The sequence below is a fragment of the Desulfurella multipotens genome (assembly GCF_900101285.1).
Lineage (GTDB): Bacteria > Campylobacterota_A > Desulfurellia > Desulfurellales > Desulfurellaceae > Desulfurella > Desulfurella acetivorans.
The window spans coordinates 57,672-144,067 of record NZ_FMYU01000007.1; the positions used below are offsets into that span (position 1 = coordinate 57,672).

Annotated in this window: 88 protein-coding genes, 1 tRNA gene and 4 pseudogenes (1 of these 93 only partly in view); 45 read left to right on the forward strand and 48 right to left on the reverse strand. The window is 32.4% G+C overall.

Going from position 1 to position 86,396, the window contains the following annotated elements; translation table 11 throughout:
- The 5 genes from BLQ93_RS05570 to BLQ93_RS05590 all read right to left on the reverse strand — a co-directional run.
- On the reverse strand, window positions 1-633 hold the 5' portion of the coding sequence (locus tag BLQ93_RS05570) for an ATP-dependent 6-phosphofructokinase (RefSeq protein ID WP_025392839.1). Its footprint begins 324 nt before the window's first position; 633 of the gene's 957 nt are visible here — the first part of the coding sequence; its start codon is at window positions 631-633; its stop codon lies beyond the left edge, outside the window.
- A gap of 8 nt (window positions 634-641) precedes the next feature.
- The gene (locus tag BLQ93_RS05575) at window positions 642-944 is read right to left on the reverse strand and encodes a ComEA family DNA-binding protein (RefSeq protein ID WP_025392838.1); all 303 of its coding nucleotides are present in this window, start codon (window positions 942-944) and stop codon (window positions 642-644) included.
- An 82-nt stretch (window positions 945-1,026) separates the two neighbouring features.
- Entirely contained in the window at window positions 1,027-2,241 is a 1,215-nt protein-coding gene (locus BLQ93_RS05580) for an ArsS family sensor histidine kinase (protein ID WP_092128791.1), read from the reverse strand.
- The gene (locus BLQ93_RS05585) at window positions 2,238-2,912 is read right to left on the reverse strand and encodes a response regulator transcription factor (protein ID WP_025392836.1); all 675 of its coding nucleotides are present in this window, start codon (window positions 2,910-2,912) and stop codon (window positions 2,238-2,240) included. Before BLQ93_RS05585 ends, BLQ93_RS05580 begins: the two co-directional genes overlap by 4 nt.
- A gap of 64 nt (window positions 2,913-2,976) precedes the next feature.
- Complete coding sequence (locus BLQ93_RS05590) at window positions 2,977-3,495, reverse strand: Spy/CpxP family protein refolding chaperone (protein WP_025392835.1); 519 nt, start codon at window positions 3,493-3,495, stop codon at window positions 2,977-2,979.
- Between the two features lie 159 nt (window positions 3,496-3,654).
- Here BLQ93_RS05590 and BLQ93_RS05595 point away from each other — a divergent pair, with 159 nt between their 5' ends.
- The 4 genes from BLQ93_RS05595 to BLQ93_RS05605 all read left to right on the forward strand — a co-directional run bounded on the left by BLQ93_RS05595 (window position 3,655) and on the right by BLQ93_RS05605 (window position 6,178).
- Window positions 3,655-4,752 (forward strand): dihydrolipoyl dehydrogenase family protein, encoded by a 1,098-nt coding sequence (locus BLQ93_RS05595; RefSeq protein ID WP_216818745.1) that lies wholly within the window; start codon window positions 3,655-3,657, stop codon window positions 4,750-4,752.
- A gap of 43 nt (window positions 4,753-4,795) precedes the next feature.
- Window positions 4,796-5,074 carry a hypothetical protein gene (locus BLQ93_RS09535; protein ID WP_245670450.1) on the forward strand — a complete coding sequence of 93 codons (279 nt, stop codon included), beginning with the start codon at window positions 4,796-4,798 and terminating at the stop codon, window positions 5,072-5,074.
- A 254-nt stretch (window positions 5,075-5,328) separates the two neighbouring features.
- Window positions 5,329-5,646 (forward strand): hypothetical protein, encoded by a 318-nt coding sequence (locus BLQ93_RS05600; RefSeq protein WP_092128793.1) that lies wholly within the window; start codon window positions 5,329-5,331, stop codon window positions 5,644-5,646.
- 304 nt (window positions 5,647-5,950) lie between these two features.
- Complete coding sequence (locus BLQ93_RS05605; protein ID WP_025392832.1) at window positions 5,951-6,178, forward strand: putative signal transducing protein; 228 nt, start codon at window positions 5,951-5,953, stop codon at window positions 6,176-6,178.
- Window positions 6,179-6,340: 162 nt separating this feature from the next.
- Here the strand turns inward: BLQ93_RS05605 and BLQ93_RS05610 are convergent, their stop codons facing one another.
- The 13 genes and pseudogenes from BLQ93_RS05610 to nifJ form a co-directional block, all read right to left on the reverse strand.
- Complete coding sequence (locus BLQ93_RS05610; RefSeq protein WP_092128795.1) at window positions 6,341-6,766, reverse strand: Spy/CpxP family protein refolding chaperone; 426 nt, start codon at window positions 6,764-6,766, stop codon at window positions 6,341-6,343.
- Between the two features lie 53 nt (window positions 6,767-6,819).
- Window positions 6,820-7,107: a metal-sensing transcriptional repressor gene (locus BLQ93_RS05615; protein ID WP_025392830.1), complete on the reverse strand. Its 288-nt coding sequence runs from the start codon at window positions 7,105-7,107 to the stop codon at window positions 6,820-6,822.
- A 13-nt stretch (window positions 7,108-7,120) separates the two neighbouring features.
- Complete coding sequence (locus tag BLQ93_RS05620) at window positions 7,121-7,327, reverse strand: heavy-metal-associated domain-containing protein (protein WP_025392829.1); 207 nt, start codon at window positions 7,325-7,327, stop codon at window positions 7,121-7,123.
- Window positions 7,324-7,569: a glutaredoxin family protein gene (locus BLQ93_RS05625; protein WP_038572485.1), complete on the reverse strand. Its 246-nt coding sequence runs from the start codon at window positions 7,567-7,569 to the stop codon at window positions 7,324-7,326. Before BLQ93_RS05625 ends, BLQ93_RS05620 begins: the two co-directional genes overlap by 4 nt.
- Window positions 7,570-7,581: 12 nt before the next feature.
- Window positions 7,582-8,133: pseudogene (locus BLQ93_RS05630) on the reverse strand (heavy metal translocating P-type ATPase); the annotation flags it as partial.
- A complete protein-coding gene (locus BLQ93_RS05635; protein ID WP_092128799.1) occupies window positions 8,117-9,343 on the reverse strand; it encodes a heavy metal translocating P-type ATPase in 1,227 nt (408 codons plus the stop codon). The gene BLQ93_RS05635 and the pseudogene BLQ93_RS05630, both read right to left, overlap by 17 nt.
- Window positions 9,344-9,345: 2 nt before the next feature.
- Complete coding sequence (locus tag BLQ93_RS05640) at window positions 9,346-9,789, reverse strand: c-type cytochrome (protein WP_092128801.1); 444 nt, start codon at window positions 9,787-9,789, stop codon at window positions 9,346-9,348.
- Between the two features lie 13 nt (window positions 9,790-9,802).
- Window positions 9,803-10,057 (reverse strand): SHOCT domain-containing protein, encoded by a 255-nt coding sequence (locus tag BLQ93_RS05645; protein WP_092128803.1) that lies wholly within the window; start codon window positions 10,055-10,057, stop codon window positions 9,803-9,805.
- 714 nt (window positions 10,058-10,771) lie between these two features.
- A complete protein-coding gene (locus BLQ93_RS05650) occupies window positions 10,772-12,094 on the reverse strand; it encodes a citrate (Si)-synthase (protein WP_092128805.1) in 1,323 nt (440 codons plus the stop codon).
- Window positions 12,095-12,110: 16 nt separating this feature from the next.
- On the reverse strand, window positions 12,111-12,998 hold the full coding sequence (prpB, locus tag BLQ93_RS05655) for a methylisocitrate lyase (protein WP_092128807.1): 888 nt from the start codon (window positions 12,996-12,998) through the stop codon (window positions 12,111-12,113).
- A 1-nt stretch (window position 12,999) separates the two neighbouring features.
- Window positions 13,000-14,370, reverse strand: coding sequence for an MmgE/PrpD family protein (locus BLQ93_RS05660; protein ID WP_092128809.1), 1,371 nt, complete (start codon window positions 14,368-14,370; stop codon window positions 13,000-13,002).
- Between the two features lie 222 nt (window positions 14,371-14,592).
- Window positions 14,593-15,348, reverse strand: a complete 756-nt coding sequence (locus tag BLQ93_RS05665) for an amidohydrolase family protein (protein WP_092128811.1) — start codon at window positions 15,346-15,348, stop codon at window positions 14,593-14,595.
- 50 nt (window positions 15,349-15,398) lie between these two features.
- Window positions 15,399-18,932 carry a pyruvate:ferredoxin (flavodoxin) oxidoreductase gene (nifJ, locus tag BLQ93_RS05670; RefSeq protein WP_092128813.1) on the reverse strand — a complete coding sequence of 1,178 codons (3,534 nt, stop codon included), beginning with the start codon at window positions 18,930-18,932 and terminating at the stop codon, window positions 15,399-15,401.
- A gap of 202 nt (window positions 18,933-19,134) precedes the next feature.
- Between nifJ and BLQ93_RS05675 the strand changes: the two genes are divergently transcribed.
- Entirely contained in the window at window positions 19,135-19,932 is a 798-nt protein-coding gene (locus BLQ93_RS05675; protein ID WP_092128815.1) for a YihY/virulence factor BrkB family protein, read from the forward strand.
- A gap of 3 nt (window positions 19,933-19,935) precedes the next feature.
- Here BLQ93_RS05675 and BLQ93_RS05680 read toward each other — a convergent pair whose 3' ends face one another.
- Together BLQ93_RS05680 and BLQ93_RS09540 are read right to left on the reverse strand one after the other, a co-directional pair.
- The gene (locus BLQ93_RS05680; RefSeq protein ID WP_092128816.1) at window positions 19,936-20,676 is read right to left on the reverse strand and encodes a DUF815 domain-containing protein; all 741 of its coding nucleotides are present in this window, start codon (window positions 20,674-20,676) and stop codon (window positions 19,936-19,938) included.
- Between the two features lie 82 nt (window positions 20,677-20,758).
- Complete coding sequence (locus BLQ93_RS09540) at window positions 20,759-20,989, reverse strand: hypothetical protein (RefSeq protein WP_216818746.1); 231 nt, start codon at window positions 20,987-20,989, stop codon at window positions 20,759-20,761.
- Window positions 20,990-21,113: 124 nt separating this feature from the next.
- Between BLQ93_RS09540 and BLQ93_RS05690 the strand changes: the two genes are divergently transcribed.
- A complete protein-coding gene (locus BLQ93_RS05690) occupies window positions 21,114-21,458 on the forward strand; it encodes a cupin domain-containing protein (RefSeq protein WP_092128818.1) in 345 nt (114 codons plus the stop codon).
- Here BLQ93_RS05690 and BLQ93_RS05695 read toward each other — a convergent pair whose 3' ends face one another.
- The 3 genes from BLQ93_RS05695 to BLQ93_RS05705 form a co-directional block, all read right to left on the reverse strand.
- A complete protein-coding gene (locus tag BLQ93_RS05695; protein WP_092128820.1) occupies window positions 21,459-22,574 on the reverse strand; it encodes a DNA polymerase III subunit beta in 1,116 nt (371 codons plus the stop codon).
- A 115-nt stretch (window positions 22,575-22,689) separates the two neighbouring features.
- Window positions 22,690-23,037 carry a sulfurtransferase gene (locus tag BLQ93_RS05700; RefSeq protein ID WP_092128822.1) on the reverse strand — a complete coding sequence of 116 codons (348 nt, stop codon included), beginning with the start codon at window positions 23,035-23,037 and terminating at the stop codon, window positions 22,690-22,692.
- A 173-nt stretch (window positions 23,038-23,210) separates the two neighbouring features.
- Window positions 23,211-23,633: a rhodanese-like domain-containing protein gene (locus BLQ93_RS05705; RefSeq protein WP_092128824.1), complete on the reverse strand. Its 423-nt coding sequence runs from the start codon at window positions 23,631-23,633 to the stop codon at window positions 23,211-23,213.
- 283 nt (window positions 23,634-23,916) lie between these two features.
- On the opposite strand from BLQ93_RS05705, the pseudogene BLQ93_RS09770 reads away from it, so the two are divergent.
- The 5 genes and pseudogenes from BLQ93_RS09770 (at window position 23,917) to BLQ93_RS05725 (ending at window position 26,850) form a co-directional block, all read left to right on the forward strand.
- Window positions 23,917-24,320 (forward strand): annotated as a pseudogene (locus BLQ93_RS09770) (phosphate acyltransferase).
- Window positions 24,321-24,369: 49 nt separating this feature from the next.
- Window positions 24,370-24,846: pseudogene (locus BLQ93_RS09775) on the forward strand (phosphate acyltransferase); the annotation flags it as partial.
- Between the two features lie 12 nt (window positions 24,847-24,858).
- Window positions 24,859-26,217 carry an acetate kinase gene (locus tag BLQ93_RS05715; protein WP_092128825.1) on the forward strand — a complete coding sequence of 453 codons (1,359 nt, stop codon included), beginning with the start codon at window positions 24,859-24,861 and terminating at the stop codon, window positions 26,215-26,217.
- 115 nt (window positions 26,218-26,332) lie between these two features.
- A complete protein-coding gene (locus BLQ93_RS05720; protein ID WP_025392810.1) occupies window positions 26,333-26,518 on the forward strand; it encodes a hypothetical protein in 186 nt (61 codons plus the stop codon).
- An 11-nt stretch (window positions 26,519-26,529) separates the two neighbouring features.
- Window positions 26,530-26,850: a hypothetical protein gene (locus BLQ93_RS05725; RefSeq protein ID WP_092128828.1), complete on the forward strand. Its 321-nt coding sequence runs from the start codon at window positions 26,530-26,532 to the stop codon at window positions 26,848-26,850.
- Here the strand turns inward: BLQ93_RS05725 and hflX are convergent.
- Both hflX and BLQ93_RS05735 read right to left on the reverse strand, forming a co-directional pair.
- Window positions 26,845-27,918 carry a GTPase HflX gene (gene hflX / locus BLQ93_RS05730; protein ID WP_092128830.1) on the reverse strand — a complete coding sequence of 358 codons (1,074 nt, stop codon included), beginning with the start codon at window positions 27,916-27,918 and terminating at the stop codon, window positions 26,845-26,847. The genes BLQ93_RS05725 and hflX overlap by 6 nt on opposite strands.
- 3 nt (window positions 27,919-27,921) lie before the next feature.
- Entirely contained in the window at window positions 27,922-28,893 is a 972-nt protein-coding gene (locus BLQ93_RS05735; RefSeq protein ID WP_092128832.1) for a 2-hydroxyacid dehydrogenase, read from the reverse strand.
- A 93-nt stretch (window positions 28,894-28,986) separates the two neighbouring features.
- On the opposite strand from BLQ93_RS05735, the gene BLQ93_RS05740 reads away from it, so the two are divergent.
- Window positions 28,987-29,217 carry a hypothetical protein gene (locus tag BLQ93_RS05740; RefSeq protein ID WP_092128834.1) on the forward strand — a complete coding sequence of 77 codons (231 nt, stop codon included), beginning with the start codon at window positions 28,987-28,989 and terminating at the stop codon, window positions 29,215-29,217.
- On the opposite strand, the gene BLQ93_RS05745 is transcribed toward BLQ93_RS05740, so the two are convergent.
- From BLQ93_RS05745 to mdh, 4 genes are read right to left on the reverse strand one after another with little or no spacing between them, the layout of a single operon-like run.
- Entirely contained in the window at window positions 29,214-31,052 is a 1,839-nt protein-coding gene (locus BLQ93_RS05745; RefSeq protein WP_092128836.1) for an oxidoreductase, read from the reverse strand. The genes BLQ93_RS05740 and BLQ93_RS05745 overlap by 4 nt on opposite strands.
- Entirely contained in the window at window positions 31,042-31,641 is a 600-nt protein-coding gene (locus tag BLQ93_RS05750) for an alpha/beta fold hydrolase (RefSeq protein ID WP_092128838.1), read from the reverse strand. The genes BLQ93_RS05745 and BLQ93_RS05750 overlap by 11 nt, the downstream gene beginning before the upstream one ends.
- A 15-nt stretch (window positions 31,642-31,656) precedes the next feature.
- Window positions 31,657-33,270, reverse strand: a complete 1,614-nt coding sequence (serA, locus tag BLQ93_RS05755) for a phosphoglycerate dehydrogenase (RefSeq protein WP_092128840.1) — start codon at window positions 33,268-33,270, stop codon at window positions 31,657-31,659.
- A 39-nt stretch (window positions 33,271-33,309) separates the two neighbouring features.
- Window positions 33,310-34,251, reverse strand: coding sequence for a malate dehydrogenase (mdh, locus tag BLQ93_RS05760; protein WP_025392804.1), 942 nt, complete (start codon window positions 34,249-34,251; stop codon window positions 33,310-33,312).
- A 93-nt stretch (window positions 34,252-34,344) separates the two neighbouring features.
- On the opposite strand from mdh, the gene BLQ93_RS05765 reads away from it, so the two are divergent.
- Window positions 34,345-35,256: a LysR family transcriptional regulator gene (locus BLQ93_RS05765; protein ID WP_092128842.1), complete on the forward strand. Its 912-nt coding sequence runs from the start codon at window positions 34,345-34,347 to the stop codon at window positions 35,254-35,256.
- Here BLQ93_RS05765 and BLQ93_RS05770 read toward each other — a convergent pair.
- The 7 genes from BLQ93_RS05770 to BLQ93_RS05800 all read right to left on the reverse strand — a co-directional run bounded on the left by BLQ93_RS05770 (window position 35,244) and on the right by BLQ93_RS05800 (window position 43,277).
- Complete coding sequence (locus tag BLQ93_RS05770) at window positions 35,244-36,332, reverse strand: acyl-CoA thioesterase (protein ID WP_092128844.1); 1,089 nt, start codon at window positions 36,330-36,332, stop codon at window positions 35,244-35,246. The genes BLQ93_RS05765 and BLQ93_RS05770 overlap by 13 nt on opposite strands.
- 94 nt (window positions 36,333-36,426) lie before the next feature.
- Window positions 36,427-37,617, reverse strand: a complete 1,191-nt coding sequence (locus tag BLQ93_RS05775; RefSeq protein WP_092128846.1) for a CaiB/BaiF CoA transferase family protein — start codon at window positions 37,615-37,617, stop codon at window positions 36,427-36,429.
- Complete coding sequence (locus tag BLQ93_RS05780) at window positions 37,614-38,789, reverse strand: acyl-CoA dehydrogenase family protein (protein WP_173801017.1); 1,176 nt, start codon at window positions 38,787-38,789, stop codon at window positions 37,614-37,616. Before BLQ93_RS05780 ends, BLQ93_RS05775 begins: the two co-directional genes overlap by 4 nt.
- Before the next feature lie 11 nt (window positions 38,790-38,800).
- Complete coding sequence (locus tag BLQ93_RS05785; protein ID WP_092128849.1) at window positions 38,801-40,264, reverse strand: ATP-binding cassette domain-containing protein; 1,464 nt, start codon at window positions 40,262-40,264, stop codon at window positions 38,801-38,803.
- Entirely contained in the window at window positions 40,265-41,179 is a 915-nt protein-coding gene (locus BLQ93_RS05790; RefSeq protein ID WP_092128850.1) for a branched-chain amino acid ABC transporter permease, read from the reverse strand.
- Between the two features lie 2 nt (window positions 41,180-41,181).
- Window positions 41,182-42,060, reverse strand: coding sequence for a branched-chain amino acid ABC transporter permease (locus tag BLQ93_RS05795; protein ID WP_092128852.1), 879 nt, complete (start codon window positions 42,058-42,060; stop codon window positions 41,182-41,184).
- Window positions 42,057-43,277 carry an ABC transporter substrate-binding protein gene (locus tag BLQ93_RS05800; RefSeq protein WP_092128854.1) on the reverse strand — a complete coding sequence of 407 codons (1,221 nt, stop codon included), beginning with the start codon at window positions 43,275-43,277 and terminating at the stop codon, window positions 42,057-42,059. The genes BLQ93_RS05795 and BLQ93_RS05800 overlap by 4 nt, the downstream gene beginning before the upstream one ends.
- A 145-nt stretch (window positions 43,278-43,422) precedes the next feature.
- On the opposite strand from BLQ93_RS05800, the gene BLQ93_RS05805 reads away from it, so the two are divergent.
- Window positions 43,423-44,322: a sulfurtransferase gene (locus tag BLQ93_RS05805; RefSeq protein WP_092128856.1), complete on the forward strand. Its 900-nt coding sequence runs from the start codon at window positions 43,423-43,425 to the stop codon at window positions 44,320-44,322.
- 12 nt (window positions 44,323-44,334) lie between these two features.
- Here the strand turns inward: BLQ93_RS05805 and BLQ93_RS09485 are convergent, their stop codons facing one another.
- From BLQ93_RS09485 to BLQ93_RS05825, 5 genes and pseudogenes are all read right to left on the reverse strand, one after another.
- Window positions 44,335-44,502: a hypothetical protein gene (locus tag BLQ93_RS09485; protein ID WP_169701770.1), complete on the reverse strand. Its 168-nt coding sequence runs from the start codon at window positions 44,500-44,502 to the stop codon at window positions 44,335-44,337.
- A 9-nt stretch (window positions 44,503-44,511) separates the two neighbouring features.
- A pseudogene (locus BLQ93_RS05810) lies at window positions 44,512-45,896 on the reverse strand (NAD(P)/FAD-dependent oxidoreductase).
- A gap of 433 nt (window positions 45,897-46,329) precedes the next feature.
- Window positions 46,330-47,838: a threonine ammonia-lyase, biosynthetic gene (gene ilvA / locus BLQ93_RS05815; protein ID WP_092128858.1), complete on the reverse strand. Its 1,509-nt coding sequence runs from the start codon at window positions 47,836-47,838 to the stop codon at window positions 46,330-46,332.
- A gap of 1 nt (window position 47,839) precedes the next feature.
- On the reverse strand, window positions 47,840-49,609 hold the full coding sequence (locus BLQ93_RS05820; RefSeq protein WP_092128860.1) for an ABC transporter ATP-binding protein/permease: 1,770 nt from the start codon (window positions 49,607-49,609) through the stop codon (window positions 47,840-47,842).
- A 20-nt stretch (window positions 49,610-49,629) separates the two neighbouring features.
- Window positions 49,630-50,358, reverse strand: a complete 729-nt coding sequence (locus tag BLQ93_RS05825) for a tetratricopeptide repeat protein (RefSeq protein ID WP_159427505.1) — start codon at window positions 50,356-50,358, stop codon at window positions 49,630-49,632.
- A 251-nt stretch (window positions 50,359-50,609) separates the two neighbouring features.
- Between BLQ93_RS05825 and BLQ93_RS05830 the strand changes: the two genes are divergently transcribed.
- Genes BLQ93_RS05830 through BLQ93_RS05855 form a run of 6 tightly spaced genes read left to right on the forward strand, consistent with a single transcriptional unit; the run spans window position 50,610 to window position 54,590 of the window.
- Entirely contained in the window at window positions 50,610-50,975 is a 366-nt protein-coding gene (locus BLQ93_RS05830) for a hypothetical protein (protein ID WP_025392793.1), read from the forward strand.
- On the forward strand, window positions 50,975-51,376 hold the full coding sequence (locus BLQ93_RS05835; RefSeq protein ID WP_092128864.1) for a hypothetical protein: 402 nt from the start codon (window positions 50,975-50,977) through the stop codon (window positions 51,374-51,376). The genes BLQ93_RS05830 and BLQ93_RS05835 overlap by 1 nt, the downstream gene beginning before the upstream one ends.
- Window positions 51,360-52,583, forward strand: a complete 1,224-nt coding sequence (locus tag BLQ93_RS05840) for a CoA-transferase (RefSeq protein WP_092128866.1) — start codon at window positions 51,360-51,362, stop codon at window positions 52,581-52,583. Before BLQ93_RS05835 ends, BLQ93_RS05840 begins: the two co-directional genes overlap by 17 nt.
- Before the next feature lie 17 nt (window positions 52,584-52,600).
- The gene (locus tag BLQ93_RS05845; protein WP_092128868.1) at window positions 52,601-53,638 is read left to right on the forward strand and encodes a CoA-transferase subunit beta; all 1,038 of its coding nucleotides are present in this window, start codon (window positions 52,601-52,603) and stop codon (window positions 53,636-53,638) included.
- Between the two features lie 52 nt (window positions 53,639-53,690).
- Window positions 53,691-54,020: a YgiT-type zinc finger protein gene (locus tag BLQ93_RS05850; protein ID WP_092128870.1), complete on the forward strand. Its 330-nt coding sequence runs from the start codon at window positions 53,691-53,693 to the stop codon at window positions 54,018-54,020.
- A gap of 6 nt (window positions 54,021-54,026) precedes the next feature.
- Window positions 54,027-54,590: a helix-turn-helix domain-containing protein gene (locus BLQ93_RS05855; RefSeq protein WP_092128872.1), complete on the forward strand. Its 564-nt coding sequence runs from the start codon at window positions 54,027-54,029 to the stop codon at window positions 54,588-54,590.
- A gap of 1 nt (window position 54,591) precedes the next feature.
- Here the strand turns inward: BLQ93_RS05855 and BLQ93_RS05860 are convergent, their stop codons facing one another.
- On the reverse strand, window positions 54,592-55,593 hold the full coding sequence (locus BLQ93_RS05860; RefSeq protein WP_092128874.1) for an amino acid--tRNA ligase-related protein: 1,002 nt from the start codon (window positions 55,591-55,593) through the stop codon (window positions 54,592-54,594).
- On the opposite strand from BLQ93_RS05860, the gene BLQ93_RS05865 reads away from it, so the two are divergent.
- From BLQ93_RS05865 to BLQ93_RS05985, 25 genes are all read left to right on the forward strand, one after another.
- On the forward strand, window positions 55,592-55,780 hold the full coding sequence (locus BLQ93_RS05865) for a hypothetical protein (RefSeq protein ID WP_092128876.1): 189 nt from the start codon (window positions 55,592-55,594) through the stop codon (window positions 55,778-55,780). The two genes, BLQ93_RS05860 and BLQ93_RS05865, sit on opposite strands and share 2 nt — an antisense overlap.
- Window positions 55,755-57,077 (forward strand): molybdopterin-containing oxidoreductase family protein, encoded by a 1,323-nt coding sequence (locus BLQ93_RS05870; RefSeq protein ID WP_092128878.1) that lies wholly within the window; start codon window positions 55,755-55,757, stop codon window positions 57,075-57,077. The genes BLQ93_RS05865 and BLQ93_RS05870 overlap by 26 nt, the downstream gene beginning before the upstream one ends.
- A 73-nt stretch (window positions 57,078-57,150) precedes the next feature.
- Window positions 57,151-58,374 (forward strand): fibronectin type III domain-containing protein, encoded by a 1,224-nt coding sequence (locus BLQ93_RS05875; RefSeq protein ID WP_092128880.1) that lies wholly within the window; start codon window positions 57,151-57,153, stop codon window positions 58,372-58,374.
- Window positions 58,375-59,871: a YifB family Mg chelatase-like AAA ATPase gene (locus BLQ93_RS05880; RefSeq protein WP_092128882.1), complete on the forward strand. Its 1,497-nt coding sequence runs from the start codon at window positions 58,375-58,377 to the stop codon at window positions 59,869-59,871.
- Window positions 59,872-59,886: 15 nt separating this feature from the next.
- Window positions 59,887-61,311 (forward strand): aldehyde dehydrogenase family protein, encoded by a 1,425-nt coding sequence (locus tag BLQ93_RS05885; protein WP_092128884.1) that lies wholly within the window; start codon window positions 59,887-59,889, stop codon window positions 61,309-61,311.
- Window positions 61,312-61,356: 45 nt separating this feature from the next.
- A complete protein-coding gene (locus tag BLQ93_RS05890) occupies window positions 61,357-61,863 on the forward strand; it encodes a flagellar basal body-associated FliL family protein (protein ID WP_092128886.1) in 507 nt (168 codons plus the stop codon).
- Entirely contained in the window at window positions 61,860-62,129 is a 270-nt protein-coding gene (locus tag BLQ93_RS05895; protein ID WP_025392783.1) for a FliM/FliN family flagellar motor switch protein, read from the forward strand. The genes BLQ93_RS05890 and BLQ93_RS05895 overlap by 4 nt, the downstream gene beginning before the upstream one ends.
- An 8-nt stretch (window positions 62,130-62,137) precedes the next feature.
- The gene (gene fliO, locus BLQ93_RS05900; RefSeq protein WP_025392782.1) at window positions 62,138-62,461 is read left to right on the forward strand and encodes a flagellar biosynthetic protein FliO; all 324 of its coding nucleotides are present in this window, start codon (window positions 62,138-62,140) and stop codon (window positions 62,459-62,461) included.
- Window positions 62,445-63,197 (forward strand): flagellar type III secretion system pore protein FliP, encoded by a 753-nt coding sequence (gene fliP / locus BLQ93_RS05905; RefSeq protein ID WP_025392781.1) that lies wholly within the window; start codon window positions 62,445-62,447, stop codon window positions 63,195-63,197. The genes fliO and fliP overlap by 17 nt, the downstream gene beginning before the upstream one ends.
- A 9-nt stretch (window positions 63,198-63,206) precedes the next feature.
- On the forward strand, window positions 63,207-63,476 hold the full coding sequence (gene fliQ / locus BLQ93_RS05910) for a flagellar biosynthesis protein FliQ (RefSeq protein WP_025392780.1): 270 nt from the start codon (window positions 63,207-63,209) through the stop codon (window positions 63,474-63,476).
- Complete coding sequence (gene fliR / locus BLQ93_RS05915) at window positions 63,473-64,258, forward strand: flagellar biosynthetic protein FliR (RefSeq protein ID WP_092128888.1); 786 nt, start codon at window positions 63,473-63,475, stop codon at window positions 64,256-64,258. The genes fliQ and fliR overlap by 4 nt, the downstream gene beginning before the upstream one ends.
- Entirely contained in the window at window positions 64,258-65,319 is a 1,062-nt protein-coding gene (flhB, locus tag BLQ93_RS05920) for a flagellar biosynthesis protein FlhB (RefSeq protein ID WP_025392778.1), read from the forward strand. Before fliR ends, flhB begins: the two co-directional genes overlap by 1 nt.
- Before the next feature lie 32 nt (window positions 65,320-65,351).
- Window positions 65,352-66,707, forward strand: coding sequence for a flagellar filament capping protein FliD (gene fliD, locus BLQ93_RS05925; RefSeq protein WP_092128890.1), 1,356 nt, complete (start codon window positions 65,352-65,354; stop codon window positions 66,705-66,707).
- A 20-nt stretch (window positions 66,708-66,727) separates the two neighbouring features.
- Window positions 66,728-67,120, forward strand: a complete 393-nt coding sequence (locus tag BLQ93_RS05930) for a flagellar protein FlaG (protein WP_092128892.1) — start codon at window positions 66,728-66,730, stop codon at window positions 67,118-67,120.
- Window positions 67,117-67,494 carry a flagellar export chaperone FliS gene (gene fliS, locus BLQ93_RS05935; protein WP_025392775.1) on the forward strand — a complete coding sequence of 126 codons (378 nt, stop codon included), beginning with the start codon at window positions 67,117-67,119 and terminating at the stop codon, window positions 67,492-67,494. Before BLQ93_RS05930 ends, fliS begins: the two co-directional genes overlap by 4 nt.
- 84 nt (window positions 67,495-67,578) lie before the next feature.
- Window positions 67,579-67,890 (forward strand): DMT family transporter, encoded by a 312-nt coding sequence (locus BLQ93_RS05940; protein ID WP_025392774.1) that lies wholly within the window; start codon window positions 67,579-67,581, stop codon window positions 67,888-67,890.
- Window positions 67,891-67,892: 2 nt separating this feature from the next.
- Complete coding sequence (locus BLQ93_RS05945) at window positions 67,893-69,113, forward strand: peptidase U32 family protein (RefSeq protein WP_092128894.1); 1,221 nt, start codon at window positions 67,893-67,895, stop codon at window positions 69,111-69,113.
- Window positions 69,067-69,573 (forward strand): RsmD family RNA methyltransferase, encoded by a 507-nt coding sequence (locus tag BLQ93_RS05950; RefSeq protein ID WP_025392772.1) that lies wholly within the window; start codon window positions 69,067-69,069, stop codon window positions 69,571-69,573. The genes BLQ93_RS05945 and BLQ93_RS05950 overlap by 47 nt, the downstream gene beginning before the upstream one ends.
- Window position 69,574: 1 nt before the next feature.
- On the forward strand, window positions 69,575-70,078 hold the full coding sequence (coaD, locus tag BLQ93_RS05955) for a pantetheine-phosphate adenylyltransferase (RefSeq protein ID WP_025392771.1): 504 nt from the start codon (window positions 69,575-69,577) through the stop codon (window positions 70,076-70,078).
- The gene (locus BLQ93_RS05960; RefSeq protein WP_025392770.1) at window positions 70,075-71,274 is read left to right on the forward strand and encodes a pyridoxal phosphate-dependent aminotransferase; all 1,200 of its coding nucleotides are present in this window, start codon (window positions 70,075-70,077) and stop codon (window positions 71,272-71,274) included. The genes coaD and BLQ93_RS05960 overlap by 4 nt, the downstream gene beginning before the upstream one ends.
- 7 nt (window positions 71,275-71,281) lie before the next feature.
- The gene (locus tag BLQ93_RS05965) at window positions 71,282-73,369 is read left to right on the forward strand and encodes a tetratricopeptide repeat protein (RefSeq protein ID WP_092128896.1); all 2,088 of its coding nucleotides are present in this window, start codon (window positions 71,282-71,284) and stop codon (window positions 73,367-73,369) included.
- Window positions 73,366-75,300 (forward strand): penicillin-binding protein 1A, encoded by a 1,935-nt coding sequence (locus BLQ93_RS05970; protein ID WP_025392768.1) that lies wholly within the window; start codon window positions 73,366-73,368, stop codon window positions 75,298-75,300. The genes BLQ93_RS05965 and BLQ93_RS05970 overlap by 4 nt, the downstream gene beginning before the upstream one ends.
- The gene (locus BLQ93_RS05975) at window positions 75,275-76,156 is read left to right on the forward strand and encodes an RluA family pseudouridine synthase (protein WP_092128897.1); all 882 of its coding nucleotides are present in this window, start codon (window positions 75,275-75,277) and stop codon (window positions 76,154-76,156) included. Before BLQ93_RS05970 ends, BLQ93_RS05975 begins: the two co-directional genes overlap by 26 nt.
- A gap of 43 nt (window positions 76,157-76,199) precedes the next feature.
- Window positions 76,200-76,454: a hypothetical protein gene (locus BLQ93_RS05980; protein WP_092128899.1), complete on the forward strand. Its 255-nt coding sequence runs from the start codon at window positions 76,200-76,202 to the stop codon at window positions 76,452-76,454.
- A 101-nt stretch (window positions 76,455-76,555) separates the two neighbouring features.
- Window positions 76,556-76,630 (forward strand) — tRNA-Thr (locus BLQ93_RS05985).
- Between the two features lie 241 nt (window positions 76,631-76,871).
- On the opposite strand, the gene BLQ93_RS05990 is transcribed toward BLQ93_RS05985, so the two are convergent.
- The 6 genes from BLQ93_RS05990 to BLQ93_RS06015 form a co-directional block, all read right to left on the reverse strand.
- Window positions 76,872-77,399 carry a hypothetical protein gene (locus tag BLQ93_RS05990; protein WP_143338709.1) on the reverse strand — a complete coding sequence of 176 codons (528 nt, stop codon included), beginning with the start codon at window positions 77,397-77,399 and terminating at the stop codon, window positions 76,872-76,874.
- 11 nt (window positions 77,400-77,410) lie between these two features.
- Window positions 77,411-77,917: a hypothetical protein gene (locus tag BLQ93_RS05995; RefSeq protein ID WP_092128903.1), complete on the reverse strand. Its 507-nt coding sequence runs from the start codon at window positions 77,915-77,917 to the stop codon at window positions 77,411-77,413.
- A gap of 8 nt (window positions 77,918-77,925) precedes the next feature.
- Complete coding sequence (locus BLQ93_RS06000; protein ID WP_216818750.1) at window positions 77,926-78,387, reverse strand: hypothetical protein; 462 nt, start codon at window positions 78,385-78,387, stop codon at window positions 77,926-77,928.
- Window positions 78,388-78,533: 146 nt separating this feature from the next.
- Window positions 78,534-80,270, reverse strand: coding sequence for a hypothetical protein (locus BLQ93_RS06005; protein WP_092128905.1), 1,737 nt, complete (start codon window positions 80,268-80,270; stop codon window positions 78,534-78,536).
- 379 nt (window positions 80,271-80,649) lie between these two features.
- On the reverse strand, window positions 80,650-82,914 hold the full coding sequence (locus BLQ93_RS06010) for an AAA family ATPase (protein ID WP_092128907.1): 2,265 nt from the start codon (window positions 82,912-82,914) through the stop codon (window positions 80,650-80,652).
- A 2-nt stretch (window positions 82,915-82,916) separates the two neighbouring features.
- Window positions 82,917-86,279 (reverse strand): Eco57I restriction-modification methylase domain-containing protein, encoded by a 3,363-nt coding sequence (locus BLQ93_RS06015; protein WP_092128909.1) that lies wholly within the window; start codon window positions 86,277-86,279, stop codon window positions 82,917-82,919.
- Between the last annotated feature and the right edge of the window lie 117 nt (window positions 86,280-86,396).

Below are 86,396 nucleotides of genomic sequence, written 5' to 3' on the forward strand. Positions count from 1 at the left end.
ACGTTCATGTTCCTGCTTTAGTCTATTCATAATAGAGTCTATATCATATTCTACTTCAGGTATCAAAACAGCTTCTGCACCAGATGCCATAGCGCTCATTAAAGCAAGATAACCACTCTCTCTCCCCATAGTTTCTATAACAAATGCCCTTTTATGGCTTGATGCAGTGTCTCTAATAATATCAATAGCATTTGTAATAATGTTTAATGCGGTATCAACACCTAATGCCATATCGGTTCCATATATGTCGTTATCGATAGATTCTGGTATTCCAACACACACAATACCACTTTCAGCCAACTTTTTTGCGCCACGCAAAGAGCCGTCACCACCAATTACAATAAGACCTTCTATTTTTTCTTCTTCTAATGTTTTAAGTGCTTTTTTAAAGCCACTTTCTTGCATAAATTCTTCACAACGTGATGTCATAAGTATTGTGCCACCTCTTTGCAATATGCCGCTAACTTGAAGTGGAGTTAGTTCTATAGCTAAATTATTTACAAGGCCATTGTAGCCTTCTAAAAAACCTGTTACCCTTATGTTGTTTTTGTAGGCTTCTTCTACTATGGCTTTAAGTGTAGCATTAATTCCAGAACAATCTCCACCGCTTGTTAAAACTCCAATTCTTTTCATTAAACCCCCTAAAATTTTTTTCGCGTATTCTTTTTAATTTCTGCAACACCGCCTGTAGTAGTTATATAATCTTTTAGTTTTTCAAATTTTTTTTCACCAATGCCTGAAACATTTTTTATTTCTTCTATATTGTTAAAAAAGCCGTGAGTGTTTCTGTAATCAACAATCTTTTTAGCCGTTTTTGGACCTATGCCTGGCAATTTGGTAAGTGCTTGTTGACTTGCAATATTAATATTGAGTTTCTCTGATTGAGCAAAGGCTATATTAAAAATAATTAAAACGCTTAAAAATATACCTAATGCTATCTTCATAAAAACCTCCAATTATTTTTTGTTAATATATCATATTTTGCTAATTTTTTAAATAAGTTTTTTAAAATTTTAAAGAAAAAAGTTAATTATTGCATAATATATGTTTTATATCCAAAATAAACATATTTTCGCCATTTTCATAAGCATACGTTACTTTAACATTGTGTTTATCAAGTATGTATTTAGTCACATACAATCCAAGCCCCATACCTTCTTTGTTTTTTAATGAAGTTTCTTTTGAAAACGGTTCAAACATTTTATCGACATCAATTTGGGATTTTTCTCCCATATTTGAGAAGATTATTTTATTATTTTTCTCGTATATGCTAATTGTGTTATCAGAAGAAAATTTTATACCATTATCAAGTAAATTTTTTATAGCAATAGTAAAAAAATCAATATCAACTTTAATTGTATAATTAATGGTTGGTTTATATTTTACTTTTTCATTTTCTAAAAATAATAATTTTTTTGCTGACTCTAGAATTTGTGAAAATTTATAGCATTTAGATGAGTCTTCTATATTTTTTGCTGCTATTTGTTCTATTGAAAGCAATTCATTTATAAGAACATCTAGTCTTTTGAAAATTGTTAAAAAGTTTTGCTTTCTGTTTTCATCATTTAACAATTCACTTGCTATCATACCTTTTGCTATGGGTGTTTTTAACTCGTGAGCCACATTGCGTAAAAACCACTGTCTTGATTCTGTGCTTTTTTTTAAATTGGATATAGCTTCTTGAAATTCTTTTGCAAGAAAACCTACTTCATCTTTTCTTTTTAGCTCAAAATTTATATCTAGGTTGCCTTTTTTGAATTCTTCAATTTTTTTTCTTAATACTTTTATAGGATATATGGATTTCAAAATACTTATATACAAAAATAAAATACTGACAATAAAAACTACCCATAAAATAAGTATGAAATCTGGAGCTGAAAATTTTTGTCCTTTTTTTAGCAAAAAGTTTTTGTAAGGTGTATGTATATATAAATAAGTATTGGATTTAAACTTAAACAAAACCCAGTTTTGCCTTCCAGCAGGCATTTCTTTTTTTAATAACACTTTTGCATGTTTTAGTATATTATTAATTTCATCAGTGTTGTTAATAATATTTATATTTTCTGATTGTGCGTATGCATTTAAGTTTTTTGTTCGTACAAGTAACATACTTTTTCGTATGAATTCAAAATTAGATTGTCTTTGAAGTGTTATATAAACAAATAAAAAAAGTGCAGTAGAAACAATAAATGTTAAGATAAAAATTAGATTTAATTTAAATAAAATAGAATTTTTGTTCATTCCACAAATTTATAACCAAGACCTCTAATGGATTTTATATAGCGAGGTTCTTTAGGGTCATCATTAATTTTTTTTCTAATTCGACTTACTATAACATCTACACTTCTATCTATGCTTTCGTAATCCATAGTTTTTGTATTTTCTAAAATAAAATCTCTAGTTAAAACACGGTTTTTATTTTTTAAAAAAAGTGCCAATACTTCGTATTCAGCTGAAGTTAGGCTTAATTTGTTGTTTTTATATATTATTGTCATTTCATTTTCGTCAATTTGGAAGTCACTTTTTTTATTTTCAAGGTTTTTAGGTTTTTTTACTCTTCTTAAAAGAGCTTGTATGCGTGCCACAAGTTCGCGTGGATTATATGGTTTGGCAAGATAATCATCTGCTGCTAATTCAAGGGCAAGTACTTTATCTGAGTAATCACTGCGCGCAGAAGATATAATGATAGGTATATCAATGGAATTGTTTGCAATTTTTTTGCATACTTCTATGCCATCTAACTCTGGTAAACTTAAATCCAGTATTAATAGATCAAATTTTGTTTTTTCGATCGCCTGTAGACCTTTTATTGGGGATTCATAGTTTGTAACTATCATATTAAACTTAGCCAGGTACTCTTTTAACAACTCTGCAAGTTCTGTGTCATCTTCAATCATCAATATATTAACCATTGTTTTCACCAATTAAGTCTGGGTTATTTCCCAGACTTAATATAGCACAGTATTTGAAAATTTTCTATTGGACTTTGGATTTTAAGTAATCTATTTTGTTTTGAAGCATTTGTTGCCTATTTTCCATATTTTTTAGTGCAAATTGCATTTTTTCTTTTTGTAATTGTACAAACTTTTGTCTTTGATCAGGCGTTAGAATGCTAAAAAAACGCTCCATATAATTTGCCCTGTTTTGTGCTCTTAATCTAGCATTATATTCAGATTCTTCAATAAATATTTTTTTATTGAAATTTCCGGATGCAATTGCATCATACATTGGCATTTTATAGTTTGACTGACTTTTTGTAAAGTCTTGTAATGCCTCTTGCCTTAATTGTTCAATTTGTTTAATTTGCTCAGGTGTTAAATTTAATTCTTTTTGCATGTATTGATATCCAAAACCACCTCTTGCGTTGCATTCAAAGCCTCTATGTATTCCAAAACTACCGCCTGACATACCTCCAAAGCCACCAGCAAATCCTGCACTAACGCTTGTTCCAAACAACGCCGCCGCTAAAAGTGCACTTACAAATGTCTTTTTCATAAAAGACCTCCTTAACTAAATTTTCTATTTTGAATACTATAAAAGCTTTGTAAATATAGTTTAAATCAATTGTAAATGTATTGTAAATAATATATTGACTTTACGCATAATATAATTATACTTATATGGTTACAAATTTAGTAACTATTGGAGGCAGAATTGAAAATTTACGATCTTATAGTAATAGGGATGGGTCCAGCCGGCATGGCAGCATCTGCTATGGCAAGCGCTATTGGCTTAAATGTTTTGGCAATAGAAGAAAATAAAGTAGGCGGAGAGTGCTTAAATTGTGGTTGTATACCAAGTAAAGCCTTATTAAAAACTGCTCAAGTAAACCAAATTTCACATAATTTGGAACAATTTGGCATAATATCAAATATTTTTACAGATACCAAGGAATCGCTTGATATAGTTAGACAAAAAATTAGCCGAATAAGTGGTAAAAAACTTATGCAGGCATTTGAAAGGGTAGAGCTAATTATTAATAAAGGCTATGCAGAATTTGTAGATACTCATTCTGTAAAAGTTGGTGTAAACGTATATAAGGCAAAAAAAATATTTATAGCAACAGGCACAAGACCTTTTATACCGGATATAGATGGATTAAATGAAATTGATAAAGAATTTAAGCTTACAAATATGAATTTGTTTACACAAAAAAATATACCAAAAAACCTCACAATTATAGGAGGGGGTGCAATTGGATGCGAGATGGCTCAAGGCTTTGCAAGACTTGGAAGTAATGTAAATATTATTCATATAGATAATCATCTTTTACCATTCGCAGATAGCGAGGCGGCAGACGTTTTAGAAGAAAGATTTAAAAAAGAAAATATTAATGTATTTAATAAAACACAAATAAAACGAGTTTATCAAAAGGGCAACAAAGTATTTGTTGAAACAGATTCACATTTATTTGAAAGTGATAAAATATTAATTGCAACGGGTAGGAAACCTAATCTTGAAGAATTAAAACTAAGTAAAGTAGGTATAAAATATAACAATAAAGGCATAATTGTTGATAAGGCACTTAGAACCAACATCAAGAATATATATGCAATTGGTGATTGCAATGGTATTTCTAATTTTTCGCATTCTGCCATGCATCAAGGTATGATTGCTCTAATGAACTCAATTAATCCATTACCATTTAAAATTTATCATGATAAGTATTTAGTGCCATGGTCTGTATTTACATCACCAGAAATAGCAAGCGTGGGTTTAACGCAAGAAGAAGCATTAAAAAAAAGGTCTTGATGTTGTCATTATAAAAAAAGATTATGCAAGTTATGGTAGGGCAATTGTAGATGGGGCAACAGAAGGATTTATAAAAGTTATAACCAACAAAAAAGGCAAAATTTTTGGTGTTACAATAGTAGGTGAAAACGCAAGCGAGATAATACACGAGTGGGTTTTGGCAATGCAATTTAAGCTATCTATGTTTGATATTTTAATGACACAACATTCTTTTCCTACAATATCTATGTTGAATAAAATGGTAAGCGAAGATTGGATGATGGGTAAACTTCAGAAAAATCCAATAATAAAAAAAATTGCGGCTAAACTTTTCAGGATATAGCAGTATATTTCAAACTCTTAAGCCATGTTAGTGTCACTCACTAATGGCTTAGCAAGAATTCAAATTAATTAAGCTGAAAAAAAGGTTTGAATGGTTATAGTTATTTTTAATTCTTTTGTACTATAATGTTTTGACACCTGTAATACAAGGATTTTGCATGCTTTGTTATAAATAGTTAATTAGCTACAATAGTTTTAGGTGAGGTTGATTTCTTTAAACGAGTTGGTATATTTTTTATACTATGGAGGTAAGTTATGAACAAAGTAGTTATTATTTTGGTTAACCCAAATGACGAAGTTTTAAAAACCGGTGTTTTATATGGCGCTAATGCTGTAAAATACAAATGGTTTGAAGATGTAAAATTTTTTGTGTTTGGCGCAAGCCAGGAAATAATCCTAAAAAACGATGAACTTTTAAACACACTTAAAAAACTCCAGGCGGTAGCCTGCAAGTTTGTTGCCAAAGAAAAAGGCATTGATAAGCTATATAAAGAAAAAGGTTTTAACTTAGAATACATTGGCGAACCTCTATCTAATTTAATTAACGAAGGCTATGTTCCAATGGTGTTTTAAAAAATTCAAATATTAACAGTAAATAATTTTTGTATTTAAAATACGATTTATTAGATTATCACCCAATATCATTTCCATTTCTTTCGCGTTATATTACATGAGCAAGCAAACTACTGAATAAACTATTTTTGTTTGCTAATAATTTGCATTGATTGAAAAATAAATAGGCGTAAATTAAAACTAAGGGTGATTAGAATATTTTAAAAAAATCACGTATTGTAGAAAAATAAAAAATTATGAAAAGTTTTCTATTTCAAACATTTTGAAGCGGATTATTTGTAAGAAGACTTAAATAAAAGGATTTATGGCAAGCAATAAATTAGATCTTATTACTATAAAAGTGGTTAATGGTATAAATGAGGCAAATATAATAAAAAGTAAACTCGAAAGCTACGGAATTCCTTCTTTGTTAAAATATGAAAGTGTAGGGATTGTATTTGGTTTAGAGCTGGATGGGCTTGGGAAGGTTGAAATAAAAGTTCCAAAAGAATATGCAGAAGATGCACTTTTACTTTTAAGTGGGGAAGTTTAAACTTGGTTGTTTTTATGAATTCTTGTTGTAATTGAACCATGTCTGTATTTAGATATAGTTTAGATTTTTTATGGTTGGGAGAGTGCGCTATTTCAATTACTCTCCAAACTCCTTCAGGTAAGAAGTGCAAATTCTTTAATGAGAGTTTAAGTTAGTGCCTTTTTATTTGTTTACAGGTGCTTGATAAGCTGAATGCAGTTTTTCCATTTGCTCCTTGGTTAAAATTTTGCTTAACGCGTTAAAATATGCATTTCTTTCATTCATCATTTTATTGAAACATTCAGATCTTATTTGTGCCATTTGATTTACCGTTTCATTACCTGAAGAATTATTCATAGCGTTAAAATATTCTTTCATAATGTTTTGCATCGCTTCAGAATGTTGTTCTTGAAGTTTTCTTACCTCATTTTGTTGCTGTTTAGTTAAATTTAGATATTTGAATTGATATGGTCCCATAAATCCGCCCATCATGCCATAACCCTGATTCATCATATAACCCGCTTGAGGCTGAGCAAAAGAATTGTTTGATACAGCTAACATCAAGCCACCTGAAAAGATCAAACCCACAAAAAACTTTTTGTAATGCATTGTAAAACCTCCTAAATTCTATTGCTTAAAATATTTTTAAAAGCATTTTTTTATTACTTATTCTTTTCCACATACTTCATCAAATTTTGCAATTCAGCAATCTTTTCATCAATATTACCTGTTTTTACAGCATCTTTTACGCATGTTTCTATATGTTTGTTTATCACAGAAATATTTGCTTTTTTTAACAGCGATATAATTGCCAATAATTGTGTAGATATATCAATACAATACCTTTCTTCTTCGATCATTTTAATTACACCATCAATATGTCCCCTTGCGGTTTTAAGCAGTGCAAGGGCTTCTTGATGTTTGGGATGCAAACTACAACATTCTTTCATTTATCCCTCTATATTATTTTTCTATTTTTACAACTTCGTATGCAGTATCTGCCAAAGCATCAATGAATTTTTCATCATCAACCTTAGAGTTTAATACCACATCTGCATATGCACCTTCTAGATTCACATTAACGCCTTCCACGCCTTCAATGGAAGAAAATGCTTTTTCAACAGCTATTTTGCAATGCTGACAACTCATACCGCTAACATAAACTCTCATAATGCCTCCTTTTGCAATACAGCTTCTATTTGTGGCTTTTGTACTTCAAATGTTCCATAAAAAAACTTATCCTCAATAACTGTAATGGGAGCAACCCTTACACCATATTTGTTTTTTAGATAATCGGTTATCCCAGGTTTTTCGATATCGATTTCAGTATATGGGATATTTTTGTAATTTAACCATTGTTTAAGACCATAGCAATCAGGACAACCTTTGGTGGTATATATTGTAATTTGCATAATTTGACCCCCTTAGAGTTTGTATTTTTTAAGTCTTAAAGAGTTTGTAACAACATTGACAGAGCTTGCAGCCATAGCTGCCTCTGCAATGGCTGGATGCAAAAGCCCAAGTGCAGCAATAGGTATGGCTACCATATTATAAAAAAATGCCCAGAATAAATTTTGCTTTATTTTATTGAATGTAGCTTTTGAGAGCTTTATTGCTTTTGCTACTGCTTCTAAGTCTGAGCCAACCAAAGTAATATCGCTTGCTTCTTTGGCAATATCTGTGCCTGTGCCTATTGCTATACCTATATTGGCTTGTTTTAAAGAAGGAGCATCGTTTATTCCATCTCCTACCATAGCCACTACATGAGCTTTTTGTTGAAATTTTTTAATATACTCTAATTTTTCTTGTGGCAACAGGTTATAGTAAACTTCATCAATCCCTAAAATATTTGCTATCTGTTTTGCGCTTGATTGGCTATCACCTGTTAGCATAACTGTACGGATATTCATGTTTTTTAATTCAAGGATAGCATTTTTTGCATTTTCTTTTAATGTGTCTTTAAATGCTATATATCCAAGATAGTTTCCGCTTTGTACCCATTGCCTGTTCAACAAGCTTTACCATCTGAGCTAAAAATGTGTCTTCACCAACGCCAGTAACCCTAACCTTTATGGCACCAGATTGATTAATACATGAGCCTATTACACGATCGCCAACATTTTTAGTTTTGGGAAGAAATTCTCCTGTAACCATTGATTCATCAACCGTTGTATTACCTTCCGCAATTATGCCATCTGCAGGTATCTGTTGTGATGGTTTAACCAATACTACATCTCCTACTACCAGGTTTTTGGCATCAATCGAAACAACACTGCCGTCTTTTTCCACAAGATTGGCTGTTTTAGGGCTCATTGAAATGAGTTTTCTTATAGCTTCTGAGGCTTTGCCTTTAGCTTTTGCTTCCAGATATTGCCCAATTAGATAAAAGCCCATAATCATAGCGCCAACCGCAGAATAATCTGCAATTTGCCCACCCAATGCTGATAAAATTCCACTCAAATAAGAAGCACAAACACCTAAAAATATCAATACATCCATACTAAAGCTTTTGTGCACTATGGCAGTAAATCCTGACTTAATAAGGCTTTTACCCACAATAAATATTACGATAAAAGATGCAATAAGGCTAATTTCGCTAAAGTAAGGTATAGCTATAGCACTCATATGGGCAATCATAAGTACAGACAAAGGACCTGTGATAACCCAGGCCCATATCATTTTCAATTTAGCTTTTTTTAGTTCTTGACTTGAATCATCCTGATTAAGTGACTGTTTGTCTTGATTAATTAAAAGCTCATATCCAGCTATTTGCACGGCTTTGGCCATATCCCGCTCTGATACAATGTTTGGATCTATCGTAACACTAGCTTTTTCTGTTGCTATATTGACACTTGCCGTTATTACACCAGGTACTTTTTTAAGTGCTTTTTCTACGTTTATGGCACATGCTGCACAACTCATTCCATTAACCTGATAAATTTTAGTGTTTTGTTTTGTATTATCTTGAATTTTTTCAATATTATCCAAGCTTGCTTTATATCCAGCATTTTTTACTGTCTGTATCAATACATCTGCTTTTAAGTCAACACCCAGGATCGTTGCTTTTTCACTTACTAAGTTAACGTTTGCTGTTTCTACACCATCAACCTTTTTCAATGCTTTTTCTATTGATAAAGCGCAAGAAGCGCAATTCATACCTTCAAGATTCAAAGTTACCTTTTCCATAATCAGTTATTCCCTTTTTTAAAAGACTTTAAAAACTCAGAAATGTAGTAAATATTTTCCTGGTTTTTTAATTTAGGGTTTGAGTTAAGTGAGTTCATCATTGAGACATTCTTTAGGGCCCAATCGATGTTGCTTTCAGAGGCATTCTGAATATTTGGTCCAATTTTTCCTTGAGCATACTGTCCGTGACATTGCGCGCATAGCGATTCAAATAGTTCTTTACCCTTTTTGGCATCATCTGAAAGCTTAATACTGGTATTAGTATTTGAATAATGCTCATTGTTGTTGTAATAGTCGCCACTCATCATGCCTTCCATCATAGAAGGTCTATAGCCATAACCATTTATTGTAGCTGGTCCATAGTTTCTTTGAGCATAAAAATACACCGATGCCCCTAAAAAAGCCAGTATTGCTATACTTACAAAAATGACTAACCTGTTTTTCATTTAAAACCTTTTTTTAAGATAAATGTTTTTTCATTTCTTCGAACTCTTCTTTTGTTATCTCGCCTTTTGCGTATCTTTTCTTCAAAATTTCCAAAGCATCATCACTATCGTTTAGTCTATGATGTATCCCACAACCACCATATCCAAATATCCACCTTGCCCCAAAAAACAAAGCAGCTATAACTATAAACAAAAAAACAAACATCATAATCATACCTCCAATACCATACCATCCGTGATAAAAAGGCCCACCGCCAAACCACATCATAATTTACCTCCTAAATTTTAATGACAACACTTATGCTTTTTATTAACATTAGTGTTTGTTGTATCTTGATGATTCATATTTTGTAACCATCCTGTTTATTGGTTTCATTGCTCTATCTCCCTATCCCCCTGGAGTGGGGATACTTAGAATATACAATTAATTTTGATATTGTCGAGTGGTAAATACCTTAGGCAAAACGCACCTTACAAATGATAGAGGTGTATAAGCAATAAAGAGTGGTTCAATAATAATCACAACTAATAGACCATTTGAATTATTTAAAAATTGGAATTATATTATATTGCATGTATGGTTGAGTTTATTTTATTTATTTTTGTAATGTGTTTTATAAGTTTTTTAATTATTTCTGGAATTATTTATATAGGGTTTATGCTTTTTAAAGTTGCTAGAAAACTATGCTTGAGTTTAATTTTTCTAAGAGTGAGCATTTTGCGAAAATATATTGCTAAATTTTTTGATACTTTGAAAAATTCATACTTTCATAAGAAATTTTTTCACAACAGATAGTTTAAACTTTTTTATTTAATAAACAAACGATATAATATTTTCTAAAAGCTTGAAGATTAAAGGGTCTTTTATATTACAAAAAATATGTTAAACATGCTGTTAATTTTCTCAAATTTCAATTTTCTCTACATTATTTAAATATAAAAAAGTAATATCATTACTTATTTTATTAAGTAAAGTGTGGTTTTAAAACCACACTTTAGCTGTAGTGTCTTTTTGCACAAGTGACTCCAGCATTTTTAATGTAACTGACTTTGGACGCTCAATTGGATAGCCTAGAGCTCTATCCCATGTAATATTAGATAAAACACCCATAGAACGAGAAATATCAAATAAAACAGGATAAAATTCGTATTGATCTACACCATAGTGAGCCTGTATGGTACCTGTTATATTATCGCAGTTTGGCCAAGGATTTTTAGCTTTGCCATGTTTTGTTAATACATCAGGGGCTACCTCATAAAGCAAAGACACCAATTGGAATAATTTGTCGTCAGGTAGGTGTTTTTTGCCAAATTCTAGTTGTGCTACAAAACGAGGATCTGTTTTTCTTAATACTGCATGACCATATCCAGGAATTACTTGACCAGAGTTTAAAGTGTCCCAGCAAAATTGCTCTAATTCTTCTTTTGTAGGAATTTTATTTAGTTTTTTGAGAAGTTCTTGAAACCACTTCAAGGCTTCTTGTGTAGCTCCGCCATGCAAAGGACCAGACAAACCATTGATACCGGCAGCCAAAGAGTAATAAGCATCCGCCCAAGCAGATGCAACGAGGTGAGTTGTGTGGGCAGATACGTTTCCGCTTTCATGATCTGAAAGCAAAATAAAATATAATCGAGAAAAGTCATCATATGGCTTATCAATACCCATCATATGAGCAAAATTACCGCCAAAATCCAAATCAGGATTTTCTGGTATCTGATTATTGTTTTTATATTTCAATCTATAGATATATGCTGCAATCATTGGAATTTTTGGTAGCAAATTCAATACATCTTCAAGCATGTATTCCCACGCGTTTTGTTTTGTAATCTTGTTTTCTGCATATGCTTTTGCAAACACTGATTCTTGTTGCATAGTATCTACTGCTACAGCTAGCATAACATCAGGGCGAGCTTGAGTGGGCATTGAATCCAATACTTTATAAACATAATTTGGAACCTTTCTTTTTTCTTTAAATAAATCTATTATCTCTTGTACTTCCTGTTCAGTAGGAATATCGCCAGTCATTAAAAGGTAGAATTGAGCTTCATCATATGGCATTTCTGCCCCTTTTGGTTTTGGAAGTTTTTGAAGCACTTCATCTACTGTATAGCCTCTGTAGCGTATGCCTTCAAATGGATCTAAATATGAAATATCTGTAACCAAAACTTTTAAACCCCTCATCCCACCAATTACTTGAGCTATTGTTATATCCCCTACTTTTACATCGCCATGTTCTTTAAGCAACCTATTTACCCTTTCCCTTTCGGTTTCAATTTTTTCTTTTAGTTTTTCTTTAAGCTTCATATGACACCTCCTGGTATCATTTTTTTTCAAAGATAGCTTTGTCAAAATTTTCATACTCAGAATACTTTATGAGTTCATATAACTCCTGCCTTGTTTGCATTTGATCCAATATTCCTTTTTGTGTACCGTGTTTTTTAATGTATTCAAAAGTTTTCTTTATAGCATAATTTGCAGCTCTCAAGGCACTTACCGGATATATTACTATCTTGTAACCCAAGTCTCTAAATTCTTCCAATGTAATATAAGGAGTTTTGCCAAATTCGGTCATATTTGCTAAAAGTGGTGCTTTAACATTTAAAGCTACTTCTTTGAATTCTTCTTTTGTTTCTAAAGCTTCAGGAAAAATGATATCTGCACCTGCTTCTACATAGCTATTTGCCCTATCGATTGCGTTTTTTAAGCCCTCCACAGCTTTTGCATCGGTTCTTGCTACAATGAGTAAATCTTTTGCTACTTTTTTTGCTGCTTGAATCTTTTGTACCATTCTTTCTTTTTCAACAACTTTTTTACCCGATAAATGGCCACATTTTTTTGGAAGCTCTTGGTCTTCAATTTGTATAGCTGCTGCTTTTGCTTCTTGCATTGTTTTAGCCGTTTTTGCTACATTTAGCGTTTCACCAAAACCTACATCTGTGTCTACTATAATTGGTAGACCACTTGCCCTGTAGATATAAGTACTCATAGTTGCTACTTCGTTTAACTCAATTAAACTTAAATCAGGCATGCCTAAGCTTGCCGTTAGTGCTGCACCAGATAAATAACAACACTCAAAACCTACCTGACGAGCAATTAGAGCACTCATTGGGTTAAATACACCAACAACACCAAGGATATCTTTTTGTTCCAATAATTTCTTTAGCGTTAAAGATGGATTATCCATACGTTCTTCTACAAGCCAGCTCATTTTATACCCTCAATAATTGAGCTAATTTAGATATATCTTCGCATTTTTCAAGGTTCATCACTGCATCAATTACATTTTCCATCTCTGTATTTGTTAGGATACCTTCGGCATTATTTTTGAATTTTTCAATAACTTCTTCATCGCTCATTTTGTTTTTTGCGTGGCCTTTTGGATATTTTACTTCTTCAGTGTAGACTTTTTGATCTTTAGTTTTAAGTGTTACTCTGTTTGGTATTCCGTCTGGATAACCTGCCGTTAGCTCGTCTTTTTGGTCAAGCGTTGTTTTGGTAGAAAGAATTTTTTTAACAATTGGATCATTCAATTTTTCTTTACTGAATGAATGTTTTGTTATATTTCCATCTAATATGCCCACAACTGTTATGTATTGTATGCTATGGTCTGCCGTTTCTTTGGTCTTTGGTTCCCATTTTTCCTTGTCTTTTGCTATTATTTCGTATGCTGCTTTAAATGTATCGATATGTATTGATTCAATATCGTCTGGAGAACTTATATACTGATGGAGTTTTTTAACTATATCAACAACGCTTTGAGCGTGATACTCCACAGGATAAAACTTAATGTAAGTATCAAATATTCTTTTGGGCTCTTTTTGTTTTATGATAGGTTCAAGAGCGTTATCATCAAATGTTTCGTTTTCCAATACTTGCTTAAAAAAGCCCATCTCACCTTCAAATGGTTGATAAGGACCACTCATACCGTTCATAGCCAGAAAAGTACCAAAGATGGCATTTCTTACAGAATTGGCAGCAGCTGCACCTTTCCACATGGAAAGTTCACCGGCCCTTGTTTGGCGCGCAGATAAATTGGGTATTAAAGCTAAAGAAATTGCATGTTGTATGGTTTGTTCTTCAAGACCCAATAATTTACCAAGACCGCAAGCTTCCATAATAGTAACATAGTTTACATGATCCCACCCGTGTTTTCTTAAACTTGCCGCATCGCATAGATTAACACCAATTTCGTAAGCTACAACAATTGATTCTAAGAGTTTTTGACCACCAATTTTTTTCCATTCGCCCACAGCCCATAATCCTGGTATGCAATCGCTTGGATGGAGTGGTTCTTTTGATAGATAAGTATCATTAAAATCAAGATACCTCACCAAAACACCGTTTGCAAAGGCAGCAACCTCTGGTGTTGTTTTGAAAGGAAAACCAAAAAGATAAGAACCGTCTTGTGTTTCAAACATATAAGCATATTTTCTAACAGCTTTAGGTGCATCTTCGTGAAATGCAGCATACATGACACCAAATGAATCTAATATTCGCCTTTTGGCTTCATGAATTGATTCTTGCGGTATCATTTTGGTATTTACAACATAATCTGCAAAAATTTTAGTGTACTTATCCATTTTTACCTCCTATCGTTTATTTATTCTCTTATTGAAGATAAATACTAATTCATGAAGATCAAGTAAATAAGTAATATAGATATAGTAAATTATATTTAATAAACAAATAAAAAAAGCTTAAAATAAATGTATAAATTAATGGAAATATAAATTCAATAATTTTTAGCATTAAATTTAATAAATTTTTATATAAGTTTTGCTTATAAATATAAATTTAAAAATTTATTTTAAGTTTAACCTGTAGAGATTCAAACCGTTTTCGTAAAAAATTTTTCTTTTTTGGGAATCATCAAAATTGTTATTTATAAGATCAATATCCGAGTATGAAAATGGTCTTTGTGCTCTTGTAGATGGTAAATCGCTACCAAAAACACAGGCATTTGGATTTATACTAACAATTTGCTTTATAGCAAATACAGGGTCAAAATCTAACCTGCCAAAACCGCTGGCTTTTACATAGGCACCTTTTTCAACTAAATTTAATACATTTAAGAAACCATCCTTTGATAAACCCAGATGATCTACCACAAGACATGGGATACTTAGTAGCTTGTTTTTTATTGATTCTATATCTTTAGAGTCTATATAAATCTCGCTGTGCCAACTAGCTATTTCAAAAACGCGCTTTGATGCATACTCAATCGTGTCTATTGTTTCTTTTGTGCCTCTTTTTATATTGAATCTAATAGCTTTTACGCCTATTTTGTCTAATTCAATTATATCCGAATCGCTATAGTCTGGATTATAGTTTATTACTCCAACATAATTTTTACCAAAAAACGATAACGCAGATTTTAAATATTGTGTATCAAAGTCCTGGAATGAACCAGAAACTATTGCGCCCCCCAATAACTCATAATTTGACATAAACTCCAAATAATCTTTCGGTAAGAATTGAGGTGGTTTGTATCCTTGATTTTCAATTATTTTATAATTGTAATCAATTATATGAAATATAGCATCAAATATTTTTTGCATAAAATAAAAAGCCCCTCAATAATTTGAGGGGCCAAAGCATAAGTTTAAGTTTAATATTGATAAGAAGCCATACGCTTGTAATTTTCATAGCGTTCTTTAGCATCTTCTTGAGCTTTTTCGTATAGCTTTTCAGCTAAATCAGGAAATGTTCGCTGAAGTGCGGCATACCTGACCTCGCTTAACAAGAAATCTTTAAATTTAGATAGATCTGGTTCTTTTGAATCGAGAATAAATGGGTTTTTACCTTCTTTTTTTAGCAGCGGATTGTATCTATACAAATGCCAGTAACCTGCCTCAACAGCCTTTTTTTGTTGTTCTTGAACTTTTGCCATGCCAGCTTTTATACCGTGGGCTATACATGGTGCATATGCTATAATTAACGATGGGCCCGGGTAGCTTTCTGCTTCCTGTATAGCTTTGAGTGTTTGATTATAATCTGCTCCCATAGCAATCTGAGCTACATATACATAACCGTAAGTTGTTGCCATTAAGCCTAAATCTTTTTTCTTTGTGCGCTTACCTGCTGCAGCAAATTGAGCAATTGCAGCCTCAGGTGTTGCTTTAGATGATTGACCACCTGTATTTGAATAAACTTCTGTATCAACGACAAGTATATTGACATCTTCGCCGGAAGCAATTACATGGTCTATGCCACCATATCCAATATCATAAGCCCAACCGTCACCGCCAAATGCCCAGATGGATTTTTTAACCAGCATATCCTGACTTTTTTCAACTTTTGAAAGCAAGTCTTGCACATTTGAAGAATATTTATTTTTGTTTGCAATAATTGTACCTATCTCAAGAGCTGCTTGTTTTGTTATCTTTGGATCATTCATGTTTTCAATCCACTTTTTAAATGGCATTTTGGAAGTTTCATCCATGTCGGTTTCTAAAATCTTTTCAATTACTTGGCGTAAAGTTTCTCTTTGGTGTTTAACTGATAAAGCAATACCCAGGCAATACTCTGCGTTGTCTTCAAATAAAGAGTTACCCCATGCTGGGCCTTTGCCTTGAGAATTTTTGCAGTATGGCATAGAAGGAGCAGAAGCACCCCATATAGAAGAGCATCCTGTTGCTGTAGCAATAATCATCCTATCGCCAAAAAGTTGTGTTACTAATTTATCGTACGGTGTTTCACCACAACCTGCACAAGCACCAGAAAACTCTAAAAGTGGTCTTGAAAATTGACTGTTTTTAACGGTATCAGTTGGTATTTCTTTTTCTGAAACTTTCTCTATTGCAAAGTTCCAATTTTCTATATCTTTGGTTTGTGTCTCTATAGGTTTCATTACGAGAGCTTTTTTAGGTGTTGGACATACTTCGGCGCAACTACCACAGCCTGTACAATCAAGCACAGATACCTGTATTCTATATTCATACCCTTTTACTTCTTTGCCAATAGCTTTTTTTGTAACAAAATCAGCAGGTTTGATTTTTGCTTCTTCTTCGTTTAGCAAAAATGGTCTGATAGCAGCATGCGGGCAAACATACGAACATAAGTTACATTGGATACAATTTTCTGGGATCCATTCTGGCACGTCTATGGCTATACCACGTTTTTCATAAGCAGAAGTGCCAGATGGGAACTCGCCGTTTTCTCTGCCAACAAATGTGGATACAGGCAATTTGTCGCCTTCAAGTCTGTTCATTACATCAACCACATTTTTTATAAATTCTGGACGGTTTTCACCTTTCTTTTCTTCTTCAACTGGCACATGTTTCCAGCTTTCTGGTACATTTACTTTTACTATTGAATCAATACCTCTATCGACTGCCTGATAGTTCATATTTATGACTTTATCGCCTTGTTTGCCATATGAGTGAACAATTGCTTCTTTTAAGAGTTTTGTTGCAGTTTCTATAGGTATGATGTTTGCCAGTTTAAAAAACGCTGCCTGCATTATCATGTTTATGCGTGCTCCAAGACCTATTTCTTTTGCAATCTTGGTAGCATTTATTATGTAGAAGTTAATGTTGTTTTCTGCTAAATAGCGTTTCATTTTGTTTGGCAAGTGCTTGTCAAGTTCGGATTCATCCCAGATAGTGTTTAAAACAAATGTGCCGTTTTTCTTTAAGCCAGCAAGTACATCATACAAATACACGTATGATTGCTTGTGGCAGGCAATATAATCTGCTTGATCTATAAGATAAGTTGACTTAATTGGTTTTTTACCAAATCTTAAATGCGATACCGTTACACCACCACTTTTTTTAGAATCGTATGCAAAATATCCTTGTGCATACATATCTGTATTATCGCCAATAATTTTGATTGCATCTTTGTTTGCGCCAACTGTACCATCTGAGCCAAAACCCCAAAATTTGCAACACACTGTGTCTTTATCTGAAGTATTAATTTCTTCATCTATCGGTAATGATAGGTAAGTAACATCATCAACTATGCCTATTGTAAAATGATCTTTTGGTTTGTCTGATTTGAGGTTTTTGAATACAGCAAGTATTTGAGATGGAGTTGTATCTTTTGAGCTTAAACCATATCTACCACCGACAATTAGTGGAGCATTCTGTGTATCGTAAAATAAGGTTTTAACATCTTCGTATAAAGGCTCACCCAAAGCGCCCGGTTCTTTTGTTCTATCGAGGACGGCTATTTTCTTTACACTTTTTGGTAATGCTTCAAAGAAGTATTTGGGTGAAAACGGTCTATAGAGTCTTACTCTTATTAAACCAACCTTTTCGCCTTTAGAATTTAAATAATCAACTACTTCTTCAATGGTTTCTCCAACTGAACCCATTGCGACTATTATATTTTCTGCGTTTGGGTCACCGTAATAATTGAAAGGCTTATAGTTTCTGCCTGTTAGTTTGTTTATTTCATCCATATAAGAAGCAACTATATCTGGTACGGCTTCATAAAATCTGTTTGCAGATTCTCTTGCTTGGAAGAATATGTCCGGGTTTTGGGCTGTTCCAATGATTTTTGGTCTTTCTGGGTTTAGTGAATTTTTTCTAAAGCGTTCAATTGCCTCCCAATCTACAAGTTTTGCTAAATCTTCGTAATCTAAAACTTCTATTTTTTGTATTTCGTGTGATGTTCTAAATCCATCAAAAAAATGCAAGAAAGGCACTCTGGCTTTAATTGCACTTAGATGCGCAACAGCTGCCAAATCCATAGCTTCCTGAACGCTTCCAGAAGATAAAAGACTAAAACCCGTTTGTCTTACAGCCATAACATCTGAATGGTCTCCAAATATAGAAAGCGCATGAGTTGCTACTGTTCTTGCTGCTACATGAAATACGCCTGGTAACAACTCTCCCGCAATTTTATACATATTTGGAATCATCAAAAGTAAACCCTGAGATGCAGTAAACGTAGTTGTTAGAGCACCTCCTACAAGGCTTCCATGAACAGCACCAGCTGCGCCAGCCTCTGATTGCATTTCTACAACTTTTACCGTTTGTCCAAAAATATTTTTCCTACCTTCTGCAGCCCATGCATCCACTGCTTCTGCCATGTTTGATGACGGTGTAATAGGGTAAATTGTAGCTACTTCTGTAAAAGCGTAAGCCACATGTGCAGCAGCGGTATTACCATCCATGCTTTTCATTGTCTTTGGCATCCCAACCTCCTAAATAAATATACAAATTCAAATGAAAAAAACCACCTTAATTTAGAATTATACTAATAGATTTAATTTTTTTTGTCAAATAGATTTTTTGCATTTTGTTAATTGTATATAAACTTTATTAAATTAATATAATAATCCTCTATAAATTTGTATTTGCATTGACAAAATTGGTTTTTAGGCAATATTAACAATTATGAATACTGTATTAAAAAGTATTATTAGCTTTGCTAAAAATGATGGTTTTTTAATTGCATCTTCTTTATCGTTTTACTTTATATTAGCACTTGTGCCTTTTTTGCTCTTTTTAAGTTCAATATTAATTTTTCTTGTGTCAAGCTCGACACATTATTATAATTTTATAATTCAAAAAATAACACTTATTTTTCCTGTAATGCTAAAAGGTACGATTTTAAGCATTATAAAGCCACTTATACATAAAAAAATTAGTTATTTTAGCTTGATTTTATATGCAATCACTTCACTGTCTTATTTTTATATGCTTGATGTTCATATAAATAAAATTTTTAATTTTAATAAAAAAAGATCCATTTTGGATTTGTTTTTTGTTTATATTATGTTAATTGGTATAGCTATGGTTTTAATAGTTGCTTATTTAGGTGGATTGTTTTTACCTTTTGAATTTGTCGATGTAATGTTTAGAAACGTAATTAAACATTTTTTGTTGGTTGATTTTATTGGAATTTATATAGTGCCTTTTTTATCTTTGTTTATCATAGCTTTTTTGTTGTATAAATTTTTACCACGAAATAAAGTAAGTGTTAAAAATGCAATGAAAGGGGCTTTCTTTTTTGCTTTAGTGCTGGAAATCTTAAAAAGATTATTTATTATATACGTAAAAAATATTGGCAAACTTAATTTTATATATGGAGCTTTTTGGGGTTATATTGCTTTTTTGGTGTGGGTTTACTTACTTTTCTGTGTTTTTTTGATAGGGGCTCATATAGTACACAATTTAGAGCAAACAAGTTAGATACTATTGTATTGAAAATTGCTCAATGAATTTTAAAAGAGCAAATTGTTTTGCAACGCGACCGCTATAAATACCATATCCTAAAGCAAAGTTTTGTGCTTCTTGTTTAATGTTAAAATTAATTTTAACATTAAATTCATTAAGGTAAAAATTAACTACTTCTAAGAATTCTGAGAGTTCAAGAGGATAAAAGCCAATTGATAGTCCAAAACGTGAAAATAAAGATAATTTTTCATTTTCTTCTTCTTTTTCAAATATATTACTATCAAGCGTAAGAACTTTCTGTTTTATAAGGCGTTTTTTATTTGATGTAATCAAAAAAATGCAATTCTTTGGTTTTTCTTCGAGCGAGCCTTCAATAATAGACTTAAACTTTCTAAATTCTTTATTGTTATCTTCAAAAGCCAGATCATCAAAGTAAATAAAAAATTTGTACTCACTCTTTTTTATAAAATCAAATAACTCGTATATTGAGTATATATCTTCTTCTAAATATTCTATACATCTTAGACCTTTTGAGCTAAATTTATCAATAAGATACTTTACAAGTGATGATTTTCCAAGCCCATTTTCACCATAAAAAAACATATTTAAGGCTTCATAACCACTTACAAGAGCAAGCGTGTTTTTACTTGCCATTTCTATTTGCTTATCTAGAAAAAGTAGCTTTTTAGGTGCGCTAAAACCATTAATTTCTTTAAGACAACCGTTGTACCATCTGGCAATTAAATGATTTTCAAACATAAATGTATTATATTAAAAACATTGATTTTTTCAAAAAAAAGAGTTAGGCATCAATGCCCAACTCTTTTTAGTTTGTTGAAGTTTACTTTTTTTCTGTTTTTTCAGCTTTTTTTGGAGCTTCTTTTTTAACCGGAGCTTTTTTGGCTGCAGCTTTCTTTTCAACTGCTTTTTTCTCTGCAGCTTTCTTTTCAACTGCTTTTTTCTCAACCTTTGTTTCGTTTTTTACCGGAGCCGGCTTTGCATTTTCTGCAGCCAAAACTGGGCTTACCATTAAACCTACAACTACACATGAAGCTAATAACTTCTTTAACATTCAAACACCTCCAAGTAATTCTTAGAGAATGACTTTATGCTTTTTTGGTAAAATTAAAGTAAAATTATTTAAAGATTGATTTTTTTAATAAATCTATATATTTTTAAAAGAAAGGAGGCAAATAATGAAAGTAATATTTTTTGAAAGTGCAAAAAATTATGAACCTCAAAAGGATTGGAAGCGTGTAAGTCTTTGTGACCAAAAATCTATTTCAATAGAGTATTTTATAAAACCGCCTTTTCATGCTTCACCAGAACATGCGCATGAAAATGCCCAGGTATTGGTTGTATTGAAAGGCAAAATGTCTGTAAAAAACAAAGATAGAGAGGTTATACTATCACAAAACGATTGCGTTTTTATTGAGCCAAACGAACCTCATGTTGTAAAAAATCTACTTAATGAGGCTTCGGTTGGCCTTGATATTTTTGTTCCTGGAAGAGATTTTAGCTTCTGGTTAAATAAATTGTAGTTATCTTACAGGTGTCATGACATATATGTAATTTATTTTACTTTCGCTTATTGCTTTTAATTCAAGAGGTTTAATTGCTTCTTTATAATAAAAATAAATTGAACTAGATTGTACATTATTTAAAAAATCCAGAGTATAGCGGCCATTGATATTTAGGGTAATTTGTGTATGTGTTTTTTCTTGACAAGTCAAGAAATCAATAATATCTGTTGCAACTTCGCCTTCTTTGTTTGTTACTGTTAGCTCAACAGTATTCTCTTTAATGTTAAATTCAACAACTCCAAGATCATCACTTGATAGTGCCAGTACTTTTTGAAGTGAACTTTTTAGAGATTCTCTGTCAAATATTATACATGATACATTTTGGGCGTCTTCCAATACAACGGCTTGGTACTGTGGAAATTGACCATTTATTGTTTTGGAGATTATTGTTGCGTTTGAGCTTTGAAAAGCTATCTTTGTTATATTTTCAGGATTGCCTTTATATAGCATATTTATCTTATCATTGGCCTTTAAGACACGACTAAGCTGTAGTATGCCTTCTTTTTCAATTATACAGTAAAAGTTTTTATCAATATCTATTTTTTTGTTTATCCAAAATAGTCTTGATCGGTTTGTTGCTACAAAGTTTGTTTTATTTTGATCAATTTCTATTAATATTCCTGTGAATTCTCTTGTTTGTTCGTCTTCTTTGCTGCTTGCAATATGGGCTTTTAGTAGTTCTAATATTTCATTTGAATCAAAAGTACCAATAGTGTTGTAATCGGCAGTTGATTCCAAAGGATAGTCATTGTTTTTGAAAATTTTTGCTGTTGTTTTATAGGAGCCGTTTTTTATTGTTAGCAAACTGTCTTGCAACTCAAAGTAAATTTCTCCATTCAATGCTTTTAGTCTTTCAAACAAGTCTGGTTTAGCTAAAAATTCGCAATTACCTGTATTTTCAACAGGATAAGCTACATTTATCTGAACGGTATCGTTTGAAGAAGTTAGCGATAGTATTTTGTCTTTTATACTAACATAGTAATTACTCAATATTGAATTTTTGTCTTTTGACAAAGCTCCAGAAACACTTGGAATTATTTTTTTTATTATACTTGCATCAATAATAAACTGCATAAAACCCCCTTCTTCAAATCCTTATAAGTATTATATAAAAAAAAATATAAAAATCCATTTTTAAAAGAAAGGCGCAAGATAGCTTTTTTAAGCTATCTTGCCAGGTTAGCTTAACTTAATAAGGATTGGGTCCTTTTACAAAAGGAATGTCCTTATCCATAGAAGCTTTAACTAAAGATCCATTATAATCCCATGCAAGTTTATTGTCTAAAATAGCATTGGCAATAAACCATAAACCGCTTCCCCAATAACCAATGTGGCAATATGAGATCATAGGCTTATTTGGATCAATGCCAGCTTTTTGAAGTATTTGTTCAATTTGAGCTTTTGGTTTAATCACATAATAATTGTCAACTTTTTCCATGTATTCGCCAACAAATACATTCCTTGCACCTTTAATATGACCGAGTTTTGAAACACCAAACTTTTCATCATTAACCTGCCCTGTATATTCTGGATCCATTCTAGAATCAACAAACTGAATTTCGTTTTCGTGTTTAACTGCCCACCTTATAAAATCTTCATTTGCAAAAACAAATGGGTTATTTCTTACAATAACAAAATGGCTGGTTTTTAAAGCATAGTCACCTTTTTGGACAGGTAATTTTTCGTCTACCCATTTGTCAAAACCACCGTTTAGGTAATAAACATTTTTAACACCAGCATAGTAAAGACGGCCATTATGCGTGTTGCCCTGGTTAGAGCAAAAGCAGGATTACCACCTTTGACACCAAAAGCTGTAGATGAACCTGTGTATACTACACAGTCTGAATCATTTCTGATGCCTTTTTGAGATAATACTTTTTGTAATTGTGGATTTGAATCAACTACAGCAAAAGGATTTGGTCCAAAACCAGTAAATAAACTGCCAGTTGGGCTTATATTGATAGCTTTTGGTATATGCGATGCAATGTATGAACTATGGTCCCTTGCGTCAATAATTACCAGATTTTGATCTGTTTTCATCATGGAAGCTAGTTCATGAGGAGTAAGTATACCAAATTTTTGCAAAAGCATTACTAAAGCTACCAATAAACCAAAATAACGTAAAACAAACAAGCCAGGACTTTTTCATAAATAACCTCCTTCAAATATTTTTCTTATGATAAATCTTAATAAAGTTAAAGTCAATATATCATATATATTAATTGTTTTAATATATTGCATTATTCTTTAAATTTTATTACTTACATAATTAATTAATAGTATAAATTTTTAAGAAAAAATTTGACAAAGAATTATGTATTGTGTAACTTTACAAGTTAAGTTATATAGTGTATTAGATGGGAGGGATAATGATTTTGGATGAATTTTTAGCAAAGTCTAAACTAAAACCAAAAAAGTGGTTTACCCAGAAGGTGAGGATGAAAGGTTAATTCAGGCTGCATCTTATTGTGTAAGAGAGGGTATTGCGTATCCTATCTTAATTGGTAGTAAAAGCATAATAGAAAAAAAGCAATTGGTTTGAGTATAGATCTTGGTGGTATTCAAATAATACAGACATCTGATTTTGATTATAGTGATGATCTTTTTAATATTATAAATTTTAGCAAAAAAAGAATAGATAAAAAAGAAGCCCAAAATTTATCGAAAAATCCACTTTATATTGGAGCGTTACTAGTTAGAAAAAATTTAGCTGATATATGTATTGGTGGTGCAATAAACGATACTGCAGATGTTATAAAAGTTGGTTTGTACGTAATTGGTTTAAAAGAAAATATTAAATTGCTTTCAAGTTTTTTTTAATGGAGTTGCCTACTAATGAATTTGGTGAAAATGGTGTGCTTTTTTTGCTGATTGTGGAGTGAACCCAGATCCAAATGCTAGTGAATTAGCAGATATTGCTATAGCTACAGCGGATAATTTTAGCATGTTAATGAATGCCCAACCAAAAGTAGCTATGCTGTCTTTTTCTACTAAGGCAAGTGTTAAACATAAAATCCTTGATAAAGTAATTGAAGCAACAAATATTGTTAAACAAAAACGACCTGATATATTGGTGGATGGAGAGCTTCAAGCCGATGCTGCGTTGGTCGAGTCTGTAGCTTTAAGAAAAGCGCCAGATAGTCCCATAAAAGGTCATGCTAATGTACTTATTTTCCCTGATTTGAATGCGGGAAACATTGCTTATAAGCTTGTTGAGCGTCTTGCAAAAGCACAAGCTATTGGACCTATTATGCAGGGATTAAAGAAACCTATGCATGATTTGTCTCGCGGATGTAAATATATGGACATAGTTTATTTAACAGCCATTTCTTCGTTTCAAGTATAAGATGGGGCATTTATGAAAGTTTTAGTATTAAACTGTGGTAGTTCGTCAGTAAAATTTGATTTATTTGATTGGAAATTACAAAAAAATCTTGCTAAAGGCTTAATTGAGCGTGTGGGTACAATTAATGCAACTGTACACTACAATAGGTCAGGCCATCAGACAATTGTTTATCAAAAAGAATTAAAAGATCATACAAAAGCTGTAAATGAAGTATTCACTTTACTTATTGGCAAAGACGGTGTTTTGAGTGATTTAAATGAAATATATGCTATAGGCCACAGGGTAGTTCATGGTGGAGAAAAATTCAAAAAAAGCACACTTATAGATAATAAAGTTATTTCAACAATTCAAAAACTATCTAGTCTTGCGCCATTGCACAATCCTCCAAATTTAGCTGGTATTCTAGCAACAAAAGAATTATTACCCAATATACCACAAGTAGCAATTTTTGATACAGCATTTCACTCTACCATACCAGATTTTGCTTATATATATGCTTTACCTTTCGAGTGGTATGAAAAGTATGGTATAAGACGATATGGTTTTCATGGTTCAAGCCATTTATATGTTTCGCGTAGAGCTGCGGTAATGCTTGATAAACATATAAAGGATACCAATTTAATTACATTGCATATAGGAAACGGAGTTTCATTTTGCGCAATAAAATCTGGGGCAAGCATTGATACTTCAATGGGTTTTACGCCTTTGCAGGGCGCTGTAATGGGTACACGCTGTGGCGATATTGATCCTGCTATACCATTGTATATGCAAGAAAAGTTAAAATTAAGCCCAACTCAAATGATGGATATTTTAAACAAAAAATCAGGTTTGCTTGGTATAACAGGAAAATATTATGATAGAAGGGATATTATAAACAATGCCAAAATAGATATTAATAGTATAGATGAGCTCGATACAGAAAATTTAATTGGTGATATAGAACAAGAGCATCTATCTATTTTTAAAAAAGCTGAAGAAGGCGATCCGCGTTGTATGTTAGCTTTGCAAATTGAAGCATATGAGATTAGAAAATATTTAGGTTCTTACTTTTTTGCCTTAAATGGTTATTTGGATGCTATTGTTTTTACTGCAGGTGTTGGCGAAAATTCGCCTCTTTTAAGGTATATGGTGTTAAGAAAATTAGAAAATTTAGGTATTATTTTAGATAAAGACAAAAACCTCAAAGCAGACTCAAGTACAGGTGAGATTGCTATAACAAAAGATTATTCTAAAGTAAAGGTTTTTGTTATTCCAACAGATGAAGAGCGAGTATTTATTGAAGATACAATTGCAGTTTTAAGTGGAAATTATAAAAGTCATATAAGCTATGAATATTCTTTTCAAAAGAAAAACTATAAACCACTTAAATAAATTTAAAAATATTTATAAATTGTGTTTAATTTGCAAAAATATTTTAAGAGTTAATTTTGTTTGACTTTTACTTTATAAATAATTATAATTAGACAGATTTTAAAAAAGGTGTAGAATGAATACGTATAAAGTTCTGGCTATGCTTATATATAAAGACGAAAAGAAAGTAGTTACTACAAACATTGTAAAAGCAGAAAATAAAAGCGAAGCCAAAAAGAAAATGATAGAACGCTACAAAAGATCTCCAAATGTGTCTGAAATCTTAATAAATGAAGAAACTGATGTTATAAAATTACTATAAATGGGGGTATTATGCCTAGAAACGTTGCATATATAGTTGCAGACGATGAAAGCGAAAAACTCGTACAAAAAGCTACAATTGACAGTTTTGCAAAACAAAATGGCTTTGATGATGTAGAATACTTTTATGAAAGTCAAAAAAGTTATGTAAGCTGGAAAAATCGAGATTTGGGTAAGGTCCTTTTGCCTTCTTTAAATGAAGGTGATAATTTTTTTGTTACAGATGGTGCTAAACTGGGTAACTCCACACCTGAAACAGATGTAGTTTTGATGTATTTTGCAGATAAACAAATAAATGTTTACTTTACAAAGATCAGAATGAAAATTTTATAAAGATTTGTTGCCTGATTCAAGCGCGTTTTGTATGCAAAAAACCAAATCATGTAAATTAGTTTTGTATCTAGCTGATATATATACTTCTTTATCAGTGTTTTTTGGTAATGTTTCAAGTAAATCTGATTTATTGTAAACTGTAATAACTGGTTTATTGAAACACTCTAAATCTGATAGAATTTTTTCTGTTACTTTAATTTTTTCTTCGTAATCATTCTGACTTATATCAACAACATTTAATATTAAATCTGCAAATTTTATTTCTTCAAGCGTTGATTTGAAAGCTTCAATTAACTGGTGGGGTAAATTTTTAATAAAACCAACCGTATCAATCAATAGAACTATTTTGTTATTGGGCAAACGTAATTTTCTAGCTAAAGGATCCAGCGTTGCAAATAACTTATTTTCAACATAGGCATCTGCATTGGTAAGTGCATTAATTAAAGTTGATTTACCTGCATTTGTATATCCTATTATGGCAACTACAGGAATTTGATTTTTTTGTCTTCTTTTCCTGTATAGACTCCTATGTTGTTTTATTTCTTCAATTTGTTTTTCAATGTGTAAAATAGAGCGCTTGATATGCCTTATGTCTGTTTCCAGTTGTGTTTCGCCAGGACCCCTTGTGCCTATGCCACCACCCAATCTTGAAAGTGTAACGCCTATGCCTCTTAATCTTGTAAGTGAATATTTTAACTGGGCAAGCTTTACCTGAAGCATACCTTCTTTTGTTTTGGCATGTTTTGCAAATATGTCTAAGATTAGATTGGTTCTATCAATAACTTTTGTATTTAGTATATCTTCGATATTTTTTACCTGGCTACCAGATAGTTCGTTGTTAAATATGACAATATTAGCACCTTTTTGTTCAATTAGATTTTTTAGCTCTTCTATTTTGCCTTTTCCTAAATAGTAAGTTTTATCTATGTTTTTTCGTTTTTGTGTTAATACGCCAACAACTTCTGCGCCAGCTGTTTTGGCAAGTTCTTCTAATTCTTGCAATGACTTTTCATCTTTTTCGTTTAAAAATACGCTAACTAAAATGGCTTTTTCTTGAAGATCTTGCATTTTTTAGGTTTTTAATATGTCTTTGTTTACTAAAGTGCGCGGAATTTTTCCTTCTAAAAAATCAAGTATATTTTGCGCAGCCAGTATTGACATGTCAATCCTTGTTTTATATGTAGCGCTTCCAATATGTGGCAGGAGAACAACATTGTCTAATGTTTTTAATTTTTCTTCAATTATTGGTTCTTTTTCATACACATCCAGACCTGCTGCATATATTTGCCTGTTTTCTAAACTTTCTGCAAGTGCCTTTTCGTCAATTACAGCTCCTCTTGATGTATTAATTAAAATTGCAGTTTTTTTCATAAGGCTGAGTTCTTTTTTTCCAATCAAATGGTATGTTTGAGGAGTTAGAGGTGTATGAATGCTTACAAAGTCAGATTCTTTAAGAAGAGTTTCAAGATCAACAAATTTTGCATTAGTTTGAGCTTCGAAATCAATTTTTTTAGAATTTGCAGTATACAGTATATTCATATCAAAACCTTTTGACATTTTTGCAAATGCCTGACCAATTCTGCCAGCTCCAATTATACCAAGCGTTTTATGGCTTATATCAAGGCCTAAAAATAAGTACAAATCCCAGCCTTTATAGTTACCTTCTCTTGTAAATTTATCAGCTTGAGGTACACCACGCGCACAGGCAAATAATAAAGCCCATGCTAATTCTGCTGTTGCTTGGGTTAAAACATCCGGTGTATTTGTAACAAAAATTTTGCGTTTTGTTGCTTCATTTAAATCAATATTATCAAAGCCAACCGCATAGTTTGCAATAATTTTTAAATTTTTGGCTGCTTCAAAAAAATCTATATCAACTTTATCTGTTAATTGTGTTATGCAGGCATCTTTGTTTTTAATTTTCTCGAGTAATTCCTGTTTACTTAAAGATCTGCCTAAATTGTTTACTTCTATATCGCATTTATCTTTTAAGAGCTCTAATCCTTCTTTTGGTATATTTCTTGTTACATAAACTTTAAACATTTTATTTTCTCCCTTTTTACATAATTATATCACAAAAATTTTAAAATTGTATACTAAATTAAATTTTGTTATTATTTAGGCAGGTTTTAATGAATGTTTAATTTTAGCGTAGAAAATATTATTGTAGAAACCGTTGTGTATATACTTGTTAGTTTAATTGTAAAAATTTTATTGAATGATGAGGATTTAACAAGTATAAGGCGTATTTTATTGATAGGCTATTTAGTTTTTGCCAGTTTATTTGTTTCTTTAATCGTTTTTGCTATTGTAAGCGTAAGCGTTGTATTAATTGCAATTGGTATTAGAAAGGTATTTGAATATTAAAGACTCAAGGCTGCATTGTAAGCATCGCTTATGGCACTCAAAGCATCACCTGGATTTTTACAGTCTCCAATATTTATCGTATCGATACAAAAATCAATCTTGTCTATTAGTTCTTTATTGGGTTTTCTACCTAATGCAAGTACTATATAGTCAAATGTATAACGTTTTATTCCATTTTGTGTTTGAAAATATGCTATATTGCTTTCAACATTTACGAGTTTATGATTTAAATATATTTTGATATTTGGGTCTAAAGATTCCAGTATTGGCAATTTTACAACATCTGCTGTAGTTTTAAGTAAAGCATCATCCATTTCAAAAACACTTATACTTAAACCTTTATTTGAAAGAAAATTAGCTGTTTCAAGACCAATGAGCCCACCTCCAATAATGCCTATGTTGCTAACTTCAAAAGGCAAGCCAAACTCTAAAATTTCATCTGCACTATATACAAACTCATTATTCTTACAAAATTCGGGTATAATTGGGCTTGAGCCTGTAGCAAATGCTAAAATATCACATTTCTCGCTTTTTATAAGATCAATATCCACATCTATTCCAGTAAAGACAGGAATTTTTAAGTTTTCAACCTCAGATTCAAAATAATTGATCAATTTTTTAAATTCTTGTTTATGAGGTGGTTTGTATGCTAAATTAAGTTGACCGCCAATTTTAGGTTGCCTTTCAAATATGGTGCAATTTAAGCCCTTTTTGTGAGCAAAAATAGAAAATGCCAGACCAGCACAACCTGCACCTATTACCATAACTTTTCGTTTGTACATAAATGGCTGATCAAAAACTTTTGCTTTATAAGGATCTGGGTTTACCAAACAAGACATTTGTTTTTGTGCTTGAATATTAGCGATACAGCCTTGATTACAGCTAAGGCATGGTATAACTATTTTAAATTGTTCATTTTCCCACTTATTAATAATTTGTGGATCAGCTATTAAAGGCCTTGCTAGTCCTATAAAATCTGCTTTATATTGTTCAATGGCAAGATTTGCTATATCAAATTCTCCAAGCCTATTTGCAGCAATTACAGTGGTATTTGTGCTTAATTTTATTTTATGTGCAAAATCAAGCAAAAAACCTTTTGGGTAACTTCCAGGCGATACATGTATAAATGTTTTAGCTCCAATTCCTGCCGAAACACTAATTAAATCAACGCCAATTTCTTTAAGTTTTTTTGCAAATATAATTGATTCGTCTAATTCAATGCCATTTTCTACATAATCAACTGCATTAATACGAACACTTAAAATTTCATTTTTGAGAATTTGTCTAATAGTATCAATAATTTCTAGTGGTAATTTCATCCGATTTTGCAAGCCTGGACCATATAAATCGTTTCTTTTATTAAAGTAACTGCTTAAAAATTGACCAAGTAACCATCCATGCGCACAATGTATTTCAATTATATCAAAATTAGATTCTTTTGCGCGACTAGCTGCTTTGATAAAACTGTCTTTTATGTCATCTATTTCCGAAAGTGTTAAATCATTTACGGTTTTTGATTTTACATTCATGGCAAGCTGAATGCCAGCCAGAGAATCATTTTCGTGAATTACCTTACTAATTTTTGATAATCCAGGAATTTTATCATCGCTATCTATGCCTAATTGTTTGATAAAAGATTTGCCAAGTATGTGTGTGTATGTTGCTTCTATAATAATAGCGCCTAAATTTTTTCTTAGGGCGTAGTAGTCAATATTTTGTTGAGCTACACTACCATCCTCGTTTGCGTAGTTTGTTACTGTAGGCAACATTACAATCCTATTTTTAAATGTTTTGTTGTTTATTGAATAAGGAGAAAATAATGCTTTATTTTTCATCTAAGTTTTTTAAAAAATCAAAAAAATATTGATCAAATAAATCTTCATTTTCAAAATAGAATGGATGAGATAAACCTCTAAATGTATGCAATCTGGCATTTGGCATTATTTCTTTTAGTTTGTTTCCAATTTTTGGATCAACCTTATTATCATTTGCTCCCCAAAGCAGCAATGTAGGTACATTTAAATTTTTAAACTGTTCAATCTCGTTTTCAATCCAGGCAGGGGCTGCAGCAATTATAGCCCTGACCTTTTCAGGATGCAATAGAGCGTATTTTAATGCAAAACCCCCACTCATTGAAGCGCCAAATAATACAAAGTTATCTAATTTTTTATAATCTACGAATGCTTCAATAAAATTTACCGGCTCAATGTTGTTTGGTTGAGATTTTCCAAAACCAGGAAAATCAAACGCATAGATACGGTATTTTAAGTTGTACAATCCGATTAACGTATCATTTAGCTTAAGAAAATCGCTTGCAGTGTAGCTTTTGCCGTGCATGAAAATTATATCTTTTTCGCCAACAGGCTGTTTTATGTAAAAAACTTTTTTACCTGCAATTTCTTCTTCTTTTTCAACAAAATACATAGTTGCTCCTTTTAATCAAAAAACTATGGCTTTTACAAGTTCTATATCTTCAATCTTTTTAAGCAAATTAATTGCTTCTTGTGAAGGTTGTGTGTCAAGCTCAATAAAAGACATAGCAAGACCACTTTTTTGTCTTGATAGATGAAAACCCGCTATATTTATATTCAAATTACCCAAAATAGTTCCAATTTTTCCAATCGTACCAGGTTTATCTCTGTTTATAATATATAGGTATATGCCTTTTGGTGTGATATCAGTTCTAAATTCGTCTACAAGAACAATTTTTTGTGTTCCATCTTCAAATAATGTTGCACCGATAGATTTTGTTTGTTTATCTGTAGTAATTTTCATCAGAAGCAGATTATTATAGTTTTCGTAATTTTTTGCTTTTGCTTCAGAAACTATTATGTCAAGTTCTTTTGCTACATACGGTGCATTCATATAAGAAACATTATCGCTCATGCTAAATTCCAAAAAGCCCTTTAAGGCAGCAATTGTAAATGGCTGATAATTAAATGGTACATCGAATGCTTTTTCTACAACATCTTCTTCAAAACGTGCGCCAACCATAACTATATCGATTTGACTGGGTCTGCCTTCTGTTAGCTGGGCTGCTAAACTACCCATTTTTTCTGCCAAGTCAAAATATAATCTGTGTTCTTTAGACATTTTATCCTTAATAAATGGTATATTGATTGCATTTTGATAAGGTTTGCCAAGAAGTGCATTAACTATCTGCTGGGCTAAGATTAAAGAAACATTTATTTGAGATTCATTACTATTTGCTCCAATGTGTGGTGTAACAAAAACATTATCTAAATCAAGCAAAGGATTGTCTGTTGCTGGTTCTTTTTCAAATGTATCAATACCACAAGCTGCTACTTTGCCAGATTTTATACTGTCGTACAAGTCTTTTTCATTAATTATACCACCGCGTGCACAGTTAATTAAAATAACGCCATCTTTTGTTTTATCTATTTCTTTTTTTGTCATCATGTTTTTTGTTTCTTTTGTAAGAGGCGTATGAAAAGTTATTATATCTGATCTTTCAAGGATTTCGTCAAAATGTTCTACAAGCTCAACGCCTAAATCTAAAGCTTTTGTCTTTTTAATGTATGGATCATATGCAATAACTTTTGCTCCAAAAGCTTTTGCACGTTTTGCTACTTCGCTGCCAACATGTCCAAGCCCTACAATACCCAGTGTTTTGCCAGAAAGCTCAACACCCATAAATTTTTTTCTATCCCATTTGCGCTCATACTTTAAGCTATAGTGAGCAGTGGGAAGTTTTCTTAGAGCATTTAGCATCATACCCATGGTTAGTTCTGCTGCTGCTATAGTGTTTGCGCCTGGTGCATTGATAACAATTATACCTTTTTTGCTAGCTTCTGCTATATCTATACTATCTACTCCAACACCAGCTCTACCTATTACTTTTAATTTTCCAGGTCTTTCAAGTGTTTCTTTAGTAATGCGTGTGCCACTTCGAGTAATTATTGCATCATAATCGCCTATTATTTGTGCCAATTCCTGTGGCGTTAGATTAAATTTTTCTTCTACTTCAATATTATTTTTTCTTATGTAATCCAGACCTTCTTGGGCCACATGCTCTGTTACTAAAATTTTCATTTAGCTCTCCTTTTTTAAAGATAGAGGGGGAAAACCTCTCTACCACCCTAAAATTTTATTTACTGAATCTACTTGCTCTTTAACTTTTTCAACAGATAATTTAAGCAATGATTGCTCTTCTTCTGTGAGTTTAAATTGCAATATTTTTTCGACGCCATTTTTACCTATTACAACTGGTACACCTAAAAAATAACCGGAAATGCCAAACTCGCCTTCAAGGTAAGCTGCGCATGGCAGTACTCTTTTTTCATCAAAAATAATTGCTTTTGCCATCTCAACAGCTGCAGCAGCCGGTGTATAGTAAGCTGAACCTGTTTTTAGATGTGCAACGATTTCTGCACCGCCATTTTGAGTTCTTTTTACAATAGCATCAATTTCATCCTTTGGTAAAAGTTCGGTTATCGGAATGCCGCACACATTTGCAAGTCTTACCAAAGGCAACATATAATCACCATGTATCCCCATAACAATAGCATTTACATCCTTTGGAGAAACACCTATGGCGTCAGCTAAAAACGATCTATACCTTGCTGAATCCAACACACCTGCCATACCAATTACTTTATTTTTGGGTAAGCCCGATACTTTGTATGAGGTATAAACCATAGCATCAATTGGGTTTGTAACTACAACTAAATATGCATCTTTTGAGTACTCTAATGCTTTTTCTGTTACTTCTTTTACTATTTTTACATTTGTAGCAAGCAGATCATCCCTTGACATCCCCGGTTTTCTTGCAATACCAGATGTAATTATAATAACATCAGAATCAGCAGTATCTTTGTAATCGTTTGTGCCAATGATGCTGCAAGAAATACCAGTAATAGGCCTAAACTGAGACTGATCAAGTGCTTTACCTTGAGGAATACCCTCTAAAACGTCAAGTAGTACTACATCACCAAGACCTTCAATTGCTGCCCAATGCGCTGCTGTTGCGCCTACATTACCTGCTCCAATAACAGTTACTTTACTGCGTCTCATAAAATCCTCCTGTCTAATTTTTACACTTGTAATATAATTAATTTTTATATATAATGCAAATTAGAACTTTTAAACAAGGTATTAGGAGAACTTATGAATGTGGCTGATTTGTCACTCCACCATGTGGTAGTGTTTAATAGTGTAGCAAAAACGCTTAACATGAGCAAAAGCGCAAAAGAGCTTTTAGTTACTCAGTCAGCAATTAGTCAAACCATCAAAGATTTGGAAACAAAATTTTCTGTTAAGTTATTTTTGAGAAAAAATAGACGGCTATATTTAACGGAAGAAGGTAAAGAATTTTATTACTATACAAAAAAAATTTTTGACATTTTAGAAGAAGCAAAGTTGTGTTTGGAAAACTTTAATACTTTAAAAAAAGGACGTGTTTCCATTGGCGCAAGCATGACAATTGGTAACTACTTATTGCCAGAGCTTATTGTAAAATTTAAACAAACTTATCCAGATATAGACTTGAGTTTATTTATTGCAAATAGTTCAGAAGTAATCGAAAAACTTCGCACCTCAGAAATTGATCTTGCCTTAATTGAAGGCTTACCTTATACAAATGATAAATCAATAAAGATAATACGTTTTGCCAAAGATAAGTTAACGTTTATTTGTTCTCCTCAACATAAATTTGCTTCACAACAAAAAGTAACGCTCAAAGAATTACAAAAAGAACAATTTATTATGCGTGAGCGTGGCTCTGGTACCAGACAGATTATAGAAGCAGAACTTGCAAAATTAGGCGCTCATGTAAAAGTAGCCTATGAATTCAATAATCCAGAAGCAATAAAAAATGCAGTGTCTTGCAATCTTGGTATATCGGCTTTGAGTGAGCTCATAATAAAAAATGAGATTCAAATGGGTATGTTAAAAGAAATTCCCATTACAAATATTAAAATATATAGGTGGTTTTACCTTATGAAAATAAATAGCTACAATAAAGCTCAAACTATATTCGAAAATTATCTGTTAGAAAATTTTAAAAATCAGTCAAAATGAGCTAAATCGCTTTCTTTAAGCAAACCGTCTTTTATTTCAGAAATTATTGCAGTTAGGCTTCTTCTGGCTTCTAGGTATTTTTGATCTTCAAAATAAGTTAAAGGGTATATAGTTTCTACAGGATAAGGCTTTAATTTTTCATCAACATTAACAAATGTAAATAAGCACGAATCAGTTAAATTACTGATTTTTTTCTCATAGCGCCCCATACGTGATATTGTTGTTTCTATGCATATAAAACTTTTGTGTGTATAGACTATATTGCTTTTAAATAATAATTTGTCACCAATTTTAACAGGATTTATAAAATTCATCCTGTTTACTGCTGCAATTATTGGCCTTTTTGTTGCAATAAGTTCTGCACACATGGTGGAAAGCTCATAGGATCTTCTTGCTAGATAACCCCCAAATATTGTTTGGTTTGGGTTTTTGTAGGCAGGAAATGTTCGCTCCCATGAGGTAAGAAATAGCTTAGATGCTAAAAGTCCATTAAAGTTTGGATCTTCTTGGGGTTTGTGTAATTTTTCTAAAAGCCTGTATTCTTCCAAAGATGGAGGTTGGCTTTCTAAATTTTTTTGAGCCATATAGTGTTCTTTTCTTTCTATGGCTTTTTGATAACGTCTTTTTTCCATATCATCAATATAATTTAAAGGTGGAAGTGCAACGCTTACACGATTGTCCCTGGGACCTCTTCTTGCTACAAGCGTAAAATAACAAGTTGCAATATGAGTTTGAGGGTTTGGCTGTTCGATTCTTATGCCTACTTCCATTGATGTTTTACCTACGTAGTTTATACGAGACTTAAATATCAAATCTCTTGTAATATCCGCTGGATTTCGCACTATTATTGTATCAATTGCCGCAGTAACTACAACGGCATCTTTATAGAATTGGTTTACATACATTCTTGCAGTATCAGCAGCTAAAGTGTCCATAATCTCAAGCAAAAGCCCAAATCTAATATTTGCAGGCAATTCTTCGTCTAATACCATAAAATTGTTTCTTAATGTCTCACTTGTGCTTAGCGGTATAATTTTTTCTAATGATAGTTCGTTTGGTCTGGTTAGCAGACTCATTAAATTCCCCTTTTAAATTTAAAAATCATTTTAACTTTAAAACCCTCTTTTTGAGAAATAAACACTTTTACCTTTTTGTCAATACGAAATTGCATTAAATTACATTTTGGTTTTTTAAGTGCTTTATATAAGATTTATTGTAATGAAGTAATTTTTTAAGCACGTTTATTGTATCCTGACCAAGAAGCGGTGGACTTTTTGGCTCTGTAATGGTTGAATTTGATAGTTTTATAGGTGTGCCAACAATTTTTAACAAACCAAATGGATGATTTATTATTTTAACCATATCCCTTGCAAGCAACTGTTTATCTTCAAATACTTCTTTAAGATTGTTTATATGACCTGCCGGTAAGTTGTGAGATTGAAATAAGTCAACCCAATATTGAGCATTTTGAGTTTTGAATACCTCCTGTAAAATTTTTACCAATTCTTTTCTATTTCTTACTCTATTTTCATTTTTTTTGAATTTATCTTGTTTTAGAGCATCTGTGTTTAACAAGCTAGCTAGCTTTTGAAATTGTTCATCATTACCTACAGCTAAATTAAAGTATTTGTCTTTAGCTTTGAATGTTTGGTATGGAACAATATTGGGGTGCGCATTTCCATAGCGCTTTGGTATTTTAGAGCTTACCAGATAATTTGATGCAACATTTGCAAGACTGGATACTGCGCAATCATACAGTGCAAGGTCTATGTACTCTGATTGTTTGATTTTTTGTCTTTTGTATAGACTAGCAAGTATTGCTATTGTTGCGTATAATCCAGATACAATATCTAAAATAGCAACACCTACTTTCATTGGAGGGCCTTTTGGTGAGCCTGTTATGCTCATTAAGCCGCTTTCGCCTTGCATTATAAAGTCATATCCTGGGAGATTACTTTTTGGTCCATTTTGACCATAGCCTGTTAATGAACAGTATACAATTGTTGGATTTATCTTTTGTATTTTTTTATAATCAAGCGAATATTTTTTTAGTTCACCCACTTTGTAATTTTCAACAAATACATCGCAAATACTAGCTAAATCGTATATGATTTTTTGGCCTTCTTTTTTGCTTATATCAACAGTAATACTTTTCTTATTACGATTTGTACAAAGAAAATAAGCGCTTTCTGTTTTCAAAAAAGGAGGCCCCCAATGGCGTGTTTCATCTCCTATTTTTGGCCTTTCAACTTTTATTACCTGTGCCCCTAGATCTGATAGGATCATTGTGGCAAAGGGTAATGCTAATACACGCGATAAATCAAGTACCTTTATGCCTTCAAGAGGCAGTTTTTTGCTCATTTTTTTCTAAAAGCCTCAATGCCTGTTATATCTCTTCCAATTATAAGCGTATGCATATCGTCTGTGCCTTCATAAGTATATACTGATTCAATATTTGCCATATGCCTTATTGGTGAGTAATCCAGGCTTATACCATTTGCGCCAAGGATTTCTCTTGCTGTTTGAGCGCAAAACCTGGCTGTTCTTACATTGTTTCTTTTTGCAAGTGAAATTTGAGCTGGAGTAGCTTTATTTTCATTTAGCAACTGAGAAAGCCTTAAGCTCACAAGTTGAGCTTTTGTAATTTCTGTAATCATATTGGCAAGTTTTTCCTGGACTAGCTGGTATGATGCAATGGGCTCGCCAAATTGTTTTCGATCAAGCGAGTAGGTAAGGGCAGTTTCAAAACAATCCATGCTAGCACCAATTGCTCCCCAGGAGATACCATATCTTGCCATATTAAGGCAAGAAAATGGACCCTTTAGTCCTTCAATATTGGGCAATCTATTCTCCAAAGGTATTGCGCAATCAGTAAAAGCTAGCTCGCCAACACCGCCTGCTCTCATAGAACCAAGCTCTTCTAAGTCTTTTTGGTAAAAGCCAGGTGTTCCTTTTTCTACAATAAAACCCTTTACTTTGCCATCGTCAGCATCTTTTGCCCACACTATTGCTACATCTGCAATCTCTGCTTCTGTTATCCACATTTTTGAACCATTTAACACCCATTTGTCTTTGATTTTTTTTGCAGTAGTTTTCATGCTTGATGGGTCTGAGCCTGCATCTGGCTCAGTTAAGCCATAGCAACCTATTTTTTCTCCACTTGCAAGCTTGGGTAGAAATTTCATTTTTTGATCTTCACTGCCATAGCGCCATATAGGATACATAACTAGACCTGTGTTTACCGCTACAAAACTTCTTAGAGCGCTATCTATACGTTCTACTTCCTGACACACAATACCATATGTTGTATAGGTTGCACCAGGACAATTGTATTTTTCTTCTATAAAGCTACCAAGTATACCAAGTTCACCAAATTGTTTTGCAATGGTTCTAAAATCAAGTTTTTCTTGCTTGTGCCACGCTTGTTTAATAAGCGGTTTTATATTGTCTTCTAAAAATTTTCTTAGACTATCCCTGAGCAATTTATCTTCATCAGCTAGTAAATCATCAATTTTGTAGTAGTCTACAAACATAATACCTCCATTTATGCTAAATACTTTTCACCTATGCGTTCTTTAAATTCTTCCATTGTACAATCGCATATAAGGTTTCCATGTTCGAGCAAATAAACTTTTTCAGAGTGCCTTAGGGCAAAGTGAAGGTTTTGTTCACCAAGCAGAATTGTCAGATTCATTTGAGTATGCATGTAATCAAGTACTTTAGATATATCTTCAAGGACTATTGGTGCAAGACCAAGAGTGGGTTCATCCAGTACTATCATTTTTGGTTTTTGAACAAGAGCCCTTGCTATTGTAAGCATCTGCTGTTCTCCGCCAGAAAGTGTAGAGGCAAGTTGTTTTTTTCTTTCTGCTAATCTTGGAAATATTGAATATACTTCTTCTATTCTTTTTTTTGCTTCGTTTTTTTCTACTTTTTGCAAAGCAAGGTTTAAGTTTTCTTCTGTACTCATAAATTTAAACAATTCTCTGGTTTCTGGTACAAATGATATGCCTAAATTTACAATTTCTGCTGTTTTTAGATGCTTTATAGATTTTCCTTGCCATTTTATATCGCCTTCGTAATTTACAAATGAAAATATTGCTTTAAAAAGGCTAGTTTTTCCAGCGCCATTTAAACCTACAACAGATACAAATTGACCTTCTTTTACTATTAAGTCAACATTTCTTAAAGCCTGAGCTTTATTGTAGGATAAAGAAGTGATATTGACTTCCAATAGAATTTTTGCGTTAAGGTCAGTTTGTTTTTGATTTGAGTTTTCAATTTTAGTTTGTTCGCCCAGAAATACTCTTTTCACTTCTTTGTTGGATATTACTTCTTCTGGTGTGCCTGTTGATATTATTTTTCCAGCGTGAATTGCTATAATTTTATCAACCAAGTCTTTAACTGCTTTTACATTATGATCAACTATTATAATAGAAAAATTTTCTTTTGTTAATGATCTAATTAGTTTAGAAAACTCTTCTACTTCTAAATGACTCAAACCTGCAAAAGGCTCATCTAAAAGCAGGAGTTTTGGGTTTAAAGCAATGGCTTTTGCAAGCTCCATCCTGCGTATAATCCCAAAGGCTAATTCTGATGGGCGTTTGTTATAGACCAATTCTAAGCCAAGTTTTTTTGCTATTTGTATAGCCTGTTCTTTTATGCCTTTTTTATAGAAAAACTGAAATTTATCTTCCAGTAAAGATAACTCAATATTTTCTAACACTGTTTGTCTACTAAGTGGTCTTGAATGTTGAAACATTACTGCAATACCTTTTTTTATTCTTTTGTGTATGCTTAAATGTTGAATTTCTTCTCCATTGAATTTTATTATACCATTTGTAGGTTTGTAAAGGCCTATGAGTAAATGCATTATTGTAGATTTTCCAGCACCATTTGGACCTATTAAACCTACAATTTCATTTTTATTAATTTCAAAGCTTACATTGTCTGTGGCATGTATGCCGCCAAAATATTTGTCCAGATTTTTTACTTCCAGTAACGCCATTTAGTTTTTCCTCAAAAACAAGCTTATTATACCATCTGGCAAAAAAAGCAATACTATAAGTCCCATTATCGACACAACAACATAGCTAAGCTGACCCAACGGTTGCAACCACTCTCTTAAAAGTATTATAAAAAAAGCTCCCAAAATAGGTCCTATAATTGTTCTTCTTCCACCAATAATAGCAGAAATTATAATTTGCAATACAACAGCAATAGACACTACGAGACTCACTGAAGCTGTACCTAAATAAAACACAAGCAAAGCCCCTGATAAACCACTGAATAAAGCACTGATACCAAAAGCTAAAACTTTGTATTTTGTTATGTTAAAACCCAGACTTTCTGCTTCTATTGGATCCTGAGCAGATGCCTGTAGAATCAGACCAATAGGCGATCTTGCAATAACAAGCATAACCATTGCACTGAAAGCACAAAACAAAAGGGCCATATAATAATTTATTTTTGAGCTAACAGATATTATGCCGGGTACGGATAAGCCTATCTCTCCACCTGTATACTGGGCAAATATTGTGACAAATTGTTCTAATAACAAAACACTAACCAGTGTAATAAGTCCAAAATATGGTCCTTTAAGTCTTAAAGCTGGAGCAACTAGGATAAGTCCTGATAAAATGGCTGCTACAGCACCAAGTACAATACATAAAGCAAGTGGCATATGAGTGTTTATATTTAAAATAGCCGCAGTATATGCACCTATGCCTATTTGAAATGTAGATCCAAAATTTACTTCTCCCGAGTATCCAAATAATAAATCCCACGACATAACAAAAACTGCGAAATATAAAGCAATTGTAAAAACACCCACAACATAAGAAGAAAAAATGTAGGGTACAAATATCAAAAGAATAAAAATTACAATTCCTATAATAATAGACCTATCCTTTGGTATTAACATATCTAAAACCTACCAAACAAACCTTTTGGTTTAAACATAAGTATCAAAACTAAGATTACGTAAGCAGGTATTGATGTGTATGCAGGTGAAATCAAATAAGCAGTCATAGTTTGTATATAGCCGATAAGAAATGCTGCCAGAATAGAACCTGTTATGTTACCCAAACCTCCAAGCACCACAACAGAAAAAGCAAGTCCAGTCAGGCTTGGAACGCTTTGGGCACTTGCACCCAAAAAAGAAGCAAGCAATGCCCCAGAAAGACCGGTTAATACGCCGTATACACCCCACAAAAGTATATAAACCTTTTTAATATCAATACCGCTTATTGCCAAACCGTCATGGCTCATTGATGCTGCAAGCAAAACTTTGCCTGTTTTTGTTTTGTTTATAAAAGTCCACAAAATAATCAGAATTAAAATAGAAGCAAATGAAAGCAGAATTTCATTGTATGTTATATTCATTTTAAACAAGTGTAAAACACCTTTTACAAAAGGAGGCACAACAACAGGATTTGAGCTGAAAAAATAATCCAGTAATTCTTCTATAATCATAGACCATAAAAGCGTAGCTGTAAGTATAAAAATTTCTTTTTCTGTAGTGGGTATTTTTTTAGATTTGTCTATGGGGTTTATAAGCAATACAAATAACAAGTATGAGACTGCTATTGAAGCTAAAACGCCAACAACCATACCAGCTAATAAAGGCAGATGAAAATGACTTATAAAAAACCAGGAAATGATTGCACTCAATACTAAAAAAGCACCGTGGGAGAGATTAAGTACTCCTGCTGTGCCAAAGATAAGAGAAAACCCTACTACTCCCACAGCGTAAATCGAACTAATAATAAAGCCATCAAATAAAATTTGCCAAAAAAGGTTCATTTTTTAACAAACGAAGGTATAATAACTTTAGCTGTTGCTGCATGAGGTGGCCAAACCGTTTCTAATTTGCCGTGTTGCCATTGCAACATAACGCCGGTTGCATATGAAGGGCCATATTTTATGCCATGTGCATATGGACTTTCTTTTCCATAAAACTCTATATGTCCCATAACACCAATGTAATTTGTAGCTTCAAGTGCTTTAATAAGTGCATCAGTGTTTGTTGATTTAGCTCTTTTTATAGCCTGTGCCAGCACATATATAGCATCATATGTTGTATAGCCACCATAAGCGGGTGTTATGCCAAATACTTTCTCGTATTCTTTAACAAAAGGTATGGTTTTTGGTGTTATTGGAGCAGGAGATCCTTCTGCTTGACTAATTATGCCTTCTGTTGCTCCATTGCTTTTTTTCCAGAAGTCAGATGTACTTGCCTGTGCGTTTATTCCAACTATCAAAAAAGGATATTTTGCTTCATGCCATTGAACAGTTTGTTGAAGACCTGTATGTGCCCAACCGGTTACTAAAAGATCAGGATTTTTAGATTTTATATCGGTGAATATAGGTGTAAAATCAGTTGTATTTGGTGCAAATCTCATATGACCTACCACTTTGATACCAGTTTGTGGAAGACATTTTAGGTATTCTGCATCTAATGGTTCAGTCCATGCTGCATTTTCACTTGCAACAAAGGCAGTTTTGTAGCCATACTGTTTTACTAAATCATCGCGTATAAAATTGCACACGGTTTGCGCCATTTCGGTAGCATTGTACTTTAATTGAAATACATATTTGTACATATTGTAATTATTATGTACCACTTGGGTTATTTTTGGATCAGCTGCGCCTGTAGTTATATATATTGTATGCAGTCTTGCTGCCCAAGGCTCAAGTGCGAGTGCAACTTCACTTATCCAGCTACCAATAACTGCAACTACATGATGATCGTAAACAGCTCTTTGAAAAGCTTGAACAGCATCCGTTGCTCGCATGTGATCATCGTAAATAAATAACTTAATAGGCCTTCCATCAATGCCACCTTTTGCATTAATTTGGTCTGCTGCTAATTTTGCCCCATTGACAATAGAATCACCTACAAGTGTACCTTGTTCTGCTATAATGCCAATGTTAATAGGTTCAGCTGCAAATACTAGACGTGGTAAGAAAACAAATGCAAAAACCGCAACAATTAGAGCCATTTTTTTAAAGACACTCATTTTTTAAACCTCCTTTTACATATTTTTAATATATTTTAGCATTATAAGTTAAACATGTCAAGAAAAATTAATAAATTAATTTTCTATTGATTTTTTTAAAAAAAGATATATAATAACTAACTAATTATAAATATGGGAGGTTTTTATGAAATTTAAAAAATTTGTTGTGTTTTTGGTGTTTTTTGTTAGTTTATTTTTTAGTGGAGCAGCTTTTGCTAAAATTGGTATTATTAGCACACAACAGGCAAACTTTTTAATAAAAACTCAAAACAATGTCATTGTGATTGATACAAGAAGCAAACAAAATTATCTGCATGGCCATTTGCCTAAAGCAATAAATTTAACAGAAAACGAAATACTTGTATCGCAAGAAAATGAACTGGGCCTTATGCCATACAACAACCAGCTGGAAAAAATTTTTTCTGCATATGGGTTGAAAAGAAATGCAACATACATTGTATACTCTGGTGAAAATTACGATAACAGTGCAAGGTTTATAGCACAGGCTGCATGGATTATTAGCGCACTTTATTGGTCTGGAATTAAAGATATATACTATATGGATGGAGGTTTTGAAAAATGGAAAAGTGAAGGTTTGCCTGTTTTAATAGGAAACTATAGTTTGCCAAAATCCCATTTTACAATAGAATACAACCCTGGTAACATTTTAGCTCAAAAAAGTTTTTTACTCTGGGTAATAAATAATGAAAACACGATTCAAGTAGTTGATTCAAGATCAAGAAAAGAATACTTAGAAGGTCATATTAAAGGTGCTAAATGGTTATACGCGGGGGATTTTTTGGAAAAAATCAATAACTATTGGGTTATAAAGCCAAAAAACACAATCGAAAATTTATTTTTGAAAGAAGACATAGATATTAATAAGCCTATAATCTCTTACTGCCAGAGTGGTCATTTATCTAGTGTATTTTGGTTTATCGCAAATGCAATTTTCGATAAACAATCTGTTTGGAGTTTTTGTGGAACATTCAAGAATTTACAAAAGCAAAATAAAGTGCCTATAAACATTGGTCCTATATGTTGAAAGTCCCATAAGCTATTTATGGGACTTAAGCAACATAAGCGTCATTTTGATATTTATTATAATAAATTTTACTAATTGCCATAGCACGCATGTTCTTAAAAATTTTGTAAATTTAGTGGGTTTTGAAGCAAAAAATGCTTGTTGATATGGTTTTCTTTCTTCAATTGTTTTTTCTACCATTTTATCCTCCTATTCTGGTAATACAAACCAAAACGGTTTTAGTTTTGCTTTATAAATAAATGCATAGTGCAATAAAAGCTTGATCCAATGACCAGCAAGCCCAATTTCGCCAAATGTGTAATACAAATCCCGGCCATACTCCGGGTATTTTTCAAAATCAGGCACAATAGGATATACTGTTATAGAAGCAGCAGTGCCAGAAAAAAGACTGGCTCCTGTAGAAGCTACACATGCTGCGCCAATTTCTGCCAATTATAGCAGAAGGCATTCCGGTGCGAGGTGGTGCCGGAAAGATTGGTGTTTTATTTGGACTATACATTGGTTTTGAGATTGCATGAGGTGGTGCAAAAGCAATACCTGCTGCAAATATATTTTTGTATGTAGGGTTTTGATAGGTTTTTGGCCAATCAGCAGCTTTCCATTCTTCGTAAGGCTTTTGCGTATAGTCTGCATCAACTTTCATAAAGCCATTTGATGTAAATAGATTCCCAGTAATATCTTCACCAGTTTTATTGTATGCTTTAAGGCCAACGCCTGCAAAAGGTGGTATAAGCATTGCAAAATCAAATTCAATTTCATGAGTGCTACCATAGAGTGTTTCGTAATACGCTTTATTTGATTCAACTTTATATATATGAGCCCTTCTTATCCATGATACATTTCTTTCTGCAAATAAAGATTCAGTAAATGTTTTGGTATGTGTTATATAGCCTCCTTTTTTTATGTGTGCACCAGCCATCCCAAAGTCTCCAAGCTCGTATTCGTTTGTTATGAAAACTATCTTTGCTTTGTCTTTTACCTTTTCTTTTTTAAGTACGAAATCTAAATTAAATACATATTCAAAAGCTGCACCATGGCAGGTAGCTTGACCGTGTCCTGTGCCTACAAGAAATACAGCATTTTTGCCTTTTTTCATGTTTTCAATTGTTTTTTTAAGTTCTTGAGCTGCTTGTTTTGAATGGGATGCGCTGCAAACAGACAGAGAATTTTTATCAGGACCCAGGCCGGGTGTTGCTTCGAAATTAAGTTTTGGACCTGTTGCATTTATTAAGTAATCATATTCTACATTTTCCTTTTTTCCAGGAAAATCTCTGCCAGTATACTCAATCAATACAAATGGTTTTGAGGTTGTTTGAGTACCTTCTGGATAAATTGCAATTGCTTTTGCTTGTTTAAATATTACGCCTATTTTTTTTATAAACTTTCTCAAGTTCAAACGTTACATCTTCTGGTTCCATTGCTCCTATTCCAACCCAGATATTAGAAGGTATCCAGTTCCACTTGCTGTTTGGTGCAATTACAATCACTTCATGTTCTTTTGGTAAGAGTTTTCTTAAATAAGATGCTGCAGTATGACCAGAAATGCCAGCTCCCAAGACAACAATTTTTGACATAGTTTTACCCCCTCTTTTTTTTGATACCAAAAAATTAAACCAACTATTTGAAAATGTATGTTAAGTTATTTGTATAGTAAAGAATTTTAAGTGTCAATATGTGAATAAATAATAATTATTATACGTGTTAAATAGAAATCTATTTAAGTTGTGCAGCGACATAATGTGCTGTTAATAGTTTTTTGATTGCGCCTTTTATATATTTTTAATCAAAAGTTTTGATGGTTATGTTTGCTTTATTGGAAAAACGTAAAAAACGATTTACACCAAAATTTTTAAAATTTTCTTGACTTTTGAAAAAATTTTTTTATAATGAAAACTCGTGCTTAAGAATTCTCTTTTGCAAGCACTTCTTTTTCCCTCTTGTTTTCCCGCCATAAAGTCCGCATTTAGATTTCGCCCGCAAGGGCGTTTCCTGCCCGCCTTTTTGTTTTTATAGAAAGATTTTGCAGATTAAGTTGTTTGTTTCTTCGCTAAAAGGATAGCGCAGATCCTTAAGATATTCTTTAAAATCTTGCATTTCATCTGGTGGTATCTCAAAGCCCACAAGGACTTTGCCGTAATCGGTACCAATATGCTTGTAGTGAAACAAAGATATATTCCAGTTGCTTTTCATTTTTGATAAGAATTCGTACAAAGCTCCTTTTCTTTCTGGGAAAGAAAAATGGTACAACACTTCGTTTTGAGCCAGATTAGTTTTACCACCGATCATGTAGCGAATGTGACTTTTTGCTATTTCATTGTCTGTTATGTCAAAGATATTGTAACCCAATCTTTTGGCTTTTTCCAAAAACCTATCTTTTTCTTGTTTGTAATTTATATTAAGACCTGTTAAAACATAGGCTTTTTGTCTATTTGTAAGCCTGTAGTCAAACTCAGATACATTTATATTATCAATTAAATCCATGCAAAATTTTTTAAAAGACCCAGGTTTTTCTTCTAATTCTACCACATAGAGTGCTTCCTGCTTTTCTCCAATTAAAGCTCTATCAGCTACAAAGCTTAATCTATCAAAATTCATATTTGCACCAGAGTTAATGGCAAGGAATGTTTTTTTAGAGATGGAGTGTTCGTCTATATAGCGCTTTATTCCAGCTACAGCCAAAGCACCTGCAGGTTCTACTATATTTCTTGTATCATAGTAGATGTCTTTTATGCTTGAACATATCTCATCTGTATCAACAAGTACAATATCATCAACATACTTTAATACTAAATCAAGCGTTAAGTCACCAACACTTTTTACGGCAACACCATCTGCAAAAATACCTACCTCATCTATATCAACTTTCTTTTTGGCATGAAACGATAAATACATCGCATTTGAGTCTTTTGGTTGAACTCCGATTACTTTTATTTGGGGGTTTATGTTTTTGATAAATGATGCAATGCCAGCAATTAATCCGCCACCACCTATGGGCACAAAAATGTAATCAACTTCAGAGCTTGTTTGCATCAAAATTTCATTTGCAATTGTAGCGTTACCTGCTATTACAAGCTCATCATCAAATGGGGGAATGTAGGTCATTTTAGTTTCTTGCACCAGCACTTTGCAGGCATTATAAGCATCTGTATAGCTATCACCTTCCAAGACTATGCTTGCACCATACCTTGCTACTGCATCAATTTTAATTTGTGGTGTGGTTTTTGGCATAACTATAGTTGCTTTAAGAGATAGTTTTTTTGCCGATAACGCTACGCCCTGGGCATGATTGCCAGCAGAAGCACATATTACACCTTTTTCTTTTTCTTGTTCTGAAAGATTTTTTATTTTGTTATATGCACCTCTTATCTTAAATGAAAATACGCTTTGTAAATCTTCCCTTTTTAGTAAAATTTTATTGTTTAGATTTTTTGAAAGATTAACAGCATAATTAATGGGTGTTTGTTTGGCAAGATCATATATTGAAGATCTAATAACAAGCCTTACAATGTTGTCCATGTTATGCAAACTCCTCCTTTAAATATGAGACTCTTTTTGAGTCATCTTTTTTAATGGGCTCAAGTGACCATTTGCCTTCACCTAGTAGTGAAAGTTTTATTTTATGGTAATTAAGCAGACTTGACCTGTGACCTACGCTTAAGCATGCGCTTTGCGGAAGCTCGCTAAACAGCCTCATATAAAGGAGTCTTTCGGATTTCTCATCTAAAGCACTTGTAGCTTCATCCATAAAAATCCATTCAGGTTTTTGCAAAAATATACGCCCAAAAGCAATATATTGTTGCTCGCCTAGTGATAAAACTTGAGACCATACATTATTATCTAATAAATGTTTTGTCAAGTATTTTAAGTTTAGACTTACAAGTAGCTCCTTTAAAATATCGTTATCTATCGATGGATCACCATTTGGATAAATAAGAACATCTCTTAGTGTTCCTATTGGCAAATATGGCTTTTGTGGCAAAAACAATGTTTTTTCTTTTGGGGGAAGTTCAATTTCTCCAGAACCAAAAGGCCAAAGACCTGCAATTGTGCGAATAAGTGTGCTTTTTCCTATGCCTGATGGACCGACAATAAGAAGACTTTGCGTTGGTTTTAGCTCAAAGCTTAAGTCTTTAATTAAGTATGTTTGATTATTTGGAAGCATAATAGATAAATTTTTTACACTCAAAAAGTCTGATTGTTTGTATTTAATATTATTATTTGAACTTTGCAGTGCTTTTATTGATTCAATATTGTGTTCGAATGTGCGTAGCCTGTCTGCTACTGCATGCCATGCAGCAAGCGAAGTGTAGCTATTTACAATGTAGGATAGTGATGTTTGTACCTGTCCAAATGCCTGAGCTATTTGCATTAAGCCACCTAGTTGAATCTTTTTTGCAAAAAACCTTGGCGCTGCAACAAGTATAGGGAAAATGATAGCAATCTGGTTGTAACCTGAAGTAAACCACGTGAGTTTTTTTTGCCTTACCATTATTTTCCAATAGTTTTCAAATATATCTGCAAAATTTCTCATTAAATGCTTGTGTTCTTTTTCTTCGCCACTATATAAAGCAACACTTTCGCTATTTTCTCTTATACGGACCAGATTGAACCTGAAATCTGCTTCGAATCTCTGTTGATTAAAGTTTAAAGGAATTAACGGCCTGCCAATTATAGCTGTAATCCATGTGCCAACAATAGCATACAACAAAGCAGCCCATACCATATATCCAGGAATTGTAATTAAATAACCAAATACAGAAAAATGCAATGGTCCAGATACAATCCACAATATACTTATAAAAGAAAATAAAGTTACAATTGAACTTAAAAGTCCTAAAGATAGGCTCAGTGATTGCGATATAAACATATTTAAATCTTCACTGATACGTTGATCTGGGTTATCTGTTTGGTGATTAAATACCTGGAGGTGGTAATATATTTTTTTATCCATCCATTTATCTAAAAAATTATCTGTAAGCCACCTGCGCCATTTTATCTGAAGCATTTGATTTAGGTAAAGTGAATAAACAGCAGAAATTATGTAAAAAAAAGCCAGGGCAGTAAATTGTCCAAGCGCTATCCAAAAAGCTTTTTCATCCAGTGCCTGCAAAGCATTATAGAATTCCTTATACCACAAATTAAATAATACATTGATAAAAACAATAGCTAAATTTAAAAAAATAATGGCAGCAAGCAGTATATAAGCTGTTTTTTTTTCGCTTGACACCCAATAGGGCTTTATTAGATGCCATGCATCTTTAAAAACTTCTTTATTAAATTGTTTCATTTAGTAATTACCAATAATTTTCATTGATTACTTTTTATTTGATTGTACAGTTTATCTGCCAGTTCTTTTGCTTGCAATAGTTCATTGTTCGTTAATTTGTATTTAACTATATTTAAATGGTGTAAAGCTAGTTTGTAAATTTCTTCATCAGGAGTGGAAAACTTTTTTGCTACATCAATCCATGCGTATGCATATACATAATTTTTTTCTATATTACCTTCGTAGTATAAAAGCCCAAGTCTGTATTGGGCATAATTTGATCCTAGATAAGAGGCTTTTTCCCAATACTCAAAGCTTTTTTTATAATTGAGTTCTACGCCTTGGCCCATACTGTATAAAAATCCAAGACCATATAGTGCGTCCCTATTGTTTTCTTTCGCACTTTTTTCCCACCAGTACAATGTTTTTGATAAATCTTTTTTAACACCAAGTCCATGTTTGTATAGATAGCCTAAAGCGTACTCGCCAAAGCTATTATTTTGTTTAGCTGACTGCATAAATAATTCGTAAGCTTTTTTGTAATCTTTTTTTACACCAATACCATCTAGATACATTGATCCTAGTATATACTGTGCTTGCGAGTTTCCTTCCTGACTCAAAATAGAAAAAATGTTATAAGCTTCTTTGTAGTTTTTATTATTGTATGCATTAAGACCTTCTTGTAAGCTGGGGTTTGCGCAAGCTACAGTATTTGTAAAAAATACACCTAAAATAATAAAAAAAACAATTAGTAAAGTTTTTTTAAGCATACAATCCCCTCCTTTAACTAACATCTTTTTATACTCATTTTTAAATTATTTGCAATATTATTCATATTGGTAGTTTCAAAAGATTACAAAATTTTCAGTTAATATCAATGTATAATAAAAATTTATGAATTAACTTACAAAAATTTACTATTCTCACATAAACTAAATGAATAATAAAAAAATACTTGACTTTTTATTTATATTTTGTATTATACAAGTTAAGAGTAAATATTTATAGTAGGAGGTGTAGCGTGATAGCCTATCCGAAAGCATTTAAAAAAACGGCTAGAGAAAAGCCGCAGGAGGTGCAACAACCAAAGGATATTGAGGATGTGCAGGTTTGGTTGAAATTAACTAATGAAGTTTGGGATTTGTCCATGTCAAATTACTATTTTGATACATGGATGTGGCAATTTAAAAAAATGCCAGGCGTCCTAACACGTATTACAAAGCTAATTGAGCAAATGAACTCAAATAAGACAGCAGATGTTGCTGAAAACGAACTGAGAAAAAATCTTGATTATCTAAAAAATGCCCATGAAATGATAGAATATGCACAAGAAAAAGTTGAAAATGCCCTAAGGTTAATTTGGGCAAGGCGAAAGGAGCTTAAATAGTGGGCGGGGATTTTACAACGCTTCCAGGCTATATTATTGGTGGTGGTGATTTAATAACATTTGAAGAGATTAGAAAAAAAGTTGAAAGCCTGGGTAAAATTGTAGATATCGAAAATCAAGGTTTCAGACTAATTCCTTATTCAAAAGAAAACGAAAAACTTGATTTCGATGAAATGTATCCCGTTATTTACTTTAACAAAGATTATACTATAGATATCTACATAAGCTTTATGAAATTTGAAAAAGTCATAGAATTTATGCAAATTTTAAGTGATACTTTGGGTGTACCAATTGAACATGCAGATAATAATGGTACAATTAAGAAAACTGAGGAAGATATCGAGATGTTAGAAGAATTCTATAAAAATTTAGGAGGAGGACTTTATGGCAGAAGCAAGTAAAATAATGTCCATCAAAGAAGTGGTAAGCAAGTTTGTTAAGCCACACAGGGCTTGGGTTGTGGGTGGATTTGGTTATACAAGGACCAATGCATCAATTCCAAGAGAAGTAATCAGACAAAATATACCCAATCTATATTTACAAACAAACGCAGGTGCTACACCTGTTATGATGTTGGCAGGCGCTGGGCAACTTGATTGGATTGAAATGACATATATTGGACTTGAAACTATACAACCGGTTTCTTACGAGATTAGAAAAGGCTTAGAAGAGGGAGATATTAGTGCATATATGCTATTTTCTAACTATTCCTGGGCACTCAGGACACATGCTGGACGCTTTGGAATGCAGTTTGCAACAGGTATGGCAGATATAGGTACTGATTTAATTGAATACGATGTTTTTGGTAAAGCAGGTCTTAGAGGCAAAAACGAAAAAGGTATGTGGATCCACCCGGATATCCCACCAGCCAGACAGGTAATTATAGATGACCCGTTTGATGGTTGGGGACTTAGACCTCACCAATATGACCCAGAAAATAAGTGGTCACCAGGCGATGTACCAGATACCACATGGAATAAAACTGCAGCAGAAGAAGATGGTATATATTATGAAAAATTAAGAAAACAGGCTACAAAATATACAGGAAAACCAGGCGTAAAAGCTGTTTTGTATCCACCTTCAATACCTTATCTTGCAACTACACATGTTCAAAGGTGCGGTAATAAAGGTACAGCACGAATTGAAGGTTTGCTTGTGCCGGATGTTGAGCAATCACTGAGTGCAAAATACTTAGTAATTGCTACCGAAAAGATAGTACCAGAAGAAGAATTGAGATTTAGACCATCTGAAAACCAGATTCCAATGATACATGTTGATGCAATTGTAGAAACACCATGGGGTGGCTACCCAACAAATGTGACTTACCTGTATGACTATGATTGGATGTGGTGGAAATTCTATATTCAAGCAAACCGTGTAGCTGATACACCAGATGGTAGGAAAGCTTTGGCTGATTACTGGCATGAAATAGTGGGTAAAGATGAGTGGGATTTCTTGCAAAACAAAGTTGGAACAGATAAATTTGAGTTTGGCAAAATCAAAGCCAAATACGAATGCCCAAGTGGTGCAACAGGTTTTGCAAGGTTATATGAACTTGTAGCTGATACAAAATATGGCTACAAACCCGATCAATATAGGCCAATATAATTAAGGAGGTAAAAATTATGAGTAAAAAAGCTATTATACCGGTACATATACCAACTGTAGATGAAATTGAAGCAAGTGTTAAAAGTTTTCACAGCGGTATATCTGACTCAGATTATGAGGCATATTGCAAAGAAAACGATATTCCACCAGATGAGTTTACAACAATGGAGTTACTTGCTATTGCAAGCTCGACAATGATACCAAAAGGAGCATCAATGTTTATTGGTACTGGTTTGCCTGTGCTTACAATGACACTTGCACAGCACACAATAAACCCAGATGCCATTATAGTTATGGAAGCAGGTATGCTTGATCCACGCTTTGAACACATTCCTATATCTGTAGCAGATATTAGGGGTGCTTATATGGCTTCTACCGCTTTGTCAATGATGGATGCATTTGGCACATACGAACAACGCGGATATGTTACAGGTGGTGGCTTAGGTGGCGCAGAGTACGATGAGTATGGCAATATTAACGCAACGGGTCTTTGGGAGCCACCCAGGAATCAATGGACATCTTTGGTTTCTGGCACAGGTAAGGGTCCAAATGTGATATTTACAGGTTCTGGTGGCTCAAACCCAATTGGTACACAGTCTGATTTTATCTTGAGTGTTATGGTTCAAGAAAAAAGACGATTTCCCTATAAAGTACAATTTTTAACTACTATGGCTGCAGCAAGAGGACCAGAAGGTGAGTCAAGGTGGGATTATGGTGTACCAAGAGGCGGTAAAGGTTTGATGGTTTCTGATCTTTGCGTTATGGAAAACTTCCCAGAAGAAGGCATCTATGATATGAGACTAAGAAGCGTTCACCCTGGAGCAAGCTTAAAAGATGTTATAGACAACGTTATGTGGGAATTAAAAGATAAAAGTGGTAAAGTACTTAAACCCACAGATGAGGTTCCAACAACACCTACACCTTCGCATGAACAATTGAAAGTGCTAAGAATGATAGTTGATCCAACAAGAATTTACCTTAAAAGAAAAACTGTTCGTGAAGTTGCATACGAAAAAGAGCACGGAAAGCCATGGAGAGTTAAAGTTAAAGATTAAATTTAGTTACAGGGGGTTGAAAGGCCCCCTTTTTTAAAAAAGGAGCAGATATATGAAATGTAAGTATTGTGGTAGAGAGATGATAAAAACAAAGACACCATTTAAAAGACCAGTGAAAGGCGAAATGCTTGTTGTACCAGACGTAGAGGTTTACAGCTGTCCTGGGTGCGGGGCTGTGTATTTTCCAGAAGAAACTATACGACATGCAGGCAGAAAAATTGGTGAAAAACTCCTTCAGGTAGCAAAAGAACGCGGTCGTATAAAAGATGAAAAAGAATATTTAAGGAAACTTCAAGAACAAAAGCAAATAGATATAGAAGAAGCCATAAGAAGAGGTGATATTAAAAAGAAAGAAGATGCACCACTAAAAATCTTTACATAACAGGTTATGGATATTGGAGAACAAATAAAATATGAGCGCAAAAGAAGAAACATAACTCTTAAAGTACTAGCAGAATTAGTAAAATGCTCTCCTAATTACCTATCATTAATAGAAAAAAATAAAGTAAATCCCTCTTCTAAAGTTTTAAGAAAGATTTTTGATATTTTGGAAATGCAACGTGAAGAATACTTAAATGATAATGATGAGCAAATATTTGTTAAAAAAGAAAAGCGTACACGTATAGTATACCCTAATAACAAAGTAATAAGAGAATTGTTAGTAAAAGACCCTTCAAATAAATTGATGGAACCTGCCTATAAAATTATACCTGTAAACAGTGACTCAAACGGATGGCACAGACACAAAGGTGAAGAGTTTGGATATATTTTAAATGGAAAACTAGAATTGAGAGTTGCAGATGAAGTATGCGTTTTAGAAAAAGGTGATAGTTTTTATTTTTCTTCTTCTTTGATGCATTACTATAAAAACGTAGGCGATTGTGATGTTGAAACAATATGGATTGTTGCACCACCATCAAGTTTTAAATACTTGTTTTTAAAAAAACACTAAATCACATTATTAACTTTAACAATCTGTCAAATCCAAGAGCAATGCCACTTGCTTTTGGCATACCAAAAGCCATATAATCTACAAATTCCGGATCTGTTTGTTTATTGAAATATTTTTCAAGCCTTAAAAAATCATTTTCTTCATCATAGCAATTAGCTATTTCTATGCCATTAATGTAAAACTCATATCTTTTTGCATATTTGCCTTCTTTTTTTGCAAGAAATGTAAAGTCGGGGAAATTGTACACAATATTTATGCAATTATTGCCAAGGTGTTTTTCTATGTGTGTTGCAAATAAGTAATCAAGTACCTGAGATTTAGTTAAATTTGCTTCTAAATTATATTTTGATATTATTTTTTTCTTATCAAAAAAGTGCAAAATATCTAAACCTAAATATTTTAAAAACAACTCTTCGTAAGAAAAAAATTCAAAACGATCAAGGTTAATATGCTTTGAATCTAATTCTAAAATATCTTTAGAATCGTTTAAAAACTTGCATAACTTTTTGAAATCTTCAAAAATATCTTCAGGTTTTGCATAAGCTCTATACCATTCAAGCATTAAAAATTCTTTACTGTGGAATTTGTCTTCAAAATCATCCCTGTAGGCAAAATTCAATTCAAATACTTTTTCAAAACCAAGACATAATAGTTTTTTATGTTCAATTTCAAATGAAGGCACCAGGTATCCATACCTTGTTTTGATTTTTTTAATATGTCTTTCGTTTAAATATAATTTTTTTAATTTGGGTGTTAATGCTTCTAAAAAGCCCTGTTGTTTGAAAAACTGTTTTGTTTTATCTATTAGAAGATACTTTTTGTTTGTTTTCTCTAAAGCATTTTTAAAATCGATTGATTTATATGATTTTACAAGTAAATTATCGTTTTCATCGATTATATCATTTAAACTGTGTTTACTTTTGAAAGGAAAAGTTATTAGATTATTATTAGACAAAACAAGTGTAGTTTGTTTTGAAATTTTTACAATACGACCTGCTTTCATGGCTTTTTATTATATACAAAAAGTTGTTTTTTTAAAAATCGAAAATATAATAAGTACCATGAAGTGTTTTAGTGTATGTCCACATGATTGTCCGGATGCCTGTGCTTTAGAAGTAGAGATCAAAGACAATATGGTAGTAAAAATTTCTGGAAACAAAGACCATGTTTTTACACAAGGTTCAATATGACAAAGAATTTATTGAAAGCAATACAGTTGGTTTTGATAAATTTAAAGAATTGGCAAAAGACTACACTCCAAACACAGTGAGCAAACAAACAGTTTTAAGCAAAGAACAATTAAACAAACTTGCAATTGAATATGCTACAATAAAGCCAAGCTTTATTAGAATAGGAAATGGTTTGCAACACCATTTAAATGGCGGTTTTAATACATGGGCAATTAGTTTGCTTCCAGCTATAATTGGCTCATGGAAATACAAAGAAGGTGGGGCTTTAAAATCAAATTCTGGGTATTTTCCAATTAACAAAACATTGCTTGAAAGGCCAGATTTACTTAATAAAAAACCCAGATCGATAAATATGGTAGAATTAGGAAAGGCTTTAACAGACAATAAAAACCCTATAAAGTCTATTTATGTCTACAATTCAAATCCTTTAGTTGTAGCACCAAATCATAACCTTGTGAAGAAAGGTTTTGAAAGGGAAGATTTATTTGTTGTGGTACATGAAAGACTATGGAGCGATACTGCAAAATATGCAGATATTGTTTTACCTTCAACTACATCATTTGAGCATGAAGATCTCTATATTAGCTATTGGCACAATGTGATTGCTTTTGCAAATCGAGTAATTGAACCATTAGGTCAATCTAAGCCAAATATTGAAGTATTCAGTATGCTTGCTCAGGCTTTTGGTTTTAGCCAAGATTGTTTTAAAGATAATGCTTATGATCTTGCAGACCAGGCTTTGGATAGCGAATATTTTAAAAGGCATAATATATCATTAAATAGGCTTTTAAAAGAAAAATTTATTGAATTAGAATATATTGATTTTCCCTACACAGATTCTGCATACACCAAAACCGAAAAAATTCAATTTGAAAACCCAGAGGCAATCAATTTGGCAGGTACTGGTTTGCCAGAGTGCACTGCCTTGACTCTAAATTACCCTTTCATTTTAATCAGTCCGCCAAATAAGCATTTTTTAAATTCTACTTTTGCGCATATCAATAAATTAAAAGAAAAAGAATACGCACCATATGTAAAAATAAATCCAAAGGATGCTATAAAGTACGATCTAAAAGATAATTGTAATGTGGAAATTTTTAACGAACAGGGTAGTTGTATTTTAAAAGCCATGATAAGCGATGATGTAAAAGAAGGAGTCTTGGTTGCGCGAGGGCTTTATTGGGTAGATGATTATATTAACAAACAGCCAATAAACACACTAACAAGTGATAAATTGTCTGATATTGGAGGCGGGGCAGTGTTTTTTTCAAGTGGTGTAAACATTAAAAAGGTTTGAAAGTGTTTTTTAGTTGCAAAATTGGTAAAAATTGTATACTCTAATTAGATAAACTTACCTGGAGGGTAAATATATGAAAAAATGGTTTTTGGTACTTTTTGGTTTATTATTTATATCATCATGTTCTACAGTAGAAATAACAAAAACAAACCCAAACTTACCAAATGTACAAATAACTTCGGCAAAAGGCGGTATACAGTCTGTTACATTAACATGGATTCCGATTACTAACCAGAATGTAAAAGGTTATGTAATTTATAGATCAGGTTCTCCTACGGGAAAATTCGAGTTTTTAACACAAATTAACAACAATTTGCAATCAAGCTATACTGATACAGGTGGTATTTTGTCCACTTTGGAAAACAATGCTACGTATTATTATAGGATAGCAGCATTTAATGATCAAGGTGTAGGTCCATTTACACAGGTATCAGCCACTACTTTGCCAAGACCAAACCCTCCAGAAGGCCTAAAGGTAATTAGTGGACTTCCACATAGCTTGATTTTGCAGTGGCAACCTTCAAGCGATAAATCTGTATCTGGTTATATGATTTATAGAGCACAATCCAGTCTTGGTCCCTTTAAGGCTATAAAAAGATTAGAAGGTAGAGAAAATACAACATACACAGATATAGGTCTTCAAGATGGAGTTACTTATTATTATGAAGTATCAAGTATTAACTACAAAGGTGTAGAAAGCCCGCCAAGCGCTTATGTTTCTGGAACAACTCAAAATAAACCAATACCACCACTTTCACTAAAAGCAGTACCGACAGGTGCAGGCACAATAACTGTTTACTGGTTTCCAAGCCCTACAAAGGATGTAGCCTATTATGAGGTTTATTATGGCAATAGCCCTTCTTCTATGGCTTATGCAGGTAAAGTAAAATCATCTGTGCTTGAATATACCATTAAAAACCTAGAACCAGGGAAAATATACTTATTTATGGTAAAAGCAATTGATGCAAGTGATATTGAAAGCCCGGATTCAGAAATTGTTCAAGGCAAAACATTTCCTATACCAGAAGCTCCAAAAGGCATAAAAGCTGAGCAATTACCAAATGGAGCAGTAAAAATTGAGTGGGCAAGTTCAGGAAACGATATAGCCTACTACGAACTTTTTAGAAGGTATTATTTATTTATAACAAATGAAATCGCAAAAGTTCAAGGCACATCATACATTGATGACAAGGTAAAGCCAGATACCACATATTATTATTGGGTAAAAGCAGTTGATAAATGGGGCCAGGTAAGTCCGGATAGTCAAACCGTATCTATAAAAACTAGAAGTCAGTGAATGTTTGTAAAACTTAAAAGTGCATTTGTTTTTGGTATAAATGCATACGGTGTTGAAGTAGAGGTTGATAGTTCAAAAGGCCTTCCTGCATTTGTCATTGTGGGATTGGCGGATAATGCAATAAAAGAAAGCAAAGAACGCGTAAGAAGCGCACTTTTAAACAGTTCGATACCGTTTAAAGCAACAAGGCTTACAGTAAATTTATCGCCGGCAGATGTTAAAAAAGAAGGCTCACAGTTTGACTTACCTATAGCAATTGCTATTGCAATTGTAAATGGCGTTGAAATCTCAAAAAACTTAGAAGAATTTTTATTTGCAGCAGAATTGTCTCTTGATGGAAAATTACGACCTGTAAGCGGTATTTTACCAATTTCTATACATGCAAAAAAACACAATTTAAATCTTGTTGTAGCAAAAGAAAATGCATATGAAGCTTCACTTGCAAAAGCTAGCATTTACGCGTTTGACAATCTATCGCAAGTGCTAGGTTTTTTAAATGGTTATGTGGATGCTAAATTGTATGAAGCAAATATTGTTTTTGAAAAAGTTGATTATGAAGTGGATTTTTCAGAAATAAAAGGCCAACACAGAGCAATCAGAGCCGCGCTCATTGCAGCAAGTGGTTTTCACAATATAATGCTTATAGGTCCACCAGGCACAGGCAAAAGCATGCTTGCACAAAGAATACCTACCATAATGCCGCCTATGAGCGAAGAAGAAATTATAGAAACAACAAAAATATACAGTGTTGCAGGTTTGTCAAAAGGTAGCGTTATAACAAAAAGGCCATTTAGAGCTCCACACCATACAGCAAGCGATATTAGCCTAATAGGCGGTGGAGCTGATGCAAAACCTGGCGAGATTAGTTTAGCCCATAATGGTGTGTTGTTTTTGGATGAACTCCCAGAATTTAAGCGCAATGTCATAGAGGTATTAAGGCAACCTTTAGAAAACGGCTATATCAATGTATCCAGAGCAAAATTTACGGTTAACTATCCAGCAAACTTTATGCTAATAGGTGCTGCAAACCCTTGTCCGTGTGGTTATTATGGTTCAAAAGTAAAAAAATGCATATGTAGTTTTGATCAAATAAGACGATATAGAAGTAAAATTTCAGGTCCTTTTTTAGATAGAATTGATTTATATGTAGAAATGCCAGAAATTGATTATGATATAATACAAGCTGAGTCTACCTATACGAGCTATGATTTAATGCAAAAGGTTATAGAAGCAAGAGAATTTCAAAAAAATCGTTTTTTTGAAGAAAAAATAAAAACTAATTCTCAATTAACACCTCGTTTAATTAAAAAATATTGTAAATTAGATTTTCAAGCAGAACAAACTTTAAAACAAGCCATGAAAGTTTTACATTTTTCAGCAAGAAGCTACACTAAAGTACTAAAAGTAGCTCGTACAATAGCAGACCTTGCAAAAAGTGATATAATTTTAGACTCTCATATTAAAGAAGCTATAAGCTATAGATATGTTGAAAACTAGCAGGAGGTGTCTTTTATGCAAACTTACAAAACCTTTATAGGCGGCAAATGGGTTGAAACAGGAAAATTATTGGATGTAACAGAAAAATATACGGGTGAAGTTTTTGCAAAAGTTCCATTGTGCGATACATCAAGTGTTGATTTGGCTGTAAATTCTGCGCAAGAAGCATTTGATGAGTTTAAAAAGATGCCTGCCTACAAGCGCAGCGAGATACTGCAAAAAGCTGCTGATTTAATCCTGAAGCGCAAAGATGAGATAGCTACTGTAATTTGCAAAGAAGCAGGTAAAGCATGGAAGTATTCAATAGGTGAAGTAATAAGAGGTTATGAGACATTCAAGTTTGCAAGCTGTGAAGCTATGCGCATTCACGGTGAAACTGTGCCTTTGGATGCAAGTGTATCTGGTACAAACAGGGTAGGCTACTATATAAGGGTACCAATGGGCGTTATTGCTGCTATTACACCTTTTAACTTTCCACTAAACCTTGTTGCCCACAAAGTGGCACCAGCCATAGCATCAGGCAACACAATTGTGCTAAAGCCAGCGTCAACCACACCTGTTACTGCATTGATATTGGCTGAAATACTGCAAGAAGCCGGTTTGCCAGAAGGTGTATTTAATGTGGTAATTGGTTCTGGCTCAAGTGTAGGTGATTATTTGGTATCTCACCCAACTGTAAAGAAAGTAACATTTACAGGCTCACCTGCGGTAGGTGATTCCATTATAAGAAAAGCTGGGATAAAAAGGGTAACTTTGGAGCTTGGAAACAATTCAGCAACAATCATAGAGAAAGATGCAGATATAGACAAAGCCATACCCAGATGCATAGCAAGCGCTTTTTCAAACTCAGGTCAGGTTTGCATATCACTGCAACGCATATATGTACACCATGAAATAGCAGATGAGTTTAGCGAAAAATTCAAGCAGGCAACAGAAAGCCTCAAAGTAGGAAACCCTCTAGATCAAGATGTAGAACTTGGTCCGATGATCGATGAAAAAGAAGCGCTTAGAGCAAAGTCCTGGATAGACGAAGCAATCTCTCAAGGGGCAACACTTGTATGCGGTGGCAAAACAGAAGGTAAGATACTATACCCAACAGTGCTTAGAAACACCACAAAAGATATGAAGGTAATGTGCATGGAAGTATTTGCACCTATTGTGTCTATTGTAGAGTACGATAACTTTGAAGAAGCAATAAAGCATGTAAATGATTCAGACTATGGTCTTCAAGCAGGCATATACACAAATGATATAAGAAAAATCAACTATGCTATAGACAACCTTGATGTAGGTGGTGTAATGATAAATGATACTTCAATATTTAGAGTAGACAATATGCCCTATGGCGGCAATAAGCTCTCTGGTATTGGCAGGGAAGGTGTGAGATTTGCAATTGAAGAAATGACAAATATAAAGATGGTTATGATAAATTTGGGTTAATTAATTTCTTTACAAAACAAAACTTTTTGATAAAATTAGTGTAATATGGCAGAAGAAGAAGAAAAAAAAGATCAAAAAAAGAAAAAAAGTCTAATATTACCTATTTTAATTATAGTGGTTGTATTAATTGTAGGTGGTGCTTTAGCGTTTTTCTTTTTAAAGAAAGGCTCTTCTAATAGTCCAAAAAATACTCAGACTCAAAGCAGTAGCTCTGAGTCTGTTTTAAATGATAAAAATGTGCATATTAAAAACATACCCTCAATGATTATCAATTTAGCAGACCAGTCTGGTGATAGATATTTAAAAATTTCGCTTGCTTTGGTAATGAATGGAAAAGAAAAAACAAAAAGTAGTGAATCATCGGGTGATACTTTAGAGGATGCAGCTATTAAAAATGCTATAATTACGGTAATTTCAACGAAAACATCAGATACGCTACTAACTTTATCTGGCAAAGAAGAGCTTAAAAAACAGCTAATAAAGGCTATAAACAATGCTTTAGGCGAAGATGCAGTAAAAGACATTTATTTTACTGATTTTATTATACAATGAAAGAAGAAGAGTTAGTACCCTTTTATAATGTACCGGTTAATACATACTATGAGTTGGGACGAGCTAAGGTAAAATTGAGGGATATTTTGAAGTGGAGTGAAGGTAGTGTTTTAAAACTAGACAGACTCTCGGGTGAATATATTGATGTATTTATTGAAAATCAAATTTTTGCAAGAGGTGAAGTAATAATTGTTGATGAAAAATTTAGCATAAGACTCTCTCAAATATTAACACCTGATGAAATTATGGAATACAATATTGAGTGAGATTTTAAGTGCGTACATTTTTTATATTCGTTTTTTTTATATTAATTCCTAGCCTGGCTTATGCAGGCTCTATAGATTATCTTGGTTACTCGCTAAAAGCTCTTGGAAGCGTTATAATAGTTATAGCGTTGCTTTTTGCAAGCGTTTGGGCGTTAAAAAAACTTCAAATTAATACTAAAAGAGGTGGTCGCATCAAGATTTTGGATAGGACTTACATTGATAACAAACATAGCCTTGTTATTATTGAAGTTGATGAAAAACAATTTTTGCTTGGTGTTGGAAACGAAATAAATTTAATATCTCAATTGGTTAAAAATGAAGAAAATACTTAGTTTGGCAATATTTTTTATTTTAGTTTGTTTGTGTTTGAATGCTTTTGGGGCACAAAGCACAGCAACACCTTCTTTGAGTATTACTTTAAATGGTGCTACAACACCCCAAAATATTTCAAATGCGGTAAAATTGCTTATTTTGCTTACAGCTTTAGCCATTGCTCCATCATTTTTGATTATGCTTACATCATTTACACGTATAATAATCGTGCTTTCTATTTTAAGACAAGCAATAGGCTTACAGCAAGAACCTCCAAACCAAATTTTACTTGGGATTGCGCTTTTTTTGACTATTTTTATAATGTCTCCTACAATTAGCGCTGTTTACAATAATGCATATAAGCCTTTTAATGAAGGAAAACTAAGTTTAGAGCAAGCCTATGATGCAGCTCAAACACCTATAAAAGCATTTATGCTAAAGCAAACACGCCAAAAAGACATTGCTCTTTTTTTAAGAATTGCTAAACAACCCAATCCTCAAAATGAACAACAACTTGGCTTAAACATACTTGTGCCCGCATTTATTATAAGCGAACTAAAAACAGCTTTTGAAATAGGTTTTTTACTGTATATACCGTTTGTAATTATAGATATTGTAGTTTCAAGTGTACTTATGAGTATGGGTATGATGATGTTACCACCTGTTATGATATCTTTACCATTTAAATTACTGTTATTTGTTTTAGCTGATGGGTGGAACTTGGTTGTTTTGTCACTTGTTAAAAGTTTTCATTAGGAGGATATAATGGATGTTGCAACTGTAGTTAGCATTGGTAGAAGTGCTATGCAGGTAGCTTTAATGCTTTCTTTGCCAATACTGATTGTTAGTTTGGTAGCAGGGCTTCTTGTGAGTATTTTTCAAGCAATTACTCAAATTCAAGAAATGACACTTACATTTATACCAAAGATTATAGCCGTTGCTTTGACTTTGTTATTTTTAGCTCCATGGATGGCAAAGCTTTTAACAAATTACACGATTGAGCTATACCAAAATATTCCAAATTATATTAGATGAATAATCTTGCTTTACTTAATGTACCTTTTGCCGATTTAGAGATTTTCTTTTTGATATTTGTAAGAGTCGCTTCTATTTTGCTATTGGCTCCAATTTTTAGTTATAAATCAATTCCTGCAATGGTTAAAATACTGTTTAGTTTGACTATGACATTTGTACTTTATCCAATAGTTAAAGATTATGTAAATGTAAATATTACAAATACAGTTGAGCTTATTGTGCTTATTGTAAGAGAAATTTTACTTGGTGCCAGTTTTGCCTTTTGTATACAATTTGTATGGGCTGGTATTGAGATTGCTGCTGGTTTGGTTTCTTTTATGATGGGCTTTAGTATTGCAAACGTGCTAAGCCCCCAAACAAATACGCAAATTTCTATTATTACAGAATTTGAAAGCTTATTTGCCATACTGGTTTTTTTGGCAATTGATGGTCATTATTTTGTTATACGCTCTTTGGTTGAAAGTTTTCAGCTAATACCAATTGGCACATTTGTTGTGAACAAAAGCCTAATTGAATTTATTGTGCAATTAATACTTGTTATGTTTTCTGTTGCTGTACAGATACTTGCGCCTGTGGTATTTGCTTTGATTATAACAAATATAGTTTTTGGAGTGATTTCTCGCACAATGCCCCAAATGAATGTACTGATTGCTTCTTTTCCCATAACAATAACTATTGGTTTATTTTTACTTGGCGTAACATTAAATTTTGCAGCAAATGTTATGATTAAATATTACTATCAACTACCTTCATACTATAACTATATATTAAGGTTAAAATAATGCCAGGTGAAAAAACTGAAAAAGCCACACCAAAACGTCGCGAAGAAGCGCGAAAAAAAGGTCAGGTTGCAAAATCAATTGAACTTAATACAGCTGTATTGCTTCTTGTGGCTTTAATCTTTTTTTATTTTAATGCTAAAAGTTTTAAAGATACAGCTATATACTCTTTTAATTATTTTTTAAGTTTGCCATATCATGTTAATTTAAACAATTTAGGTAGCTTGTATCTAGACGTTATTAAAATTTTTTTTATGTATTTAGGTGTTTTTTTTGTATTGCTAATTGTTGTAGCAATTCTTGTTAATGTTGCCCAAATAGGCATATTATTTAGTTTTGAAAGACTTAATTTTGATCTGGAAAAAATAAATCCTATAAATGGTATTAAAAACCTTTTTTCGCTTAGGGCTTTGGGTGAGCTTGCAAAGTCGATACTAAAGATTATTGTCATATTTTCTATAATGTATTTTTTTATCAAGGCAAAATACAAAACCTGGCTTGATTTAACTGATCAGCCTATAAATGTTTTTACAGTTGTACTTGCCAAAAACATGTTTTCTATAACGCTTTATCTTTTATTATTTATGGTTTTTTTGGCTATTATAGATTATGCTTATCAAAAATTTATTTTTGAGCGTTCATTGATGATGAGCAAAGAAGAGGTAAAAGAAGAATTTAAACAAATGGAAGGTGATCCAAAAATAAAAGCAAAAATAAGAAAAATGCAAATGGAGCTGGCAAGAAGACGTATGATGGAAAATGTAAAAACAGCGGATGTGGTTATAACTAACCCAACGCACATTGCAGTAGCTCTAAAGTATGATCAATCAAAAATGAATGCGCCAAAAGTTATTGCAAAAGGCTTAAATGAAGTTGCCCAAAGGATAAAGGAAATTGCACTAAAAAATGATGTGGTAATTGTAGAAAATCCTCCTTTGGCTCAAAGTCTATACAAACAAACCCAAATTGATAAAGAAATCCCAATTGAATTATACGAAGCTGTGGCAAAAATTCTATCGTATGTTTATAATTTAAAAAATAAAAAAACTAATAAACTTTTGTAAAAATCATCCGATAAGAAAAAGAGAGGTGTGATATGAGTATGCAGGTAGGTTCTAATTACATATTGGGTTTGGGAAATACTAGTAATCTTAACCTTCAAAGTATGCTTCAACAATTGGTTACTGCTCAAAGTCAGCCTATTATAAATCTCCAAGCTCAGCAAACGCAGCAAAAAGCATACCTCCAAACATTTTCAAATTTTTCAAGCCAGCTAATACAATTACAAACGAGTGCAAACAACATTATACAAGATTTAACCCAGCAAACGGCAACATCAAGCAATACCTCTGTGGCAACAGTAAGTAATAATCAAACAACGGCCAGCGGTATACACACATTGAGCGTAACTCAATTGGCAAAAGCTCAAGTATGGGTTTCAAGTAATGGGTTTTCAAGCCCAAATAGCCAAGCGGCAACATCAAATGGTGTGTTTAGCTTTTCCATTGGAAGTCAATCCTATTCTGTAACTGTAAATACTTCAACAACCCTCCAAAGTTTAGCCAACGCTATTAATGCTACAAATTCAGGTTTGAGTGCGAGCATTGTTTATAATGGATCTAGTTACAATCTTGTTTTAACTACGCCAACTGGTACACAAAACAACTTAACAATAAATACAAATAATACGCTTGCTGTATTTGGTTCAACCCCAACTCAAAATTCTCAAGATGCACAAGCAACACTTGATGGGGTAAGCATAACCTCACAATCAAATGATTTAAAAAACTACATACAAGGTGTTGATATACAGCTTCAAGGAACAGGTACAACGACAATAACACTAAATTACAACACTTCCCAATTAACGCAAGATATGCAAACCTTTGTCAATAACTACAATAATCTATTGCAATATGTCAATCAAAATAATTCTTATGATTCTACAACTAATATTGCGGGAGCATTTTTTGGTTCTACTGCTATACAATCAGTTATGGCAAGTTTGAGAAATGCATTTTTTGGTTTATTTAATCAAAACACAAACCAGACAATTAATTCAGCAGAAAGTATTGGCTTTTCTTTTGATAGAAATGGCAACCTACAATTTAATAGTCTTACATTTCAACAGGCTTTATCAACTAATTTTAATGCTGTTAAAAATATTTTAACAAATTCCTCAGCCAATGGCATAATGGATTTGATTAATAATGCCGTTAATCAGGCAACATCTGTTAATGGTGGAGCTATAACAACAGCTCAAAATATTATTCAAAACCAGATTAACTCGCTTCAATCTCAAATAAATACCTTAAAACAAAATCTGCAAAACTACCAAAATAACCTTGTCGTACAATTTTCTCAACTTAATACCATAATGAACCAGATGCAGGCACAAAGCCAGTATTTGACAACTATGTTTGATAGTTTGACAGGAACAAAAAGTGGCTAGAAGCTACAAAGGAGGAAAAGATGGATGCAGGTGATGTAACTAAAACAAACTTGAATTTTATACAAAATAAGCAAATTAATCTAATAGCCACACAAAATAATGCAAACAATTTTTTTTCTGTATCCACAACTAATCCATCACAAGTTAGCACAAATGAAAAAAGTGATATCAACAGTACGAGTTTAAGTAAAAACGATGTCAAAAAATTGATTCAAAAACTTAACGATTCTATTAGTTCTTTAAATGATAGTGTTAAATTTAGCTATTCAGAAGACGCTAAAGGTCTTATTGTAAAAGTAATTGATAGTAAAACAGGTCAAGTGATAAGACAAATACCACCAGAAGAGTTAATTAAGCTTGAAGCAAGCTTAGCCCAATCTATAGGAATAATTTTTAACAAGGAGGTAAAATGATTGCAAGCAGTGCGTATAAAGCCTATAAGAATACACTTGCAAATACAACAGATGATAGACTAAATATTATTGGTATAATGTATGATGGCGCTTTAAGTTATGCAGTTAAAGCAAAAGAAGCGATTGAAAATAAAAATATACTTGAGAAAGTATATGCAATTGAACGACTTAATTCTATTTTGCTTGCACTAAGAAATGTACTCGATGTAAAAAACTATCCAGAAGCTGGTAAGTTCCTTGAGTCTATTTATGATTTTTTACTTTTGCAAACGCTTAAAGCCAATTTAAACAATAATATTGAGGAAATGGAAGTAGTAATTAGATACTTACAAAAAATGAGCGAAATTTGGAATAAAGATGTTTTAAAAAAATAAAACAGGCTTGTTTAAAAGCAAGCCTTCCTTTGTATTTTAATCAAATGCTTGATAAATTAAGAATTAATTGTTATAATCAAACAGATGGGTTGGGTTTATTTAGCTTTTGCTATTTTGTTTGAAGTTTGTGGCACGACATCTATGCGTTTATCAAATGGCCTTACCAAACTTTTTCCTTCCGTGGCTTTGTTTGTTTGTTATGCTGTAAGTTTTATATTTGCTACAATGGCTACAAAATATTTAAAATTAGCCATAATGTATGCTGTGTGGTCTGGTGTAGGTATTGCTGTAATAACGTTGATTGATCTTACAATTTTTCATGAAAAAATCAATTTAGTTGAAGTTTTAGGTCTTGTGCTAATTTTAGCAGGTAGTGTTTTACTCAGGATTGCCTGAATATGGTTGAATTATTAAGCCCTGCGGGAAATTTTCAAAAATTAAAGACCGCTATACATTTTGGTGCAGATGCAGTTTACTGTAGTTTTGAAGATTTTGGTTTGCGCTCTCGCGCTGGAAATTTTACATTAAAAGAACTAAAAGAAGCTATAGAGTATACAAAAAAAGCTCATAAAAAAATTTATTTAACTTTAAATTCCTATTTATTTGACAAAGATTTTGAAAAATTAGAGGCATTTTTACCTTTTTTAAAAAATAATCCCCCTGATGCTTTAATAGTTAGCGATCTTGGTGTATTAAGTCTTTTGCAAGAGACAAAAATTCCTATACACATAAGCACTCAAGCAAACATTACAAACTCATACGCTGCTAATTTTTTAAAACAATTCAATGTAGAGCGTATTATTGCGGCAAGAGAGTTGACCCTAAGTGATTTAGCAGTTTTTGTGAAAAATACAAGCCTTGATGTTGAGGTTTTTGTTCATGGTGCAATGTGTATGGCTTACTCTGGCAGGTGCTTTATTAGTTCTTATTTGACTAATCGTAGTGCAAATAAAGGTGATTGTGCGCAAAGCTGCAGGTGGAAATATATAATTTTTGAAGATACAAGGAAAACCATGCCCATTTTTTTAGAAGAACACAAAGAAGGCTCGTTTATATTTAATTCTTACGATTTGTGTGCTTTACCAATTTTAGATAGGATTATAGAAACTGGTGTAAAATCTTTGAAAATTGAAGGCAGAAATAAAAGCGAATACTATGCTGGCCTTACTACAAAGTCATACAGAAAAGCAATAGATAGCTACTATGAAGGGACTTATAAAAAATATATGGCGTCTTTATATGAGCAATTAAAGACTGTAAGTCACAGGCCTTACAGTTTGGGATTTTTTCTTGGAAGACCCAAACAATATCTAAAAAGTAGCGCTTATTTAAAACCTTGCACTTATGTTGCTATTGTGCTTGAGCGTGTTGGTGATAAATTAAAACTTCTTGTAAAAAACAGGTTTGAGGCTGGATCGTTTGAGTTTGTAACTCCACATACTAATGTAAATGTATGCATTGATACAATATATGCAAGCGATTATAGCTTAAAACAAGTAGCTCACCCAGGTGAGATTGTATATATTAAAAGCGTTGACAATATAGATAAAAATGATATCCTTAGGGTTTGTTATGAGAGTGATAGCTGGCATTTACAAAAACAGGCCATTAGAATTTAAAAAAACAAAACAAATAAGACCTACCAAACAGATAGTAAAAAAGTCTTTTTTTGACACTATTTGTCCTATTATAAATGGTGCAGTTTTTGTCGATTTGTTTGCTGGTAATGGTTTTATTGGAATAGAAGCGGTTTCAAGAGGCGCAAAGAAAGTTTTTTTTGTTGATAAAGATGATACTTTTATAAAAAAGAACTTGCAAAATTTAAATATAAGCAATGATAAGTTTGAAATTTATCAAATGGATGTGTTTAATTTTTTGAATCTAAATGTTGTTGAAAATGCTGATATTGTTTATATGGATGCTCCATATTCATTAAAAATAGATGATCTGGTGGTTTTTTTATTGAAAAAGCTAAAAAAAGATGCTATAGTTTGCGTAGAAAGTAACAAAGTGGTAGAAAATGAGCGTGTTTTTAAAATAAAAAAATTTGGCAATAGTATATTGAATTATTTGAGGTAATATGGATAAGTGTTGTGTTGTGGCAATTGTGCCTGGTAGTTTTGATCCTATAACAAATGGTCACATAGATATTATTAAGAGAGCATCTAAAATTTTTCATAAAGTAATAGTTGGCGTTGCAAAAAATACTGCTAAAAAATCTTTTTTTGATTTTGAAGAAAGATTTGAATTAACAAAACAGGTCATTGAATCATTAAATGTAGCTTCTATAAGTGTTGAAAAAGTGGATGGTTTGCTTGTTGATTTTGCTAAATCTAAAGGGGCTCAAGTCATAGTTAGAGGTCTTAGAGCTGTTTCCGATTTTGAGTACGAAATGGAAATGGCTTTTATGAACCGTTCTCTTGCACCAGAAATTGAGATCATTTATTTTATGCCTTACATTAAGTATTCCTTTTTAAGCTCAACTATAGTAAAGGATGTTTTTGTAAATGGTGGAGATGTAAGTGCATTTGTGTCACCAATAGTTATTGAACATATGAAAAAAAAATTTAAGGGGGAAAGATGAAGAAAAAACTTGCTGAGCGCATCGGAAGGATTGAGGAATCTATTACGATTGCTATTACAGCCAAAGCCAAAGAAATGAATGCTTCTGGGATTAAAATTCTATCATTTGGCGCAGGTGAACCTGACTTTGATACACCAGATAATATCAAAGAAGCAGCTATCAAAGCTATCAGAGATGGTTTTACAAAATATACAGCAGCAGGTGGCATAAATGAACTAAAAGATGCTATTATTGAAAAAGAAAAGAAAGTTAATGGTGTAGAATATAAAAGAAACGAAATCTGCGTGTCTGCTGGAGGAAAACAAAATTTATTTAACCTGTCTCAGGTATTGTTTGAAGAAGGCGACGAAGTAATAATACTAAGTCCGTATTGGGTAACATATGAAGCAATAGTAAAGTATGCAAATGCGGTGCCTGTTGTAATAAAAACTACTGATAAAACAGGTTTTGTACCCACTCAAGAGCAACTCTTAAAAGCTATAACGCCAAAAACCAAAGCTATTATATTAAACAATCCTTCAAATCCAACAGGTGGAGTTTTTGAAAAAAAGGATTTGGAATTTTTGGCAGAGCTTGCGCTTAAGAATGATTTTTGGGTTATATCAGATGAAATGTATGAGTCTATTGTATACGATGGCTACAAGCCTGTAAGCATTGCGAGCCTTTCAAAAGAAATAAGAGACAAAACAATTGTAATAAACGGTGTAAGCAAAACATACTCTATGACAGGATGGCGCATTGGATACTCTTGCGGAGATAAAGAACTTACAGAAAATATGACGAAACTACAAAGTCAAAGTACATCAAATCCTACTTCTATTGCACAGATAGCAGCACTAGAAGCACTTACTGGTCCTCAAGATAGCGTTGAGGTTATGAGAAAAGAATTTGAAAAAAGAAGAAACTACATTGTAAATGCACTGAATTCCATAAATGGCATTACATGTTTTAACCCAAAAGGTGCATTTTATGTATTTCCAAATATAAGTGGTTTGTATGGTAAAAGCATTAATGGAAAAACAATAAATAACTCTATGGATTTTGCCAGTGTTCTTCTGGATGAAGCAAAAGTAGCTGTTGTTCCCGGTATTGGATTTGGTGATGATGATTATGTAAGATTGTCTTTTGCTACAAGTATGCAGGTAATCCAGGAAGGTATAGAGGCTATAAAAGAGTTTGTTTCCAAGCTAAAATAAGCTTTTGATGGCTGATGATAAAGACAAGATAATAGTTATAGAAGAAGAGCCAAATTCCAAAGAAGAAACTCAACTACAACAAAAGCAACAGGAAGTTCCTGAAGAAGAAGAAAAAAACCCCCTTTTGGTGCCCAAAAAGAGACCTGTATGGCTTTTTTTGGGCACTGGCATAGTTTTTCTTATAGCTGCCGCTATATTTGTTTTTTTTTCTAAAAGTCCTGTACCAAAAAAAATCACAAAACCTCAACCTCAAAAAGTTGTAAAAACAAAAGAAAATTTAGATTTGCATTTTATTGAAGGACTTAATCTTGAAAATAAAGGTAACTTAAAACAAGCAATAGAAGAATTTAAAAAATCCAAAAACTATCTATTTTTAGCATATATAAACATTGCAAAAATCTATCAAATGCAAAACAACCAACAAATGGCATACGAATATATTAAAAAAGCCAACGATTACCTTCATTCCACTTTTTCAAACCCAAATGAGTATATTGACTCATACATGTACCTTTTTAGCTATTACATGCAAAATAATCATTTTAATGAAGCGAAAGATTTACTTAAAGATCTTCAAAATGCCAACATAAAAAATCATGAAATTGATATAATGAATGTATATTACGATTTTTTAACCCAAAAAGATGTAAAAAATGTGCTAAACAACATTGATCAAATGCTAAAAAAAGGCTATAAGGATAGACTCTTGTATGAAATGTTAGGCTATATTTATGCAAAGGAAAACAACTATCCAAAAGCTAAAGAGTATTTTTCAAAAGTTGGTAATTCTAGTGTAGCTGAGCATAATATGGCTTTTTTACAATTTGCACAAAACAATTTAGAAAACGCACTTAATTATGCAATAGAAAGTTTAAATAAAAAACTAGACCCTAAGCTAGCTTATTTTGCATATTTACTTGCTTTAAAAAGTAATAATATGCAAACTGCATACAACCTCATATCTAATATAGACACACAAGATGTAGTAAATGATTTTTCAATTGTGCCAACTTTAGATAAACAAGAATTGTTAAAACAAATTAATTATAAAGATTGCAGGATTATTTGTGCTTTACAGTCACTGATTATTATGCAATCAATTGATCCTATCCACTATAGCGCTAATCTTGCTTCAAATATTGACCTTGGTAATATCTATTTAAGTTTTGGTTTGATGAGCCAGGCAAAAGAATCTTATATGAGCGCCATAAGTGAAAGTTACAGTCTAAACCAGGCCAACAAAGCTTATGCATATTTTAAAGAAAATAATCTTAGACAGGCTTTAAATTATTATCAAAAGGCTTACCAAAGTAACCCCTCAAATCCCATATTGTATTATAATCTAGCTTTAATGTACGAAAAAAACTATAATTTTGATAAAGCAAAACAAATGTTTAGTGTGTTAATAAATAGATACCCAAATTTTCCTCTGCCATATTTTAATATGGCTTTGATAGATTTTACTCAGGGCTCTACGCAAACAGCAAAAAATTACTTAAACCAATTTTTTACAAAGCAATCAAGTCTTGGTAGCAAACCAAAAAGCGTACTTGTATGCAATGATTATGCTTTAAGTTTGGTTAATAAGCTTAAAGAACCAAAAAATATCAGTGTAGAAGATTTTGTTTTGTTAAAAGCAATATCGGATGGAAGATTTGATTATTTAAAACTTGAAAAAAAATATTTAAATGATAAATTACATTTAAATATGAAAAATTTTGATATGGTAGATATCCTTGAAGCATTAAGAAACTTTAACCCTGATTTGAATAGAATTATGGCTGATTTATACTTAATTGAAAATAAACCAGAAAAAGCAATCAGAACTTTTACAAATATTAACGATTATAATGCACAAGATTACTATAAAATGGCATTGTGTTATTTATTGCTTGGCTATAAAACACAGGCAGATGATTATCTGACAAAATCAATACTACTAAATAAAAATACCAAAGATAGCAATATAAATCCTTTGTTTGCAAAACTTATTATTCAGATTATGAATAAAAATCTTAATGGCATGCAAGATTTAACAAAAAAAGTCAATTCTAATAAAGGTTTGTTATCTTTTGATATAGAGGTTAAAAAATGAAAAAAGTATTACTAATTGTTTTTTTGATTTTCTTTCTAGTTTTTATAGCTTTTACTTCTTTTGTAGTTTCATTATACATTGATACAAATAAAGACTTTCAAACGCTTATGAGCGGTAGTTTTTTTCCTGTACCCACTACAGTTTATGACTCTTCAGGTAAAAAAATAGCTATTTTTGGTGGCCAGCGCAGGCAAGTTGTGAGTTTTGATCAAATTTCCAATAATATGAAAAAAGCTATACTTGCAGCAGAAGATGCTAGATTTTACGAACATGGACCAATTAGTTTTAGGGCTATCGGTAGGGCTTTATTTGAAGATATTATGCATGGGCGTATTGTACAAGGTGGAAGCACCATTACCCAACAGCTTGTTAAAAATCTTTACCTCACACCATCAAAAACCATATACAGGAAGTTGAAAGAAGCAGTATTAGCTTATAAAATTGCTAATCATTTAACAAAAAATGAGATTCTAACTTTATATCTTAATACTGTATATTTTGGAAATGGCGCATACGGTATAGAATCTGCAAGTGAAATTTATTTTGATAAGCACGCAAGTGATTTAACTATTGCAGAATCAGCCATGCTTGCTGGACTTGTTCAGGCTCCAAATGCCTACAATCCGTATTACCATCCAGAATTAGCTGCAAAGCGCACTATTTATGTTTTAAATAACATGCTTGAAAACCATTTTATAACAAAACAGCAATATTTAGAGGCGGTGAACTCAAAAATTGTTTTGGCCCACCAAAGCGAGATGACACGCTATGGCTACAATCCAAAAGCTGCTTATTTTATTGAGTATGTAAGGCTTTGGCTAATAAATAAATACGGGGAAGATGTTGTAAATAAAGGTGGTTTGAAAGTTTATACAACTATTGATATGAATATGCAGCGTGACGCCTATAATGCAGTAAGAAGCGGTATCTTGAGGTTATCTGGTGGTAAATACAATGGTCTTGAGTCTGCTTTAATTTCAATTGACCCAAGAAACGGTTATGTAAAGGCTTTAGTGGGTGGGTTTGATTACCAGATTAGCCAGTATAATAGAGCAATTCAAGCAAAAAGACAACCTGGGAGTGCTTTTAAGCCTATAGTTTATCTAACTGCACTTGAACAAGGTTGGAAGCCCACAGATACTATTGCTGATGAGCCTATAGAGTTTAAAACCGGTAACAAAATTTGGAGACCAGAAAATTATTCACATACATTTCATGGTCAGGTTACACTACAATATGCTTTAGCACATTCTGTCAATGTAGCTACTATAAATTTGCTATCAAAAGTTGGCGTTGAAAATGTTATTGCCAATGCGAGAAAACTAGGTATAACAGAACATATACCAGATAACTTAACTATTGCTTTGGGGTCATTTTCTACAACATTGGCACAACTAACAAGAGCATACTGCGCATTTGATAATATGGGGTATTTGCCAAAATTAATATTCATAACAAAAATTGTTGATAAAAATGGAAATGTAATTTACGAAGACAAACCTGAATTAAAAAATGTATTTCCTCAAGATGTTGGTTATGTGCTTGTAAAAATGATGCAAGATGTAATAAAAGAAGGTACAGGTGTAGCTGCACAAGCACTTGGAAGGCCAGCCGCAGGTAAAACTGGTACAACAAATGAATCTCGGGATAACTGGTTTATTGGTTTTACGCCACAACTAGTAACAGGTGTTTGGGTAGGTTATGATGATAACCGCTCGTGCGGACCAACAGCAGTTGGTGCAACAATGGCTTTGCCTATATGGTTAAATTATATGCAAAATGCATTGGCTGGAAAACCTGTGGAAAACTGGAAGCCACCTTCTAATTTACCTGCATGGGCTCAAGCGCTATATTTAAATCAGAATGTTACAAATGCCACAAACTCTACTAATGAAACTATAACAAATGCCACAAACGCAACAAATTATTAACACAGACACTCAAAAGCGCATTGATTCATATCTGGCAGAAATTTTGGATATACCAAGAAATCAAATACAAAAATGGATTGAAAAAGGTAAAGTATGCGTAAATGGCAAGGTTGTAAGCAAAAATTATAAGCTTAAAGGCGAAGAAAAAATTTCTTTTGAGCCAATTGAGTTTGAAAAACCAAACCTCAAAATTGCAGATTGTGATATTAAAATATTATATGAAGATGATTTTTTAGTTGTGGTAGATAAACCTGCGGGTGTTGTTGTACACCCTGGTGCTGGAAGCGAACATAAAAGCGTGGTGGGCGCTTTACTTTTTAGAGGAATAAAATTATCAGATATTGGTGCTCCACTAAGACCTGGTGTTGTTCACCGCATAGACAAAGATACAAGTGGTGTTATAGTTTTGGCAAAAGACAACAACACGCATTTTAAACTTGCAAATCAATTTGCTCTGCATATATCAAAACGCTATTACATAGGCATATGCGAGGGTCACATAAAAGATAGTTTTGGAACAATTAAAACACAAATTGGTCGCCACCCCATAAAACGCAAACAGTTTGCAGTTGTACAGGGAAAACTTGCAGTTACGCACTACAAAGTAATTATGCGCCTAAAAGATATGGATATTGTACGCTTCGAATTAGAAACTGGAAGAACTCACCAGATACGTGTACATATGCAGTATTTAAATCATCCGCTTGTTGGTGATAGCGTTTACTCAAAATCATCTAAACTTATACAAAGACATGCGCTTCATGCATTTTACCTGGGTTTTTTCCATCCTAATTCAAATAAGTTTTTAAAATTTTATTCAAAACTTCCAAAAGATATGATAGAGTTAATTGGTTAATCGTATACTTGCATTTTTAAAAAAGATAGGCTAAATTTAGAAAATGAAAAATGATCCATTTGTAAAATCAAATAGTCAAAAAGGCGTTTTTGAAATGCTGTTTGCAACATTTATATGGGGTTCTATACCAATTTTTTCAATCTGGTGTAATTTGCCAAGTCCAATTTTGGTATTTTTTAGAGTGCTTTTTGCTGTGCCTTTGGTTTTATTTTACTCAATTAGAAAGCTGGGCAAAGACGAATTTTTTAGAATCAGACCCTTTGCTCCATTATTCTTATCTGGCATAGCGCTTGCTTAATTATTGTTGCTGGCTTTTTGGTTAGTGCTTTACATCCAAAGCTTCTTTTTAAAAGAAAGTATTGACAATTTTTACACTATGCTTTATAAAAGCTTTCAAGCGCCAGCGTAGCTCAGGGGTAGAGCAACTGATTCGTAATCAGTAGGCCGGAGGTTCAAATCCTCTCGCTGGCTCCATACAAAGAGTCGACTTACTAACCTCTATTCTTTTGTGAAGCAGTTTTTTTTATTTTTCTTATTCCTCATTTACGCTATCTTCTCTAGACTAGCCATATAGACACTCATAGGTGTTTTATAGCCTAAGCTTGCATGCGGTATTATCATAATTGCAAGAATAAATGTATTCTGCTATTATCTTTCTTACTCCCTTTTATAAGAAACAACATCGCTTAAAAAATCAAACACCATTCAATAAGGTTTATCGGCTAAAATTTTTCATAATTAGGTAGTTTTTACGTTCTTCTTGCCATTCTTCAAATTTTTTTAAGTATTTTTGCCTAATATTTTCAAGTTTTTGCCTAATATTTTCAATAAGTTGTTCAACATATGTATTTTCAGAATCTTTTAATAAATTTTCAATAAGTTGTTCAATATGTATCTCATATGTATTTTCAGAATCTTCTAATAATTTTAAACCGTCATTTTTAATATATTTCTCAAAATAATCTCTTTTAATATCATCATACCCATAGCTATTACAATCAATGTTTTTTTGTTCTTTTTTTTCGCACCACTCTATGACTTTGATATTTTTTATCCGTTCAATAACCTCTTCAGTAGAAACCGTCTGCGGTAGATTAAATGATGAATTAGAAGACGAAACCCATTCGACCCTACTTACTCTGAGTTCTGATACTCTTATGCTTTTGCAATACTCTAAAATCTCAATCTGGCACTCGTTAATGATATCTGCTAGCTTCTTGCAAAGATCGTTCAAATCCTTCATTATTCCTTTCATTAATAAACCTTTTCTTTTTCAATAAAAATGCTTTTTTGTGCTTGAGCAAAAAATTCTTGGTATAATTTTGGATCTTCTATCTGATTAACTTTTGTTATGCCACCTTTCGTATTTACAACCTTTTTGATGAAATTTGCCCTAACTTTAGTTTGATTACCAAACTGATCTACGCTGATATTGCCTTCTACAATGGTTGCTACATCATAGCCATACTGAACTCCATACCAAAATTGTTGGGCTTTGTTAATCGTTTGAAATGTTCTTTCTGCTGTTATTAAACCCATATCTGTATTCAAAACCTTTATTACAAAACCTTCGTCTTGTAAAGCATTGACCATAGCCTTTAGAACCATTTTTGTGTTTGTTGTATCATATGTTCGTGTTTGATACGATCGTATCTTGAATGTGCTAACGCTTTCTGCAAGGTTTATATTGGGAGTTTCACAAGAGGAAAGAAAAAAAGCTATTACCACAATACAAGCAGATAGATAAGCTATCTTTTTCATAATACCCCCTAAAACTGGCTCGCATTATATGCAATCGATTTTACTAGCCCGTTATTGTCAAATTTTATTATTACTGTTAGCGTTTTTTGTGTTGAACTGTAAGCTCCAGAACTACTACCATAACTACCGCCTATGCCACCACCAGCCATACCAGATCCTCCAACGCCAACTCCACCAACACCTACTCCCACAGAACCACCACTTGCCGAATATGATGTCTCCTGTGAGACCTTATCATATATCCAAGTTTCGTTCCCATCGCTATCCTTTGTAACAATATTTGGAGAGCCGAGAACTTCTGCTACCCTTGATTGAGAGTCACCATTGTGTATATATTTTTGCACCAGCCCAAGAGTAATCTTCCTTTCTTGAGCAGATGATAAATTGGCTTGTTGCTGTGGCAAGCTCGCACAACTTGAAAGCACAATAATGCTACCAAATGCGACAAACACAAACGATAAAGTTTTCATAAAAAACACCTCTAAAATATGGATTTAAAACAATTGTAAGAAGTTGTTAATTTATTGTCAAGCAAATTTTAACTTTTTTATACTTTATATACATTACAACAAAACAAAGCATAAAAAATTAGTAGCATTTTTATTTAATTTACATTTTATAAATCAATTTTAGGATTTTTATGCTTAAATTCTATTTCAAAACCTTTTGTGCCAAAACTAAATTTTTTAATTATTGGCTCTAAAAAAGTAACCAAAGACAATATGAATGAAAGTATTAGAGTAGTAATTAAAAGAACATCAGGTAATTTTTTAAGATATAAACCAACGCACACAAATAACAAAAACAATACCAAGAAAGGAGCTCCATAAAGAAAACTCTTGTAAAAATTTTTCAGATGGTCTTTTGATAAAAAATATTTATGTGTATTTGGAGTAGCTATTTTTAAAATAATTTCATTTTGCGGATTTAAAGCGATAGCCTCGTTAATCAATTCATTGTATTTATTTATATTATCAGTTTGAAAATAACTATAAGCCAACCTTGCTGTTAAATCAGATTTTTGCTCTTCAGACAAAAAATCTTCATTTTCTTTTAAAGTTTTTTCTATGCGTTGAATTAAATTGTCATAATTATTATTTTTGGTATTTATTTTACTTTCTAATAAAGCTATGTCGTAGTCTATGGAGGCTCTTTCGTTTCTATATTCAACATAATCCAATTTGTATTTAATGTTCTCAAGCTTTGTTAGTGTATTTTTATAATCTTCTTGTTTTTTTAATTCAATTTGGCAATTGCATATTTCATATAGGTAATCTTGGAAATCGTTTAAAAAAAAGACAAAATTTTTATTATCTAATTGTTTTATATCTATGCCTGTAGCTTTTTCTAATAATTCCAGAGACCTTTTAAATGTTTTTTCTGCAAGACAATACTTTTTTTCTTTTTTTGAAAGCAATAAACCGAGATTATAAATAGGATAAGTTTCCACTATTGTTTGATGCGGCATTGCCTCAATCAATTCAATGGCTTTCATATAATTATTCATTTCATCTTGCAAGCTTTGATAAGTAGAAAATCGAGACTTTAAATCAAAAAAATCATAAAATTCAGTTTTTTCTATATTCTCTATAGCTAAATCACAGTATAAGTTTTTGTTTAAAGATTTTTCAAAGTTTAATATATATTTCCAAGCTTCATCTTTTTTATCTTTATCATACAAAATATCTACTAAACCATGTAAAGCAAAAATATTTAATTTAGCCGATAGCGATTTTTCATAATACATAATGGTTTTATGTGAAAATTCCTCATAATATGAATATACATCTGCAATTTTGTTATAGAATAAGGCACTCCATATCTGGTTGTTATTTGTTAAATCATTGTAATCTGTTTCTATCTGGTTTATTTTTTGCATAACATTTAGTTTCAAATTTATATACTCAGAAAAAGAAAGTTTATGATTTTCAAATAATGTTTTTGAGATTTGCAACACATATACAAAGATTTTAAACATTACAAATGGCAAATAAGTAAATTTTTGGTCTAGTCTAAAATCTATTACTTCATAAAAATCTTTTAAGAGTTTTTTTGATTCTATTTCGTAATCATAGCTTTTGCCATTTAAAAAATTTTTACTATAAAATGATGGAATATAGTCTAAGGCAAATAGTTTAAAACATAAAGTAAACAGTTTTCTATTTTCTTTGTCTATTGAATTTAATTTTTCTAAATAATCATCAAACCTATTAAGCCAAAATAATGATTCTAAATAACAAAAATCCTTTAAGTCTGATGGTTTTATATCTTGGCTTTTTTGTATAAAAATCGTAAAAAACCCAAACAAAAAAAAATCATAAATGTTCTCCAAATTTTGTTTACCTTGTGTCATTTTCGCCTTCCTCTTTTTACTTTATTTATTAAATTGCACAATTTATCCACAATATCAGCTACCTAACTCTTGCGCTCCCATTGGCTTTTGTCCGCCTGCGGGTTCTCTTTGATCTATTAACTCTTTGATGAAATTCATTTATCTGAAATCTTTGTGCTTTCAACTCTTCACTTTTTCAATTTCATTTTTTACTTTCCTTTAATATTTTTATTTCTTCTTCGGTTAAATCATACAATTTATATACAAACTCGTCTATCTCCCGCTCCAGAGTATACGAAGCATCCTTGCTTCAGGGAGTTTGTCCATCAGGGTTTAATGGACTTACTCTGGATTACCCTCTCCACCAGCCCTTCTATGCGTTTTTCCTTCCAAACAGTGGTTATACTGATGATTCAAGTGCAACAAAATGAGCACTATCTTTTTCTTTAATACAAGTTAAAATAAAAGAAACCGAATTAATTATCTCCGGAAGTTCGGGAAAATTATTCGCATATGTAGGATTTTCCTCGTGAGAATATTCATCCATTAATTTTAAAGCCATTATTTTCATATTTTCAACGCCATTTATATTAGAGATATTGGTAAAAAAATCATTTGCTTTTTCTTTAAACTTTTTTCCATTTGGATATCTCATAAAAAGATACATTTCAAAAAATCTTCTTAAAATATTTGGTATTAAGTATAATTGCTCAAAGGAGTTCTTATCTTTATCTTGTGTATCATTGAATTCTTTTAGCAAAGAGAATAGATAATTATATTCACTTTTAAATTTCATCAGTAAGTCAGGTAGAACTTCAATTGTTGAGTAACATTGATTTTTATTTTCTATTCTCTTTATTAAATAGAACTTTCCATTTTTATTACCTAAACCATATTTATATAGATCTTTAATCAAATTGAAAAAATCATAATTGTGTGTTGTAATAAAAAGTTGTCCAATATTCTTTACTTTATCACATAAGAAAGCATAAACCCTATGCATATGATTTGAATCAAGACTTGAAACAGGATCATCTATAAATATTACAGAATTTCCGATATCAAAATTTGTTTCTTCTAGTTTTGAAAAGAAATAGATTAAAGAAATTATATTTCTTTCACCTGTGCTTAAATTTTTTGCAATTTGATCATTTCTATAAAGTTTATATCGACCATTTTCAGTTTGTTCTATTTTAAACCTATCATCACCGAAAAAGTTATTTAAATACTCATTTAACTTCTTTGCACCAATAGCTGATGCTTTAATTTTTTGCTCTATCTCCTTAATCTCTTCAATAATATTATTAATTTTCTGCTCTAAATTTTTGATTTCCTCATTTAATTGATTAATCTCAATTTTTAACTCAAAATACCTTTCATCTTGAATAAACTTTGCACAGTAATGCAATTTTATTTTTTCTTTTGCATCTTCTTTTTCCTTTTCTAAAGAATTTACCTTATTATTGTGTTGTTCAATAATTTTTTTAATTTCTGCAAATAAATTAATTATTTTCTTTTCTATGTCTTCATTAATAGACTGATCAATAGTGATTGTTTCAAAAGGTTTTCCTTTTTTTCTCTTTAATTCTTTTATTAAACTTTTAACATTATTAATGTACTGTGTTTTCATCTCATTAAAACGATTCAGCAAGTTTTCATAATTTTGTTGGAACTCATTATAAAGTCTTGCTTTATCTGGAAACGAAATTTGGTTTATATATTCAATATGATGATTTAATTCAGCTTCTTTTTCATCAATCTCTTTCATCAACAGATTGAATTCTTCGGAAAAATGCTTGTTTAGTTCATCCAAACGCTCTTTTGTTAAAAGATTTCCACAAAATTGACAAGTGTTTTCATTTTTATGTAGTTCGATGCCATCTTTTACCCATTCACTTAGACGGGCATTTTGATTTAGTTTTTCAATAATTTTTTGGGCAGTTACTTTGTTATTAAGAACATTTTTTATATCAGTAATATATTGACCAAGCTTAGGATCTATTTTTGATGAAAGATTAATTGTTTCCAATTTTTGTCTAAAAATAAGATTGCGTAGGTTATTTACTTCATTATCTCTTAATATTTTTTCAGAAAAATTATCTTTAATTTCTTCTATTTTTTCTTCTAAGACATTTCTATCAAATTCTTTTGAATTTGTGATTGATAAAATATCGCGTATTTCTGATGCTTTTTTGGATAGTTTATTTTGAAGGTCTCTTTCTATTTGATTTTTTTCATTTTCATTATTGCTCTTCTGTCTTTCCATCTCCTCCTTTTCTTTCTGTTTTTGTTTTAGTTGTTTATCAAGTTCTTTTGACTCCTCTCCTAAAATGAGAACTGGATCTATTTCAGCATTTTCATTATTCCACTCAAAGTTATCTTCAATAAAATCTTCATTAAAAACTCGTATAGGATAATTGTTATCAATATTTTTATCCGTCAACTTTTGATTATTTTCCAAAACAATAGAAAATTTTGAATTTTGATAATCTTTATGAAGTTGTTTTTTCTCAAAGCATCGAAAAATTCTTGATAAAGTAGTTTTACCCGAATAATTCCAGCCATAAAAGAAATTATATTTCTCAAACTGTGATATATTTTTGTCCCAATCAAATTCAATAAATTGTCCAAAATTTCTAATTGAATTTATTTTCTTCACTTCCATTTTTATCTGCCTCCTTCAATTATCCTTATTTCTTCTTCAGTTAAATTATAAAGTTGATAAACCAGTTGGTCTATCTCCCGCTCTGATGCTTGCGTATCTGCCTGCGGGTTGGCTTTCTTTGCCGCCAGGATTATATCCACCAGCGACTCGATGCGTTTTACCAAAGCCTCGTTGGAAGGGGTGATGGGGGGAAGGGGGATTTCTAAAACATGTTGACTTAACCATCGAACACCTGAACTGCCTAACTTTGTACAATACCAATTTGTATAAGAAAATACGTTTAATTTTGAATTTAAAAATCCAAGAATATATTTCAATCTTGTGCCTGTTAAAATATAACCTGTATTTGAAACAAAAAAACCAACATTCGCATCAAAAGCAAATTGTGAGCCTTGTGCTAATTCTTGCCACACCACCTTTTCCTTCTCAAATTCGGGGTAGCAAGCAATTTGGTCTTGGGTTTCAAACCATTTGTTGCTTGTTTTTTTGCGTGCATTAAAACCAAGTTCAGGATATTTTTTGCCGGATTGTTCTAATTGCCGAATATCAAAATGGTCAAGAAAATATTTTTTCAATGTTGGATAATCATCAATGTTTAAATGGAGTACAGGGAAAGTTCCTATCACCCACAGCCCCGCCCACTCATAATAATATCTCTTTATATCCTTTCCTCTAAGAATTGGCTTTATAATTTTGCTTGTTCTTTCTCTTTCTTCTTCAGTTTTGCAGTTTGCAAGTATCTCATCTTTTTTTTCTGTGGTAATTATAAAAGCTTCGTTTAAGCCTGTTTTTATTCCATAATAAATATTCACATCCCATTCTTTTAGCGGTTTGCCAAGACGCTCTATCTTTTCTTTTAATCTTTGCTCAGCACTGCTTCCTATAAACCAGGCATCTTTAGAGAGTTTTTCAAGTAGTATGCCTTTTTTATCTATTGCATTTAGTATATTTTTTTTGTCTTCTTTTTGTAGAGTGGTAGCGGTAAGCTTATTTTGATTTTCTTTCTTTTGTATAAGCAAGATGTTTGTGTCTACTGTTGCGCTTTCAAATACACCTGGTCCTAAATCGATTAAAATCTTAGGATTGTGCTTTATAAAAAACTCTCTTAACTTTTCTCCATAACCTGCTCTCATCCATTTGTTTGATGTTATAAAACAAAGATGACCACCCTCTTTTAGTAGATTTATGCCTTTTTCATAAAAAAGAGTGTATATATCCCCCATGCTGTTAAACACTTCGTAATTAAATTTTTTATACTTTTTTGCAAGTAAGCCAGCATTCTTTTGCAGCTGTATATACGGTGGATTTCCAATCACTATATCAAAGCCACCACTGCGCATTACTTTTGAGAAGTAAACTACGAAATCAAATTCTTTGTGACCATTTGTAAGCTCTTTGATTTCTTGATCAATTTTTCTTTTTAATTCTCTTTTTCTATCTAAATTAGTTGTTGTATGGTATTCGTCTTCCAACTGCTCTAAAGTATCAAAATTTTTATATAAGTCTTGTTGAATACATGACAGTGAATCGCCTGCTACAAGCTTGTAATCCAGGTTTGGCAAAGGTTTTATCTGGGTTAGATCTTCTTCGTCTACTATTAAAGATAGCCAGAATCTTAGCCTTGTAATCTCAACTGCACCTTTATCTATATCTACTCCGTATAGAGAATTTTGTATAGAGTGGCGCTTGAAATTATAGGCAGTTTTAGTTTCGTCGCCAATATATAAATTTAGGACTTCTCTTGCCTTTACGATTTCGTGCATAAGACCTATAGGGAAAGCTCCAGAACCTACAGCAGGATCTAATATTCTTACGTCTTCTAAAAGCTTATCTATTGTTTTAGCGTTTTCTTGTATAAAATCGGGAATCTTTGAAGTGTATTTTGTACTTTTTTGTTCTCCTTTTTTAATTTTTTCTTCCTTTTCTATTGCAGTTTTATCATTTTCTATAAACTTTTCAGAGTAAAAAATAAAAGCTTTTAAATCTTCTTTCAGGTTTTCTAAATTTTGGGATTTACCTTTAAGATTTTCAAACAAATACTCTACAAGAGCGTTTTGTGCCATAAAGTGCACTATCTCTCTGGGGGTGTAGTAGACTCCATATTCTTTGTTAAACTTATTTTCCGAACCTTTGCTCTTCAGTGCTTTTTTATATTCTTCGAAATTGTCCTCTCTTATTGCGTTTAGCTTTTCATAGATTTTGCCTAAAAGTTCTGGGTCTACTGCTACTTCTTTTTCAAGCGGTTCATCTTCTTTTACCGTAAAGTTAAATAAATCAAATATGTCCAGGATACCTTCTTTGGCATTGTTTGAAAAAAGATCGTTTGGTATCAATAGATCGATATTTTTCCAGTCATAGTCACCAAATGGTTCAAATAGACCGCCGTTTAAAAACGGTATCTTGCAGCCTAAACGTTCATGCCAGCTAGGATCTGCTTGAGAGCTTCTTTCATTGTTTAAAGCGTCATAAAAAAGATACTCTAAGTAGTCGTTAAAAAAGTTTTTCTTTTCTTCAATGCATCTTTCAAATAGTGAGCGCAGAAAATTTTTGTCACCCTCCCCCCAGTTTTTATTTTTAGGAACACCAAGCCAGCCTTTTTTTTGCAAAAAGTATAAAAATACAATTTGACCAAGCAGTTTTTTGGCAAAATCAACTGTATTAATGTTCTTCCGCTCAAATTCTTCTTTTACTTTTTTGTCTCTATTGACAATTTTATCAAGTTCAAGTTTTGTTCTTATAAAAAGGTCTCTGTATTTCTCAAAAAATTCCTTTGTTACAACTTCAACATCAAAAGCTTTTTCTAAATCTTCAAGCGTGGGTTGAAATTCATCATTTTCAATTATGGGTAAAAATCTGCTTTGGACAGTATGACTTTTTTCATTTTTACCGACTAAAAAGGACCATCTTTTAGCAGAAGTAAATTCTTCTTTTGGTTTATTCCCCTCAAAACGATAGTCCAATTTTACCAAAGAAAATCGCCAATCGTACTCATTGGAATCGGGTGGGACAAAGGCAATAAGAGCTGCATCTTTTTCTGTAGTTGTTCCAAGCTTTCCTTTTAAATAATCGGCGACAAAGTTTCTCTGAGCGGTTCTTGCTCTGGAAAGAGATTGCCCTTTTTTTAGTTTTATTATCAATATATCAATTTTTTTGCCATCCCTATCCTCATAACGGCCAATTCTTTCCCAGGAGCTAATGAAACGAAGGTATCTTTCGGTAATGCCCTGTGTCCCATATCTTGGCTGGAGGGCTTTGGTCCTATCGTAGCTCTTGAATAGATTGGAAATGAATTTTTTAAAATTATTTTCATTAAAAGAATTTTCAAAGGTTTCAATTATTAGATTTCTTGCGTGTTCTCTATCCATTGCTTTCCCCTGTTAAATAAAGTGATAAAATAACTTCCCTTTTTCCTTCTGTTATAGCAGAAGTTTCTGCATAATGACTTTTAAGAAAGGTAGGTGAAATCTCCCTTTGTAATACAC

Bases quoted from the DNA above. Each gene is read 5' to 3' on its own strand.
- BLQ93_RS05690 (WP_092128818.1), top strand. From the start codon at position 21,114: ATGAAAGTAATATTTTTTGAAAGTGCAAAAAATTATGAACCTCAAAAG.
- BLQ93_RS05860 (WP_092128874.1), bottom strand. From the start codon at position 55,593: ATGAAAGCAGGTCGTATTGTAAAAATTTCAAAACAAACTACACTTGTT.
- BLQ93_RS05820 (WP_092128860.1), bottom strand. From the start codon at position 49,609: ATGAAACAATTTAATAAAGAAGTTTTTAAAGATGCATGGCATCTAATA.
- BLQ93_RS05885 (WP_092128884.1), top strand. From the start codon at position 59,887: ATGCAAACTTACAAAACCTTTATAGGCGGCAAATGGGTTGAAACAGGA.
- BLQ93_RS05625 (WP_038572485.1), bottom strand. From the start codon at position 7,569: ATGCAAATTACAATATATACCACCAAAGGTTGTCCTGATTGCTATGGT.
- flhB (WP_025392778.1), top strand. From the start codon at position 64,258: ATGCCAGGTGAAAAAACTGAAAAAGCCACACCAAAACGTCGCGAAGAA.
- BLQ93_RS05945 (WP_092128894.1), top strand. From the start codon at position 67,893: ATGGTTGAATTATTAAGCCCTGCGGGAAATTTTCAAAAATTAAAGACC.
- BLQ93_RS05765 (WP_092128842.1), top strand. From the start codon at position 34,345: ATGAATGTGGCTGATTTGTCACTCCACCATGTGGTAGTGTTTAATAGT.
- BLQ93_RS05990 (WP_143338709.1), bottom strand. From the start codon at position 77,399: ATGAAGGATTTGAACGATCTTTGCAAGAAGCTAGCAGATATCATTAAC.
- BLQ93_RS05735 (WP_092128832.1), bottom strand. From the start codon at position 28,893: ATGTTTAAAGTTTATGTAACAAGAAATATACCAAAAGAAGGATTAGAG.
- BLQ93_RS05585 (WP_025392836.1), bottom strand. From the start codon at position 2,912: ATGGTTAATATATTGATGATTGAAGATGACACAGAACTTGCAGAGTTG.
- BLQ93_RS05660 (WP_092128809.1), bottom strand. From the start codon at position 14,370: ATGGATAAGTACACTAAAATTTTTGCAGATTATGTTGTAAATACCAAA.
- BLQ93_RS05600 (WP_092128793.1), top strand. From the start codon at position 5,329: ATGAACAAAGTAGTTATTATTTTGGTTAACCCAAATGACGAAGTTTTA.
- BLQ93_RS05615 (WP_025392830.1), bottom strand. From the start codon at position 7,107: ATGAAAGAATGTTGTAGTTTGCATCCCAAACATCAAGAAGCCCTTGCA.
- BLQ93_RS05965 (WP_092128896.1), top strand. From the start codon at position 71,282: ATGGCTGATGATAAAGACAAGATAATAGTTATAGAAGAAGAGCCAAAT.
- BLQ93_RS06005 (WP_092128905.1), bottom strand. From the start codon at position 80,270: ATGACACAAGGTAAACAAAATTTGGAGAACATTTATGATTTTTTTTTG.
- BLQ93_RS05750 (WP_092128838.1), bottom strand. From the start codon at position 31,641: ATGTATTTTGTTGAAAAAGAAGAAGAAATTGCAGGTAAAAAAGTTTTT.
- hflX (WP_092128830.1), bottom strand. From the start codon at position 27,918: ATGCAAGATCTTCAAGAAAAAGCCATTTTAGTTAGCGTATTTTTAAAC.
- BLQ93_RS05850 (WP_092128870.1), top strand. From the start codon at position 53,691: ATGAAATGTAAGTATTGTGGTAGAGAGATGATAAAAACAAAGACACCA.
- BLQ93_RS09540 (WP_216818746.1), bottom strand. From the start codon at position 20,989: ATGTTAAAGAAGTTATTAGCTTCATGTGTAGTTGTAGGTTTAATGGTA.
- BLQ93_RS05745 (WP_092128836.1), bottom strand. From the start codon at position 31,052: ATGAAAAATAAAGCATTATTTTCTCCTTATTCAATAAACAACAAAACA.
- BLQ93_RS05720 (WP_025392810.1), top strand. From the start codon at position 26,333: ATGAATACGTATAAAGTTCTGGCTATGCTTATATATAAAGACGAAAAG.
- BLQ93_RS05895 (WP_025392783.1), top strand. From the start codon at position 61,860: ATGAAAGAAGAAGAGTTAGTACCCTTTTATAATGTACCGGTTAATACA.
- BLQ93_RS05725 (WP_092128828.1), top strand. From the start codon at position 26,530: ATGCCTAGAAACGTTGCATATATAGTTGCAGACGATGAAAGCGAAAAA.
- mdh (WP_025392804.1), bottom strand. From the start codon at position 34,251: ATGAGACGCAGTAAAGTAACTGTTATTGGAGCAGGTAATGTAGGCGCA.
- BLQ93_RS05575 (WP_025392838.1), bottom strand. From the start codon at position 944: ATGAAGATAGCATTAGGTATATTTTTAAGCGTTTTAATTATTTTTAAT.
- BLQ93_RS05800 (WP_092128854.1), bottom strand. From the start codon at position 43,277: ATGAGTGTCTTTAAAAAAATGGCTCTAATTGTTGCGGTTTTTGCATTT.
- fliS (WP_025392775.1), top strand. From the start codon at position 67,117: ATGATTGCAAGCAGTGCGTATAAAGCCTATAAGAATACACTTGCAAAT.
- coaD (WP_025392771.1), top strand. From the start codon at position 69,575: ATGGATAAGTGTTGTGTTGTGGCAATTGTGCCTGGTAGTTTTGATCCT.
- BLQ93_RS05620 (WP_025392829.1), bottom strand. From the start codon at position 7,327: ATGAGAGTTTATGTTAGCGGTATGAGTTGTCAGCATTGCAAAATAGCT.
- BLQ93_RS05675 (WP_092128815.1), top strand. From the start codon at position 19,135: ATGAATACTGTATTAAAAAGTATTATTAGCTTTGCTAAAAATGATGGT.
- BLQ93_RS05740 (WP_092128834.1), top strand. From the start codon at position 28,987: ATGTTTAATTTTAGCGTAGAAAATATTATTGTAGAAACCGTTGTGTAT.
- BLQ93_RS05695 (WP_092128820.1), bottom strand. From the start codon at position 22,574: ATGCAGTTTATTATTGATGCAAGTATAATAAAAAAAATAATTCCAAGT.
- nifJ (WP_092128813.1), bottom strand. From the start codon at position 18,932: ATGCCAAAGACAATGAAAAGCATGGATGGTAATACCGCTGCTGCACAT.
- BLQ93_RS05590 (WP_025392835.1), bottom strand. From the start codon at position 3,495: ATGAAAAAGACATTTGTAAGTGCACTTTTAGCGGCGGCGTTGTTTGGA.
- BLQ93_RS05665 (WP_092128811.1), bottom strand. From the start codon at position 15,348: ATGCAAAAAATATTTGATGCTATATTTCATATAATTGATTACAATTAT.
- prpB (WP_092128807.1), bottom strand. From the start codon at position 12,998: ATGAGCTGGCTTGTAGAAGAACGTATGGATAATCCATCTTTAACGCTA.
- BLQ93_RS05715 (WP_092128825.1), top strand. From the start codon at position 24,859: ATGAAAGTTTTAGTATTAAACTGTGGTAGTTCGTCAGTAAAATTTGAT.
- BLQ93_RS05790 (WP_092128850.1), bottom strand. From the start codon at position 41,179: ATGTTAATACCAAAGGATAGGTCTATTATTATAGGAATTGTAATTTTT.
- BLQ93_RS05950 (WP_025392772.1), top strand. From the start codon at position 69,067: ATGAGAGTGATAGCTGGCATTTACAAAAACAGGCCATTAGAATTTAAA.
- fliP (WP_025392781.1), top strand. From the start codon at position 62,445: ATGAAGAAAATACTTAGTTTGGCAATATTTTTTATTTTAGTTTGTTTG.
- BLQ93_RS06000 (WP_216818750.1), bottom strand. From the start codon at position 78,387: ATGAAAACTTTATCGTTTGTGTTTGTCGCATTTGGTAGCATTATTGTG.
- BLQ93_RS05960 (WP_025392770.1), top strand. From the start codon at position 70,075: ATGAAGAAAAAACTTGCTGAGCGCATCGGAAGGATTGAGGAATCTATT.
- BLQ93_RS06010 (WP_092128907.1), bottom strand. From the start codon at position 82,914: ATGGAAGTGAAGAAAATAAATTCAATTAGAAATTTTGGACAATTTATT.
- BLQ93_RS05875 (WP_092128880.1), top strand. From the start codon at position 57,151: ATGAAAAAATGGTTTTTGGTACTTTTTGGTTTATTATTTATATCATCA.
- BLQ93_RS05845 (WP_092128868.1), top strand. From the start codon at position 52,601: ATGAGTAAAAAAGCTATTATACCGGTACATATACCAACTGTAGATGAA.
- BLQ93_RS05780 (WP_173801017.1), bottom strand. From the start codon at position 38,789: ATGTTTGTAGACTACTACAAAATTGATGATTTACTAGCTGATGAAGAT.
- BLQ93_RS05770 (WP_092128844.1), bottom strand. From the start codon at position 36,332: ATGAGTCTGCTAACCAGACCAAACGAACTATCATTAGAAAAAATTATA.
- BLQ93_RS05605 (WP_025392832.1), top strand. From the start codon at position 5,951: ATGGCAAGCAATAAATTAGATCTTATTACTATAAAAGTGGTTAATGGT.
- BLQ93_RS05995 (WP_092128903.1), bottom strand. From the start codon at position 77,917: ATGAAAAAGATAGCTTATCTATCTGCTTGTATTGTGGTAATAGCTTTT.
- BLQ93_RS06015 (WP_092128909.1), bottom strand. From the start codon at position 86,279: ATGGATAGAGAACACGCAAGAAATCTAATAATTGAAACCTTTGAAAAT.
- BLQ93_RS05940 (WP_025392774.1), top strand. From the start codon at position 67,579: ATGGGTTGGGTTTATTTAGCTTTTGCTATTTTGTTTGAAGTTTGTGGC.
- BLQ93_RS09485 (WP_169701770.1), bottom strand. From the start codon at position 44,502: ATGGTAGAAAAAACAATTGAAGAAAGAAAACCATATCAACAAGCATTT.
- BLQ93_RS05865 (WP_092128876.1), top strand. From the start codon at position 55,592: ATGGCTTTTTATTATATACAAAAAGTTGTTTTTTTAAAAATCGAAAAT.
- BLQ93_RS05805 (WP_092128856.1), top strand. From the start codon at position 43,423: ATGAAATTTAAAAAATTTGTTGTGTTTTTGGTGTTTTTTGTTAGTTTA.
- BLQ93_RS05930 (WP_092128892.1), top strand. From the start codon at position 66,728: ATGGATGCAGGTGATGTAACTAAAACAAACTTGAATTTTATACAAAAT.
- BLQ93_RS05640 (WP_092128801.1), bottom strand. From the start codon at position 9,789: ATGAAAAACAGGTTAGTCATTTTTGTAAGTATAGCAATACTGGCTTTT.
- fliD (WP_092128890.1), top strand. From the start codon at position 65,352: ATGAGTATGCAGGTAGGTTCTAATTACATATTGGGTTTGGGAAATACT.
- BLQ93_RS05855 (WP_092128872.1), top strand. From the start codon at position 54,027: ATGGATATTGGAGAACAAATAAAATATGAGCGCAAAAGAAGAAACATA.
- BLQ93_RS05890 (WP_092128886.1), top strand. From the start codon at position 61,357: ATGGCAGAAGAAGAAGAAAAAAAAGATCAAAAAAAGAAAAAAAGTCTA.
- BLQ93_RS05870 (WP_092128878.1), top strand. From the start codon at position 55,755: ATGTTTTTACACAAGGTTCAATATGACAAAGAATTTATTGAAAGCAAT.
- BLQ93_RS05580 (WP_092128791.1), bottom strand. From the start codon at position 2,241: ATGAACAAAAATTCTATTTTATTTAAATTAAATCTAATTTTTATCTTA.
- serA (WP_092128840.1), bottom strand. From the start codon at position 33,270: ATGAAAATTTTAGTAACAGAGCATGTGGCCCAAGAAGGTCTGGATTAC.
- ilvA (WP_092128858.1), bottom strand. From the start codon at position 47,838: ATGGACAACATTGTAAGGCTTGTTATTAGATCTTCAATATATGATCTT.
- fliR (WP_092128888.1), top strand. From the start codon at position 63,473: ATGAATAATCTTGCTTTACTTAATGTACCTTTTGCCGATTTAGAGATT.
- BLQ93_RS05700 (WP_092128822.1), bottom strand. From the start codon at position 23,037: ATGGATCCAGAATATACAGGGCAGGTTAATGATGAAAAGTTTGGTGTT.
- BLQ93_RS05975 (WP_092128897.1), top strand. From the start codon at position 75,275: ATGCCACAAACGCAACAAATTATTAACACAGACACTCAAAAGCGCATT.
- BLQ93_RS05825 (WP_159427505.1), bottom strand. From the start codon at position 50,358: ATGCTTAAAAAAACTTTACTAATTGTTTTTTTTATTATTTTAGGTGTA.
- BLQ93_RS05610 (WP_092128795.1), bottom strand. From the start codon at position 6,766: ATGCATTACAAAAAGTTTTTTGTGGGTTTGATCTTTTCAGGTGGCTTG.
- BLQ93_RS05775 (WP_092128846.1), bottom strand. From the start codon at position 37,617: ATGAGCAAAAAACTGCCTCTTGAAGGCATAAAGGTACTTGATTTATCG.
- BLQ93_RS05635 (WP_092128799.1), bottom strand. From the start codon at position 9,343: ATGGAAAAGGTAACTTTGAATCTTGAAGGTATGAATTGCGCTTCTTGC.
- BLQ93_RS05650 (WP_092128805.1), bottom strand. From the start codon at position 12,094: ATGAAGCTTAAAGAAAAACTAAAAGAAAAAATTGAAACCGAAAGGGAA.
- fliQ (WP_025392780.1), top strand. From the start codon at position 63,207: ATGGATGTTGCAACTGTAGTTAGCATTGGTAGAAGTGCTATGCAGGTA.
- BLQ93_RS05970 (WP_025392768.1), top strand. From the start codon at position 73,366: ATGAAAAAAGTATTACTAATTGTTTTTTTGATTTTCTTTCTAGTTTTT.
- BLQ93_RS05785 (WP_092128849.1), bottom strand. From the start codon at position 40,264: ATGGCGTTACTGGAAGTAAAAAATCTGGACAAATATTTTGGCGGCATA.
- BLQ93_RS05880 (WP_092128882.1), top strand. From the start codon at position 58,375: ATGTTTGTAAAACTTAAAAGTGCATTTGTTTTTGGTATAAATGCATAC.
- BLQ93_RS05980 (WP_092128899.1), top strand. From the start codon at position 76,200: ATGAAAAATGATCCATTTGTAAAATCAAATAGTCAAAAAGGCGTTTTT.
- BLQ93_RS05645 (WP_092128803.1), bottom strand. From the start codon at position 10,057: ATGATGTGGTTTGGCGGTGGGCCTTTTTATCACGGATGGTATGGTATT.
- BLQ93_RS05840 (WP_092128866.1), top strand. From the start codon at position 51,360: ATGGCAGAAGCAAGTAAAATAATGTCCATCAAAGAAGTGGTAAGCAAG.
- BLQ93_RS05795 (WP_092128852.1), bottom strand. From the start codon at position 42,060: ATGAACCTTTTTTGGCAAATTTTATTTGATGGCTTTATTATTAGTTCG.
- BLQ93_RS05680 (WP_092128816.1), bottom strand. From the start codon at position 20,676: ATGTTTGAAAATCATTTAATTGCCAGATGGTACAACGGTTGTCTTAAA.